93 protein-coding genes and 4 pseudogenes (1 of these 97 cut by a window edge) are annotated in these 115343 nt (G+C 72.6%); 40 read left to right on the top strand and 57 right to left on the bottom strand.

Going from position 1 to position 115343, the window contains the following annotated elements:
- Nucleotides 1-706, top strand: partial view of a TerD family protein gene (locus STTU_RS26600; protein ID WP_043256438.1) — the 3' portion only. It extends 533 nt beyond the left edge of the window; only the last 706 of its 1239 coding nucleotides appear in the window; the start codon falls outside the window, past its left edge; the stop codon is at nt 704-706.
- Nucleotides 707-822: 116 nt separating this feature from the next.
- Here the strand turns inward: STTU_RS26600 and STTU_RS26595 are convergent, their stop codons facing one another.
- A complete protein-coding gene (locus STTU_RS26595) occupies nt 823-1032 on the bottom strand; it encodes a CsbD family protein (protein WP_009064082.1) in 210 nt (69 codons plus the stop codon).
- 124 nt (nt 1033-1156) lie between these two features.
- On the opposite strand from STTU_RS26595, the gene STTU_RS26590 reads away from it, so the two are divergent.
- Nucleotides 1157-1951 carry an SDR family NAD(P)-dependent oxidoreductase gene (locus STTU_RS26590; RefSeq protein WP_007828604.1) on the top strand — a complete coding sequence of 265 codons (795 nt, stop codon included), beginning with the start codon at nt 1157-1159 and terminating at the stop codon, nt 1949-1951.
- 51 nt (nt 1952-2002) lie between these two features.
- Here STTU_RS26590 and STTU_RS35700 read toward each other — a convergent pair.
- A pseudogene (locus STTU_RS35700) lies at nt 2003-2401 on the bottom strand (DUF6278 family protein); the annotation flags it as partial.
- A gap of 291 nt (nt 2402-2692) precedes the next feature.
- Nucleotides 2693-3742, bottom strand: a pseudogene (locus STTU_RS26585) (LacI family DNA-binding transcriptional regulator); the annotation flags it as partial.
- A gap of 150 nt (nt 3743-3892) precedes the next feature.
- On the opposite strand from STTU_RS26585, the gene STTU_RS26580 reads away from it, so the two are divergent.
- From STTU_RS26580 to STTU_RS26565, 4 genes are read left to right on the top strand one after another with little or no spacing between them, the layout of a single operon-like run.
- Nucleotides 3893-5224, top strand: a complete 1332-nt coding sequence (locus STTU_RS26580) for an ABC transporter substrate-binding protein (protein ID WP_052862426.1) — start codon at nt 3893-3895, stop codon at nt 5222-5224.
- A 15-nt stretch (nt 5225-5239) separates the two neighbouring features.
- On the top strand, nt 5240-6142 hold the full coding sequence (locus tag STTU_RS26575; protein WP_007828601.1) for a carbohydrate ABC transporter permease: 903 nt from the start codon (nt 5240-5242) through the stop codon (nt 6140-6142).
- On the top strand, nt 6139-7044 hold the full coding sequence (locus STTU_RS26570; RefSeq protein WP_078519050.1) for a carbohydrate ABC transporter permease: 906 nt from the start codon (nt 6139-6141) through the stop codon (nt 7042-7044). The genes STTU_RS26575 and STTU_RS26570 overlap by 4 nt, the downstream gene beginning before the upstream one ends.
- Before the next feature lie 8 nt (nt 7045-7052).
- Nucleotides 7053-9452: a beta-glucosidase gene (locus STTU_RS26565; protein ID WP_007828598.1), complete on the top strand. Its 2400-nt coding sequence runs from the start codon at nt 7053-7055 to the stop codon at nt 9450-9452.
- Between the two features lie 12 nt (nt 9453-9464).
- Here the strand turns inward: STTU_RS26565 and STTU_RS26560 are convergent, their stop codons facing one another.
- The 3 genes from STTU_RS26560 to STTU_RS26550 form a co-directional block, all read right to left on the bottom strand.
- Nucleotides 9465-11372, bottom strand: coding sequence for an ABC transporter ATP-binding protein (locus STTU_RS26560; RefSeq protein ID WP_086021160.1), 1908 nt, complete (start codon nt 11370-11372; stop codon nt 9465-9467).
- Nucleotides 11369-13129, bottom strand: coding sequence for an ABC transporter transmembrane domain-containing protein (locus STTU_RS26555; protein WP_007828593.1), 1761 nt, complete (start codon nt 13127-13129; stop codon nt 11369-11371). Before STTU_RS26555 ends, STTU_RS26560 begins: the two co-directional genes overlap by 4 nt.
- 102 nt (nt 13130-13231) lie before the next feature.
- Nucleotides 13232-14698, bottom strand: coding sequence for a hypothetical protein (locus tag STTU_RS26550; protein WP_007828591.1), 1467 nt, complete (start codon nt 14696-14698; stop codon nt 13232-13234).
- Nucleotides 14699-15086: 388 nt separating this feature from the next.
- On the opposite strand from STTU_RS26550, the gene STTU_RS26545 reads away from it, so the two are divergent.
- Entirely contained in the window at nt 15087-16925 is a 1839-nt protein-coding gene (locus tag STTU_RS26545) for an endonuclease/exonuclease/phosphatase family protein (RefSeq protein ID WP_007828589.1), read from the top strand.
- Between the two features lie 90 nt (nt 16926-17015).
- Here the strand turns inward: STTU_RS26545 and STTU_RS26540 are convergent, their stop codons facing one another.
- Together STTU_RS26540 and dapD are read right to left on the bottom strand one after the other, a co-directional pair.
- Entirely contained in the window at nt 17016-17354 is a 339-nt protein-coding gene (locus tag STTU_RS26540; protein ID WP_007828587.1) for a hypothetical protein, read from the bottom strand.
- A 126-nt stretch (nt 17355-17480) separates the two neighbouring features.
- Nucleotides 17481-18470, bottom strand: a complete 990-nt coding sequence (gene dapD / locus STTU_RS26535; protein ID WP_007828585.1) for a 2,3,4,5-tetrahydropyridine-2,6-dicarboxylate N-succinyltransferase — start codon at nt 18468-18470, stop codon at nt 17481-17483.
- A 111-nt stretch (nt 18471-18581) separates the two neighbouring features.
- Here dapD and STTU_RS26530 point away from each other — a divergent pair, with 111 nt between their 5' ends.
- On the top strand, nt 18582-19472 hold the full coding sequence (locus tag STTU_RS26530; protein ID WP_007828583.1) for a winged helix-turn-helix transcriptional regulator: 891 nt from the start codon (nt 18582-18584) through the stop codon (nt 19470-19472).
- Between the two features lie 94 nt (nt 19473-19566).
- On the opposite strand, the gene STTU_RS26525 is transcribed toward STTU_RS26530, so the two are convergent.
- The 11 genes from STTU_RS26525 to STTU_RS26475 all read right to left on the bottom strand — a co-directional run bounded on the left by STTU_RS26525 (nt 19567) and on the right by STTU_RS26475 (nt 27691).
- Entirely contained in the window at nt 19567-19899 is a 333-nt protein-coding gene (locus tag STTU_RS26525) for a hypothetical protein (RefSeq protein ID WP_043256434.1), read from the bottom strand.
- A 108-nt stretch (nt 19900-20007) separates the two neighbouring features.
- Nucleotides 20008-20553, bottom strand: a complete 546-nt coding sequence (locus STTU_RS26520) for a TetR/AcrR family transcriptional regulator (RefSeq protein ID WP_007828579.1) — start codon at nt 20551-20553, stop codon at nt 20008-20010.
- Complete coding sequence (locus STTU_RS26515; protein ID WP_009064120.1) at nt 20553-20873, bottom strand: DMT family transporter; 321 nt, start codon at nt 20871-20873, stop codon at nt 20553-20555. Before STTU_RS26515 ends, STTU_RS26520 begins: the two co-directional genes overlap by 1 nt.
- A 119-nt stretch (nt 20874-20992) precedes the next feature.
- A complete protein-coding gene (locus tag STTU_RS26510; RefSeq protein ID WP_008748606.1) occupies nt 20993-21331 on the bottom strand; it encodes a metal-sulfur cluster assembly factor in 339 nt (112 codons plus the stop codon).
- Nucleotides 21328-21816, bottom strand: coding sequence for a Fe-S cluster assembly sulfur transfer protein SufU (sufU, locus tag STTU_RS26505; protein WP_007828575.1), 489 nt, complete (start codon nt 21814-21816; stop codon nt 21328-21330). Before sufU ends, STTU_RS26510 begins: the two co-directional genes overlap by 4 nt.
- A 13-nt stretch (nt 21817-21829) precedes the next feature.
- A complete protein-coding gene (locus STTU_RS26500) occupies nt 21830-23101 on the bottom strand; it encodes a cysteine desulfurase (protein ID WP_010261436.1) in 1272 nt (423 codons plus the stop codon).
- Nucleotides 23098-23862 carry a Fe-S cluster assembly ATPase SufC gene (gene sufC, locus STTU_RS26495; RefSeq protein WP_007828572.1) on the bottom strand — a complete coding sequence of 255 codons (765 nt, stop codon included), beginning with the start codon at nt 23860-23862 and terminating at the stop codon, nt 23098-23100. Before sufC ends, STTU_RS26500 begins: the two co-directional genes overlap by 4 nt.
- A gap of 7 nt (nt 23863-23869) precedes the next feature.
- Nucleotides 23870-24190: a non-heme iron oxygenase ferredoxin subunit gene (locus tag STTU_RS26490; protein WP_009064126.1), complete on the bottom strand. Its 321-nt coding sequence runs from the start codon at nt 24188-24190 to the stop codon at nt 23870-23872.
- Nucleotides 24187-25362, bottom strand: coding sequence for a Fe-S cluster assembly protein SufD (gene sufD / locus STTU_RS26485; protein ID WP_009064128.1), 1176 nt, complete (start codon nt 25360-25362; stop codon nt 24187-24189). The genes STTU_RS26490 and sufD overlap by 4 nt, the downstream gene beginning before the upstream one ends.
- Nucleotides 25363-25496: 134 nt before the next feature.
- Nucleotides 25497-26918 carry a Fe-S cluster assembly protein SufB gene (gene sufB, locus STTU_RS26480; RefSeq protein ID WP_009064130.1) on the bottom strand — a complete coding sequence of 474 codons (1422 nt, stop codon included), beginning with the start codon at nt 26916-26918 and terminating at the stop codon, nt 25497-25499.
- Entirely contained in the window at nt 26915-27691 is a 777-nt protein-coding gene (locus STTU_RS26475) for a helix-turn-helix transcriptional regulator (RefSeq protein WP_007828564.1), read from the bottom strand. Before STTU_RS26475 ends, sufB begins: the two co-directional genes overlap by 4 nt.
- Before the next feature lie 277 nt (nt 27692-27968).
- On the opposite strand from STTU_RS26475, the gene STTU_RS26470 reads away from it, so the two are divergent.
- Both STTU_RS26470 and STTU_RS26465 read left to right on the top strand, forming a co-directional pair.
- Nucleotides 27969-28937 carry an ABC transporter ATP-binding protein gene (locus tag STTU_RS26470; protein ID WP_007828562.1) on the top strand — a complete coding sequence of 323 codons (969 nt, stop codon included), beginning with the start codon at nt 27969-27971 and terminating at the stop codon, nt 28935-28937.
- Entirely contained in the window at nt 28934-29701 is a 768-nt protein-coding gene (locus STTU_RS26465; protein WP_043256431.1) for an ABC transporter permease, read from the top strand. Before STTU_RS26470 ends, STTU_RS26465 begins: the two co-directional genes overlap by 4 nt.
- An 11-nt stretch (nt 29702-29712) precedes the next feature.
- On the opposite strand, the gene STTU_RS26460 is transcribed toward STTU_RS26465, so the two are convergent.
- The gene (locus STTU_RS26460; RefSeq protein WP_007828557.1) at nt 29713-30894 is read right to left on the bottom strand and encodes an anhydro-N-acetylmuramic acid kinase; all 1182 of its coding nucleotides are present in this window, start codon (nt 30892-30894) and stop codon (nt 29713-29715) included.
- 99 nt (nt 30895-30993) lie between these two features.
- Nucleotides 30994-31911, bottom strand: coding sequence for a MurR/RpiR family transcriptional regulator (locus STTU_RS26455; protein WP_007828555.1), 918 nt, complete (start codon nt 31909-31911; stop codon nt 30994-30996).
- Between the two features lie 263 nt (nt 31912-32174).
- On the opposite strand from STTU_RS26455, the gene STTU_RS26450 reads away from it, so the two are divergent.
- From STTU_RS26450 to STTU_RS26430, 5 genes are all read left to right on the top strand, one after another.
- Nucleotides 32175-33467, top strand: a complete 1293-nt coding sequence (locus STTU_RS26450) for a sugar ABC transporter substrate-binding protein (protein WP_010261413.1) — start codon at nt 32175-32177, stop codon at nt 33465-33467.
- 1 nt (nt 33468) lies between these two features.
- Nucleotides 33469-34458, top strand: a complete 990-nt coding sequence (locus tag STTU_RS26445; RefSeq protein ID WP_007828551.1) for a carbohydrate ABC transporter permease — start codon at nt 33469-33471, stop codon at nt 34456-34458.
- Entirely contained in the window at nt 34455-35330 is an 876-nt protein-coding gene (locus STTU_RS26440) for a carbohydrate ABC transporter permease (RefSeq protein WP_052862425.1), read from the top strand. The genes STTU_RS26445 and STTU_RS26440 overlap by 4 nt, the downstream gene beginning before the upstream one ends.
- Nucleotides 35327-36874, top strand: a complete 1548-nt coding sequence (locus STTU_RS26435) for a glycoside hydrolase family 3 N-terminal domain-containing protein (RefSeq protein ID WP_043256426.1) — start codon at nt 35327-35329, stop codon at nt 36872-36874. The genes STTU_RS26440 and STTU_RS26435 overlap by 4 nt, the downstream gene beginning before the upstream one ends.
- A gap of 61 nt (nt 36875-36935) precedes the next feature.
- The gene (locus STTU_RS26430; RefSeq protein ID WP_007828541.1) at nt 36936-37970 is read left to right on the top strand and encodes a COX15/CtaA family protein; all 1035 of its coding nucleotides are present in this window, start codon (nt 36936-36938) and stop codon (nt 37968-37970) included.
- A gap of 14 nt (nt 37971-37984) precedes the next feature.
- Here the strand turns inward: STTU_RS26430 and STTU_RS26425 are convergent, their stop codons facing one another.
- The 3 genes from STTU_RS26425 to STTU_RS26415 form a co-directional block, all read right to left on the bottom strand.
- Nucleotides 37985-39097 carry an amidohydrolase gene (locus STTU_RS26425; protein WP_043257780.1) on the bottom strand — a complete coding sequence of 371 codons (1113 nt, stop codon included), beginning with the start codon at nt 39095-39097 and terminating at the stop codon, nt 37985-37987.
- 218 nt (nt 39098-39315) lie between these two features.
- Complete coding sequence (locus tag STTU_RS26420) at nt 39316-39687, bottom strand: hypothetical protein (RefSeq protein WP_043256424.1); 372 nt, start codon at nt 39685-39687, stop codon at nt 39316-39318.
- 98 nt (nt 39688-39785) lie between these two features.
- On the bottom strand, nt 39786-40727 hold the full coding sequence (locus STTU_RS26415) for a heme o synthase (RefSeq protein WP_007828535.1): 942 nt from the start codon (nt 40725-40727) through the stop codon (nt 39786-39788).
- A gap of 509 nt (nt 40728-41236) precedes the next feature.
- On the opposite strand from STTU_RS26415, the gene tkt reads away from it, so the two are divergent.
- From tkt to pgl, 5 genes are read left to right on the top strand one after another with little or no spacing between them, the layout of a single operon-like run.
- Nucleotides 41237-43339: a transketolase gene (gene tkt / locus STTU_RS26410; RefSeq protein ID WP_007828531.1), complete on the top strand. Its 2103-nt coding sequence runs from the start codon at nt 41237-41239 to the stop codon at nt 43337-43339.
- 37 nt (nt 43340-43376) lie between these two features.
- Nucleotides 43377-44495, top strand: a complete 1119-nt coding sequence (gene tal / locus STTU_RS26405) for a transaldolase (RefSeq protein WP_007828530.1) — start codon at nt 43377-43379, stop codon at nt 44493-44495.
- Nucleotides 44496-44500: 5 nt separating this feature from the next.
- Nucleotides 44501-46033, top strand: a complete 1533-nt coding sequence (gene zwf / locus STTU_RS26400) for a glucose-6-phosphate dehydrogenase (protein ID WP_007828528.1) — start codon at nt 44501-44503, stop codon at nt 46031-46033.
- Nucleotides 46030-47142: a glucose-6-phosphate dehydrogenase assembly protein OpcA gene (gene opcA, locus STTU_RS26395; protein WP_043256422.1), complete on the top strand. Its 1113-nt coding sequence runs from the start codon at nt 46030-46032 to the stop codon at nt 47140-47142. The genes zwf and opcA overlap by 4 nt, the downstream gene beginning before the upstream one ends.
- Nucleotides 47139-47921, top strand: a complete 783-nt coding sequence (gene pgl / locus STTU_RS26390) for a 6-phosphogluconolactonase (protein ID WP_043256420.1) — start codon at nt 47139-47141, stop codon at nt 47919-47921. The genes opcA and pgl overlap by 4 nt, the downstream gene beginning before the upstream one ends.
- 225 nt (nt 47922-48146) lie before the next feature.
- Here pgl and STTU_RS35695 read toward each other — a convergent pair.
- The 8 genes and pseudogenes from STTU_RS35695 to gap form a co-directional block, all read right to left on the bottom strand.
- Nucleotides 48147-48320, bottom strand: a pseudogene (locus STTU_RS35695) (DUF2087 domain-containing protein); the annotation flags it as partial.
- Nucleotides 48321-48651: 331 nt separating this feature from the next.
- A complete protein-coding gene (gene pgi, locus STTU_RS26385; RefSeq protein ID WP_043256418.1) occupies nt 48652-50304 on the bottom strand; it encodes a glucose-6-phosphate isomerase in 1653 nt (550 codons plus the stop codon).
- Nucleotides 50305-50364: 60 nt separating this feature from the next.
- A complete protein-coding gene (locus STTU_RS26380) occupies nt 50365-51702 on the bottom strand; it encodes an MFS transporter (RefSeq protein ID WP_234019321.1) in 1338 nt (445 codons plus the stop codon).
- A gap of 213 nt (nt 51703-51915) precedes the next feature.
- Complete coding sequence (locus STTU_RS26375) at nt 51916-52251, bottom strand: RNA polymerase-binding protein RbpA (RefSeq protein ID WP_078519115.1); 336 nt, start codon at nt 52249-52251, stop codon at nt 51916-51918.
- Nucleotides 52252-52482: 231 nt separating this feature from the next.
- The gene (gene secG, locus STTU_RS26370; protein WP_008748576.1) at nt 52483-52719 is read right to left on the bottom strand and encodes a preprotein translocase subunit SecG; all 237 of its coding nucleotides are present in this window, start codon (nt 52717-52719) and stop codon (nt 52483-52485) included.
- Nucleotides 52720-52908: 189 nt separating this feature from the next.
- Nucleotides 52909-53685, bottom strand: a complete 777-nt coding sequence (tpiA, locus tag STTU_RS26365) for a triose-phosphate isomerase (protein ID WP_009064177.1) — start codon at nt 53683-53685, stop codon at nt 52909-52911.
- Nucleotides 53686-53691: 6 nt separating this feature from the next.
- On the bottom strand, nt 53692-54903 hold the full coding sequence (locus tag STTU_RS26360) for a phosphoglycerate kinase (RefSeq protein WP_043256414.1): 1212 nt from the start codon (nt 54901-54903) through the stop codon (nt 53692-53694).
- 567 nt (nt 54904-55470) lie between these two features.
- Nucleotides 55471-56478 (bottom strand): type I glyceraldehyde-3-phosphate dehydrogenase, encoded by a 1008-nt coding sequence (gene gap / locus STTU_RS26355; protein WP_007828519.1) that lies wholly within the window; start codon nt 56476-56478, stop codon nt 55471-55473.
- A 610-nt stretch (nt 56479-57088) separates the two neighbouring features.
- On the opposite strand from gap, the gene STTU_RS26350 reads away from it, so the two are divergent.
- Entirely contained in the window at nt 57089-57478 is a 390-nt protein-coding gene (locus STTU_RS26350) for a VOC family protein (RefSeq protein WP_007828517.1), read from the top strand.
- A gap of 879 nt (nt 57479-58357) precedes the next feature.
- On the opposite strand, the gene whiA is transcribed toward STTU_RS26350, so the two are convergent.
- The 4 genes from whiA to uvrC are packed head-to-tail and all read right to left on the bottom strand — an operon-like array spanning nt 58358 to nt 64068.
- Entirely contained in the window at nt 58358-59347 is a 990-nt protein-coding gene (gene whiA, locus STTU_RS26345; RefSeq protein ID WP_009064182.1) for a DNA-binding protein WhiA, read from the bottom strand.
- Nucleotides 59338-60378, bottom strand: a complete 1041-nt coding sequence (locus STTU_RS26340; protein ID WP_029396368.1) for a gluconeogenesis factor YvcK family protein — start codon at nt 60376-60378, stop codon at nt 59338-59340. Before STTU_RS26340 ends, whiA begins: the two co-directional genes overlap by 10 nt.
- Nucleotides 60375-61313 (bottom strand): RNase adapter RapZ, encoded by a 939-nt coding sequence (rapZ, locus tag STTU_RS26335; RefSeq protein ID WP_009064186.1) that lies wholly within the window; start codon nt 61311-61313, stop codon nt 60375-60377. The genes STTU_RS26340 and rapZ overlap by 4 nt, the downstream gene beginning before the upstream one ends.
- Complete coding sequence (uvrC, locus tag STTU_RS26330; RefSeq protein ID WP_078519049.1) at nt 61258-64068, bottom strand: excinuclease ABC subunit UvrC; 2811 nt, start codon at nt 64066-64068, stop codon at nt 61258-61260. The genes rapZ and uvrC overlap by 56 nt, the downstream gene beginning before the upstream one ends.
- A gap of 161 nt (nt 64069-64229) precedes the next feature.
- On the opposite strand from uvrC, the gene STTU_RS26325 reads away from it, so the two are divergent.
- Nucleotides 64230-65156, top strand: coding sequence for a carbohydrate kinase family protein (locus STTU_RS26325; protein ID WP_007828512.1), 927 nt, complete (start codon nt 64230-64232; stop codon nt 65154-65156).
- 95 nt (nt 65157-65251) lie between these two features.
- Here the strand turns inward: STTU_RS26325 and uvrA are convergent, their stop codons facing one another.
- A complete protein-coding gene (gene uvrA, locus STTU_RS26320) occupies nt 65252-68266 on the bottom strand; it encodes an excinuclease ABC subunit UvrA (protein ID WP_007828511.1) in 3015 nt (1004 codons plus the stop codon).
- Between the two features lie 486 nt (nt 68267-68752).
- Here uvrA and STTU_RS26315 point away from each other — a divergent pair, with 486 nt between their 5' ends.
- The gene (locus STTU_RS26315) at nt 68753-69409 is read left to right on the top strand and encodes an MBL fold metallo-hydrolase (RefSeq protein WP_007828510.1); all 657 of its coding nucleotides are present in this window, start codon (nt 68753-68755) and stop codon (nt 69407-69409) included.
- A gap of 76 nt (nt 69410-69485) precedes the next feature.
- Here the strand turns inward: STTU_RS26315 and aroQ are convergent, their stop codons facing one another.
- The 4 genes from aroQ to uvrB all read right to left on the bottom strand — a co-directional run bounded on the left by aroQ (nt 69486) and on the right by uvrB (nt 74637).
- Nucleotides 69486-69941, bottom strand: coding sequence for a type II 3-dehydroquinate dehydratase (gene aroQ, locus STTU_RS26310; RefSeq protein ID WP_007828509.1), 456 nt, complete (start codon nt 69939-69941; stop codon nt 69486-69488).
- 126 nt (nt 69942-70067) lie between these two features.
- Complete coding sequence (locus tag STTU_RS26305; protein WP_043256410.1) at nt 70068-71141, bottom strand: TerC family protein; 1074 nt, start codon at nt 71139-71141, stop codon at nt 70068-70070.
- Nucleotides 71142-71505: 364 nt separating this feature from the next.
- Nucleotides 71506-72090 carry a TerD family protein gene (locus STTU_RS26300; RefSeq protein ID WP_007828505.1) on the bottom strand — a complete coding sequence of 195 codons (585 nt, stop codon included), beginning with the start codon at nt 72088-72090 and terminating at the stop codon, nt 71506-71508.
- A 393-nt stretch (nt 72091-72483) separates the two neighbouring features.
- Nucleotides 72484-74637: an excinuclease ABC subunit UvrB gene (uvrB, locus tag STTU_RS26295; RefSeq protein ID WP_043256407.1), complete on the bottom strand. Its 2154-nt coding sequence runs from the start codon at nt 74635-74637 to the stop codon at nt 72484-72486.
- A 451-nt stretch (nt 74638-75088) separates the two neighbouring features.
- Between uvrB and STTU_RS26290 the strand changes: the two genes are divergently transcribed.
- Together STTU_RS26290 and STTU_RS26285 are read left to right on the top strand one after the other, a co-directional pair.
- Nucleotides 75089-75949 (top strand): glycerophosphodiester phosphodiesterase, encoded by an 861-nt coding sequence (locus STTU_RS26290; RefSeq protein WP_007828501.1) that lies wholly within the window; start codon nt 75089-75091, stop codon nt 75947-75949.
- Nucleotides 75950-76032: 83 nt separating this feature from the next.
- Nucleotides 76033-76638 carry a methylated-DNA--[protein]-cysteine S-methyltransferase gene (locus tag STTU_RS26285; protein WP_043256404.1) on the top strand — a complete coding sequence of 202 codons (606 nt, stop codon included), beginning with the start codon at nt 76033-76035 and terminating at the stop codon, nt 76636-76638.
- A gap of 231 nt (nt 76639-76869) precedes the next feature.
- Here STTU_RS26285 and STTU_RS26280 read toward each other — a convergent pair whose 3' ends face one another.
- The 3 genes from STTU_RS26280 to STTU_RS26270 all read right to left on the bottom strand — a co-directional run bounded on the left by STTU_RS26280 (nt 76870) and on the right by STTU_RS26270 (nt 78776).
- A complete protein-coding gene (locus STTU_RS26280; protein WP_007828496.1) occupies nt 76870-77511 on the bottom strand; it encodes a hypothetical protein in 642 nt (213 codons plus the stop codon).
- 161 nt (nt 77512-77672) lie between these two features.
- The gene (locus STTU_RS26275; RefSeq protein WP_007828494.1) at nt 77673-77915 is read right to left on the bottom strand and encodes a DUF397 domain-containing protein; all 243 of its coding nucleotides are present in this window, start codon (nt 77913-77915) and stop codon (nt 77673-77675) included.
- Nucleotides 77916-78776, bottom strand: coding sequence for a helix-turn-helix domain-containing protein (locus tag STTU_RS26270; protein ID WP_043256403.1), 861 nt, complete (start codon nt 78774-78776; stop codon nt 77916-77918).
- Nucleotides 78777-78901: 125 nt separating this feature from the next.
- Between STTU_RS26270 and STTU_RS26265 the strand changes: the two genes are divergently transcribed.
- On the top strand, nt 78902-79414 hold the full coding sequence (locus STTU_RS26265) for an ATP-binding protein (protein WP_043256402.1): 513 nt from the start codon (nt 78902-78904) through the stop codon (nt 79412-79414).
- Nucleotides 79415-79864 carry a hypothetical protein gene (locus STTU_RS26260; protein ID WP_007828488.1) on the top strand — a complete coding sequence of 150 codons (450 nt, stop codon included), beginning with the start codon at nt 79415-79417 and terminating at the stop codon, nt 79862-79864. It begins immediately after the preceding gene.
- A gap of 189 nt (nt 79865-80053) precedes the next feature.
- Here the strand turns inward: STTU_RS26260 and STTU_RS35080 are convergent, their stop codons facing one another.
- Nucleotides 80054-80227 (bottom strand): hypothetical protein, encoded by a 174-nt coding sequence (locus STTU_RS35080; protein WP_086020865.1) that lies wholly within the window; start codon nt 80225-80227, stop codon nt 80054-80056.
- A gap of 1089 nt (nt 80228-81316) precedes the next feature.
- On the bottom strand, nt 81317-83146 hold the full coding sequence (locus STTU_RS26255) for an FUSC family protein (RefSeq protein ID WP_007828484.1): 1830 nt from the start codon (nt 83144-83146) through the stop codon (nt 81317-81319).
- 257 nt (nt 83147-83403) lie between these two features.
- Between STTU_RS26255 and STTU_RS26250 the strand changes: the two genes are divergently transcribed.
- Nucleotides 83404-84060, top strand: coding sequence for a DUF4291 domain-containing protein (locus tag STTU_RS26250; protein WP_007828482.1), 657 nt, complete (start codon nt 83404-83406; stop codon nt 84058-84060).
- 83 nt (nt 84061-84143) lie between these two features.
- Nucleotides 84144-84863, top strand: coding sequence for a GNAT family N-acetyltransferase (locus STTU_RS26245; RefSeq protein WP_007828480.1), 720 nt, complete (start codon nt 84144-84146; stop codon nt 84861-84863).
- Nucleotides 84864-84948: 85 nt separating this feature from the next.
- On the opposite strand, the gene pip is transcribed toward STTU_RS26245, so the two are convergent.
- Complete coding sequence (gene pip, locus STTU_RS26240) at nt 84949-85920, bottom strand: prolyl aminopeptidase (RefSeq protein WP_007828478.1); 972 nt, start codon at nt 85918-85920, stop codon at nt 84949-84951.
- A 323-nt stretch (nt 85921-86243) separates the two neighbouring features.
- On the opposite strand from pip, the gene STTU_RS26235 reads away from it, so the two are divergent.
- A complete protein-coding gene (locus STTU_RS26235) occupies nt 86244-88466 on the top strand; it encodes an NADP-dependent isocitrate dehydrogenase (protein WP_007828476.1) in 2223 nt (740 codons plus the stop codon).
- 236 nt (nt 88467-88702) lie between these two features.
- On the top strand, nt 88703-89449 hold the full coding sequence (locus STTU_RS26230; protein WP_007828474.1) for a uracil-DNA glycosylase: 747 nt from the start codon (nt 88703-88705) through the stop codon (nt 89447-89449).
- Between the two features lie 403 nt (nt 89450-89852).
- Here STTU_RS26230 and STTU_RS36115 read toward each other — a convergent pair.
- Nucleotides 89853-90422 (bottom strand): annotated as a pseudogene (locus tag STTU_RS36115) (GNAT family N-acetyltransferase); the annotation flags it as partial.
- Between the two features lie 250 nt (nt 90423-90672).
- On the opposite strand from STTU_RS36115, the gene STTU_RS26220 reads away from it, so the two are divergent.
- Nucleotides 90673-91116 carry an RNA-binding S4 domain-containing protein gene (locus STTU_RS26220; RefSeq protein ID WP_007828470.1) on the top strand — a complete coding sequence of 148 codons (444 nt, stop codon included), beginning with the start codon at nt 90673-90675 and terminating at the stop codon, nt 91114-91116.
- A gap of 213 nt (nt 91117-91329) precedes the next feature.
- On the opposite strand, the gene STTU_RS26215 is transcribed toward STTU_RS26220, so the two are convergent.
- The gene (locus tag STTU_RS26215) at nt 91330-92139 is read right to left on the bottom strand and encodes a GntR family transcriptional regulator (RefSeq protein WP_009064222.1); all 810 of its coding nucleotides are present in this window, start codon (nt 92137-92139) and stop codon (nt 91330-91332) included.
- Nucleotides 92140-92904: 765 nt separating this feature from the next.
- Here STTU_RS26215 and STTU_RS26210 point away from each other — a divergent pair.
- The 5 genes from STTU_RS26210 (at nt 92905) to STTU_RS26190 (ending at nt 99651) form a co-directional block, all read left to right on the top strand.
- Entirely contained in the window at nt 92905-94188 is a 1284-nt protein-coding gene (locus STTU_RS26210; protein WP_043256401.1) for an extracellular solute-binding protein, read from the top strand.
- A 425-nt stretch (nt 94189-94613) separates the two neighbouring features.
- Nucleotides 94614-95489: a carbohydrate ABC transporter permease gene (locus tag STTU_RS26205; RefSeq protein WP_043257774.1), complete on the top strand. Its 876-nt coding sequence runs from the start codon at nt 94614-94616 to the stop codon at nt 95487-95489.
- Nucleotides 95486-96409 (top strand): carbohydrate ABC transporter permease, encoded by a 924-nt coding sequence (locus tag STTU_RS26200; protein ID WP_043256400.1) that lies wholly within the window; start codon nt 95486-95488, stop codon nt 96407-96409. The genes STTU_RS26205 and STTU_RS26200 overlap by 4 nt, the downstream gene beginning before the upstream one ends.
- Before the next feature lie 237 nt (nt 96410-96646).
- Nucleotides 96647-98191, top strand: coding sequence for a beta-N-acetylhexosaminidase (locus STTU_RS26195; RefSeq protein WP_007828465.1), 1545 nt, complete (start codon nt 96647-96649; stop codon nt 98189-98191).
- Complete coding sequence (locus STTU_RS26190; protein WP_007828464.1) at nt 98191-99651, top strand: cellulose binding domain-containing protein; 1461 nt, start codon at nt 98191-98193, stop codon at nt 99649-99651. The genes STTU_RS26195 and STTU_RS26190 overlap by 1 nt, the downstream gene beginning before the upstream one ends.
- A gap of 53 nt (nt 99652-99704) precedes the next feature.
- On the opposite strand, the gene STTU_RS26185 is transcribed toward STTU_RS26190, so the two are convergent.
- The gene (locus STTU_RS26185) at nt 99705-100406 is read right to left on the bottom strand and encodes a class I SAM-dependent methyltransferase (RefSeq protein ID WP_007828463.1); all 702 of its coding nucleotides are present in this window, start codon (nt 100404-100406) and stop codon (nt 99705-99707) included.
- 149 nt (nt 100407-100555) lie between these two features.
- On the opposite strand from STTU_RS26185, the gene STTU_RS26180 reads away from it, so the two are divergent.
- Entirely contained in the window at nt 100556-100873 is a 318-nt protein-coding gene (locus STTU_RS26180; protein ID WP_007828462.1) for a DUF6343 family protein, read from the top strand.
- Nucleotides 100874-101015: 142 nt separating this feature from the next.
- Here the strand turns inward: STTU_RS26180 and STTU_RS26175 are convergent, their stop codons facing one another.
- The 5 genes from STTU_RS26175 to rpsA all read right to left on the bottom strand — a co-directional run bounded on the left by STTU_RS26175 (nt 101016) and on the right by rpsA (nt 106707).
- A complete protein-coding gene (locus STTU_RS26175) occupies nt 101016-101399 on the bottom strand; it encodes a tetratricopeptide repeat protein (RefSeq protein WP_007828460.1) in 384 nt (127 codons plus the stop codon).
- Nucleotides 101400-101473: 74 nt separating this feature from the next.
- Nucleotides 101474-102112 (bottom strand): dephospho-CoA kinase, encoded by a 639-nt coding sequence (gene coaE / locus STTU_RS26170; RefSeq protein ID WP_043256399.1) that lies wholly within the window; start codon nt 102110-102112, stop codon nt 101474-101476.
- Between the two features lie 63 nt (nt 102113-102175).
- Nucleotides 102176-103114, bottom strand: coding sequence for a PAC2 family protein (locus tag STTU_RS26165; protein WP_007828456.1), 939 nt, complete (start codon nt 103112-103114; stop codon nt 102176-102178).
- Nucleotides 103115-103305: 191 nt separating this feature from the next.
- The gene (locus STTU_RS26160) at nt 103306-104910 is read right to left on the bottom strand and encodes a flavin monoamine oxidase family protein (protein WP_007828454.1); all 1605 of its coding nucleotides are present in this window, start codon (nt 104908-104910) and stop codon (nt 103306-103308) included.
- Between the two features lie 282 nt (nt 104911-105192).
- Nucleotides 105193-106707: a 30S ribosomal protein S1 gene (gene rpsA / locus STTU_RS26155; protein WP_009064250.1), complete on the bottom strand. Its 1515-nt coding sequence runs from the start codon at nt 106705-106707 to the stop codon at nt 105193-105195.
- A gap of 317 nt (nt 106708-107024) precedes the next feature.
- Here rpsA and STTU_RS26150 point away from each other — a divergent pair, with 317 nt between their 5' ends.
- The gene (locus tag STTU_RS26150; RefSeq protein ID WP_009064252.1) at nt 107025-107894 is read left to right on the top strand and encodes a class I SAM-dependent methyltransferase; all 870 of its coding nucleotides are present in this window, start codon (nt 107025-107027) and stop codon (nt 107892-107894) included.
- Nucleotides 107895-107930: 36 nt separating this feature from the next.
- Nucleotides 107931-110417 carry an ATP-dependent helicase HrpB gene (hrpB, locus tag STTU_RS26145; protein ID WP_007828448.1) on the top strand — a complete coding sequence of 829 codons (2487 nt, stop codon included), beginning with the start codon at nt 107931-107933 and terminating at the stop codon, nt 110415-110417.
- Nucleotides 110418-110469: 52 nt separating this feature from the next.
- Here the strand turns inward: hrpB and STTU_RS26140 are convergent, their stop codons facing one another.
- Together STTU_RS26140 and polA are read right to left on the bottom strand one after the other, a co-directional pair.
- Nucleotides 110470-112254, bottom strand: a complete 1785-nt coding sequence (locus STTU_RS26140; RefSeq protein WP_043256397.1) for a lytic murein transglycosylase — start codon at nt 112252-112254, stop codon at nt 110470-110472.
- Between the two features lie 321 nt (nt 112255-112575).
- A complete protein-coding gene (gene polA / locus STTU_RS26135; protein ID WP_007828432.1) occupies nt 112576-115320 on the bottom strand; it encodes a DNA polymerase I in 2745 nt (914 codons plus the stop codon).
- Between the last annotated feature and the right edge of the window lie 23 nt (nt 115321-115343).

Raw genomic sequence — 115343 nt, 5'->3', positions numbered from 1 at the left:
GCCGAGCGCGCCCGCCGCGTCGCGCGCCCCCTCGGCGCCGAGCGCACCCTCCGCCCCCGTGGCGGCCCCGGCGCCCTCGGCCCCCGCCGCCCCGCCCGCTCCCCCGGCCCCGCCCGCCCCCGGTGCCGGGAAGATCAACCTGGACAAGGGCCGGGTGAGCCTCCAGAAGAACCAGACCGTCTCGCTCGTCAAGGGCGGCGCCCCGCTGCTCGCCAAGGTCAAGATGGGCCTCGGCTGGGAGCCCGCCTACCGGGGCAAGGACATCGACCTGGACGCCTCGGTCATCGCCTACGGCCCCCAGCGCGACCTGGTCGACGCCTGCTACTTCGGCAAGCTGTCGATCCTCGGCGGCGCCGTCAAGCACTCCGGGGACAACCTGACGGGCGAGGGCGCGGGCGACGACGAGGTGATCGTCGTGGACCTCGGCCGCATCCCGCAGGAGGTCACGGGCCTGGTCTTCACGGTGAACTCGTTCACCGGGCAGAAGTTCACGGAGGTCGCCAAGGCGTACTGCCGGCTCGTCGACGCGGCGACGAACGAGGAACTCGTCCGCTTCGACCTCACCAACGCCGAGGCGCGCACGGGCGTCATGATGGCGAAGCTCGTCCGCCAGTTCTCCGGCGAGTGGGACATGACGGCGATCGGCGAGTTCGCGAAGGCCCGTACGGTCCGCGAGATGGTGAAGCCGGCCGCGAAGGCGCTGTGAGCGGCGCGCTCGCTTCCGTACGGGTGCTCCGTACGGAAGCGAGCGCACACGGTCGGCTCAAGCCCTGCCGAGCGCCGGCCCGGCAGGCGGCCGGGTGAGCCCGTGGGGCGCGGGGTTCAGCCCTTGTCGTCCCCGCTCCGCCCGTCGCCCTTCAGCGAGTCCCTGACGCCCTGGGCCCGGCCCTTGACCTGGTCCATCGTGTCCTTGGCCCCGCCCTTGGCCTGGTCGGTCTTCCCCTCCGTCTCCTTGCGCCGGTCGCCGGTGAGCTTGCCGACGGCCTCCTTGGCCTTGCCCTTCAGCTTGTCCATGGCGCTTTCGTCGCTCATCGCTCTTCGTTCCTTCCGCAGAGACGGCTGTCGCCGACATGAACGTTCAGATTAATCCCGTACGCGCCTTTTGTCCGTTCGAGCCGTCGCGGAGCACGCGAACGGCGCTCGATACGGTCGGGCGATGAGCGAACAACCGGGCACCAGCACCCTCCCCTTCCCCGCCTCCGGCCGCCGCGTCCTCGTGACCGGCGCGGGCAGCGGTCTCGGCGCGGTCCTCGCGCGCGTCTTCGCGCGGCAGGGCGACACGGTCGCGCTGCACTGCCGCACGCACGCGAGCGAGGCGCGGGCGACGGCCGCCGGGCTGCCGGGCGAGGGGCACGTCGTGGTGCCCGGCGACCTCGCGACGCCCGAGGGCGCGGCGGAGGTCGTGGCCGAGGCGGCGGAGCGGCTCGGCGGGCTCGACGTGCTCGTCAACAACGCCGCCGTCAACACCCCGCACCCGCCCCTGGAGACCCCCTACGAGGAGTGGGTCGCCGCCTGGCAGGCGCACGTCTCCGTCAACCTGCTCGGCACCGCGCACGTGAGCCACCAAGCGGCCCGGCACATGGTCGCGGGCGGGCGCGGCGGCCGGATCGTGAACATCGGCTCGCGCGGCGCCTTCCGGGGCGAGCCCGCGCACCCCGCGTACGGGGCGACGAAGGCGGCCGTGCACGCGCTCGGCCAGTCGCTCGCGCTCTCGCTCGCCCCGCACGGCATCGCGGTCGCCTCGGTCGCCCCGGGCTTCTTCGCGACGGAACGCGTCGCGCACCGGCTGAGCGGCGCGGAGGGCGAGGCGATCCGCGCCCAGAGCCCCTTCGGCCGGGTCGCTGAGCCCGAGGAGATCGCCGAGGCGGTCCTCTGGCTCGCCTCTCCCGCCGCCACGTGGGCCTCCGGCACGGTCATGGACCTGAACGGAGCCTCGTACCTGCGCACGTGAACCCGCGTCCGGCAGCCGCCGGCGCCCGCCGCCCAGGCGGGCGCGCGGGGCTCACGCCGAGGCGGTGGACCCCGGCTCGGCACCCGTGAACACCTGGTAGAAGTAGCGGAGGCTGTCCTCCGGCCCGTTCTCCAGCCGCTTGAACGCCTTGCCTATCGGGTTGCACACGCCGCCTCCCGGCAGCGCGACGACCAGCGGCCAGCCGAAGACCGCGCGCTCCTCCTCCGTCACCGCCCGCCAGGCACCGCCACCGTGCCGGACCAGGACCTCACCGGTGTAGCAGCCGAAGCCGAAGAGCGTCGCGGCGACGGATTCGGTCGTGACCCCTTCCGCGCGCAGCCGCTCCAGTACGGCGTCCACACGGTCGAGGCTGCCCGGCGTTCCGTCCAGCTCCACACCGTCGATCTCCGCCGCCGCCCGCACGATGTCGGCGGCGAAGAGCGGGGCGTTGACGGGCTCGGGCGCGTACGTGAGGCGGAATTCCATGGTGCTCCCTCTCAGCTGCCGGCGGATCAGGGGGAAGCGTAGGCGTGAGCACCGACACCGCCGGAGAACGCCGCGACCCCGCCCGCCTGGGGACGCGTAGACGGGACAGAGCGACGGTCGCGAGGCGTCGCCCTCGCTACGAGGCCGGAGCCTCGCGGAAGCGCGGCCCCGCGCCGAGCCCCGGCCCCGAGCGCCACCCGCCCCGGCCCTCCCGAGCCGGGGCGCCGTCCCGCCCCGCAGCAGCGCCCCCTCTACACCCCCGGCGCCCCCGTACTCCCCCCGCACCACCAACCGCGTCCCCAGTTCGATCCGCGTCTCGCCCTCCTCCTCGCGCCGCAGGCGCAGGAGCATGCGGGCCGCCTCCTCCGCCATCTGTTCGAGGGGCTGGTCGACCGTCGTGAGCGCGGGGCTCGACCACTGGGCGAGGGGGATGTTGTCGTAGCCGACGACGGAGAGGTCGTGCGGGACGCGCAGGCCGAGGACGCGGGCCGCTTCGAGGACGCCGAGGGCCTGGAGGTCGGAGCCGGCGAAGATCGCGGTGGGGCGGTCGGGGCGGTCGAGCAGGTCGAGTGCGTGCTGGTGGCCCGAGGAGACGTGGAAGTCGCCGAAGCGGACGAGTTCCGGGTCGGGCGAGATGCGGGCCATGTTGTGCGCCGAGCGGAAGCCGTCGAGGCGGGCGAGGGCGCAGAGCATGTCCTCGGGCCCGGTGATGACGGCGGTCCTGCGGTGGCCGAGTTCGATGAGGTGGCGCGTCGCGGCGAGCCCCCCGGCCCAGTTGGCCGAGCCGACCGAGGGGACGTCGGGCTCGGGGTCCCCGGCCGGGTCGACGATGACGAAGGGGATCGCCCGCGACCACAGCCTCTTCTTGAGGTCGGCGGGCAGCGTCGAGAAGACGAGGACGACGCCGAGCGGGCGGCGGCGCAGCACCCCCTCGACCCAGTCGGCGCCCGGCGAGTGGCGCGTGCCCGTCTCGGTGAGCACGACGCTCATGCCGTGCGCGTTGGCGACGTTCTGCACCCCCCGGATCAGCTCCATCGACCACGTGCTGTCGAGTTCGTGGAAGACGATCTCCAGGAGCGGCGCCTCGGGCGGGGTCGGCGCGGGGCGACGGTAGCCGTGCTCCTCCAGGAGTTCCTCGACCTTGCGCCGGGTCGGCGCCGCCACATCGGGACGGCCGTTGAGGACTTTCGAAACTGTCGAAAGCGAGACGCCCGCTTGCGCTCCCACCTGGGCCAGCGTGATCCGGCCCGCCCCGCGCTCCTCGGCGCGCGCGGTCTCTGTGCCCTCGGGGCTCTCAGCTCGCATGGGACGAAGGATAGAACACGCCGCATCCCGCCCGCGCATAACGGTTTGGTCGCGCTCGTACCCCTCCATTGACCGCTCACCCCCGCCCTTCTACCGTCCTGCCGCAGAGAACTTTCGGCAAAGATGCCGACACTTTCGAAAGGGCTGTCGATGAAGGCGATGCAGCAGGCGCACGCGGCGAAGCCGGTCAAGCCGATGAGATTCCCCCGCGCGGTCGCCGGGATCGCGGTGCTCGCGCTCGGCATGGGCCTGACCGCCTGTGGCGGGGACAGCGGCGCCTCGGGCGGGAAGCAGGAGTTCCACGTGCTCGTCTACGGCGACGCGGGCAACAAGGTCGAGAAGAGGATCGTCGCCGAGTTCAACAGGACGTCGAAGGTCAAGGCGGTGCTCGACACCATCCCCGGGGCCGACTACCAGCAGAAACTCCAGACGATCATCAACACCAAGCAGGCACCCGACGTCTTCTTCAACTGGGGCGGCGGCAGCATCCAGCCCTTCGTGAAGGCGGGCCTGCTCCGCCCGCTCGACGACATGATGGCGAAGGACAAGGGCCTCGAGGACAACTTCCTGCCCTCGGTCCTCGACACCGCGACGGTGGACGGGAAGCACTACGGCATCCCGATGCGCGGCACGCAGCCGGTACTGCTCTTCCACAACAAGAAGGTCCTCGACGACGCGGGCGTGAAGCCGCCGCGGAACTGGGACGACCTGCTCGGCGCCGTGAAGGCGCTCAAGGCGAAGAAGGTCACGCCGTTCGCGCTCGGCGGCGGCGACCAGTGGCCGACGCTCATGTGGTTCGAGTACCTCTACGACCGCGTCGCGGGCCCCGGGCTCTTCGAGAAGGCCCTCTCGGGGGACAAGAGCGCGTGGGACAGCCCCGAGAGCCGGAAGGCCCTGTCGCTGCTGCGCGAGCTGGTCGACGCGGGCGCCTTCGGGAGCAACTACGACTCGGTGAAGCAGACCGACGGCGGTACGGCGCAGCTCCTCGCGAGCGGCAGGGCCGCCTTCGAGCTGATGGGCTCCTGGGAGTACTCGACCGTGAAGGACGCGAACCCGGGCGCGCTCAAGGACATCGGCTGGAGCGACTTCCCGGGCGTCCCGGGCGGCAAGGGCGACCCGGCGGCCATCGTCGGGAACACGAACAACTTCTACTCGGTCACGAAGAAGGCCGGACACCCGGACGCCATCGCCGCGTTCCTGAAGCTCATGTACTCCGACAGCTTCGTGAAGCAGCAGCTCGCGATCGGCAACCTGCCGACGACGACGAACACCGAGAAGTTCCTCGGCACGACCGACGACCCCGCCTACGCGAAGTACCAGCTCGACCTCGTCGGCAAGGCCCCCTCCTTCCAGCTCTCCTGGGACCAGGCGTACGCGCCGCAGAACAGCACCCCGATCCACCGCGCCGTCCAGCAGTTCACCAACGGGCAGCTCGACGCGGACGGCTTCGTCAAGGCCATGCAGGCCCTCACCACCTCCTGAACGGCGGCAGGAACCGTGACCTCCTCGACCGTGCCCCGGCCCCGCAGGCCGGCCGCCCGACCCGGCGTCGCCTGGACCCTCCCCGCCGTCGTCTTCTTCACGCTCTTCGCGCTCGTCCCGCTCCTGCTCGTGGCCGTCCTGGCCTTCACCGACTGGAGCGGGCTCGACACCCCGCACTTCAACGGGCTCGGCAACTGGCGCACGCTCTTCGCCGACCCCGTGCTCCTGCACAGCGTCTGGCTCTCCGTCCTGCTCACGCTGCTCGGCGTCGTCGTGCAGACCCCGCTGAGCATCGCGCTCGGCGTGTGGGCGGCGGGCAGGCAGCGCAACCGGGCCGTGCTGTCCGCGCTCTTCTTCGTGCCGCTGCTGCTCTCGGCGACGGCCGTCTCGGTGCTGTGGCGCGCGCTGCTCGACCCGAACTTCGGCATCCCGTCCGAGCTGGGGTGGCTCTTCGGCGACGGGAACCTCTTCGGCAAGCAGTCCACGGCGATCGGCGTGCTCGTCTTCGTCGCCGCCTGGCAGTTCACGCCGTTGCACACGCTCATCTACCAGGGCGCGGCCCGCGCGATCCCCGAAGTCCTCTACCAGGCGGCGGCGATCGACGGCGCCGGCCGCTGGCGGCAGTTCTTCCACGTGACGCTGCCGCAACTGCGCAACTCGGTCATCACCTCGGTGATCCTCATGATCGTCGGCGGTCTCACGACCTTCGACACCGTGCTCATCCTGACGCAGGGCGGCCCCGGCACGGACACGACGATCACCGCCTACTACATGTACGACAAGGCGTTCAAGAGCTTCGACTACGGGACGGGCTCGGCGGTCGCCCTGCTCCTCGTCCTCGTCGCGACCCTCATCTCGCTCGTCGTGGTCCGCCTCTCGGGCTACGACAAAATGACCGGCACGCAGGAGGGGATATGAGCCTGACCACCTCCCGGCAGGCCCCCGCGCCGCGGACCCCGCGCCCCGCGCGCACCCCCCGGGCCCGCACCCGCACCCGCCGCCCCGGCGAGCGCCCCAACGTCCTCGCCGGTCTCGGCTCGCTGCTCTGGCTCGTCCTCGTCGGCCTGCCGCTGTACGTCCTGCTCGCGGCGACGCTCCAGTCGCGCCCCGACTACCAGCGGAGCGGCCCGCTCGGCCTCCCCCGCCACCTCACCCTCGACAACTACCTCGACGTCTTCGACAACGGCTTCGGCCGCTACTTCCTCAACACCGCCGTCGTCACCGTCTGCGTCGTCGCCCTCGTGCTGCTGCTCGTGCCGCCGCTCGCCTTCGCCGTCGTGCGCGGCGCGCGCCCCGGGACGCTGCGCGTCTTCCGCCTCTTCCTCCTCGGACTCGCGGTGCCCGCGCAGGCCGTCGTCATCCCGATGTTCTACGTCATCTCGAAAGCCGGTCTGTACGACCACCTCATCGGGGTGATCCTGCCGACCGCCGCGTTCTGCCTGCCGATCTGCGCGCTCGTCCTCACCGGCACGATGCGCGAGATCCCGGGCGAGCTGTACGAGGCGATGACGCTCGACGGCGCGAGCACGTGGCTCGTCTTCCGGCGGCTCGTCCTGCCGCTCTCGCGCAGCGGGCTCTCCACCGTCGTCGTGTTCTCGGCGCTCCAGGCGTGGAACGGCTTCCTCTTCCCGCTCGTCCTCACCCAGTCCGAGGACACGAAGGTCGTCACGCTCGGCCTCTACAACTTCCAGACCCAGTACGGCGTGAACATTCCCGGGCTGCTCGCCGCCGTCGTCCTCTCCACCCTGCCCGTCCTGCTCGTGTACCTGTTCGCCCGCCGGGCCCTCATCCAGGGGCTGATGGGCATGGGAGGAAAGTGACCACCCGCGTGACCCCCGAGACCGCCGCCCCCGCGCCCCCGGCCGGGACGGGTCCCCGTACCGCCCCGCGCCCCCGGCTCTCTCCCGAGCGCGCCGCCCGGGTCGAGTCCCTGCTCGCCGCGATGACCCGCGAGGAGAAGACCGCGCAGCTCTACGGGCTGTGGGCCGGTGCCTCGCCCGAGGGCGGGGAGGTCGCCCCGCACCAGCACGACATGCAGGCCCCGCCCGCGCTCGACGACCTCCTCCCGCACGGACTCGGCCAGCTCACCCGCCCCTTCGGCACCGCCCCGGTCGATCCCGGGCTCGGCGCGCTCTCGCTCCTGCGTACCCAGGCGCGCGTCATCGCGGGCAACCGCTTCGGTATCCCGGCACTCGCGCACGAGGAGTGCCTCGCGGGCTTCGCCGCCTGGCGTGCCACGACCTTCCCCGTGCCGCTCGCGTGGGGGGCCTCGTTCGATCCGGACCTCGTCGAGCGGGTCGGCGCCGCGATCGGCGCCTCGCTGCGCGCGGTCGGGGTGCACCAGGGGCTCGCGCCCGTGCTCGACGTCGTGCGGGACCTGCGGTGGGGGCGGGTCGAGGAGACGATCGGCGAGGACCCGTACCTCGTGGGGCGGGTCGGCGCCGCGTACGTGCGGGGACTGGAGTCGGCCGGGATCGTCGCGACGCTCAAGCACTTCGCGGGCTACTCGGCCTCGCGCGCGGGGCGCAACCTCGCCCCCGTGTCGATGGGCCCGCGCGAGCGCGCCGACATCGTGCTGCCGCCCTTCGAGGCGGCGCTGCGCGAGGGCGGCGCCCGCTCCGTCATGCACGCGTACACCGACACGGACGGCGTGCCGAGCGCCGCCGACCAGGCGCTCCTCACCGGTGTGCTGCGCGAGACGTGGGGCTTCGAGGGCACGGTCGTCGCCGACTACTTCGGTGTCGCCTTCCTCCAGTCGCTCCACCACGTCGCGGCCGACCGGGCCGAGGCCGCCGCGCTCGCGCTCCGGGCGGGCGTCGACGTCGAACTCCCCACCGTGGACGCCTACGGGGCCCCGCTCCTCGCCGCGCTCGACGCCGGGCTCGTGGACGAGGCGACGGTCGACCGGGCGGTGCGCAGGGTGCTCCGGCAGAAGGCCGAACTCGGGCTGCTCGACGCGGACTTCGACCCCGTACCGCCCGCGCTGAGCGGGCGTGGCGAGCTGAGTCCCGAGGCCGTACGGGGCACGGTGGACCTCGATCCGCCGGAGCACGGGGAGCTGTCCGCGCGGCTCGCCGCCGAGTCCCTCGTCCTGCTGCGCAACGCGGCCCCGGACGGGAGCCCCGTCCTGCCGCTCGCCGCGCCGCGCCGCATCGCCGTCATCGGGCCGCAGGCCGGGGCGCCGCTCGCGGTGCTCGGCTGCTACGCCTTCCCCGTGCACGTCGGCGGCGCGCACCCGGACCTCGCCCCGGGCATCGAACTGCCCACGCTGTACGAGGCGGTGGCGACGGAGTTCGCGGACAGCGACGTCGTCGCCGTGGCCGGGTGCGGGATCGACACGGGCGGGGCGGAGGGTTTCGGCGCGGCGCTCGACGCGGCGCGCGGGGCCGAGGTCGTGATCGCCGCGCTCGGGGACCGCGCCGGGCTCTTCGGGCGCGGCACGAGCGGCGAGGGCTGCGACGCCCCTTCGCTCGCGCTCCCGGGCGTGCAGCAGGAGTTGCTGGACGCGCTGCTCGACACGGGCACCCCGGTGGTCGGCGTGCTGCTCGCGGGCCGCCCCTACGCGCTCGGACGCGCGGCGGACGAGGCGGGGGCCCTCGTGCAGGCGTTCTTCCCCGGGCAGGAGGGCACGCGGGCGATCGCGGCGCTGCTCAGCGGGCGCGCGGCGCCCTCGGGGCGGCTCCCCGTGAGCGTGCCGCGCACCCCGGACGGCCAGCCCGGCACCTACCTGCGCGCCCCGCTCGCGGGCCCGAGCGACGTCTCGGCGCTCGACCCGAGTCCCGTCTACCCCTTCGGCCACGGCCTCGCGTACACGTCCTTCGCCTGGACGGACCTGACCCCCGCGACCCCCGACGAGGTGCCCACGGACGGCACGGTCCGCCTCGCCCTCACGGTCACGAACACGGGCGGACGAGCGGGCACGGAGGTCGTGCAGGTCTACCTCCACGACCCGGTCGCCTCCGTCGTGCAGCCCGAACAGCGCCTGATCGGCGCGGTGCGCGTCCCGCTCGCCCCGGGCGCCTCGGCGCGCGTGCACGTCGAGATCCCCGCCGACACGGCCTCCTTCACCGGCCTCGCGGGCCGCCGCGTCGTCGAGCCGGGCGCCCTGGAGTTCCGCCTCTCCGCGTCGAGCGCGGACCACCGCCTGCGGTACGGGGTCCGGCTGACGGGGCCCGTGCGGGAGGTGGGGTACGAGCGGGCGTGGGGGGCGCGCCTCACGGTGGGCTGAGGGCACGCGGGCTCAGGCCCCGTGCCAGGCCCGCCACAGTCCCGCGTAGGTGCCCCCCGCCCCCACCAGCTCCTCGTGCGTGCCCAGTTCGGTGAGCGCGCCGTCCTCCATGACCGCGACGCGGTCGGCGTCGCGGGTGGTGTGGAGGCGGTGCGCGACCGTGATGACCGTACGGCCCGCGAGGACGGCCGCGAGCGCGCGTTCGGTGCGGCGGGCGGTACGGGGGTCGATGAGCGACGTGGCCTCGTCGAGGACGAGGACACCCGGGTCGAGCAACAGGGTGCGGGCGAGGCTCAGTTGCTGGACCGCCGCACCGTCCGGGGACAGCCCGCCGGGGCCGAGCACCGTGTCGAGCCCGGCGGGCAGTTCCCGCGCCCAGTCCGCGCCCACCGTGGCGAGCGCGCGCTCCAGGTCCGCGTCGCCCGCGTCGGGCGCGGCGAGGGCGAGGTTCTCGCGGAGCGTGCCGAGGAAGACGTGGTGCTCCTGCGTGACGAGGACGACGCGGCCCGGGGGCAGCGTGTGCACGGGCACCCCGTCGAGCGTCACCGCTCCCCCGCTCGGGGTCTCCGCGCCGCTCACGAGGCGCCCGAGCGTCGTCTTGCCCGCGCCCGAGGGGCCGACCACGACGAGGCGTTCGCCGGGCCGCACGGTCAGATCGACGTCGCGCACGGCGTCGCGGTCGCCGTCGTACGAGTGCCGCACCCCGGCCAGGCGCAGGGTGCCGTCACCGGTGGGCGCGCGCGGCGCGGGGACCGGCGCGTCGCCGGTCACCAGGCCCACGCCCTCGACGCGCGCGAAGGAGGCGGTGCCGCGTTGCAGGAACTCCAGCCACTGCAACAGGATGTCGACGGGCTCGGAGAGCTTGCGCAGGTAGAGCGCGCAGGCGAGGACCGCGCCGAGGCTCGCGAGGCCGTGCGCGTGCAGCAGCCCGCCGAGCAGGAGGGCCGCGGCGACCGGCAGGAAGGCGCCGAAGTCGACGGCGGGGAAGAGCACGCTGCGCAGCGCGAGGGTGCCCTCGCGGGCGCGGTGCGCGGCGGCGACCCGGTCGAGGACGCGGGCCAGGCGGCGCGCGGCGAGGCCGTACACCTCCGTCGTACGGGCCCCGGCCGCCGAGGCCGTGACCTCCTCGGCGAGCGCGGCGTTCGCCTCGCCCTCGGCGAGGTACGCGGCGGGCGCGCGGCGCATGTACCAGCGCGCCGCCGCCCACGTGACGGCGAGGCCGAGGACGCCGCAGGCGCCGAGGAGCGGGCTCACGAGCACGGCGGCGCCGAGGATCAGCGGCACCTGGAGCGCGGCGACGAAGACCTCGGGCCCCGCGTCGCGCAGCGTCGTGCCGACCGTGCCGATGTCCGTCGTGCCCCGCACGACGAGGTCGCCCGTGCCCGCGCGCTCGGCGACGGCGGGCGGCAGCGCGAGCAGGCGCGCCGCGAAGCGCTCCCGTACGCGGGCCTGCGCGCGCTCGCCGAAGCGGTGGGCGTGCAGGCGGGCCCAGCGGGTGAGGAGGATCTGCGCGAGGGAAGCGGCGAGTATCCCGGCGGCGAGCCGGTCCACGGTCGGCACGCCGCTCCCGTCCCGCACCCGCTCGACGATCTCGCCGAGCAGCCAGGGCGCGACGAGCCCGGCCCCGACGGCGCACACGTTGAGCAGCACGGCGGCGAGGAAGCCGCGCCGGTCGGCGCGGACGAGCGCGAGCGCGGCGCGCAGGACGTCACGACCGGAGGCGACGGGCAGCGCGGGGGCACCGCCGGGGGCCTTCGCGGGCGCCTTCCCGGCGGTCTTCGCGGAAGCCGTGCCCGTGGTCGTCGCGGAAGCCGTGCCGGCCGTCCGCACGGAAGCCGTTCCGGCCGTCTTCGCCGACGCCTTCCCCGCCGTCCCGCGGGCGGGCTTCGCGGGGGTCCGCTCGGGGCGGGGCCTCGTCATCCGGCCGCCACCTCCTCCGTCTCCGTGTCCTCGCGCGCCACCACGGCCCGGTACGCGGGGCACCGCGCCATGAGGTCCCGGTGCGTGCCGCTCTCCGCGAGCCTGTTGTCCACGAGCCAGTGCACGACGTCGGCGCGCCCGAGGAGCGAGGGGGAGGTCGTCGCGAGAACGGTCGTGCGGCCCGCGCGGTGGGTGTGCAGGCGCCCGGCGAGCAGGGCCTCGGTGTGCGCGTCGAGCGCGGAGGCCGGTTCGGTCGCGAGCAAAACCTCGGGCGCGGCGAGGAGCGCGCGGGCGAGCAGGACGCGCTGGCGCTGCCCGCCGGAGAGCCCCGTGCCCCTGGCCCGAACGGGCGCGTCGAGACCGCCGGGCAGGAGACGCACGATGTCCTCGGCGGCGGCGGTGCGGACGGCGGCGCGCAGCGCCTCGGGCGCCGGTTCGCCGCCGCCCGCGAGGACTTCCCGGAGCGGGCCCGCGAAGAGCGCCGCGTCGTGGTCGGCGGGCAGGACGTGGGCGCGCACCTCGGCGGGCGCGTACGCGCCGAGCGGGACGCCGTCCCACGTGACGGCCGAGGGCGCGAGTCCGGCGCAGCGCTCGACGAGCGCGGCCGTCTCGGCGGGGCGCGCGCTCACGAGCGCCGTGAAACGGCCGGGCGCGAGCGTGACCCCGGTCTCCGGGTCGTGGAGCGGGGCCGGCGCCGAGGGTGCGGGGAGCCCGTGCGCGGGGTCGGCGTGGGCCGGGGCCAGGCGCAGGAGCGTGAGGACGCGGCGACCGGCGACGACGCCGTGCGTGAGGGAGTGCGCGCCCTCGATGAAGAAGGCGACGGGGACGACGAGGACGGCGACGTAGCCGTAGACGGCGGCGAGTTCCCCCGTCGTGATCTCGCCGCGCACGGCGAGGCGGGCGGCGAGCCATGTGACGACGGCGAGGAAGACGGCGGGCAGCCCGGCGGTCAGCGCCTCGACCCAGCTCGTGACCGCGCCGACCCGCAACCCCCGGTCGAGCAGTTCGCGCGAACCGGTCCGGTAGCGGGCCTCGAAGCCCGCGCCGCCACCGAAGGCGCGCAGCACGCGCAGCCCCTCGGCGAGGTCGACGAGGCGCGCGGCGAGCGTGCCCTGCCGTTCGCGGTACGCGGTCTCCGCGCCGCGCAGGCGCGCGAGCGGCGGCCCCACGAGGAGCGCGAGGAGCGGCACCCCGAGCAGCACGACGACGGCGAGCAGCGGCGAGATCCGCAGCAGGAGCACCGCGACGACGCCGTACGCGAGGACCGAGCCGACGCCGGGCCCCGTGATGGTGAGGACATCGGCGATCCGGGCCGCGTCGGTGAAACCGGCGGTCAGGACCTCGCCCGAGGAGGCGCGCCCGGAGAGCGTCGCGCCGAGGCGCCCGAGGTGCTCGACGAGGACGCGCACGGTGCGGAAGGCGGCGTCCATGCGGACCCGCGTCATCGTGCGGTGCCGCATGATGCTGAGCCACGCGGTGACCGCGCCGATCCCGAGCAGCGCGCCCGTCCACGCCAGCAGGGCGCGCGTGTCCCCGGCCGCGAGCCCGTCGTCGACGGCCCGCGCGAGGAGGTACGGGGGCAGCGTGAGCGCGACGCTCCAGGCGCTCCCGTAGAACGCCCCCGTGAGCACCCGCCCCCGCTGCCGCCGCACGAGCCACCAGATGTACCGCAGCGGCCCCCGCGTATCGGCCCGTTCCGGGGGCGCCCCGGGATCGACGATCCCCCGGAACCCCCGCGTCCCACCCCGTCCGCTCATGGCGCGATCCTAGGGACGCCGCCCGCATCCCCGAGGCACCGGGTCAGCGGCGGGCGGTCGTCCGGGCGTCGTACGGGAACGCGTGCCGCTCCCCGGCGGCGGTCACTCCCCCGGGCCCGTGCCCGCCGCCGACCTCGCCTTGAAGGCCGCCTTGCGGGCCTCCTTCGCCGTGCGCTTGTCGGGGTGGAGGCGGCCCATCGCCTCCAGGACCTCCGCCGTCGCGGGGTGCTTGACGCGCCACGCGGCTTCGAAGAAGCCGCTGTGCTGGGCGGCGAGACCGGCCACGAGGGCCTGGAGTTCCGCCGACTCGCCCTCGACGGCGAGCTGCGCGGCGACCGTGTCGACGGTGAGCCAGAAGACGAGGTCCGCCGGGGGCGGCGGGACGTCGGGCAGTCCGCGTTCGGAGAGCCACACACGGGCGAGGCCGCCGAGTTCGGGGTCGTCGAGCACGGCCCGTACGGCCGGTTCGGCACCCGCGCCGAGGAGTTCCAGTGCCTCCTGCGCGCGCAGCCTGCGCACCGGGCCCTCCGCGTCCTCGCCCTTCGCCGCCGCGAGCAGGTCCCCCGCCGCCGCGACGGGCTCGCGGCGCGCGAGCCAGCCCTCCAGCTCGGCGCGCACCGAGGGCGCCGGGTACTCGGCGATCCCGGCGAGCAGCACGTCCGCGCCCGCCTCGGCGAGGTCGCCGACGACCGGGGCTTCGAGCCCGGCCTTGACGAGGCGCTCGCGGATGCCGTACAGGCCGAGCGGCGTGTAGTGCACGAGCCCGTACCGCGAGACGTCCTCGTCCTCGATCTCGACGGGCTCCCCCGCGTCGGCCTCCACGAGCAGCGCCTCGTCGAGCGGCGTGTAGACCAGCAGCCCGGAGGGTTCGAGGAGCCGGAACTTCGCGTCGAGACGGACCATCGTCTCGGAGACCTGCTCCAGGATCGCGTCGCTCGGCTCGGGCATGTCGTCGGGCACGACCATCGCGGCGGCGAGCGCGGGGAGCGGCACGGGGGTGTCCGTGGAGCCGCCCTCGGAGACGGTGAGGAGGTAGAGGCTCAGGAGCGCCTGGTCGACGAACCCGGCCTCCTCCTCGGGGTCCCAGCCGAGCGCGTCGAAGTCGACGGTGCCGCCGCCCTCCAGGGCGCCGGTCAGCTCGTCCAGGTCCTCGATGTCGGGAATGCTCGCGTCGGCGAGGAGCGTGTCGAGCGCGCCGAGCCACAGGCCGAGCGCGTCCTGCGGACTGCCCGAGGTGAGCTGCGCGAGGTCCTCGCCCGGCGCGGCGCTCCCGTACTCCTCGCCGTCCTCCTCCGGGTCGCTCACCTCCACGAGACCGGTGTCGACGGCGACCCGCCACGCCTCGCTCGCCTCGGCCTCCGCGTCGGGCCCGGAGAGGCCCAGCTCCTTGACCGCTTCGGGCAGTTGCTCGTCGACGAGTTCGCCGCCCGCGCCGACCCGGGTGTCCGGGTTCGCCCAGCGGGCCAGGCGTACCGCGCGGGCGAGGACCGGGGCGGCCAGCGCGGCCCGTGCGAGCCGCGGCTCGGACTCCAGGCGGGCCGGGGGCAGCGCGGGGGGAAGTGCGGGCATCGGCGGATTCTCCTCGGACGTACGGAACAGCGCCCCTCAGCCTAGACGGCCCGGCGCCCCGGGGTGGCAGCCCCGCACAGCCGGCCCCCCGGCCCCGTACGCACACCCGCCCCACGCTCGCACGCACACCCGCCGCGACCTCCCGCGCACACCCGCCGCGCCCTCTCCCGCGCCCCTCCCCCACACCGCCTCCCCGCCCCGTGAGCGCGCCCGTGCGCACCCCCGCGCGCGCCCCTCACCCTTCACCTCCGCTTCGCTCCCGCGCCACCGGAGCGACCTTGACAACTCCCCTGCCCAGGACGGACATTGACGCGCGTAGAACTCGCGGTACGCATCCACCTTCACGGCCTTCCCCCGAGGGCCGCCCTCAGACCTGGAGTCGCGCCCCATGCCCGTTCCCTCCCGCCGTCACACGGCGCTCACCGTGGCCTCCGCCACCGTGACCGCGCTGGCGGCCGGCATGCTGCTCACCGCCCCCGCGTCCGCCGCCCCCGCCGACGGCCCGAGCATCCACACCATCCAGGGCACGACCCGCGTCTCGCCGTACACCGGGCAGCACGTCACCGGCGTGAGCGGCGTCGTGACGGGCGTGCGCGCCTACGGTTCGCGCGGCTTCTGGTTCCAGGAGACGAAGCCGGACCACAACCCGGCGACGAGCGAGGGCGTCTTCGTCTTCACCTCCTCGGTGCCGAAGGTCGCGGTGGGCGACGCGGTACGGGTCGACGGCGATGTCGTCGAGTACGTGCCGGGCGGCGCGGCTTCGGGCAACCAGGCCGTCACCGAGATCGAGAAGCCGTCCGTCACCGTCGTCTCCTCGGGCAACGAGGTCCCCGCCCCCGTCGTGATCTCGGCCGACACCGTCCCGGACGCGTTCACGCCCAGGGGCAGGGCGAGCGACAACGGGTACGTCAACGGCCTCAGGCTGCGCCCCACGAAGTTCGCGACCGACTACTACGAGTCCCTGGAGGGCATGAACGTCCGCATCGGCTCCTCGCGCGTCGTCGGCGCGACGGACCCGTACAGCGAGCTGTGGGTCACGGTGAAGCCGCACGAGAACACGACGGAGCGCGGCGGGACGCTGTACCACGCCTACGACGCGCAGAACGGCGGGCGCCTCCAGGTCCAGCAGCTCGCGCCCGTCGCGCAGCAGCCCTTCCCCGTCGCGAACGTGGGCGACACCCTCGCGGGCACGACCGAGGGCCCGATGGACTTCAACCAGTACGGCGGCTACACGATCGCGGCCACGACGATCGGGAAGGTGCGGGACGGCGGCCTCGTACGGGAGTCGGCGAAGCCCGGCGCGGACGACGAGCTGTCCGTCGCCACGTACAACGTCGAGAACCTCGACCCCACCGACCCGCAGGAGAAGTTCGACGCGCTCGCCGACGGCGTCGTCACGCACCTCGCCTCGCCCGACATCGTCTCGATCGAGGAGGTGCAGGACGACAACGGCGCGAAGGACGACGGGACGGTCTCGGCGGAGCAGACGCTGAAGAAGTTCACCGACGCGATCGTCGCGGCGGGCGGCCCGCGCTACGCGTGGCGCGGCATCGACCCGGAGAACGACAAGGACGGCGGCGAGCCGGGCGGCAACATCCGGCAGGTCTTCCTCTACAACCCGGACCGCGTCTCCTTCACCGACCGCGCGGGCGGCGACGCGACGACGGCGACGGCCGTCGTCGAGCGCGACGGGGCCCCGGCGCTCGCGGCCTCACCGGGCCGCGTGGACCCGGCGAACCCGGCGTGGCAGGACAGCCGCAAGCCGCTCGCGGGCGAGTTCGTCTTCCGCGGCGAGACGGTCTTCGTCGTCGCCAACCACTTCAACTCCAAAGGCGGCGACCAGCCCCTGACGGCCGCGCAGCAGCCGCCCGTGCGCGGCTCGGAGACGCAGCGCCACGCGCAGGCCGCCTCGGTCAACGCCTTCGTCCGCCAGCTCACGGCGCTCGACAAGAAGGCCCGCGTCGTCGTCCTCGGCGACCTCAACGACTTCGAGTTCTCCGACACGACGAAGACGCTGACGAAGGGGAACGTCCTGCGCTCCGGCATCGCGCAACTGCCCTCCGACGAGCGCTACACCTACGTCTACCAGGGCAACAGCCAGGTCCTGGACCAGATCCTGGTGAGCAAGGGCGTCAAGTCCTTCACCTACGACAGCGTCCACATCAACGCCGAGTTCGCCCAGCAGAACAGCGACCACGACCCGCAGCTCCTGCGCTTCCGGCCCTGACGGGCGGAGGGGGTACGGGGGCGGGGCGCGCCCGTACCCCCTCGGGTGAGCGCCGCGGGTACGGGGGCGGGGCGCCCGTACCCCCTCGGGTCAGCGCCGCGCCCGCGCGGCCAGGAGCCCCGCCACCGCGAGCGCGGCGACCGCGGCGCCCGCCCGCCGGTTGAACACCGCCCCGTTCGTCCGCAGCGAGCCGAACGACCCCACCGAGAGCAGCGAGAGCCCCGAGCAGGCCGAGAGCGCGGACCCGAACGACAGCCCGCTGAGCGCGGAGCCCACGGAGCCGACCGAGAGCACGGAGCCCACCGACCCGATCGACAGGACCGAGCCGACCGAGCCGATCGACAGCACGGAGCCCTCCGAGGCGAGGGAGAGCAGCGAGTCCTTCGAGGCCATCGAGTAGTGCGCCTTTCCCGGCGCTTTTCCTGTCATGCCGTCATGCTGCCCCGTCCGGCCCGCGCGCACCCGGCGAACCGCTCGCCCCGCGAGCGCCGCGCGGGCGGGAACGCGACACCACCGCCCCGGGCGGTCCCGTGGGCGGCGGCGGAGCGGCCGGCGTCAGTTGTGCGCGTGCAGGATGTCGTTCAGGCCGCCCCACACCGCGTTGTTCGGGCGGGCCTCGACCGCGCCCGTGACCGAGTTGCGGCGGAAGAGGATGTGCGAGGAGCCGGAGAGTTCGCGGGCCTTGACGATCTCGCCGTCCGGGAGGGTCACGCGGGTACCGGCGGTCAGGTAGAGGCCCGCCTCGACGACGCAGTGGTCGCCGAGCGCGATGCCGATGCCCGCCTCGGCGCCGATGAGGCAGTGCTCGCCGACCGTGATGCGGACGCTGCCGCCGCCCGAGAGGGTGCCCATCGTGGACGCGCCGCCGCCGACGTCGGAGCCGTCGCCGATGACGACGCCCGCCGAGACGCGGCCCTCGACCATCGAGGTGCCGAGCGTGCCCGCGTTGAAGTTGACGAAGCCCTCGTGCATGACGGTCGTGCCCGCCGCGAGGTGCGCGCCGAGGCGGACCCGGTCCGCGTCGCCGATGCGGACCCCGGCGGGCGCCACGTAGTCGGTCATGCGCGGGAACTTGTCCACCGAGGTCACCGCGAGGTGCTTGCCCGCGGCGCGGGCCCGCAGCCGTACCGCCTCCAGCTCGGGCACGGCGACCGGGCCGAGCGAGGTCCACGCGACGTTCGGGAGCAGGCCGAACATGCCGTCGAGGTTCTGGCCGTGCGGCTGGACGAGGCGGTGCGAGAGCAGGTGGAGCCGCAGGTAGACGTCGTGCGTGTCGAGCGGCTTGTCGTCGAGCGAGGAGATGACCGTGCGGACCGCGACGGTCGTCGTGCCGCGCACCGGGTCCGTGCCGAGCGCGCCGGCCACGTCCGGGCCGAGGAGGGCGGCGGCGCGCTCGGCGTCGAGGCGCTCGGTCCCCGCCGGGCCGGGGTCCGCGCCCCGTTCGGGCGCCGGGAACCAGGTGTCGAGTACGGAACCGTCGCTCGCGAGGGTCGCGAGCCCGGCGGCGACGGCGCCGGTGGCGCGAGGAGCAGTCGTGTCGGTCATGAGGGCAACTTAACGGTCGGGCCACCCGCGAGGCCAACCGGTCTCACGGCGCGCGTCCCCCACGGCCCCCGTGGTACGTTCCCCAAAGGAACTCAGCAGGTGGGGAGGTGGGTGCCCGTGCCGGTCCGGGGCGGTCCCGAGGACGAGAACTGCGCGATGGCGCAGGCGCTCGGCGTCGTCGGCGACGCGTGGACGCTGCTGCTCGTACGGGACGTGGCGCGCGGCGCGCACCGCTTCGAGGACCTGCGCGCGGGCCTCGGCCTCTCGCGCAAGGTGCTCGCCGAGCGGCTGCGGCTGCTGACCGGGGCGGGGGTCCTGGAGAAGGTCCCGTACCAGGAGCACCCGCCGCGCCACGAGTACCGGCTCACGGCGCGCGGGCGCGCGCTGCTGCCCGTACTGCTCGCGCTCCAGGACTGGGGCGACACATGGGTGCTCGGCGAGGGGGAGACGATGGCGACGGCTGACGGGGAATCGCGCGAGGCGGAGCGCGTGCACGGGCTGCGCGGGGCGGTGCTGCCCCGGCTGCTGCTGCCCGACGCGACGGGCACGGTGCTCGATCCGGTCGCGGACGACGCGGAGTTCACGGTCCTCTACTTCTTCCCCGCCGCCTTCGCGGACCCCGCCGCGTACCCGCCGGGCTGGGCGGAGATCCCGGGCGCGCGCGGCTGCACGCTCGAATCGTGCACGTACCGCGACGAGTGGCCGGCCTTCGTGGAGCGGGGCACGGCGGTACGGGGCGTCTCGACGCAACGCCCCGACGAGCAGCGGGCCTTCGCGGCCGGGGAACGCCTCCCGTTCCCGCTCCTGTCGGACGCGGCGGGCGAGCTCGCGGCGGCCCTGCGCCTGCCCACCTTCAGCACCGCGGGCACCCGCCGCCTCAAGCGCCTGACGCTGCTCGTGGACAGCGAGCGGGTCGTCCGCGAGGTCTGGTACCCGGTCCCGGACGTGGTGGCGAGCGTGGAGGCGGCGCTCGCGGCGGTACGGGAGCGGACGGACGGCTGAGCGGGCGGGGCGGTGAACGGGCGGGGCGGTAAGCGGGCGGGCTGGCGAGCGGGCGGGCTGGTGAACGGCTGAGCGCGGGGTGGCCGCCGACGGCTCAGGCCCGGTCCGGCGCCCCGGACGGCCGCCGCCGTGTGCGCCACCACCAGGCCGCGCCCGCGAGCGCGAGCACGCCGGGGCCGCAGTGCACGGCGAGGACCCCGGCGAGGTGCGGGCCGCCCCAGTCCTTCGCGTAGCTCTCCGGGTCCCCCCACCCGATCATGACGAGTTCGGCGACCGCGCGCCCCACGAAGTAGAGGACGAGCAGCGCCGCGAGCACCGGAAGCAGCCACCGCCGCGCCCACGCGCGCGGCCGGCGCGCGACGGCGAGGACCACGAGCAGCACCACGACCAGCAGCAGGATCAGCGGGCCGAGCAGTTTCACGGGCACGGGCCTTCCTCGCACACACAAGCGATCATCCCGGTACCGTACGGCGCCCCCCGCTCCCCCGCAGCCGATCGCGCCGACCCGGCACCGGGGACGCGCCGGCGCCGGGCCTCACTCCCGCAGGACGCGCCCCAGCATCTCCCGCGCGTACTCCTCGTCGTACGGGCTGTCGGTCAGCAGCACCTGGAGGCACAGCCCGTCCATGAGCGCGACGACGGCGCGGGCCGTCGCCGGGTCCGTGCGCGCGGCGAGCGGTTCCTCCAGGGCCCGGCTCCACTCGGCGGCGACCGGGCGCAGCACCGGCTTGCGCACGGCGGCGAGGTACAGCTCGTACTCCAGCTCGGCGTGCGCCCGGTCCGCCGCGAGCCACGCGCCCATCGCGCCCGCGAGCGCGGCGGCGAGCCCGGCGGGCGGGGCCCGGAGGACGCCCAGGTCCCGTACGAGCCGCGCGAAGTTCTCGTTGACCTGGCGCAGCGCGGCCACGAGCAGGTCGTCGAGCGTCGCGAAGTGGTACGTGGTGGAGCCGAGCGGGACATCGGCCTCGGCGGCGGCGGAGCGGTGCGAGAGCCCGGCGATGCCCGAGCGGCCGACGACGCGGATCGCCGCGTCGATGATCCGCTGCCTGCGGTCGGGGTCGTAGCGCCGCGCGGCTGCCATCAGTGGGCTCCTCCCAGGTTGAGCAGGACGACCCCGCCGATGACGAGGGCTATCCCGGCGAGCCGTACGGGGGTGACGGACTCGCCGAGGAACATCATGCCGATGAGGGCGATCAGCGCGGTGCCCGCTCCGGCCCAGATGGCGTAGGCGGTGCCGACCTCAAGGGTCTTGAGGGTCTGCGCGAGCAGGGCGAAGCAGACGACGTAGCCGCCTGCGGTGAGCAGCGAGGGCCACAGCCGGGTGAAGCCCTCGCTGTACTTCATGGCGGTGGTGGCGGTGACCTCGGAGAGGATCGCCCCGGTCAGCAGCAGATATCCCATGTGTACGAGGGTACGCATCGTTGCGTACGGGTGTACACATGTCCTCGGGCGCCCATGCGAAAGGGCCCCCGCACCCGGCGGAGGCCCTTCTGCCCGGACGTCACGCGGTCCGGGGTGGCTCAGACGTTGAAGCCCAGCGCGCGCAGCTGCTCACGGCCGTCGTCCGTGATCTTGTCCGGGCCCCACGGCGGCATCCACACCCAGTTGATGCGCAGCTCGCTCACGATGCCCTCGGTCGCGGACCTGGCCTGGTCCTCGATGACGTCGGTGAGCGGGCACGCCGCCGAGGTCAGCGTCATGTCCACGGTGGCGACGTTGGACTCGTCGATGTGGAGCCCGTAGATGAGGCCCAGGTTGACCACGTCGATCCCGAGTTCGGGGTCGACGACGTCCATGAGGGCCTCGCGGACCTCCTCCTCGGAGGCGGGGCTCAGCGTCGCCGTCTCGTTCTCGCTCATGCCGTCTTCCTCTCAACGGGCTCAGCGGACGCGGGCGCCTCGATGTCGCCCAGCGCCTGCGCGGTCGCGTCCTTCCAGGCCATCCAGCTCAGGAGCGCGCACTTGACGCGCGCGGGGTACTTGGAGACCCCGGCGAAGGCCACCGCGTCCTCCAGCACCTCCTCCATCGCGTCGTCGGGCTCGATCCTCCCCTTGGACTGCATGAGTTCCAGGAAGGTGCCCTGGATGTGCCGCGCCTCCTCCACGTCCTTGCCGACCAGAAGGTCGTTGAGGACCGAGGCGCTGGCCTGGCTGATCGAACAGCCCTGGCCCTCGTAGCTCACGTCGGCGATCCGGGAGCCCTCGTACCGGACGCGCAGCGTGATCTCGTCGCCGCACGTCGGGTTGACGTGGTGCACCTCGGCGTCGCCCGGACGCAGGCCCCGCCCGTGCGGGTGCTTGTAGTGGTCCAGGATGACGTCCTGGTACATGGAATCCAGCTTCACCGGCTCTCGTCCCTCATCCGAAGAAGTTGCGGACGTGCTCCAGGCCGTCCACCAGGGCGTCGACCTCGGCGGGCGTGGAGTACAGATAGAAAGACGCGCGCGTGGTCGCGGGAATTCCGTACCTGAGGCACACCGGCCGGGCGCAGTGGTGTCCGACCCGGACCGCGATCCCCTGCTCGTCGAGCACCTGGCCCACGTCGTGCGGGTGGATGTCGCCGAGCGTGAAGGAGATCGCGGAGCCGCGCTCCTCGGCCGTGGTGGGGCCGATGATGCGCAGGTCGGGGACCTCCATGAGGCGGCGCACCGCGTACTCGGTGATCGCCTTCTCGTGCGCGGCGATCTTCTCCATGCCGATCGAGGTGAGGTAGTCCACCGCCGCGCCGAGCCCGACGGCCTGCGCGATCGGCGGGGTGCCCGCCTCGAACTTGTGCGGGGCGGGCGCGTACGTCGAGGAGTGCATCGAGACCGTCTCGATCATCTCGCCGCCGCCGAGGAAGGGCGGCAGGTCCTCCAGGAGTTCCTGCCGGCCCCACAGCACGCCGATGCCCGTCGGGCCGCACATCTTGTGCCCGGTGAAGGCGACGAAGTCCGCCTGCAGCGCCTGCACGTCGAGCGGCATGTGCGGCGCGGCCTGCGAGGCGTCGATGAGCACGAGCGCGCCGACCTCGTGGGCGCGGCGCACGATCTGCTCGACCGGGTTGTGCGTGCCGAGGATGTTGGAGACGAGCACGAAGGAGACGATCTTCGTCTTCTCCGTGATGACCTCCTCGATGTTCGACAGGTCGAGGGTGCCGTCGGCGGGGTCGAGACCGAACCACTTCAGCTTCGCGCCCGTGCGCTGCGAGAGCAGCTGCCAGGGCACGATGTTGGAGTGGTGCTCCATCTCCGTGATGACGATCTCGGTCTCGCGGTCGACGCGGTAGGGCTCCTCGGCCCAGCCGAGCATGTTCGCGACGAGGTTGAGCGACTCCGAGGCGTTCTTGGTGAAGATCACCTCGTCGCGGCTCGGCGCGTTGACGAACTCCGCGACCTTGTCCCGCGCGCCCTCGTAGAGCGCCGTGGCCTCCTCGGCGAGCACGTGCACGCCGCGGTGGACATTGGCGTTGTAGCGCTCGTAGTACTCACTGAGGGTGTCGATGACCTGGCGCGGCGTCTGCGAGGTGGCCGCGTTGTCGAGGTACACGAGGGCCTTGCCGTCGTGCACCCGGCGGTCGAGGATCGGGAAGTCCTTGCGGATCGCCTCGGTGTCGAGCAGACCGGTCAGCCCCTTGTGGGGGTCAGTCACGCGGATACGCCACCCTTCACGTAGGACTCGTAGCCCTCGTTCTCCAGCTTGTCGGCCAGCTCGGGGCCGCCGGACTCGGCGACGCGGCCGTTGACGAAGACGTGGACGAAGTCGGGCTTGATGTAGCGCAGGATGCGCGTGTAGTGCGTGATCAGCAGGGTGCCGACCTCGCCGGACTCGCGGACGCGGTTGACGCCCTCGGAGACGATGCGCAGCGCGTCGACGTCGAGCCCGGAGTCGGTCTCGTCGAGGATCGCGATCCTCGGCTTGAGCAGTTCGAGCTGGAGGATCTCGTGGCGCTTCTTCTCGCCGCCGGAGAAGCCCTCGTTGACGTTGCGCTCAGCGAAGGCGGGGTCCATGTGGAGACGCTCCATGGCCTCCTTGACCTCCTTCACCCAGGTGCGCAGCTTGGGGGCCTCGCCGCGCACGGCGGTCGCCGAGGTGCGCAGGAAGTTGGAGACGGAGACGCCGGGGACCTCGACCGGGTACTGCATGGCGAGGAAGACGCCGGCGCGGGCGCGCTCGTCGACGGTCATGTCGAGGACGTCCTCGCCGTCGAGCGTCACGGTGCCGCCCGTGATCGTGTACTTGGGGTGCCCGGCGAGCGAGTAGGCGAGCGTGGACTTGCCGGAGCCGTTGGGGCCCATGATGGCGTGCGTCTCGCCCTGCCTCACGGTCAGGTCGACGCCCTTGAGGATCTCCTTCGTGGCGTTGTCCGCCTCGACGGTGACGTGCAGGTCGCGGATTTCAAGCGTAGCCATGGGTGCTTCAGGACTCCTGGGAGAGGGAGACGAGCACGTCGTCCCCATCGATCTGTACGGGGTAAACGGGGACGGGTCGCGTGGCGGGCAGCCCGGAGGGCTTCCCGGTGCGCAGGTCGAAGGCCGAGCCGTGCAGCCAGCACTCGATCTGGCAGTCCTCGACCTCGCCCTCGGAGAGCGAGACGTTCGCGTGCGAGCAGATGTCGTTGATCGCGAACACCTCGCCCCCGGTGCGGACGACGGCGACGGGGGTGCCGTCGAGCTCGACGCGCTTCGGGGTGTCCTCGTCGAGTTCGGCGAGGCCGCAGGCGCGCTGGAAGGCGGTCATCCGACCGCTCCTTCCAGCTCCTCGCCGATCTTCGCGAGGAGGCGCTCCTCGACGTCGGGCAGCCCGATCTGCTGGACGAGTTCGGCGAAGAAGCCGCGCACGACGAGACGGCGGGCGTCCTCCTCGGCGATACCGCGCGCCATGAGGTAGAAGAGCTGCTCGTCGTCGAAGCGCCCGGTGGTCGAGGCGTGTCCGGCGCCGACGATCTCGCCGGTCTCGATCTCCAGGTTCGGCACCGAGTCGACGCGGGCCCCGTCGGTGAGGACGAGGTTGCGGTTCATCTCGTAGGTGTCGGTGCCCTCGGCGGCGGCCTCGATGAGGACGTCGCCGATCCACACGGCGTGGGCGCCCTCGCCCTGGAGCGCGCCCTTGTAGCTCACGTTCGAGGTGCAGTGCGGGGCGTTGTGGTCGACGAAGAGGCGGTGCTCGTGGTGCTGGCCCTTGTCGGTGAAGTACAGGCCGAGCAGTTCGGCCTCGCCGCCGGGGGCGGTGTAGCTCACGCGGGGGTGCAGGCGCACGAGGTCGCCGCCGAAGGTGACGACGACGGACTTGAAGGAGGCGTCGCGGCCGATCAGCGCGTTGTGCTGGCCGACGTGGACGGTCTCGGTGCCCCAGTCCTGCACGGAGACGACGGTGAGCTTCGCGCCGTCGCCGAGGAGGTAGTCGACGTTGGCGGCGAGGACCGCGTCCCCGGTGTGGTCGAGCACGACGACGGCCTCGGCGAAGGCGCCCAGCTCGACGACCTGGTGCCCGTAGGCGACGCCGCCGTGGCCGCGTACCGCGATGCGGATCGGCTCGGCGGGGCGGGCCTCCTTGGGCACCGTGATGACGTTGGCCTTCTCGAAGGCGCTGAACGCCTGCGCGGCGACGCGGTCCACGGGGGTGCCGCCCTTGCCGACGCGCGGGTCCTCGCGGTCCACGGTCTCCTGGGTGACCCCGGCGGGCAGGCTCACCTCGATCTCCACGCGGCCGTCCGCCTTCGCGGTGCCGTCGTGGAGGCCGCGCAGCCGCGCGAGCGGCGTGAAGCGCCACTCCTCCTCGCGGCCGTGCGGCACCGGGAAGTCCGCCACGTCGAAGGACGGCGGGGCGCTCATCCGGGTGGCGACGGTCGACTCGGCGGCCACCGCGATCTGGCCGGCGGTGGTGGACCCCACCGGAATGCTCTCAGCCATGGCTGTCGTTGTGCTCTCTTCCTGCGATCAGGGGACGGGGGTACGGAGAAGGGGTCCGGGGGCGGCACGGGGCCGGGCGGACGGGACGTGGCCCGGGGGCCCGTACCCGTACCGCCCCCGGGCGGGGGCCGGCGTCAGCCGACCGCGCCCTCCATCTGGAGCTCGATCAGCCGGTTGAGTTCGAGCGCGTACTCCATGGGCAGCTCCTTGGCGATCGGCTCGACGAAGCCGCGCACGATCATCGCCATGGCCTCGAACTCGGTGAGTCCGCGGCTCATGAGGTAGAAGAGCTGGTCGTCGGAGACCTTGGAGACGGTCGCCTCGTGGCCCATGGACACGTCGTCCTCGCGGACGTCCACGTAGGGGTAGGTGTCGGAGCGCGAGATGGTGTCGACGAGCAGCGCGTCGCACAGCACGTTCGACTTCGAGCCAGAGGCGCCCTCGCCGACCTCGATGAGGCCGCGGTAGGAGGTGCGGCCACCGCCGCGCGCCACCGACTTGGAGACGATGTTCGAGGAGGTGTTCGGGGCCATGTGGACCATCTTGGCGCCCGCGTCCTGGTGCTGGCCCTCGCCCGCGAAGGCGATGGACAGCGTCTCGCCCTTGGCGTGCTCGCCCATGAGGTAGACGGCCGGGTACTTCATCGTGACCTTGGAGCCGATGTTGCCGTCGACCCACTCCATGGTCGCGCCCTCGTAGGCCACGGCACGCTTGGTGACGAGGTTGTAGACGTTGTTCGACCAGTTCTGGATCGTCGTGTAGCGGCAGCGGGCGCCCTTCTTCACGATGATCTCGACGACCGCGGAGTGCAGCGAGTCCGACTTGTAGATCGGCGCGGTGCAGCCCTCGACGTAGTGGACGTAGGCGTCCTCGTCGACGATGATCAGCGTCCGCTCGAACTGGCCCATGTTCTCGGTGTTGATCCGGAAGTACGCCTGGAGCGGGATCTCGACGTGCACGCCCTTCGGCACGTAGATGAAGGAGCCGCCCGACCACACGGCCGAGTTGAGCGAGGCGAACTTGTTGTCACCGACGGGGATGACGGTCCCGAAGTACTCCTTGAAGAGGTCCGGGTGCTCCTTGAGCGCGGTGTCGGTGTCGAGGAAGATGACGCCCTGCTCCTCCAGGTCCTCGCGGATCTGGTGGTAGACGACCTCGGACTCGTACTGCGCGGCGACGCCCGCGACGAGGCGCTGCTTCTCCGCCTCGGGGATGCCGAGCTTGTCGTACGTGTTCTTGATGTCCTCGGGCAGGTCCTCCCAGGACTCCGCCTGCTTCTCCGTGGACCGCACGAAGTACTTGATGTTCTCGAAGTCGATGCCGGAGAGGTCGGAGCCCCAGTTCGGCATGGGCTTCTTCTCGAAGAGCTTCAGGCCCTTGAGACGGAGCTTGGTCATCCACTCCGGCTCGTTCTTCTTGGCGGAGATGTCCCGGACGACGTCCTCGTTCAGGCCACGCCGGGCACTCGCGCCCGCGACGTCGGAGTCGGCCCAGCCGTACTCGTACTTACCCAGGCCCTCCAGTTCGGGGTGGGCAGTCTCCGTGGGGAGAGTCATGCGGGGTTCCTCCCGGCCGTGCTTGCTGATGTGTGGGTGGTCGTGGTGGTGTCCTCGGGCCGCGCGGGGAGCGGGGGCTCCCCGGGTCCGGGCGGTGGCGCCTTGCCGCGCGGGATGAAGGTCGTGCAGACCCCGTCCCCGTGGGCGATGGTGGCGAGCCGCTGCACGTGCGTGCCGAGGAGCTGCGAGAAGTACTCGGTCTCCGCCTCGCACAGCTGCGGGAACTGCCCCGCCACGTGCGCCACCGGGCAGTGGTGCTGGCAGAGCTGCTCGCCCTGCCCCTGGCCGGGCGCCTCGCGCGCCGTGGCAGCGTACCCGTCGGCGCTCAGCGCCCTGGCGAGGACCTGAGCCCGCTCGGCGGGCTCGGCGGCCTCGATCTCGTCCCGGTACCCCTCGCACTGGGCCTCGATACGGGAGCGGGCGAAGGCGGCGACGGCGCTCTCGCCGCCCTGCGCGGCGATGAAGCGCAGGGCCTCGGCGGCGAGCTGGTCGTAGGACTGGTCCAGGGCGTCGCGCCCGCAGTCGGTGAGCGCGAAGACCTTGGCGGGGCGGCCCCGGCCGCGGGCCCCGTAGACGCGGCGGGCGCGGGCCTCGACGACGGTGTCGGCGAGGAGGGCGTCGAGATGCCGGCGGACGGCGGCCTGGGTGAGCCCGAGGCGTTCGGCCAGCTCGGCGACGGTCGAGGGGCCGTGGTGCAGGATCGAGCGCACGACGCGGTTGCGCGTGGAGCGCTCGCCGGTCGCGGCGTCGGAGACCTCACCCTCGTATTTCACAACGCCATTGTTGCGTAATTCCTCGGGCCCGGACAAGCGAGCTGGTCAGGGGCCCGTGGTGGCCTCGATCACTTAGGGTGACCTAATCAGGCGCGCGTACGAGCCCGGGGCGAGCGGAAAAGCGCAGCTCAGCAAGGGTATGCCGGCACGCGCCGCCCCCTTGCCACCCCTGGCGTCCCCTCGGGCACGAATTGATCACGACGCAACCGCTTTGCCCGTTTCGCTCGGGCGTGCCCCCGCGCGCCGCTCCCGCCCGGCGGCTTTCTAGACTTCGCCCATGCGCAGTGACAAGCCGGGCATCCCCCGCCCCTCGTCAGGACCCGACCCGGCGGCCCCCGTACTCCGGATCGAGGCACTGGTGAAGCGGTACGGGACGAAGACCGCCGTGGACGGGCTCGACCTCGTCGCGGGCCCCGGCATCACAGCCGTGCTCGGGCCGAACGGGGCGGGCAAGACGACGACGATCGAGACGTGCGAGGGCTACCGGCGCCCCGACGGGGGACGGGTCCGCGTCCTCGGGCTCGACCCGGTGGCGGACGCCGCCCGCCTGCGTCCCCGGATCGGCGTGATGCTCCAGTCGGGCGGTGTCTACTCGGGCGCGCGCGCCGAGGAGATGCTGCGGCACATGGCGAAGCTGCACGCGCGGCCGCTCGACGTGCCCGCGCTCGTCGAGCGCCTCGGTCTCGCCTCGTGCGGCCGGACGAGCTACCGGCGGCTCTCCGGCGGGCAGCAGCAGCGCCTCGCGCTCGCGATGGCCGTGGTGGGCCGGCCCGAGCTGGTCTTCCTCGACGAGCCGACCGCCGGGCTCGACCCGCAGGCCCGTCACGCGACGTGGGACCTCGTGCGCGAGCTGCGCGCGGACGGCGTCTCGGTGATCCTCACGACGCACCACATGGAGGAGGCCGAGCAGCTCGCCGACGAGGTCGCGATCGTCGACGGCGGCAAGGTCGTCGCGCAGGGCAGCCCCGAGGAGCTGTGCCGGGGCGGCGCCGAGAACACGCTGCGCTTCGACGGACGGCCGGGGCTCGATGTGTCCTCGCTGGTCAAGGCGCTGCCGCCGGGCAGTGACGCCGTGGAGCTGGCCCCGGGCACGTACCGCGTCGGCGGCACCGTCGACCCGCAGCTCCTCGCGACCGTCACCTCGTGGTGCGCGCAGAACGGCGTCATGCCGGAGGGCATCGCCGTGGAGCGGCACACGCTGGAGGACGTCTTCCTCGAACTGACCGGTAAGGAGCTGCGCGCATGAGCGCCGGTACGTACGCACCGCGGCCGGGCGCCGCCCCCGTCGGGCGGATGATCGCGGCGCAGGCGGGCCTGGAGACGAGAATGCTCCTGCGCAACGGCGAGCAACTGCTGCTCACCGTGATCATCCCCGCGCTGCTGCTCGTCCTCTTCTCCGCCGTCGACGTCGTGGACACGGGCGACGGCGAGCGCGTCGACTTCCTCGCGCCCGGTGTCCTCGCGCTCGCGGTCATGTCCACGGCCTTCACGGGTCAGGCGATCGCGACGGGCTTCGAGCGCAGGTACGGGGTGCTCAAGCGGCTCGCCGCCTCGCCGCTGCCGCGCTGGGCCCTCATGACGGCGAAGACGCTGTCGGTCCTGGTCACCGAGGTCCTCCAGGTCGCCCTCCTGACCGTCATCGCCCTCGCGCTCGGCTGGTCCCCGCACGGCAACCCGGTCTGGGTGGTGCTGCTCCTGCTCCTCGGCACGGCGGCCTTCTCCGGCCTCGGCCTGCTGATGGCGGGCACCTTGAAGGCGGAGGCGACGCTCGCGGCGGCGAACCTGGTCTTCCTCCTCCTGCTCGTCGCGGGCGGTGTGATCGTCCCGCTCGACAAGTTCCCCGGCGCGGTCCGCTCCGTCCTCGAACTCCTCCCCATCACGGCCCTCTCGGACGGCCTGCGCGAGGTCCTCCAGCACGGCGCGGGAATGCCCGCGAAGGACCTGGTCGTGCTGGCGGTGTGGACGGTGCTGGGGCTCGGCGCGGCGGGGCGCTTCTTCCGCTGGGAGTGAGGCCGGAACGCTCAGGCGGCGGGGGGCGCGAGCACCACGAGCCGCTTCGGCGCCACGCCCGGCTCCGGCAAGCGCAGCGGGCCCGTGCCGGGTGAGAGGCGGCCGAGGACGCGCGGTTGCGTCGAACCGGTCGCGCCGGGGGCCACGCCCGGGATCTGGTGCCAGCTCAGGAAGGCGAGGAGCGTCATGAGGTACGCCTCCTTGTCCCCCGCGGGCAGGCCGTACGTGTCGCTCGTGGTCAGCGTCGCGGGCGCGAGGTGCGCGCGGAGCCGGTCCAGGAGGGCCGGGTTGCGCACGCCGCCGCCGGAGGCGACGACCTCGGTGGGCGCGTAGGGGCGCACCGCGTCGGCGACCGTCACCGCGGTGAGTTCCGTGAGCGTCGCCATCAGGTCGTCGGGGGCGACCTCGGGCAGCCCGGCGAGGCGTTCCGCCACGTACTCCGTCGTGAAGAGCTCGCGCCCGGTCGACTTCGGCGCGGGCAGCCGGTAGTACGGCTCCTCGCGCAGCCGCCCGAGCAGATCCGTACGGACCGCGCCGGCGCGCGCCATGCGGCCGTCGATGTCGCTCGCGAGCCGACCCCCGCTCAGCCGCACGGCCGCCGCGTCGAGCAGGCAGTTCGCCGGGCCCGTGTCGAAGGCGGTCACCGGTTCGCCGGGGGCCCCGACCACGGTGACGTTGGCGATGCCGCCGAGGTTGAGCGCGACGCGCTTCGTGCCCGGCCCGGCCGCGAGCCACAGCGCGTCGAGCGTGCTCGCGAGCGGGGCGCCCTGGCCTCCGGCCGCGATGTCCCGCGCGCGGATGTCGGAGACGACGGGCAGCCCGGTCTCCTCGGCGATCCACGCGGGCTGCCCGAGCTGGAGCGTCCCGAGCGCCCGGCCCTGCGGGCTCACCGAGTGGAAGACGGTCTGGCCGTGCGAGCCGACGAGGTCGCCCCCGTACCGCCGCACGATCTCCCGGACGACGCGCGCGCTCTCGCGCCCCACCAGCGTGTCGACTTCACACACATCCCCCAGCGAGACCCGGGCCGGAGGCAGCACACCCAGCAGCCGCGCCCGCGTCTCCTCCGGCCACGGATGCTCCTCGGCGGCGAGAGGCACGAGCGTCACGGTCCCCTCCCCGTCGAGCGACAGGTCGGCGACAGCGACGTCGAGCCCGTCCATGGAGGTCCCCGACATAAGCCCCACGACGATCATGTTTCCTCCGGCAGATGTTTTCGCGGCTCCTCCGGCGCCGGAGGAGCGGGAGCGGGGGTCTGGGGCGGAGCCTCCGAAGGGAGCCCACCGCCGCGGGGTTCACCGCCCCCGCAAATGCCTCACCGCTCCGTACGTCCGTGCCAGCGCCGCCGTCGACTCCGCGTACGACTTCTGCGCCACCCCCACGAAGAGGCAGTCCACCACCGCGAGTTGCGCTATCCGCGAGGCGGTCGCCCCCGACCGGAACGGCATCTCGCGCACCGCGGTGGTGAGCACCAGGTCCGCGCACTCCGCCATGGGCGACCGCGCGAAGTTCGTCAGCGCGATCGTCGTCGCCCCCCGCTCCCCCGCCGCCTGCAAGGGCTCCAGCGTGTCGACGGTGGACCCGGTGTGCGAGATCCCGATCGCCACGTCCCCCTCGCCGAGCAGCGCGCTCGCGGTGAGCGCCGCATGGCCGTCCGTCCAGACGAAGGCCATGTGCCCGATGCGGTGCAGCTTCTGGTGGAGGTCGCCGCCGACGAAGCCGCTCGCCCCGAGCCCGAAGATGTCGATGCGCCGCGCCGCCGCCACCGCGTCCACGGCCCGCGCGAGGACGTCGAGGTCGAGCTGCGCCCTGGTGTCCTCCAGGGTCCCCGACTCGTTGTAGATGATCTTGTCGACGACCTGGGCGAGCGAGTCCTCCTCGCTGATGTCGCCCTTCGTCGCCCACTGCGAGTCCTTGTTGCGCACGTCCTCGCGCGCGGCGGCCGAGGCGAGCGCGATCCGGAGCTGGGGGTAGTTGCGCAGCCCGATGGCGCGGCAGAAGCGCATGACGGTCGTGACGGAGGTGCGCGCCTGGCCCGCGAGGTTCGTCGAGGACATGCGCGCGGCGGCGGCGGGATCGTCCAGGACCGCGGCGGCGACGCGCTGTTCGGCGGGCTGGAGCGTCGGCACGGCCGCCCGGATACGTACCAGTACGTCCGCTGCCCGCCCCGCCTGCTCGGCGGACTCCGGGGCGTGCGGAGGCCGTTCGCTCATGGATTCCTCCTGGTGGCTGAGGGGTCAGCGTAACCGCCTCCATGTCAAAAACTAACGCTCGCATCACATCCACTGTTACTTATTGACGCGCTCGTTACCTCTCTCCATACTTGGCGCATCACCGCAGCTCATATGCGGTCGTTCGAGAGGGCAGCCCCCGGGCACGCCCGGTTTCGGGGGGCTTCCCCGTGCCCGAGGCAGCCCGTCCTCACCGGCTTCCGCCAGAGCCCGCCCTCTCGCCGCGTCAAGGGAGACACACCTCGATGAGACTCATACGCACGGCAGGCGTCGCCGCCCTCGCCGCCTCCGCCCTGGTGCTGACCGCCTGCGGGAACGACGGAAGCTCCGGCGGCTCCTCCTCGGACTCCAAGGGCGGCAAGACGCTGACCTGGTGGGTCATGAAGGGCACCAACCCGGACGCCTCGACCTTCTACGCCGCCGCGAAGAAGGAGTTCAAGAAGCGCACGGGCGCGAGCCTCAAGATCCAGGAGATCCAGTGGGCCGACGCCCACGACCGCCTGGTCCGCGCCTTCGCCTCCGGCGACGGCCCCGACGTGTCCGAGATCGGCACGACGTGGACCCCCGAGTTCGCCGCCGCGGGCGGTCTCACCGACGTCACGGCGAAGCTCGACAAGTCCGGCCTCGGCAAGGACCTCGTCCCCGCCCTGAAGGCATCGGCCACGTACAACGGCAAGCAGTACGGCGTCGGCTGGTACGCGGGCGTGCGCTCGATCATCTACCGCAAGGACGTCTTCGAGAAGCACAAGCTGTCGGTCCCGAAGAACTGGGACGAGCTGGAGCAGACCGTCAAGACGCTGAAGAAGGAGGAGCCGAAGCTCATGCCGCTGCCCGTCGCGGGCGACGCGGCGTACGCCACGATCCCCTTCGTGTGGGGCGCGGGCGGCGAGCTGGCCACCGAGCAGGGCGGCAAGTGGACCGGCACCATCGACTCGAAGGAGTCGAAGGCGGGCCTGGACTTCTACACGGGCCTCGCGCTCAAGGACAAGTCCTCCAGCGTCGGCGCCACCACCTGGCGCGAGACCGACGTCCTCGACTCCTTCGTCAAGGGCAAGTCGGCCATGGTGATCCAGGGCAACTGGACCCCGAAGACGGCGATCGCGGGCGACCCCTCGCTCAAGGAGAAGATCGGCGCCTTCCCGATCCCGGGCAAGGACGGCGGCATCAACCCGGCCGTCCTCGGCGGCTCCAACCTCGCCATCCTCAAGACGAGCAAGAACCAGGACCTCGCCTGGCAGTTCGTCAACATGATGACGACGAGCCAACTCGCCAAGGACTGGGCCGACCAGGCCGGCTACTTCCCGAGCACCAACTCGGCGCTCAAGCCCTTCGCCGAGAGCACCGACCCGCTCGTCAAGCCCTTCGCCGAGACGATGCTCAAGGCGGGCAAGACCCCGCCGAGCGCCCCGGGCTGGGGCACCGTCGAGGGCAACAAGACCATCCCGCAGATGGTCCAGTCCATCCTGACGGGCACCTCGGTCGACAAGGCCGCGAAGACCGCGTCCGACTCCGTCACCAAGACGCTTCAGGAGAAGTGACGTGGGGAACGTCGCCCTCCCGGACGCGCGTCCGGCAGACCCCGCCCCCGCGGCGGAGCTGCCGGGCGCGCGCCCGCCCGCGCCGCGCAGGCCGCAGCTCGTGAAGCGGCTGCGCCCCTGGCTGCTGCTCGCGGCCCCGCTGCTCGTCATCGCGGTCCTGCTGCTCTACCCGATCATCCGGGTCGTGTACCTGTCCTTCCAGACGTACGGGCTCAAGGAGATCATCTCCGGCAGGCCCCGCTTCGTCGGCCTCGACAACTACCGCGAGGTCCTCGGCGGTTCGTACCTGTGGAAGACGGTCCTGCCCAACACCGTCCTCTTCGCCGTCTTCGCGGTGCTCGGCACGATCGTCATCGGCACGCTCGTCGCGCTGCTGCTCCAGAACCTCGGACCCAAGCTGCGCGGCGTCGTCATCGGCTCCTCGCTCGTCGCCTGGGCGATGCCCGCCGTGACCGGCACCTACGTGTGGGTGTGGATCTTCGACCCGGACTCCGGGATCGTCCGCCGCGTGCTCCAGGACGTGGGGATCATCGGCCCCGAGGGCTTCAACTGGTTCACCGAACGGCTCTCGTTCTACGCGATCGCCGAACTGAACGTGATCCACCACAGCTTCCCGTTCATCGCGATCACGCTCTTCGCCGCGCTCACCACCGTGCCGCCCGAGCTGCACGAGGCGGGGCGGCTCGACGGGGCGAACGCCTGGCAGCGCTTCTGGAACATCACCTTCCCCGTGCTGCGCCCGGCCTTCGCCGTCGTGACGATCCTCTCCACGATCTGGGACTTCAAGGTCTTCACGCAGATCTACCTCATGCCGGGCGGCGCCGGGACCAACCCCGACGTGCTCAACCTGGGCGTGTGGTCGTACTCGAAGGCCATCGTCCAGAACGAGTACGGGCTCGGCGCCTCGATCGCCGTCCTGCTCACCGTAGTCCTGCTGGTGATCACCGCGGTCTACCTGCGGATGCTGTTCAAGGAGGATGAGCTGCGATGAGCGCGTCTGTCACCGCCCCGCGCACCGCCGTGGCCCAGGGCACCCCGAAGGGCCCGCGCCGCGGCTGGGCGAGGACAGGGAAGTACGCGGCGGTCGTCGCGCTCCTCGTCTTCACCCTCTTCCCCGTCTGGTTCATGCTCTCGACGGCCCTCAACGGCCGCGCCAGCTCCGGCACCGACGCGCTCTTCCCGACCCACCTCACCTTCGAGCACTTCACGAAGGCCCTGGGCGACGGCGGCTTCGGCACCTTCATGCTGAACTCCGCGATCGTCACCCTCATCACGGTCGTCGCCTCCGGCATCCTCGCCCTGCTCGGCGCGGTCGCCATGGCCCGCTTCCGCTTCCGGATGCGCACGACGCTCATGGTGCTGATCCTCGTCGTGCAGATGCTCCCCGCCGAGGCCCTGGTCATCCCCCTGTTCCTTCAGATGAAGGACCTGAGGATGCTCAACTCGCTCCTCGGCCTCGCGATCGTCTACACCGCGTTCTCGCTGCCCTTCGCGATCTGGAACCTGCGCGGCTTCGTCGCGGCGGTCCCGGTCGAGGTCGAGGAGGCCGCGTACGTGGACGGCGCCTCGTGGTGGCGCATGTTCCGCTCCGTGCTGCTGCCGCTCGTGACGCCGGGGCTCATCGCGACGAGCGCCTTCGCCTTCGTCATGGCGTGGGAGGAGTTCACCTTCGCGCTCACCTTCATGTCGGACGAGAACATGATGACCGTGGGCGTGGGCCTGCAGCAGTTCCTCGGCAAGAACACCAACGACTGGGGCGGCCTCATGGCCGCGTCCACGCTCGTGACGATCCCGGTCATGGTCGTCTTCGTGCTCGCCCAGCGCCGGCTGACCTCCGGCCTCGTCTCCGGAGCCGTGAAGTGACACAGGCCGACCGGGCGGTGCGCCGCCTCGCGCACACCGTCCTCATGCCGGGCTTCGGCGGCACGGGGACGAGCGGGCCACCCGCGTGGCTGCTCACCGCGATCGGCGAGGGCCTCGGCTCCGTCTGCTGGTTCGGGCACAACGTCACGGACCGCGCGGGGACGGCCGCCCTCGCGGCGCGCCTCCACGCGGCCGGTGACGTGCTCGTCGCGCTCGACGAGGAGGGCGGCACCGTCACGCGCCTGCACGTCGCCGAGGGCTCCCCGCACGCGGGGGCCGCGAGCCTCGGCCACGCCGACGACCCCGCGCTGACCGCCGCCGTCGCGCGGTCGATCGCACAGGAGGTACGGGCGTACGGCGCCGACCTCGTCCTCGGCCCCGTCGCGGACGTCAACGCCGACCCGGCCAACCCGGTCATCGGCGTCCGCTCCTACGGCGCGGACCCGCACCTCGTCGGGCGGCACGCCGCCGCCTTCGTCGAGGCCGCGCAGGCCGAGGGCGTCGCCGCCTGCGCCAAGCACTTCCCGGGCCACGGGGACACGAAGACCGACACGCACGCGGGACTCGCGGTCGTCGACGTGAGCCCCGAGACGCTGCGCGCCCGCGAACTCGTCCCCTTCGCCGCCGCCGTCGCGGCGGGCGCCAAGGCGATCATGACCGCGCACATCGTCTTCCCCGCGCTCGACGACGCGCCCGCGACCCTGAGCCCGGCGGTCCTGCGCCTGCTGCGCGAGGAACTCGGCTTCACCGGCGTCGTCGTCTCGGACGCGATCGACATGCGCGCCATCAGCCGCACCATCGGCTTCGCCGAGGGCGTCGTGCGCACCCTCGCGGCGGGCGTCGACCTCGTCTGCCTCGGGAACCCGGGGATGCCGCTCGGCGGCGACGCCGCCGACTCCGACGACGGCGAGCGCGACTTCCGCACGGCGCTCGACGCGATCCTCAGCGCCGTCGCGGACGGCCGCCTGCCCCGCGCCCGCCTGGAGGAGGCCGCCGCGCGCGTACGGGACCTCGCGGCGTGGAGCGCCCGGCACCGTACCGCCCCGGTCGACGAGGCCGTCCTCGCCGCCGGTCACACGGCGAGCGCCGACGCCGCCCGCCGGGCCCTGAGCACGCGCGGCGACGTCGCGGGCGCCCTGCGCGGCCCCGTGCGCCTCGTCGACGCGCGCCGCCGCCGCAACATCGCGAGCGGCAGGCTCGGCGACCACGTCGCGGACACCCTCCTCGCGCGCCTGCCCGGCTCGACGCTCACGGCGGTCTTCACGCGCGGCGCCGCGACCGAGGGGCGCGTCACCGAGGAGACGGCGGACGGGCCCGTTCTCCCGGAGGCCGCCGACGTGGTCCTCGTCGGCACACCGCACGCCGACCCCGAGCAGGCGAGGGCGCTCGACGCGCTCCTCGACGCCCACCCGGACGCGCTCGTCGTGTGCCTCGGCTGGCCCGCCGGTCCCGGCGACCTGCCCCGCGCCCGGCGGATCGTCTTCACGTACGGCGACGCGCGCCCCAACGCCGAGGCCCTCGCGGACCTGCTCACGGGCGCGTGAGTACGTACCGGCCCGCCCGACATGCGACCCAAGTGAATCCGTGCACAAGCGACCGCCTAGCATGAACGCCGTGCCGAAAATGACTGCCGCGCACCTCTCCGAGGCCGCACGCAATCCGCTCGCCTTCATCGCCGCCCGCTACACGCCGCGCCGGCGGACCGTGGAGCGGGCCGCGCTGCTCGCCCTGATGATGACCGTCGTCATCGTCGTGACCGGCGGCGCGGTGCGGCTCACCGGGTCCGGGCTCGGCTGCCCGACCTGGCCGCAGTGCACGGACACCTCGCTCACGACGACCCGCGAGATGGGGTTCCACGGGGTCATCGAGTTCGGCAACCGGATGCTGACGTACGTGCTGTGCGCCGCCGTCGGCTGGGCGATCATCGCCGCGCGCGCGGCGAAACCGCGCCGCCGCTCGCTCACCCGGCTCGGCTGGACGCAGTTCTGGCTCGTCATGGGCAACGCGGTGCTGGGCGGCATCGTCGTGCTCGTCGGCCTCAACCCGTACACGGTCGCGGCGCACTTCCTGCTCTCCTCGGCGCTCATCGCGGTCGCCGCGCTCATGTGGCAGCGCAGCCGCGAGGGCGACGCGGCACCGCGCCCGCTCGCCGGGCCCAAGGTCGTCCGCCTCGCGTGGGTCCTCGTCGTCGTGACGGCGCTCCTCATCGCGGTCGGCACCCTCGTCACCGGAACCGGTCCGCACGCGGGCGACTCCTCGGACGTGCCGCGCATGTCGCTGGAGTGGCTCGGCGGCTGGACGGGCACCGCGCGCGTCCACGCCGCCCTCGCCTGGGCGACGTGCCTCCTGACGGCCGCGCTGTGGGGCGTCCTCAAGGCGGTGGACGCGCCCGCCGGACCGCGCAACAAGGCCGGCATCCTCTTCCTGGTCCTCATGGCCCAGGGCGCCATCGGCTACGTGCAGTACTTCACCGACCTGCCGGAAATCCTCGTCGGCACCCACATGCTCGGCTCGACCCTCGTGTGGATCGGCGTCCTCCGCGTCCTCCTCGCCCTGCGCGAGCGCCCCGTCACGGAGCCGGGCGGCGAGCCGCTGCGTGGCATGGACGCGACGGGCAACTCGCAGCTCACGGCGGCGTAGCCCCCGCGCGGGGCTCACTCCTCCAGTCCGTACACCCGCCGCGCGTTCCCGGCCCCGAGCAGCCCCGCGACCCGCTCCCCGTCCCGCGCGCTCCACGCGCCCTCGACGACCCACGCCCCGAGCACCCGCCGCAGCGCCTCGCGGAACTGCCGGGCCGCGACGACGTGCAGTTCGGGCAGGCCGCGCGCGCCGCTCGAATAGAGGAGCTTCCCGAAGGGGGCCAGCTCCAGGAACTCCGCGAGCAGCCCGGCGGCCCGCGCCCCCGTGCCGCTGAGCGCGGGGCCCAGGTCCACGTGGACGTGCGCGTGCAGGCCCGCGAGACGGGCGGCGGGGCGGTGGTAGGGGTAGCCGGGGAGCAGCACGAGCGGGGTGCCGAGGCCCGCCGTCGCGGCGGCGAAGGCGGCGAGCGCGCCCGGTTCGGGCGGGGACTCGCCGGTGTGGAGCTGGAGCGGCCGGCCCGAGGAGAGCGCGAGCCACAGCAGGTGCGCCCCGAGCAGCGGGGAGGGGCCCGCCGGGTCGACGGGGCCCGCGCTGCCCGGCGGGCGCTGCCTGGCGGCGAGCCAGGCACCCGCGGCGGCCCGTACCTCGACGGGCGACGGCGGCTCGGGGAGCAGCGGGACGCGGCGCAGGGGCGGGGTCACGGAGGCGAAGGCGACGGCGGTCGCGGCGGCGCCGTGCACGGACTCGGCGAGGTGGCGCAGGAAGGACTCGACGCTGCCCGAGGTGTCGGCGGTCTGTTCGGCGAGCTGTTCGAGCCGCACGATCTCGCGGGCGCGCGCGTCGGCGGTCGCGGCGAGTTCGCCCGGCGGCGTGAGGCCGAGCGGCGGACCGGTGTCGACGAGGTACGTGCCCGTGCCGCTGCCGCGCAGCAGGCGCCGCTCCGTCTCCAGGGCGCCCAGCTCCCTGCGCCTCGCGAGGTAGTGCGCGGGCGGGCTGTGCGGGGCGAGGCCGAGCAGCGGGGGGCACCAGCGGCGCAGCGCGAAGCCGGTCTGGGTGTCGAAGAAGGTCGTCCCGGCGGCGGGCGCCCGGCCCCCGGGCCCGAGCAGCGCCTCGAACGTGCCGAGGCCCAGCTCCTCACGGCGGACCCCCTGGCAGTACTGATCCACGAGCGGCGGCGTCTCGATCACGGGGACCCCCGGGGCCATCCGGCGCCCGGACTGTCCGAGCGGCCTTCAGGGGGTCTAACGGGAAGAAAAGCCAGCGGTGTCGCCCAATTCCAGCCCCTCCGGCGTTGGAGGAGCGGGGCCGGGGCGAAGCCCCATGAGCAGCCCCTCCGGCGTTTGAGGAGCGGGGCCCGGGGCGGAGCCCCGAAACCCCCGGGAAGGGCACCTTCACGCGGAAGGGCTCACCCGCCGACCTGAATCCCCGCCATCCGCTTCCACTCGTACGGCCCCGTCCGCACCTTCGCCGCGAAGTCCCCGTCGAACTCGTCGTGCAGCGTGATCCCGGCCCGCTCCACCGCGTTCCGCGCGAGCGCCGCGTCGTGGGCGAAGAGGTCCCCCCACCGTCCGTCCTCCCCCACGAGCACGATCCGCGTCCCGCGCTGCCCGACGTAGGCGAGCTGCCCCTGCGCACCCCCGTGCCGCCGCGCGAAGGAGCCGATCTGCTTGGCGAGCCGCGCCGCCCTGCGCTCCAGGCGCGCGGCCTGCCGCTTGTCGGCACCGGTGGTCGCGGCGTCGCCCGCCGCGGACTCGCTCTGCTCAGTGTTCTCAGCCATACCTCGCATGCTACCCACGAGTAGGCCCCGGTACGACAAGAGGCCCCGCCGTCCGGAGGGGGACGACGGGGCCACCTGATCGCGCGCCCGGGACGGGCTCAGCGCAGGAACGGGTCGATCGCGACGGCGACGAAGAGGATCGACACGTACGTGATCGACCAGTGGAACAGGCGCATCTCCTTGAGCTTCGCGCCCGTGATCTCGCCCTTGGCGCGGTGGAGGAGCCCGTGCGCCTCCCACAGCCAGTAGCCGCCGGACAGGAGCGCGACGACCGTGTAGAACCAGCCGGTGTAGCCGAGCACGGTGAGCAGGAGCGAGACCGCGACCATGACCCAGCTGTAGAGCACGATCTGCCGGGCGACGACCTTGTTCCCCGCGATGACCGGGAGCATCGGCACGTTGACGCGGGCGTAGTCGTCCTTGACCCGCATCGACAGCGGCCAGTAATGCGGCGGCGTCCAGAAGAAGATGACGAGGAAGAGGATGACGGCGGCCCAGGAGACCGAGTTCGTGACGGCGGACCAGCCGATGAGGACCGGCATGCAGCCCGCGACCCCGCCCCACACGATGTTCTGCGCGGTGCGGCGCTTGAGGATCATCGTGTAGCCGACGACGTACAGGAGGATCGCGCCGAGCGAGAGCGCGGCCGAGAGCCAGTTGACGAGGAGGCCGAACCACAGCGTGGAGACCACCGCCAGGCCGAGGCCGAAGACGAGTCCCTCGCGAGGCGAGATGAGCCCGGTGACCAGTGGCCGCTGCGACGTACGGTCCATCAGGGCGTCGATGTCGCGGTCGTACCACATGTTGAGCGCGTTGGCGCCGCCCGCGGAGAGGTAGCCGCCGAAGCACGTCACGAAGACGAGCCACAGGTCGGGCACGCCCTGTTCCGCGAGGAACATGACCGGCACGGTCGTGATGAGCAGCAGCTCGATGATCCGCGGTTTGGTCAGCGCCACGAAGCCCTTGAGCCGGGCCCCGGTCGGCCGCCGGCCCGTGCTCGTCCCGAGCGCTCCCGCTGGACGGGATTCAACGGCCGTCACGCACACCCCTGACAGAGACTTTTCTCAAGCGAGCCCACAAGAGTGTCCGGATTGGCGCCGGAAAGGGGGGCTCACGCGTACCACGCCACTCTAGACGGCCCCCCTCTTCGCCCCTTCGCGGGGGTCGCTCGTGTTGGGCATCCCGCGCGCGTGTGCGAGCGCGCCCCGCGGGGACGGGCACGGGTCCCGCGACGCCGTCCGCACGCGCACGGAGCGGCCCCTTCGGTGACGCTCGGTCGCCCCGCGCGGGGCCCGGCGCGGATGAGCGCGCGGGCGCACGGGCGGGCGCTGGAATGAGCGTGTCCCGGCACAGATGTCGCGGTGTGCCATGGAGGCTTTCCGGGCAGGCGGGACAAGGGTTGTGGGGCTTCGGGAGGCGGAACCGGCCCGTCTTCGGCACCCTGGGAATCAGGCGCGGAGACGCGGACGTTTCCAGGGGTAGGCTCGACGCCGTCCGGTGTACGCAAAGTCACCGGCATTCGACATGTGGAGAGGAGCCCTGACTCAGGGTGAGCACCAAGCCGACCACCACAGATTTCGAGTGGACCGAACTGGATCAGCGGGCCGTAGACACCGCGCGTGTACTGGCCGCGGACGCCGTGCAGAAGGTCGGCAACGGCCATCCCGGTACGGCGATGAGCCTGGCCCCGGCCGCGTACACCCTCTTCCAGAAGGTGATGCGGCACGACCCCGCCGACCCGGACTGGACCGGGCGCGACCGTTTCGTGCTGTCCGCGGGACACTCCTCGCTCACGCTCTACACGCAGCTCTACCTGGCCGGTTTCGGCCTGGAGCTCGCGGACCTGGAAGCCTTCCGCACCTGGGGCTCGAAGACCCCCGGGCACCCGGAGTACGGGCACACCAAGGGCGTCGAGACGACGACCGGGCCGCTCGGCCAGGGCGTGGCCAACGCCGTGGGCATGGCGATGGCCGCCCGGTACGAGCGCGGGCTCTTCGACCCCGACGCGCCGCGCGGCACCTCGCCGTTCGACCACCACATCTACGCGATCGCCGGGGACGGCTGCCTCCAGGAGGGCATCTCCGCCGAGGCGTCCTCGCTCGCGGGCCACCAGAAGCTCGGCAACCTCATCCTGCTGTGGGACGACAACCACATCTCGATCGAGGGCGACACCGAGACGGCCGTCTCCGAGGAGACCACCAAGCGCTACGAGGCGTACGGCTGGCACGTGCAGCGCGTCGAGCCGAAGGCCGACGGCGACCTGGACCCGGCCGCCCTCTACGCCGCGATCGAGGCCGCGAAGGCCGAGACGGAGCGCCCCTCCTTCATCGCGATGCGCTCGATCATCGCCTGGCCGGCCCCGCACGCGCAGAACACCGAGGCCGCGCACGGCTCGGCGCTCGGCGAGGAGGAGGTCGCCGCGACCAAGCGCGTCCTCGGCTTCGACCCCGAGAAGCACTTCGACGTCGCGGACGAGGTCCTCGCGCACACCCGCGGGGCCCTGGAGCGCGGCAAGGCGCAGCGCGCCGAGTGGGAGAAGGGCTTCGCCGACTGGCGCGCCGCCCACCCCGAGCACGCCGCGCGCTTCGACCGCGTCGCCGCGACCGAGCTGCCCGAGGGCTGGGAGGAGCACCTCCCCGTCTTCGAGACCGGCACCTCGCTCGCCACGCGCGCCGCCTCCGGCAAGATCCTCCAGGCGCTCGGCCCGGTGATCCCCGAGCTGTGGGGCGGCTCCGCCGACCTCGCGGGCTCGAACAACACGACGATCGACAAGACGTCGTCGTTCCTCCCCGAGGGCAACCCGCTCCCCGAGGCCGACCCGTACGGCCGTACGGTGCACTTCGGTATCCGCGAGCACGCGATGGCCGCCGAGCTGAACGGCATCACGCTGCACGGCAACACGCGCGCCTTCGGGGGGACGTTCCTGACGTTCTCCGACTACATGCGCAACGCGGTCCGCCTCTCCGCGCTCATGACGCTGCCGGTCACGTACGTCTTCACGCACGACTCGATCGGCCTCGGCGAGGACGGCCCGACGCACCAGCCGGTCGAGCACGTCGCCTCGCTGCGCGCCATCCCCGGCCTCCACGTGGTCCGCCCGGCCGACGCGAACGAGACCGCGATCGCGTGGCGCGAGGTCCTGCGCCGCTACACGAAGGTCTACGGCGAGGGCCACCCGCACGCGCTGATCCTCACCCGGCAGGGCGTGCCCACGTACGCGCCGAACGAGGACGCGGCCAAGGGCGGCTACGTCCTGCTCGACGCCGAGGACGCCGAGGGGAGGACCGTCACCCCCGACGTCGTCCTCATCGGGACCGGCTCCGAGGTGCAGCTCGCCGTCGAGGCGCGTGAGCTGCTCCGCGCCCAGGGTGTCGCCGCGCGTGTCGTGTCGATGCCCTCGGTCGAGTGGTTCGAGGAGCAGGACGCCGGGTACCGGGAGTCCGTGCTCCCCGCCGCCGTCAAGGCGCGCGTCGCGGTCGAGGCCGGTATCGGCCTGACCTGGCACCGCTTCGTGGGCGACGCGGGCCGCATCGTCTCGCTGGAGCACTTCGGTGCCTCGGCGGACGGCAAGCTGCTGTTCCGCGAGTACGGCTTCACCGGCGAGGCGGTCGCCGCCGCCGCGCGGGAATCCCTCGACGCCGCCCGGCGCTGACGCGAACAGACACTCTCTACGAGGAGATGCAATTTCCATGACAGACGCACTCAAGCGCCTCTCCGACGCAGGCGTCGCGATCTGGCTGGACGACCTGTCGCGCAAGCGCATCACGTCCGGCAACCTGAGCGAGCTGATCGACGACCAGCACGTCGTGGGTGTCACGACCAACCCGTCGATCTTCCAGAAGGCGATCTCGCAGGGCGACGGCTACGACACCCAGCTCGCCGACCTCGCCTCGCGCCGCGTCACGGTGGAGGAGGCGATCCGCATGATCACCACCGCCGACGTCCGTGACGCCGCCGACGTGCTGCGCCCCGTCTTCGACAGGAGCGGCGGCACCGACGGCCGGGTCTCCATCGAGGTGGACCCGCGGCTCGCGCACAACACGCGGGCCACGACCGCCGAGGCCAAGCAGCTCGCGTGGCTGGTGGACCGCCCCAACACGTTCATCAAGATCCCGGCGACGGAAGCCGGCCTCCCGGCGATCACCGAGGTCATCGGCCGGGGCATCAGCGTCAACGTGACGCTGATCTTCTCGCTGGAGCGCTACCGCCTCGTGATGGACGCCTACCTCGCGGGCCTGGAGAAGGCGAAGGCCGCGGGGCTGGACCTCTCCAAGATCCACTCGGTGGCCTCCTTCTTCGTCTCGCGCGTCGACACCGAGATCGACAAGCGTCTCGACGCCATCGGCACCGACGAGGCCAAGGCCGCCAAGGGCAAGGCCGCCGTCGCCAACGCGCGCCTCGCCTACCAGGCGTACGAGGAGGTCTTCTCCTCCGAGCGCTGGGCCGCCCTCGACAAGGCGCACGCGAACAAGCAGCGCCCGCTGTGGGCCTCGACCGGCGTCAAGGACCCGGCGCTGCCCGACACGCTGTACGTCGACGCGCTCGTCGCGCCGAACACGGTGAACACCATGCCCGAGGCGACCCTGGAGGCCGTGGGCGACCACGGCGAGATCACCGGGAACACGATCGCCGGGACGTACGAGGACGCGCAGGCCGTCATCGACGGGCTCGCGAAGTTCGGCATCTCGTACGACGAGGTGGTGGACCTCCTGGAGAGGGAAGGCGTCGACAAGTTCGAGGTCTCCTGGAACGACCTGCTCAAGTCGACCGAGGCGGAGCTCAAGCGCCTCGCCCCCTCGGAGGGCTGATCACCTTGACCGCACAGCACGGAGCCAACCCGCTCCGTGACGCCGCGGACCGACGGCTCCCGCGTATCGCGGGGCCGTCGGGCCTGGTCATCTTCGGCGTCACGGGGGACCTCTCGCGCAAGAAGCTGATGCCGGCCGTCTACGACCTGGCCAACCGCGGCCTGCTGCCGCCGGGCTTCTCCCTCATCGGCTTCGCGCGCCGCGACTGGGAGGACGAGGACTTCGCCCAGGTCGTGCACGACGCGGTGAAGGAACACGCCCGCACGCCGTTCCGCGAGGAGGTCTGGCAGCAGCTCTTCCAGGGCATGCGCTTCGTCCAGGGCGCCTTCGACGACGACCAGGCGTTCGAGACCCTCAAGGCCACGATCGACGAACTCGACAAGGCACAGGGCACGGGCGGCAACTTCGCCTTCTACCTCTCGGTGCCGCCGAAGTTCTTCCCCGACGTCGTTCAGCAGCTCAAGAAGCACGGCCTCGCCGACGCCCCCGAGGGCGCCTGGCGGCGCGCGGTCATCGAGAAGCCCTTCGGGCACGACCTCGCCTCGGCCAAGGAGCTGAACGCGATCGTCCACGAGGTCTTCGACCCCGACCAGGTCTTCCGCATCGACCACTACCTCGGCAAGGAGACCGTCCAGAACATCCTGGCGCTCCGCTTCGCCAACCAGATGTTCGAGCCGATCTGGAACCGCTCGTACGTCGACCACGTGCAGATCACGATGGCCGAGGACATCGGCATCGGTGGCCGCGCCGGCTACTACGACGGCATCGGCGCCGCCCGCGACGTCATCCAGAACCACCTGCTCCAGCTCATGGCGCTCACCGCCATGGAGGAGCCCGCCTCCTTCGACGCCGACGCGCTCGTCGCGGAGAAGACGAAGGTGCTGCGCGCCGTGCGCCTCCCGGCCGACCTCGGCCGCGACACCGTGCGCGGGCAGTACGCGGCGGGCTGGCAGGGCGGCGAGCGGGCCGTGGGCTACCTCGAAGAGGACGGCATCGACCCCAAGTCGAAGACCGACACCTACGCGGCGATCAAGGTCGGCGTCGACAACCGCCGCTGGGCAGGGGTGCCGTTCTACCTGCGCACCGGCAAGCGCCTCGGCCGCCGCGTCACCGAGATCGCGGTCGTCTTCCAGCGCGCCCCGCACTCCCCCTTCGACCAGACGGCCACGGAGGAGCTGGGGCAGAACGCCCTGGTCATCCGCGTGCAGCCGGACGAGGGCGTGACGGTGCGCTTCGGCTCGAAGGTCCCCGGCACCTCGATGGAGGTACGGGACGTGTCGATGGACTTCGCGTACGGCGAGTCCTTCACCGAGTCGAGCCCCGAGGCGTACGAGCGGCTCATCCTCGACGTCCTCCTCGGCGACGCGAACCTCTTCCCGCGCACGGAGGAGGTCGAGTTGTCCTGGAAGATCCTCGACCCCATCGAGGAGCACTGGAACCGCCACGGCAAGCCCGCCCAGTACCCCTCGGGCACCTGGGGCCCCACCGAGGCGGACGACATGCTCCGACGCGACGGACGGAGCTGGAGGCGGCCATGAAGATCGATCTCACGGACACCACATCCAGCAAGATCAACAAGGCGCTCGTCCAGGGCCGCCGCTCGCTCGGCGCGCCCACCGTCGGCATGGTGCTGACCCTCGTCATCGTCACCGACGAGGAGAACGCCTACGACGCGCTGCGCGCCGCGCACGACGCCTCGCGGGAGCACCCCTCGCGCATCCTCGTCGTCATCAAGCGCGTCTCGCGCGGCCCCCGCGACCGCGCCACGACCCGCCTCGACGCCGAGGTCCAGCTCGGTGGCGACACCGGCAACGGCACGGGTGAGACGGTCATGCTGCGGCTGTACGGCGAGGTGGGCGACCACGCCCAGTCCGTCGTGCTCCCGCTGCTGCTCCCGGACGCGCCCGTCGTCGTGTGGTGGCCGGTGGCCGCGCCGGAGAACCCGGCGAAGGACCCGCTGGGCGCCCTCGCGCAGCGCAGGGTCACCGACGCGTACGCGGCCGAGCAGCCCATCCACGAGCTGAAGGCCCGCGCCGAGACGTACACGCCGGGTGACACCGACCTGTCGTGGACGCGCATCACGCCGTGGCGCTCGATGCTCGCGGCGGCGCTCGACCAGGTGGCCTGCGAGGTCACCTCGGTCGAGGTCGAGGGCGAGGAGTACAACCCGAGCGTCGAACTCCTCGCGATGTGGCTCGGCCACCGCCTCGCCGTCCCCGTCAAGCGCACCGCCTCGGAGGGCCCCGGGCTCACCTCGGTGCACATGGAGACGGACTGCGGCCCGGTCGTGCTCGACCGCAACGACGGCTCGCTCGCGACGCTGTCCGTCGAGGGCCAGCCGGACCGCGCGGTGGCGCTCAAGCGCCGCGAGACGGCGGAGCTGATCGCCGAGGAGCTGCGCAGGCTCGACCCGGACGACACCTACGCCGCGGCGCTCAAGTTCGGCGTCGACCGGCTCGACGAGCCGGCCGGGGCGCAGACCGCGCCGACGCCCGAGGAGGCGGCGGCGGAGGCGGCCGAGACGGCGGAGACGGGGACGGGGACACCGCAGGGCGGCACGCCCGCGGGCACGGGGGCGGCGAAGAAGACGGCGGCGCGCAGGTCCGCCAAGTCCACCGCTTCCGCGAAGAAGGCGACCACGTCATGAGCACCACGCCCGAACTCGTCGTGCACCAGGACAAGGCCGAGATGGCCGGGGCGGCGGCCGCACGGCTGATCACCCTGATCGTCGAGGCCCAGGCCGAGCACGGCAGCGCCTCGATCGCCCTCACAGGAGGCCGCAACGGCAACGGGCTGCTCGCGGCCCTCGCCGAGGAGCCGGGGCGGGACGCGATCGACTGGGGGCGCCTGGAGATCTGGTGGAGCGACGAGCGCTACCTGCCCGACGGCGACCCCGAGCGCAACGCGACGCAGGCGCGCGAGGCACTGCTCGCGCGGGTGCCGCTCGACCCGGGCCAGGTCCACGAGATGCCGGCCTCGGACGGCCCGTACGAGCCGGACGCGGCGGCGCAGGTCTACGCGGCCGAACTCGCCGACGCGGCCTCGCGGGCCGGTCAGCACGGGGCCGTCCCCGCGTTCGACGTGCTCCTGCTCGGCGTCGGCCCGGACACGCACGTGGCCTCGCTCTTCCCGGAGCTGCCGGGCGTGCGCGAGCAGGACCGCTCGGTCATCGCGGTCCACGGGGCCCCGAAGCCCCCGCCGACCCGCCTCTCGCTGACCCTGCCCGCGATCCGCGCGGCCCGCGAGGTCTGGCTCCTGGCGGCGGGCGAGGACAAGGCCGAGGCGGTCCGGATCGCCCTCTCGGGCGCGGGCGAGCTCCAGGCCCCCGCCGCGGGCGCCTACGGCACCCGCCGCACCCTGTGGCTCCTCGACACGGACGCGGCCTCGAAGCTGCCGCCGGAGATGTACCGCACGGACGTCGCCTGAGCGACACGGACGGCTGACGTCGCCCGAGCGACACCGACGGCTGAAGGCCCGCCCCGGACTACCCGGGTGCGGGCCTTCGTCCGTCGCGGACCCAGGGCGCCTGTGCCTCAGGCCGCCGAGGACGCGTACGCGGCCCGCGTCCCCGCCTCGCCCAGCCGGTACCCGCCTGCCGTCCCGCTCGCGCGTCAGCACCCGGTACTCGACGCAGTAGCGGCGCAGCGCCGACGGGTCCCCGCTGTAGCGCGCGAGCGTCTCGCTGACCTCGTCCTCCGTGCAGGCGCGGTCCGGCCGGAACTCGGCCTCCGCGAGACGCGTCAGCGGCTCGGCGCGCGTGCGCTGTCTCGCCGGTACGGAGCCGAGGCGGCCCGCGCGGAAGTGCCCGGCCAGGTGCGGGGGCACCCACGCGGGCAGCCGCCCGGACGCCTCGGCGCCCGGTGTGCGGAAGGCCGAGGGCCGCGCGCGCAGCGTGCCGTCGCCGTCGCGGCGGACGAGACCCGCGTGCGGCAGCGGCACGAGCTGGGCGCGCGGCGCGTTCTCGACGCGCTCACCGAGGACGAGGCGGGCGAAGAGCCGCAGCCGCGCCGGGTCGGCGAGCGCTCCCAGGGCCGGACGGGTCTCCACGGGGGTCACCTCTCGTACGGGGACGGGGCGGCCCGGTCTCGCCGGACCGCCCCGCCACCGCACACGGTTTTCCCGGGGCGCGCCGTCATCGCCCGCCCCCGCACGGCCCTCAGCGCCCGCGCAGCTCCCGGTACTTCGCGACGAGCGTCTTCGTCGAGGCGTCGAGCCCCGGGACCTCGGCGCCCTCGGTGAGCGCGGGCTCGACCCGCTTGGCGAGGACCTTGCCCAGCTCGACGCCCCACTGGTCGAAGGAGTCGATGTCCCACACCGCGCCCTGCACGAAGACCTTGTGCTCGTAGAGCGCGATGAGCTGCCCGAGCACGGAGGGGCTCAGCGCGGGCGCGAGCACGGTCGTGGTCGGGTGGTTGCCCCGGAAGGTCTTGTGCGGGACGAGGTCGTCGGCGACACCCTCGGCCCGTACCTCCTCGGGGGTCTTGCCGAAGGCGAGCGCCTGCGTCTGCGCGAAGAAGTTCGCCATGAGCAGGTCGTGCTGGTCCGCGAGCTGCGGCTCCAGCTCGTCCACGGGCCGCGCGAAGCCGATGAAGTCGGCCGGGATGAGCTTCGTGCCCTGGTGGATGAGCTGGTAGTAGGCGTGCTGCCCGTTCGTGCCGGGGGTGCCCCAGACGACCGGGCCGGTCTGCCACTCCACCGGACGGCCCTCGCGGTCCACGGACTTGCCGTTGGACTCCATGTCGAGCTGCTGGAGGTAGGCGGTGAACTTGGAGAGGTAGTGGGAGTACGGGAGCACGGCGTGCGACTGCGCGTCGTGGAAGTTCCCGTACCAGATGCCGAGCAGGCCGAGGAGGAAGGGCGCGTTCTCCTCGATCGGGGCGGTGCGGAAGTGCTCGTCGATCTGGTGGAAGCCGTCGAGCATCTCCCGGAAGCGGTCCGGACCGATCGCGATCATGAGCGAGAGCCCGATCGCCGAGTCGTACGAGTACCGGCCGCCGACCCAGTCCCAGAACTCGAACATGTTGGCCGTGTCGATGCCGAAGTCCGCGACCTTCTCGGCGTTGGTCGAGAGCGCGACGAAGTGCTTGGCGACGGCCTCCTGCCCGGCGCCGAGCGCGTCGAGGAGCCAGGAGCGCGCGGAGGTCGCGTTGGTGATCGTCTCGATCGTCGTGAAGGTCTTCGAGGCGATGATGAAGAGCGTCTCGGCCGCGTCGAGGTCGTGCACGGCCTCGTGCAGGTCGGCGCCGTCGACGTTGGAGACGAAGCGCACGGTCAGCGAGCGGTCCGTGTACGGGCGCAGCACCTCGTGGGCCATCGCGGGCCCGAGGTCGGAGCCGCCGATGCCGATGTTGACGACGTTCTTGATGCGCTTGCCGGTGTGCCCGGTCCAGGCCCCGGAGCGGACCTGCTCCGCGAAGGCGGCCATCTTGTCGAGCACGGCGTGCACGGCGGGCACGACGTTCTCGCCGTCGACCTCGATGACGGCGTCGCGCGGCGCGCGCAGCGCGGTGTGGAGCACCGCGCGGTCCTCGGTCGTGTTGATCCTCTCGCCCCGGAACATGGCGTCCCGCAGCTTCTCGACGCCTGTCGCCCGCGCGAGCTGACGGAGCAGGTCGAGTGTCTCGTCCGTCACGAGGTGCTTGGAGTAGTCCAGATAGAGGTCACCGGCCGTCAGGCGGTACCGCGAGGCCCGCTCGGGATCGGCGTCGAACAGCTCCCGCAACCGCACCTCGCCGAGGGCTTCCCGGTGCTTGCCGAGAGCGTTCCACTCGGGCGTCTGGTTGAGCCTGGTCCGGCTTTCCGCGTTCATCAGGGACTTCTGCCTTCTTTCGTCCATACGTACCGCCCCGCCGGCCCCCAACCTAAACGATCAGGGGTCGCCAGAGGCGTCTTGGCCACTGCGCGATACGGGTACCCCGGCACCGCCGGTGTCCTTCTTCGTCAGCAACCGCGAGCCGTCCCCTGATTCCCCGGCCGGTCCGCCCGCCACCGCCCGCACGGCCGGGAGCAGGGCGAGGACGGAGAGCGCGAAGAACGCGGCGGCGAGGAAGGGCGGCGCGCCCGGCCCCCACCAGCGCACGACGGCCCCGCCGAGGAGCGCGCCGAACGGTGCCCCGGCGACGGCGCACGTACGGAAGGCGGCGGAGACCCGGCCGAGCAGCTCCCGTCGCACGGCGCGCTGCATGAGCGTGCGCGAGCTGACGTTCCACACCATGCCGAGGCAGCCGAAGACGGCGAAGGCGGCCCCGGCGACGAGCCCGCCGGGGGCGAGGCCGAGCACGAGGAGGCACAGGATCTGCCCGGCACCCGCGAGGAGCACGGCGCGGGCCTGGCCGAGGCGGCGCGCGAGCGGCGTGGCGAGGAGCCCGCCGCCGATCCCGCCGACCCCGTACGCCGTGAGCAGCAGGGCGTACCCGCCGTCGCCGAGGCGGAGGTGGCGACCGCTCACCAGGACGAGGGTCGCGACGAGCGAGGCGACGCCGACGTTGCAGAGTGTCGTGGCGGCGCAGAGCCCGCGCAGCACCCGGTCCCCGCCGAGCGTGCGCAGGCCGTCGCCGATCTCGGCGCGCAGCGTCGAGGCGGCCGGGCGGGGTGGTCGCGCGGGCAGGACGCGGCGCAGCGGGGCGACGAGCGCGGCGGCGAGGAGATAGCTCGCCGCGTCGGTGGCGAAGGGCAGCGCGGCGCCTCCGGCGAGGAGCAGGGGCGCGGCCGGGAGCCCGACGACGGTCTTGACGAGCTGCTGCCCGGTCATCAACCGGCTGTTGGCGCTGCCCAGTCGCTCCGGTGGGACGAGGACGGGCAGGAGGGCGGTGGCGGCGTTGTCGAAGAGGGTCTCCATGCTCGTGAGCGCGAAGGCGAGGACGAGGAGCAGCCCGATCGAGGCGTGGCCCGTCGCGACGGCGAGCGCGAAGGCCGCGACGAGCGCGCCCCGTACGAGATCCACGGCGACCATCGCGCGGCGCTGGTCGACCCGGTCGGCGAGCGCCCCGCCGAGCAGCCCGAGGAGCAGCCAGGGCAGGTATCCGCAGGCGGAGACGGCCGCGATGAGCAGCGGCTCCCGCGTGAGCGTCGTGGCGAGCAGGGGCAGCGCGGCGACCCGTACGGCGTCCCCGAACGACGACACGGCCGCCGCGCCCCACAAGCGCCCGAACCCGCCCCGCCAGGCGGGCGCGCTCCCGCGCGCCTCGCCCACCACGGTCTCCCCCACCACACGACCCCCGCCCGCTTCCGGGCCGCGCGCCACGACGCGCACGGCCTCCCGTCTGTCGCAGACCGTAACGGGCCCCACTGACAATCGCCCTGACCTGCGGGAACAGCGCGGATCCGGGTACGCGAACGGCCGGGCACCCTCAGGTGCCCGGCCGTCGTCGTCCGTACCGCCCCGGGTCGCCGCGCGGGGCCCGGCCGCCGGTGTCCCGCCTCAGATCTCGCCCCGCAGCTTCGCCAGCGCCTCGGCGAGGATCGCCTCGCCGTCCGCGTCGCTGCGCCGCTCGCGCACGTAGGCGAGGTGGGTCTTGTAGGGCTCGTTGCGCGGCGGGTCCGGTGGATGTTCCTGGTCCTGCCCCGCCGGGAAACCGCAGCGGGGGCAGTCCCACGTGTCGGGGACCTGCGCGTCGCTCGCGAAACTCGGCTGTGTCTCGTGCCCGTTGGCGCACCAGAAGGAGATGCGCAGGCGCGGGGCCGTCTCGCCGCGCTCGGCCTCGCCCATCGGGCCCGCCCCGACCCGGCTGCCCCGGATCGCGTTGCCACTTGCCACGGTCGTAACTCCCTGCGTGATGGTGCCGCGGGGCGCCGCGCCCGTCACCGGGCCACGCGCTCCGCCGCGGGCGCCTCGTGCACGTACGAGGTTTGTGTACGTACAAGGCCCAACGCGCACCCCCGGAAGGGAGTTACACCCACCCGGGGCGCGAGTCACCATGATAGGCCGCGTCCTTCGACGGCGTACCGGACACGTAGCGCTCGCTCCCCGGTGGGTGTACTTCGTCCCTCAGTTGTCGAACTTCATCAGCAGCCCGAGCACGACAATGCAGGCGAACCAGCACACCCCGAGCACGATGGTGATCCGGTCGAGGTTGCGCTCGGCGACCGAGGAACCGCCGACCGAGGACTGCATGCCGCCGCCGAACATGTCGGAGAGGCCACCGCCCTTGCCCTTGTGCATCAGCACGAGCAGCATCAGCAGCAGGCTGAAGACGATCAGGGCGATCTGAAACCCCAAAACCACGGCTTGACCCTACTTTCAGCGAACTTCTCGGGAGAGGTCCCCGCCGGGGCGGGGCCGTCTCCTGGCGGAGGACGGGGGCCGGTGCGCCGCGTGGACGCGGTCCGGCCCCCGTCAGGGTACTGGCGATCCGCCCCGGCGCCTACTCACCGCAGCTCACGGCCGCGATCGAGCGGGCACCGGGGCGGGCCCTCACTGCTCGCCGAAACGGACGATCTTGACGAACTCGTCGGTGTCGAGCGAGGCACCGCCGATGAGGGCGCCGTCGATGTCGGGGCGGGCCATGATCTCGGCGACGTTGGCCGCCTTGACCGAGCCGCCGTACTGGATGCGCACGGCGTCGGCCAGCTCCTGGTCGTACAGCTCGGCGAGCTTGCCGCGGATCGCCCCGCAGACCTCCTGCGCGTCGTCGGGGCCGCAGACCTTGCCGGTGCCGATGGCCCACACGGGCTCGTAGGCGACGACGATCGTGGCGGCCTGCTCGGCGGGCAGGTCCTTGAGGGCGGCCTCGACCTGGCCGAGGGTGTGCGCGACGTGCTCGCCCGCCTCGCGGACCGACTCCTCCTCGCCCACGCAGAGGATGGGGGTCAGGCCGTGCTTGTAGGCGGCCTTGATCTTGGCGTTGACCAGCTCGTCGGTCTCGCGGTGGTACTGGCGCCGCTCGGAGTGCCCGATGGCGACGTACGTGCACTTGAGCTTGGCGAGCATGGCACCGGAGATCTCCCCGGTGTAGGCACCCGAGTCGTGCGCGGAGACGTCCTGGGCGCCGTACTTGATCTTCAGCTTGTCGCCGTCGACCAGGGTCTGCACGGAGCGCAGGTCGGTGAAGGGTGCGAGGACCGCGACCTCGACGGTCTCGTAGTCCTTGTCGGAGAGGGCGAAAGCGAGCTTCTGGACGTGCGCGATGGCCTCGAGGTGGTTGAGGTTCATCTTCCAGTTGCCCGCCATCAGCGGAGTGCGGGTGGTCACGGGTGTTCAGTCCTCCAGTGCGGCGAGGCCGGGCAGGCTTGCGCCCTCAAGATATTCGAGGCTCGCGCCACCGCCGGTCGAGATGTGGCTGAAAGCGCTTTCGTCGAAGCCGAGGATACGGACGGCGGCGGCCGAGTCGCCGCCCCCGACCACGGTGAAGCCCTCGCTGTCGACGAGCGCCTGGGCGACGGCGCGGGTGCCGTCGGCGAAGTCGGGGTGTTCGAAGACGCCCATCGGGCCGTTCCAGAAGACGGTCTTCGCGTCGGCGAGCTTGGCGGCGTAGCGCGCCTGGCTCTCGGGGCCGATGTCGAGGCCGATGCCGTCCGCCGGGATGGCGTCGGCGGCGACGGTCTCGTGCTCGGTGGGCGCCTTGGCCTTCAGGTCGGGGAAGCTGCGCGCGACGACGACGTCGCTCGGGAGCACGAACTCGACGCCCTTCTCGGCGGCGCGCTTCAGGTACTCCTGGACGACCGGGATCTGGTCCTCCTGGAGGAGCGAGGCACCGACCTCGTAGCCCTTGGCGGCGAGGAAGGTGAAGACCATGCCGCCGCCGACGAGGATGCGGTCGGCACGCTCCAGGAGGTGGTCGATGACGCCGAGCTTGTCGGAGACCTTGGCGCCGCCGAGGACGACGGCGTAGGGCCGCTGGACGTCCTCGGTGAGCTTCTTCAGGACGCCGACCTCGGTGGCGATGAGGTAACCGGCGTAGTGCGGCAGGAGCTTCGGCAGGTCGTAGACCGAGGCGTGCTTGCGGTGCACGGCGCCGAAGCCGTCGCCGACGTAGACGTCCGCGAGGTGCGAGAGCCGCTCGGCGAAGTCCCCGCGCTCGGCGTCGTCCTTGCTGGTCTCGCCGGGGTTGAAGCGCAGGTTCTCGATGACGGCGAGCTGACCGGGCTCCAGGCCGTCGACGGCCTCGTGCGCGGCGGGGCCCACGGTGTCCTGCGCGAAGGCGACGGGACGGCCGAGCAGTTCGCCGATCCGCTCGGCGGCGGGCAGCAGCGAGAAGGCGGGGTCCGGCTCGCCCTTGGGGCGGCCGAGGTGCGAGGCGACGACGACCTTGGCACCGGCCTCGACGAGCGCGGTGAGGGTCGGCAGGACGGCGCGGATACGGCCGTCATCGGTGATGACACCGTCCGCGAGGGGCACGTTGAGGTCGGCGCGGACGAAGACCCGCTTGCCGGACACTCCCTGCGAGATGAGTTCGTCGATCGTCTTCATGGGACTTGCAGACTCCTTGGCTGACTGACGGTGGCGAAGGGCGCGGCGCCGGCGGGCGGGGCGGCGGGGCAGCCGCGAGAGGCAGCGTAGGTCGCCGCCGTCCGCGCCGTGCCGTCCGGTCCCCCGGACGAGCGACGCGCGAACGCCTCTCCGGCTGCCGGGACACGGAGCCGCCGCGAGCTCCGCGCGGGCTCTGCGGAGGCGGGGTACCGGTCCCGTACGGGGCCGATGCGCCGCTCACTGTGTGGGGCCGATGCGCCGCTCCCGTACGGGTGCGGGGTGCCGCTCCGGTACCGGTGGGCCGGTTTCTGCCCGGGGTGAGCCGGGTGCGGGCCCGGGGTGGCCGCGGCGCGTACGCGGTGGCTCGGCGCGTGGCGGTGGCTCGGCGCGTGCGCGGTAGCGCGGTGGCTCGGCGCGTACGGGACAGCTCCGGCCCGTGCGCGGGACGCGGGGCCCGATGCCGGGGTCCCCGCACGGGGACAGGGTCCGGGCCGCGCGAGTCGCGCCGCCCGGACCCTGTCCGCATCGAGGTGCCTCAGCGGCCCGCGATCAGTACTGCTCGTCGGCTCAGAGCTTCTCGCCGACGTAGACCGTGAGGTCCACGAGACGGTTGGAGTAGCCCCACTCGTTGTCGTACCAGCCGATGATCTTCACCTGGTTGCCCTCGGCCATGGTCAGCTCCGAGTCGAAGGTGCAGGAGGCCGGGGTGCCGACGATGTCCGAGGAGACGATCGGGTCGGCGGTGTAGACCAGACGGCCGGCGAGCGGGCCCTCCTGGGCGGCCTTCTCGAACGCGGCGTTGACCTCGTCCTTGGTGACCTCGCGGTCGAGGGTCACGACGAGGTCGGTGACCGAGCCGACCGGGACGGGCACGCGCATCGCGATGCCGTCGAGCTTGCCCTTGAGCTGCGGGAGGACCAGCGCGGTGGCCTTCGCGGCACCCGTCGTGGTCGGGATGATGTTCTCGGCGGCGGCACGGGCGCGACGCAGGTCCTTGTGCGGGAAGTCAAGGATGCGCTGGTCGTTCGTGTACGCGTGGACCGTCGTCATCAGGCCCTTCTTGATGCCGAAGTTCTCGTCGAGAACCTTCGCCATCGGCGCCACACAGTTGGTGGTGCAGGAGGCGTTCGAGATGACGTTGTGCTGCGCCGGGTCGTACTTGGCCTCGTTGACGCCCATCACGATCGTGATGTCCTCGTCCTTGGCCGGGGCCGAGATCAGGACCTTCTTCGCGCCGCCCGCGATGTGCTTCTCGGCGTCGGCCTTCTTCGTGAAGATGCCGGTCGACTCGATGACGATGTCGACGCCCAGCTCGCCCCACGGGATGTCCTGCGGGTTGCGCTCGGAGAGCACCTTGATGGTGCGCGAACCCACGGTGATGGTGTCGGCGGTGTGCGAGACCTCCTCGCCCAGGGTGCCGAGCATCGTGTCGTACTTGAGCAGGTGGGCGGTGGTCGCGGTGTCACCGAGGTCGTTGACAGCCACGACCTCGATGTCCGCACCCTGCGCGAGCAGCGCGCGGAAGTAGTTGCGCCCGATGCGGCCGAAGCCGTTGATGCCTACGCGGATCGTCACGAACCGATCTCCTCGTTGGTACGCCGGTTTTCGACGCCGGCGAGTTGTATGGGATGTCCCCGACCGCCACTGACCCTACCTCGCATGGGCCTGCCGGGTGACATTGAGCATGGCTCGGGGAGCGGGACGCTTTCTACTCGCCGGTAACGCTCCGCCGCTACCACTTTTCCCCATTCCCCGCCACCCGGGGAACAAGCCGCCGACATCCCGCCCGGAGAAGCGGAACCCCTCATTCCCTTCCCGCTCCCACCCGTTCCGACCTGCACCGATGCCACACCTCCCACTCTCAGGAACGGGACGGTGACCGAATTCCGAACATCTTGCGCTCACTCGTTCCGCTTCCCGCTCGTTCGTGCGCACAAAGGAGCGGGACCGATACGGAAATGAGCACGGAACACCTTCCGGAATACCTCTCGCACCCGCGCCACGAATTCTCTCCGGCAGCAACCGCGGGATCATCCGGACGGATTACCGGCACGAGTCCGCTTTAATCGGGAGCGACCGCATTGCCGCGCGGGAGGCCCGCGACTACGGTCGACGTCGACATCGCGTGCCGGTCACCGGCAGGGTGAGGCATGGAGGTGTCGGGAGATGCCCCTGGAGGCATTCCTTGTCAGTCGCCCTCAACCACACCATCGTCCACGCCCGGGACAACCGGGAGTCCGCCGAGTTCTTCGCCGGCCTGCTCGGCCTGGAGATCACCGCCGAGTGGGGCCCGTTCGTCGCCGTCGCCCTGAGCAACGGCGTCACCCTGGACTTCGCGACGATCCCGGCGGACCGGATCACCCCGCAGCACTACGCCTTCCTCGTCTCCGAGGAGGAGTTCACAGCGGCGTACGAACAGATCAAGCGCCGCGGCATCGAGCACTACGCCGACCCCCACCAGCGCCACCCCGGCACGATCAACCACAACGACGGCGGCCACGGCGTCTACTTCACGGACCCCGCGGGCCACGCCATGGAACTGATCACGGTGCCGTACGGCGGCTGGGACGCCTGAGCGGAGGCGGCTCCGCCGGGGGGCACAGCGGGTGCCCGTGCGGCGGGCTGGCGGGGGGTGGGAGCGGCGGTCGCATGGAGATGGATGCGGAGGCTCGCTGGATTCGCTACGGGGTACGGGCCCGAGGTGACCGGGCTGGCCGGTGGACGTCGCCCGGCCAGGGCCCCCACCGGCCTTCGCCGGGTCCGGGGGCCCTCTCCCGGCGCTGAGGGTATCGCCGGCTACGGCTGCGATCGGCCTGACCTACTGCCCTGCGATCCCTGGTCCTGCGTCCCGCTCTGCTCCCCGACGCACCCCGGGGCGCTCCGGCCATCTGAGGGCGCGTCACCCGGGCCCGAGGCGCCTCGCCCAGGGACAGAAGTGCCGGCATGTCCGACCGCGACCGGCCTGACCTACGACCCTTCCGTCCCCGGCCCCACGCCCCCGCACCGCTCGCCGAGGCACGCCACGTACCCCTACGGAGACCACCGGGCACCAGCGGCGCTCGCCGCAGGGACGGGTACGGACGCTCCTCGGCTTCATGGAGGGGCGCTCCCCGGCTTCATGGGGGGGGAAACGCCCCCGAGGGGCGTGTCGTCTGGTCCGGGGGCGCCTCGACCGGGGCCGGGAATATCGCCCCTCACCGCCGCGCGGTCCCGGGTCGCCGCCTGCCCCCGCGCCGCTCGCCATCGGAGGAGGCGGGGGCGCGGAGCCTGCGGGCGCGTCGTAGCGCGGGCCACGCCGGGAACTGTGGGGCGGGCGGCGCGGCCGTGCGGCGACGGATTCGGGCGGGCGTGGCGGCTTCGCGCGAGGCGAGGACAGGACGGGGCGTCAAGGCGCGTGCGCCGCGCGGCTCGTGAGTGGCCGTCGTCCTCCGCCGTGACGGTCAATCGTTTCGGCTCAGCCCGCGATGCTGTCGGCCAGTTCCTCCGTCAGGGACGACTCCGTGCCCGGGATGCCGAGGTCGGTCGCGCGCTTGTCGGCCATCGCGAGGAGGCGGCGGATACGGCCCGCGACGGCGTCCTTCGTGAGCGGCGGGTCCGCGAGCGCGCCGAGCTCTTCGAGGCTCGCCTGCTTGTGCTCCATGCGGAGCCGCCCCGCCGCCGCGAGGTGCTCGGGCACCTCTTCACCGAGGATCTCCAGCGCCCGCCCGACCCGCGCCCCCGCGGCGACCGCCGCGCGGGCGGAACGGCGCAGGTTCGCGTCGTCGAAGTTGGCGAGCCGGTTCGCCGTCGCCCGCACCTCGCGGCGCAGCCTCCGCTCCTCCCAGGCGAGCACCGACTCGTGCGCCCCGAGCCGGGTGAGCAGCGCGCCGATCGCGTCCCCGTCCCGTACGACGACCTTGTCCGAGCCCCGTACCTCGCGCGCCTTCGCCGCGATCTGGAGCCGGCGCGCGGAGCCGACGAGCGCGAGCGCGGCCTCGGGACCGGGGCAGGTGACCTCCAGCGAGGAGGAACGGCCCGGCTCCGTGAGCGAACCGCGCGCGAGGAACGCCCCCCGCCAGGCGGCCTCCGCGTCGCACGTGGCACCCGAGACGACCTGCGGCGGCAGACCCCGGATGGGGCGCCCCCTGCCGTCCACGAGCCCGGTCTGCCGCGCGAGCTGGTCGCCGCCGCTGACCACCCGGACGACGTAGCGGGAGCTGCGCCGCAGTCCGGACGGCGCCATCACCACGAGGTCCGAGGCGTGGCCGAAGATCTCCAGGATGTCCTTGCGCAGCCGCCGGGCCGCGATGCCCGTGTCGAGCTCCGCCTCGATCACGATGCGCCCGCTCACCAGGTGCAGGCCGCCGGCGAAGCGCAGGACCGCCGAGACCTCCGCCTTCCGGCAGCAGGTCCGGGTCACGGGCAGCCGCGAGATTTCATCCTTGACCGCCGCCGTCATCGCCATGGGCCGATCCTTCCATGCATCCGAAAAATACGGTCGTACGCGGCTGCCAGCAGCTCCGGGTCATGCCGCGGAACGCCGTCGGGCCGTGCGACCGGGGCCAGCTCCACCGTTGCGTCGAACCGCTCTGCGGCCTCGACGAGCGAGGCGCGGTCAGGAACGGCTGCCTCGTCGGCCAGCACCACGTCGAAGGCGAGTTTAGGTGCGTGTCGGGCCAAAACCTCCAAATGACGCTGCGGTGAGAAGCCCTCGGTTTCTCCCGGTTGCGGAACGAGGTTGAGCGAGAGCACCCGTCTGGCCCTGGTCTTGGTGAGCGCGTCGAGGAGTTCGGGGACGAGCAGGTGCGGGATCACGGAGGAGAACCAGGACCCGGGACCGACCACGACCCAGTCCGCGTCGAGCACCGCGTCGACCGCCTCCGGCACGGCGGGCGGGTCGGCGGGGACGACGTGCACGGACTGCACCTCGCCGGGCGTCAGCGCCACCGTCGCCTGGCCGCGCACGAGCTGGACCTCCTCGGCCCGCGCGGGATCGTGCCCCCGTACCAGCGCCTGGAGTTCGAGCGGGACGGCGGACATCGGGAGTACCCGGCCGTGGGCACCGAGCAGAGTGCCGACGAGGTCGAGGGCCGCGACATGGTCGCCGAGCTGTTCCCACAGCGCGACGATGAGGAGGTTGCCGACCGCGTGGCCGTGCAGCTCGCCCCGGCTCGCGAAGCGGTGCTGGATCACCCGGGACCAGGTCTGGCCCCAGTCGTCGTCCCCGCACAGCGCGGCGAGCGCCTTGCGCAGGTCGCCGGGCGGCAGCACGCCGAGTTCGTCGCGCAGCCGGCCGCTGGAACCGCCGTCGTCCGCGACGGTGACGACGGCGGTCAGCTCGCCCGTGATGCGGCGCAGCGCGGCGAGGGAGGCGGAGAGTCCCATGCCGCCGCCGAGCGCGACCACTTTCGGCTGGGTGCCGCGACGCCGGGGCCGGGGCGCGGGACCGGCCTCCTGTCGGCGCAGGCGGCGGACGCGACGGGGGCGTGGGTTCATTCGCGGCCCATGTCCCGGTGGACGACGACGGTCTCCACCCCTTCGGAGACGAGCCGGGAGGCGAGCTTCTCGGCCATCGCGACGGACCGGTGCTTGCCGCCCGTGCAACCGACGGCGATCGTCACGTACCGCTTGCCCTCGCGGCGGTAGCCCGCGGCGACGAGCTGGAGCAACTCGGTGTAGCGGTCGAGGAATTCCTTGGCGCCGGGCTGGCTGAGGACGAAGTTGGACACCTCCTCGCTGAGTCCGGTGAACGGGCGCAGCTCGGGGACCCAGTGCGGGTTGGGCAGGAAGCGCATGTCGACGACGAGGTCGGCGTCGACCGGGAGCCCGTACTTGAAGCCGAAGGACATGACCGTGGCGCGCAGTTCCGGCTCTTCCTCACCGGCGAACTGGGCGTCCATCTTCGCGCGTAGCTCGTGGACGTTGAGGCTGGACGTGTCGATCACGAGGTCGGCGTCGCCCCGGAGTTCGCGCAGCAGGTCGCGCTCGGCGGCGATGCCGTCGACGATGCGGCCGTCGCCCTGGAGCGGGTGAGGGCGGCGCACCGACTCGAATCGGCGCACGAGGGCGTCGTCGGAGGATTCCAGGAAGACGATGCGCCGCGTGACGTGCTTGCTCTCCAGGTCGGCGAGCGATTCGCGGAGGTTGTCGAAGAAACGCCGGCCGCGGACGTCCACGACCACGGCGATCCGGGCCACGTTCCCCTGGGAGCGGGCGCCGAGCTCGACCATCGTGGGGATGAGCGCGGGTGGCAGGTTGTCGACGACGAACCAGCCGAGGTCCTCCAGGCACTTCGCGGCGGTGCTGCGGCCCGCCCCGGACATGCCGGAGATGATCACCAGCTCGGGGATCGGGGTCTCCTCCGACTCCCCCGGTTCACTGCTCGTGGCCGTGCTCACCTGTCGCGCTCCGTCCCGTTCTTCCTGCTGCATCTGTTCTGCCACCGTCCGTCGTACGGCTGTCGTCGTCCGCGTCGTCCCGCCGCTCGCCGGAGGCGGGGCCCGTGGTGCCTTCGCCCGTGCCGTCCGGGTGTCCGCCCTGGTCAGGGGCGGGGTGCGGGTGTTCCTCGCCCGCTGCGGGCCTGCCGCCGGGGGCGGGGGCGTGCTCCGGCGCGGGCTCGTCCCGGTCCGTGGGGGCGCCGGGGCTCGCGGTGACGTCCTCGTCCCCGGGTCCTCGCGGCGAGGTTCCGTACTCCATCGTGCTCGCCGAAGCCTGCCACGTCGAATGCCCCGGCGTCTCCCGCGACGCGAGGCCGCCCCCAGGAGCGGTCCCACGCGCCCCCTCGGCACCTGACTCACGGTGCGTGACGTCCTCCTCACCGGGCGCGGAGGGGTCCTGCGCACCGCTGCCCGCACCGGCGCCCGTGGGCGCCGCGCGGCGGGTCGCGGGCATGTCCTCGGGGGTGGTCGGGTCCGCTGCCCCGAGGCCGTCCTCCGGCGTGCGGCCACCGGGCGAGTCCTGCGGTTCCCGTGCGACTTCCGGGTCTGCCGTGTCGTTCGTCGCCTCGCGCGCCCGTCCGTCGTCGCCCGCCGCGTCGGCGCTCCCGTCCGCCCCGGCCGCGTGCGTCCCGTTCGCGTCCGCCCCGTCCGGGCGCGGCGCTTGATCCGTACGCCCCGTGTCGTCGCGCTCCCGTGGTTCCACCGGTTCGCGGTCGGCGCTCGCGGTCGCGTCCCCGGTGTCCGGCTCGGGCTGTTCGCTCGTCGTGTCCTCGGAGCCGTCGTCGAGGATTTCGCCCGTCGTCATGTTGACCGCGGGCGCGCCCGGCTCGCTGCGGGCGAAGGTGGCGAGGATCGTCTCGGCGGTCTTGCGGCCTATGCCGGGGACTTCGCAGATCTGCTCGATCGTCGCGGCGCGAAGCTTCTTCACCGAGCCGAAGTGCTTGAGCAGGGCCTGCTTGCGGGTCTGGCCGAGGCCAGGGACCTCGTCGAGCGGGCCGGCCCGGAAGCGCTTGGCACGCTTGCTGCGCTGGTAGGTGATGGCGAAGCGGTGCGCCTCGTCGCGGACGCGCTGGAGCAGGTAGAGGCCCTCGCTGCTGCGCGGCAGGACGACGGGGTCCTCCTCGCCGGGGACCCAGACCTCCTCCAGGCGCTTGGCGAGCCCGCAGACCGCGACGTCGTCGATGCCGAGTTCGTCGAGGGCACGCCGCGCCGCGGCGACCTGGGGCTGTCCGCCGTCGACGACGAGGAGCTGCGGCGGGTAGGCGAAGCGCTTGGGGCGCCCGTCCTCGTCGAGCCCCCCGGGTTCCACCGGGCCGTCCAGCTCTTCCTCCGTCCACTCCCCCGTCCTCTCCCGCTCGGCGAGGTACCTGCGGAAGCGGCGGGTGATGACCTCGTGCATGGAACGCACGTCGTCCTGGCCCTGGAAGCCCTTGATCTGGAAGCGCCGGTACTCGCTCTTGCGGGCGAGCCCGTCCTCGAAGACGACCATCGAGGCGACCACGTCGTCGCCCTGGAGGTGTGAGATGTCGTAGCACTCGATCCGCAGGGGCACTCCGTCGAGATCGAGTGCGGCGGCGATCTCCTCCAGGGCGCGGGAGCGGGTCGTGAGGTCGGAGGCGCGCTTGGTCTTGTGCAGGGCGAGGGACTGCTGCGCGTTGCGCTCGACGGTCTCCATGAGGGCGCGCTTGTCGCCGCGCTGGGGGACGCGGAGGGAGACCTGTGCGCCGCGCCGCTCGCTGAGCCACTCCTGGACGGGCTGCACGGGCTCGGGCAGCGCGGGGACCAGGACCTCCTTCGGCACCGCGTCGCCGCGCTCCTCGCCGTAGAGCTGCTGGAGCGCGTGCTCGACGAGGTCGGCCGTGGTGACGGCCTCGACCTTGTCGGTGACCCAGCCGCGCTGTCCGCGCACGCGTCCGCCGCGCACGTGGAAGATCTGCACGGCCGCCTCCAGCTCGTCCTGGGCGAGGGCGATGAGGTCGGCGTCGGTGGCGTCGGCGAGGACGACGGCGCTCTTCTCCATGGCGCGGGTGAGGGCGCCGATGTCGTCGCGGAGCCGCGCGGCGCGCTCGTACTCCATGTCCTCGGCGGCCTCGGTCATGCGCTCTTCGAGGCGGCGCAGATAATGGCCGGTGTGGCCGGCCATGAAGTGGCAGAAGTCCTCGGCGAGGTCGCGGTGGTCCTCGGGCGAGATCCGGCCGACGCAGGGGGCCGAGCACTTGTCGATGTAGCCGAGGAGGCAGGGGCGGCCGGTGCGGGCGGCGTTCTTGAAGACCCCGGCGGAGCAGGTGCGTACGGGGAAGACGCGCAGAAGCAGGTCGACGGTGTCGCGGATGGCCCAGGCGTGCCCGTAGGGGCCGAAGTACCGCACGCCCTTGCGCTTGGCGCCGCGCATGACCTGCGCGCGCGGGAACTCCTCGTTCATCGTGACGGCGAGATAGGGGTAGCTCTTGTCGTCGCGGTACTTGACGTTGAACCGGGGGTCGTACTCCTTGATCCAGGAGTACTCCAGCTGGAGCGCCTCGACCTCCGTGGAGACGACCGTCCACTCCACCGAGGCCGCGGTCGTGACCATCGTGCGTGTGCGCGGGTGGAGATGGGCGAGGTCCTGGAAGTAGTTCGCCAGGCGTTGGCGCAGGCTTTTGGCCTTCCCGACGTAGATCACCCTGCGGTGCTCGTCGCGGAATCGGTAGACGCCCGGCGAGTCCGGGATCTGTCCCGGGGCGGGTCGGTAGCTGGACGGATCGGCCATGTCACACACCCTACTTGCGCCCTGCGACAGTCCGGGCGGCTCCGGGTCCGCCTGTGGAGAACCCGGGTTGATCATCGGACGAGTCACGGGGTGCTGTGGAAAACTCTGTGCGGCCCGTTCGCATCCCCCTCCCGGCTTCGCGCCGGGCGAAAGGACTGCCCGTGTTCCTCGTCGCTGGAGAGGCCCTGATCGATCTCGTGCCGCGCCCCTCGGGTCCCTCGGAGGAGGGGCCGCTGGCCCCGCTGGTGCCGTGTCCGGGCGGCGGCCCGTACAACACGGCGGTGGCGCTGGGCCGGCTCGGCGACGAGGTGGCCTTCTGCTCCCGCCTGTCGACGGACGGTTTCGGCACGGCGCTGCTCGAAGGGCTGCGCACGGCCGGGGTCGGCACCGCTCCCGTGCAGCGCGGCCCCGAACCCACGACCCTCGCCGTGGCGACGCTCACCGCGAGTGGCTCGGCGGGCTACTCCTTCTACGCGGAGGGCACGGCGGACCGGCTTTTCACCGTTCCCGAGACGCTTCCCGAGGGGGTCCGGGCGATCTGCTTCGGGACGTGCTCGCTCGTCCTGGAGCCCGGCGCGAGCGCGTACGAGGAGTTGTTGCGGCAGCAGTCGCGGGCGGGGGTCTTCACGCTGCTCGACCCCAACATCCGGGCCGGGCTCATCGCCGACCCCGACGCCTACCGCGCCCGTTTCCTCGACTGGCTCCCGTACGTCGATCTGCTGAAGCTCTCCGAGGAGGACGCCGCGTGGCTCGGGGACGACGTGGCGGGGTGGGCGGCGGGGGGTCCGGCCGCCGTCGTGATCACGCGGGGCGGGGAGGGCTTGCACGTCACCACCCGTAAGGGTGAGCGGTTTTCCGTGCCAGGGGTGCCCGTCGACGTGGTGGACACGATCGGCGCGGGCGACACGGTGAACGCGGCGCTGCTGCACCGACTCGCCGTGCTCGGCATGCTGCGCGGTGACGCGGTCGCGGGGCTCGGCGAGGAAGGCTGGCGGGACGTCCTCGGCTTCGCGGCCCGCGCCGCCGCGCTCACCTGCTCCCGCGCGGGCGCCCAGCCCCCGTACGCCCGCGAGCTCGGTCTGGACTGAGGCCGGGCCCGCCCCGGCGCGCGCGTGAGGGCGGGGTGGGGACGGCACGTACCGCGTGCGCCGTTCCCACCCCGCCCCCCCCCGCGGGAAGGACCTCAGTCCTTCGCCGTCGCCCGCTTCGCCGTCGCGGACTTGGACGTCTTGGCCGCCTTCGTCGCGCGCGGGGCCGCCGCCTTGCGCGCGGCGCCCTGGCCCGTGACGATCTGGCCGGCCGTCTTGCTCGCGGCCCGCTTGCGGGGGGCCGCCTTGCGCGCGGGCACGGCGGTCGCCGTGGTGCCGAGCACTTCCTTGAGGAAGCGGCCCGTGTGGCTCTCGGGCTCCTGGGCGATCGCCTCGGGGGTGCCCTCGGCGACGACCGTGCCGCCGCCGTTGCCGCCTTCGGGGCCCATGTCGACGACCCAGTCCGCGGTCTTGATCACATCGAGGTTGTGCTCGATGACGATCACGGTGTTGCCCTTCTCGACCAGCCCGGACAGCACCTTGATCAGCTTGCTGATGTCCTCGAAGTGCAGCCCGGTGGTCGGCTCGTCGAGGACGTACACCGTGGAGCCGGTGGAGCGCTTCTGGAGTTCGCTCGCGAGCTTGACGCGCTGCGCCTCGCCGCCGGAGAGGGTCGGCGCGGACTGGCCGAGCCGGACGTAGCCGAGGCCGACGTCGTTGAGCGTGCGCAGGTGGCGCGAGATGGCGGGGACGGCCTCGAAGAAGTCGCTCGCCTCCTCGATCGGCATGTCCAGGACCTCGGCGATGGACTTGCCCTTGTAGTGGACCTCCAGGGTCTCCCGGTTGTACCGGGCGCCGTGGCAGACCTCGCACGGCACGTAGACGTCCGGGAGGAAGTTCATCTCGATCTTGATCGTGCCGTCGCCGGAGCAGTTCTCGCACCGGCCGCCCTTGACGTTGAACGAGAAGCGGCCCGGCAGATAGCCACGCACCTTCGCCTCGGTCGTCTCGGCGAAGAGCTTGCGGACGTGGTCGAAGACACCCGTGTACGTGGCCGGGTTGGAGCGCGGGGTGCGGCCGATGGGCGACTGGTCGACGTGCACGACCTTGTCGACCTGGTCGTCGCCGGAGACACGGGTGTGCCGCCCGGGGACCGAGCGGGCGCCGTTCAGCTCCCTGGCCAGGTGCGTGTAGAGGATGTCGTTGACGAGCGTGGACTTGCCGGAGCCGGAGACCCCGGTGACGGCCGTGAGCACGCCGAGCGGGAAGGAGACGTCGATGTCGCGGAGGTTGTTCTCCTTCGCGCCGAAGACGGTCAGCTTCCGCTTCGGGTCGGCGGGCCGCCGGACCTCGGGGACGGCGATGGCGCGCCGCCCGGAGAGGTACTGCCCGGTCAGCGACTCCTTGTTGCTGAGCAGCCCCGGCAGTTCGCCGCTGTGCACGACCTTGCCGCCGTGCTCACCGGCGCCGGGGCCGATGTCGACGACCCAGTCGGCGACCTTGATGGTGTCCTCGTCGTGCTCGACGACGATGAGCGTGTTGCCCATGTCGCGCAGGCGCACGAGGGTCTCGATGAGCCGGTGGTTGTCGCGCTGGTGGAGCCCGATGGAGGGCTCGTCGAGCACGTAGAGGACGCCGACGAGGCCGGAGCCGATCTGCGTCGCGAGCCGGATGCGCTGGGCCTCGCCGCCGGAGAGCGTGCCCGCCGCGCGGTTGAGCGAGAGGTAGTCGAGGCCGACGTCGACGAGGAAGCGCAGCCGCTCGTTGACCTCCTTGAGCACCCGCTCGGCGATCTTCTTGTCCCGTCCGTCGAGCCGCAGTTCGGCGAGGAAGTCCGCGCAGTCGGTGATCGACATCGCGGAGACCTCGGCGATGGACTTCCCCATGACGGTGACCGCGAGCACGATCGGCTTGAGCCGCGTGCCGTGGCAGCTCGGGCAGGGCACCTCGCGCATGTAGCCCTCGAAGCGCTCCCTGCTCGTGTCGCTCTCCGCCTCGGAGTGGCGCCGCTTGACGAAGGGCACGGCGCCCTCGAAGGCGGTGGTGTAGGTGCGCTGGCGCCCGTACCGGTTGCGGTAGCTGACCTCGATGCGGGTGCGGTGGCCGTGCAGCAGCGCCTTCTTGGCGCGCTGCGGCAGTCCGGCCCAGGGGATGTCGGTGCGGAAGCCGAGGGCGTCGGCGAGGGCGCCGACGAGGCGGTTGAAGTACTCCTTGGTGTGCCCGTGCGACCAGGGGTGGATGGCGCCCTCGTCGAGGGACTTGTCCTCGTCGGGGACGATCAGTTCGGGGTCGACCTCCATGCGCGTACCGATGCCGGTGCACTCGGGGCAGGCGCCGAAGGGCGAGTTGAAGGAGAAGGAGCGGGGCTCCAGCTCCTCGAAGGAGAGGTCGTCGTACGGGCAGTACAGGTGCTCCGAGTACATCCGCTCGCGCTCGGGGTCGTCGGCGTCGAGGTCGACGAAGTCGAGCACGATCATGCCGCCGGAGAGACCGAGGGCGGTCTCGACCGAGTCGGTGAGGCGGCGCTTGGCGCTCTCCTTGACGGTGAGGCGGTCCACGACCACCTCGATCGTGTGCTTCTCCTGCTTCTTGAGCTGGGGCGGCTCGCTGAGCTGGATGGTCTCGCCGTCCACGCGGGCGCGGCTGTAGCCCTTGGTCTGGAGATCGGCGAAGAGGTCGACGAACTCGCCCTTGCGCTCGCGCACGAGCGGCGAGAGGACCTGGAAGCGGCTGCCCTCGGGCAGGCCGAGGACCTTGTCGACGATCTGCTGCGGCGACTGGCGGGCGATCGGGCGCCCGCACCGGGGGCAGTGCGGCTTGCCGATGCGCGCGAAGAGCAGGCGCAGGTAGTCGTAGACCTCGGTGATGGTGCCGACCGTGGAGCGCGGGTTGCGCGAGGTGGACTTCTGGTCGATCGAGACGGCCGGCGAGAGCCCCTCGATGAAGTCGACGTCCGGCTTGTCCATCTGGCCGAGGAACTGCCGGGCGTACGAGGAGAGCGACTCCACGTAACGCCGCTGCCCCTCGGCGAAGATCGTGTCGAACGCGAGGGATGACTTGCCCGAGCCGGAGAGTCCCGTGAAGACGATCAGGGAGTCCCGGGGGAGGTCGAGCGAGACGTTCCGCAGATTGTGCTCGCGTGCTCCACGGACGATGAGACGGTCGGCCACGCCGGTCCGCACCTTTCTGATCGGTGAAGCCGGGCGCACCCCGCTTCGGAAAATGTCTGGGCCATCGGGCACGGACGGGTCTGTGCTCGCGGTGCGGGACCTTCCGGTCCGGCCCGCGCGCGCCGTCTCGGCGATGGGCTGTCACGGGGGCGGGGGCGCCTGCGCGACCGCGCCGCCACCGTCCCTGTCGAGAACACCGGGGGAACCGTGCTGATTCCGCGGGGTTTGTCACCCCTTCCCGGTCATCCCTCCAGCATGCCTCGTGACCGCACCTCCGAGCGTATAGCACGCACTTTCGATTCTGGGCCGCCGCCGGACTTCTTCACCCGTACGAGTCGCGGCAGCGGATGCGGCTTGACGCGCGGGGCCCGGCAGGGGCCACGCCTCGGGCCGTGCGGGCTGTGCCCACCGTCACAACGGCGCGCGGGACACCGCCGTCACGGGCGGTCCCGGGGGCTGTCAGTGGGGCGCTCTAGGGTGTGCCGCATGACGTACAGCGGAAAAGTGCGGGTGGGCGGGCCCGCCGAGGCGCACGAACTGGGCGAGCTGATCATCTCCAAGGTCGCCGTCGGCCCCATGGAGAACAACGCCTACCTGCTGCGCTGCCGGGAGACGGGCGAGCAGTTGCTCATCGACGCGGCGGCGGAGCCGGGGACCCTGCTCCGGCTCATCGGCCCGGACGGGCTGCGCACGGTCGTCACGACGCACCAGCACCCCGACCACTGGCAGGCGCTCGCGGAGGTCGTCGCGGCGACCGGGGCGCTGACCTGCGCCGGGCGCGAGGACGCGGCGGGCATCCCCGTCCCCACGGACGCCCCGCTCGACGACGGGGACGTGGTGCGGGTCGGCCGCGTGGAGCTGGGGGTACGGCACCTGCGGGGGCACACCCCCGGCTCGGTCGCGCTCGTCTACGACGACCCGGACGGCGCCCCGCACGTGTTCACGGGGGATTCGCTCTTCCCCGGCGGCGTCGGCAACACGCGGGGCGACGCGGCGGCCTTCCAGCAGCTCATCGGCGACGTGGAGGAGCGCCTCTTCACGCCGCTGCCGGACGAGACGTGGATCTACCCGGGCCACGGCGACGACACCTCGCTCGGCGCCGAACGCCCGCACCTCGGCGAGTGGCGGGCACGGGGCTGGTGAGACCCGGCGCGCTCCCGCCCGTACGGGACGGGGCGCGCCGTACGAGAGGGCGCCCCGGGCCCGTACCGGCCGGTCCTCAGCCCAGCAGCGCCGCGACCCGCTCCACGGCGAAGCCGTAGCCCTGGAGGCCGCAGCCGGCGATGACCGCGTCGGCGCGCAGCGAGACGTAGGAGTGGTGCCGGAACTGCTCGCGCTTGTGGATGTTCGAGAGGTGGACCTCGACGACGGGGAGCCCCTCGCACGCCTGGAGCGCGTCGAGGAGGGCGACGGAGGTGTGCGAGTACGCGGCGGGGTTGATGACGATGCCGCAGTGGTGCTCGCGCGCCTCGTGCACCCAGTCGACGAGCTGCCCCTCGTGGTTGCTCTGCCGGGCGTCCGCACGGCCGCCCAGTCTCTCGGCGGTACGGGCGCACAGCGCCTCGACGTCGGCGAGCGTGTCGGTGCCGTAGACCTCGGGCTGCCGCTTGCCGAGGAGGTTCAGGTTGGGCCCGTTGAGCACCATGAGCGGGGCGGTCGTGAAGGTGTGCGGCATGGGGTCCTCCGGTCCGGGGCTGAAGCTCGACCGAGATCTATCACGACGGCCCCGGGCATGAAGAAGCGTGGTCCCCGCCCGTCCCCATGGCGGGCGAGGACCACGCGTGAGGCGTGCCGCGTACGGTCAGCGCCTCGGTCCGGCCCCGTCGTCCCCGTCCCTGGACGGCTGGGCCGCGTCTGTGTGCTCGTGCCGCTCGGTCCCCGCGCCCACCGCCGCGTGCTCCGAGCCCGTCCCGGCGGCCTTCTCGGCCTCGCGCTGCCTGCGCGTGGCGAGCAGGCTCGTGACCGTCGTGATCGCGAGGACGGCGACGATGACGCCGAGCGAGACGGTCGTCGGGATCTCCGGGACGTGCACGCCGCTCTCGTGGAGGGCGTGGAGCACGAGCTTGACCCCGATGAAGCCGAGGATGACCGAGAGCCCGTAGCTGAGGTGGACGAGCTTCTTGAGCAGTCCGCCGATGAGGAAGTAGAGCTGGCGCAGCCCCATCAGCGCGAAGGCGTTCGCCGTGAAGACGATGTACGGGTCCTGGGTGAGCCCGAAGATCGCCGGGATGGAGTCGAGGGCGAAGAGGACGTCCGTCGTGCCGATGGCGAGGATCACGACGAGCATGGGCGTCATGATCCGCTTGCCGTGCTGCCGCACGAAGAGCTTGGTGCCGTGGTACCTGTCGGCGACGCCGAAACGGACCTCCAGGGACTTGAGGAGCTTGTTCTCCTCGAACTCCTCCTCCGTCTCGTCGTCCTCCCGCGCCTCCTTGATGAGCTTCCAGGCGGTGTAGAGCAGGAAGGCGCCGAAGATGTAGAAGATCCACGAGAAGTTCTCGATCATCGCGGCGCCCGCGAGGATGAAGAGGGTCCTCAGCACGAGCGCGATGAGCACGCCGACGAGGAGCACGCGCTGCTGGAACTTCGCGGGGACCGCGAACTTCGCCATGATCAGCACGAAGACGAAGAGATTGTCGACGCTGAGCGATTTCTCGGTGATGAATCCGGCGAAGAACTCGCTGCCCTGCTTGCCCCCCGCGAAGACCAGCAGCCCGACACCGAAGAGACAGGCGAGGGCGATCCAGACGACCGTCCAGATCCCGGCCTCCTTGAGGGAGACCTCGTGGGGTTTGCGTCCGATGAGGAAGTCGACCGCGATCATGGCCAGCAGGGCCAAGATCGTGATCAGCCAAACGGTGAGAGAGATGTTCACTGCGCCTCCGGCAGTACGTCACGGCATTCGATCAGCTCGTCGCTGCCGGAGGTCTCTTCCACCACAGCCGCTCGGGCACGTGGCCGACGCCCCGGGACCTGCACGGTCCGTATTGACGGGTACGCCGCTTGAGGAGTACTCCCCTCCGCTGTTCACAAGGTACGGGGATACCCAAGAGATGTAAAGGCGGAGGTAAAAGAAATCCAAAAGGTGCAGGTGGGAGGAGGTGCCGGACGGGCCGGGCCCGGCCTCTCGCCGTGCCCTTCCCCGCTCGCGCGGCAGGCGTTCCGCGAGCCGGGAGCACCCTCGGCGGGTGCTCCCGGATTCACGCTCCCGGATTCACGCGTTCGCGGCGCCGGGACGCTCAGAGCAGCGGCAGGATCGCCGGGACGAGGTCCTGGAAGGTGCGGCCCTGAGCGGGCGTGCCCAGGGCGGTCATCCGCCAGCCGCCGTCGGCGCGGTGCACCTTCGCCATGATCTGCGCGGTGTACGGGCCGCCGCCCGCCAGGGTGTGCCGGGCCAGCTCCTGCCCGGTCGTCTCGTCGACGAGCCGGCAGAAGGCGTTCTGGACCTCCTGGAAGGTCTGGCCGGTGAAGGAGTTCACCGTGAAGACGATCTGGTCGATCTCCGCGGGCACCCGCTGGAGGTCGACGAGGATCGATTCGTCGTCGTCCCCCTGCCCCGCTCCCCCGACCAGGTTGTCCCCGGTGTGCCGGATCGAGCCGTCGTTGCTCGTGAGGTGCTGGAAGAAGACGACGTCGACCGACTTCTTCCCGCTGAAGAGCACGGCGGAGGCGTCCAGGTCGATCTCCCGGGGGCGCACCAGCCCCAGCAGTCCCCTCTTGCGGGGCGCGGCCTGCCAGCCGAGCCCCATCCGGACCGCCGTCAGCGCTCCCCCGTCGCCCTTCTCCAGACTGATGCCCTGTCCCTTGGCCAAGTTGACCGTCACGTGTCCCCACCTTCCGTGCCTGTGTCACAGGGGCGCTCCCCCGTAGAGCGCCCGCCCCGACCCTCGCACGGCGGCGGGGGGCGGCGCAGCCCCCGTACGCCGGATTGTGGCCGTCCCGGGACACGGGGGCGGACCGCGTGACCCGGGTGGGCGACCCCGCCAGGGGCCCGTCACGGATCATCCGGACGAGTGAAACGGCCGGGCGGCGAGGAACGCGGTCGGGCGCCGAGGGACGTCGTCCGGGACCGGCCGGAGTGAACTCCGGGACCGGCCGCAGGCACGGCGCCCACCCGAGACCGATGCCGTCATGGCGCCCGCCCGAAACGGAAGCCGGGGGCGCCCGACCGGCGCGGGCGCCCCCCTGCACAGCTCGGCAGCGGCAGCCCGTCTCCCTCAGGCCACCCCGGCCTCCTTCATCTGCCGCAGTTCCTTCTTCATCTCGGAGACCTCGTCGCGCAGCCGCGCGGCCACCTCGAACTGCAGGTCGGCGGCGGCGGCGCGCATGCGGTCGGTCATCTCCTCGATCTGCTGGGCGAGCGCGGCACCCGGCTGGTCGGTAGGCGCGGTCGCGGCCTTGCCCTTCTTGGCCTTGCCCTTCGCCGCCTTGCCCGACTCCGCCGTCGCCTTGCCGCCGAGCGCGGGCACGGGGGTCTTGGCGCCCTTGCCCTCCTTGGCCTGCCGGTACCCCGTACCGAGCAGCGAGTCGGTGTCGACCTCCTCGCGCGCGATCGAGGCGACGATGTCGTTGATCTTCTTGCGCAGCGGCTGCGGGTCGATACCGCGCTCCGTGTTGTACGCGATCTGCTTGGCGCGACGGCGGTTGGTCTCGTCGATGGCCCGTTCCATCGCGGGCGTGATCTTGTCCGCGTACATGTGGACCTGCCCCGAGACGTTACGGGCGGCGCGCCCGATGGTCTGGATGAGCGAGGTCCCCGAGCGCAGGAAGCCCTCCTTGTCGGCGTCGAGGATCGCGACGAGGGAGACCTCGGGGAGGTCGAGGCCCTCGCGGAGCAGGTTGATCCCGACGAGGACGTCGTACTCCCCGGCCCGCAGCTCGCGCAGCAGCTCGATGCGCCGCAGCGTGTCGACGTCGCTGTGCAGGTAGCGGACGTTGATCCCGAGTTCGAGGAAGTAGTCGGTGAGGTCCTCGGCCATCTTCTTGGTGAGCGTCGTGACGAGGACGCGCTCGTCCTTCTCCGTGCGCTCGCGGATCTCGTGGACGAGGTCGTCGATCTGGCCCTCGGTCGGCTTGACGACGATCTCCGGGTCGACGAGCCCGGTCGGGCGGATGATCTGCTCCACGAAGCCGTCGGAGCGGGACAGCTCGTAGTTCCCCGGGGTCGCGGAGAGGTACACCGCCTGGCCGATGCGCTTCTGGAACTCCTCCCACTTCAGCGGCCGGTTGTCCAGCGCCGAGGGGAGGCGGAAGCCGTGGTCGACGAGTGTGCGCTTGCGCGAGGCGTCGCCCTCGTACATCGCGCCGATCTGCGGGACGGTGACGTGGGACTCGTCGATGACGAGGAGGAAGTCCTCGGGGAAGTAGTCGAGCAGGGTGTTCGGCGGGGAGCCGGGCTCGCGGTCGTCGAAGTGCATCGAGTAGTTCTCGACGCCGGAGCAGGTGCCGATCTGGCGGAGCATCTCGATGTCGTACGTCGTCCGCATCCGCAGCCGCTGCGCCTCCAGGAGCTTGCCCTGCTTCTCCAGCTCGGCGAGCCGCACCTCCAGCTCCTTCTCGATGCCTTTGATCGCCCGTTCCATGCGCTCGGGACCCGCGATGTAGTGCGAGGCGGGGAAGACGTACACCTGCTGATCGTCGCTGATGACCTCACCGGTGAGCGGGTGGAGCAGGGAGAGCGCCTCGATCTCGTCGCCGAACATCTCGATGCGGACGGCGAGCTCCTCGTACACGGGGAAGATCTCGATCGTGTCGCCGCGCACGCGGAAGGTCCCGCGGGTGAAGGCGACGTCGTTGCGCGTGTACTGGATGTCGACGAAGCGGCGCAGCAGCTCGTCGCGGTCCAGCTCGTCGCCGACCTTGAGGGGGACCATGCGGTCCACGTACTCCTGCGGCGTACCGAGACCGTAGATGCAGGAGACGGAGGCGACCACGACGACGTCCCTGCGGGTGAGCAGCGAGTTCGTCGCGGAGTGGCGCAGCCGCTCGACCTCCTCGTTGATCGAGGAGTCCTTCTCGATGTAGGTGTCCGACTGCGGGACGTACGCCTCCGGCTGGTAGTAGTCGTAGTACGAGACGAAGTACTCGACCGCGTTGTTCGGGAGCAGCTCGCGGAACTCGTTGGCGAGCTGGGCCGCGAGGGTCTTGTTGGGCGCCATGACGAGGGTCGGCCGCTGGAGCCGCTCGATCATCCACGCGGTGGTCGCCGACTTGCCGGTGCCGGTCGCGCCGAGCAGGACGACGTCCTTCTCCCCGCCCTTGACGCGCTTCTCCAGCTCGGCGATGGCGGTGGGCTGGTCACCGCTGGGCGAGTACGGGCTGACGACCTCGAAAGGCGCCACCGTGCGTTCGATCTGAGTTACGGGCCGCATGTCCTCCACGGTACGACCGACCACTGACAAGCGTCCCGGCGAACGAGGCGCACCACGCGGGAGAACGGGCCGCACCGCGTACGGAAGGGACTCGGACCGCGTGCGGGCAGGGAGCGCGCGCCCCCGGCGTGAGCGGCGCGCCGTTCGAATCCGGCCGCGCACCGGTCACCCGGGGTCCCCGCGCACCGGGAGGCCGGCGTGCGGTGCGGTACGGGCGGTGACCACGCGCCCGGTGTGCCGCATGCGCCCTCGACTGCGCCCATACCTCCCTGACCTGGGCTTTCCCCGGCGGCGCGCGGGAGCCGTCCCGGGGTGCGTCCGACCGGTCGCGCTCCGTTCGGGGTGTGGCCATCGCGCATCTGTCTGCGCGCGCTCCGCAGCGGTCACGCTCCTACTGTCAGTGATCCCGCGAACTCCAGGAGCCTTCTTGTCCGCACGAGCCGCAACAGCAGTGACCGTCGCGATCCTCGGCAGCGGAGCCCTCGTCGGCCTCCCCGCCGCGTCCGCCTCGGCAGCCGACAGCGCGCACAGCCCCGCCGGAATCACGGTCGTGGGACATCGCGGTGCGCCCGCCTACGCGCCCGAGAACACCCTGCCCTCCGTCGAGAAGGCGGCCGAGCTGGGGTTCCGCTGGGTGGAGAACGACGTCCAGCGCACCAAGGACGGAGAGCTGATCGTCCTGCACGACACGACCCTCACCCGTACGACCGACGTCGAGCAGGTCTTCCCCGATCGCGCGCCGTGGAACGTGCGCGACTTCACCGCGGCGGAGATCGCGCGGCTCGACGCGGGGACCTGGTACGACCCCTCCTTCGCCGGTACGCGCATCCCGACCTTGAAGGAGTACCTGAACGAGATCACCCAGACCCACCAGAACCTGATCCTGGAGCTGAAGAGCCCCGATCTCTACCCGGGCATCGAGGCCGAGACGCTGGCCGAGCTGCGCAACAGCGGCTGGCTCGACCGCGGGCACGTGCGGCACCGTCTGGTGGTGCAGAGCTTCGACGCGAAGAGCATCAAGGAGGTGCACAAGCAGCGGCCCGACGTGAAGACCGGCTTCCTCGGCACGCCGACGCAGGCCCAGCTGCCCGAGTACGCCCGTTTCGCCGACCAGATCAATCCCTCGCACACGACGATCGGTGCCGACTGGGTCGCGGCGGCGCACGCGCTGAAGGGCCCGCACGACAAGCCGCTGGAGGTCTTCACCTGGACCGTCGACACCCCGAACGACACGGTGGTGGCGGCCGACAAGGGCGTGGACGGGATCATCAGCAACGCCCCTGACGTCGTGCGCGACGCGCTGGGCGGCTGACGAGCGACAGCGGCCGACAGGGGAAACACCTGGTCAGACGCGGTGCAGAGGGCGTTGTCAGTGGGCGGTCGTACGGTGTGCGCATGAACAGTGACACGTCCGCGGAGCCCGGCGCCCTGGGGCCCGCTCCGGAGCGCTCCGACGCGCCGGAGGGGCCCCGGGGCTGGACCTCGGGGGTGGTGGAGAGCCCGATCGGGCCACTCTTCCTGGCGGCGACGGCCGCCGGCCTGGTCCGGGTCGCCTTCCACGCGGACGCGCGGACGGCGGCCCGGGAGCGGGCGGCGCTCGCCGCGCGTCTCGGCGGCCCGGAGGACCCGGCGACGGGGGCGCACGCGGTCGAGGCGGCGGGCGAGGCGCTGGACAGGTACTTCGCGGGTGACGGCGAACTCGCCGGGCCGCCCCTGGACTGGTCGCTCGTCACCGGTTTTCAGCGCGAGGTGCTGCGGGTCCTGGCGGCGGAGGTGCCGCTCGGGGCGGTCGTCGGGTACGGGGAGCTGGCGCGCAGGGTGGGGCAGCCCGGCGCGGCACAGGCGGTGGGGCTCGCGATGGGGGCGAATCCGCTCCCGCTCTTCGTGGCCTGTCACCGGGTGGTGGAGCGGGACGGCGGAATCGGGGGCTTCGGGGGCGGCGTGGAGACGAAGCGGCAGTTGCTGGCGCTGGAGGGGGTGCTGCCGGAGCCGTTGTTCTGAGGGGCGGGGTGTCGCGGGTGGGAGCTTGCGGTCCGGTCGCGGGTGGGAGCCCGCGGTCCGGTCCTGAGCGGCCGGGGGCGGCCGTGGGGAACCGTGGTCCGGCGCTGGGCGCGGGGTTCGCTGGCGGGAGTCCGTGATCCTGGCAGCCCTGGGACGTGGCGCAATTCGCGGGCGGGTAGCCGTGGTCCGGGTAGTCCTGGGACGTGGCGCGGGCGGGGAGCCGTCGTCCGGTCAGTCCTGGGGGACGCGGCGGGCCGGGTGGCGGGGGTCGTCCGTGCGGACGACGAGGTCGGCCACGTCGAGGGGGGTCTGCTCGGCCTCGTAGCGGGCGAAGGCGGGCAGGGTCCAGTGCTCCTCCTCGGGGGTACGGCGGCGCAGTGCCGCCTCGGTGAGGGAGAGATGGACGCCGAGGTCGAAGGGGAACCAGTGGCCGAAGAGGAAGGGGCCGTGGAGGAGGAGGAAGCCGCCGGGCGGCAGGGTGACGTACGGCGTGCGGGTCGCGCGGTCGGTGACGGGGTCCCACAGGTCGGGCAGGACCCGGCCGCTGCCCCCGGGGTCGAGCGGGGCGAAGACCTCCCGCCACAGCGCCGGGGTGTCGAACCAGCCGGTGAGGTAGCTGTCGGGGTCGTGGTGGCCGTGCTCGAAGCGGAGCGAGGCGGGGCGCAGGAAGCCGCTCGTGGCGAGTGGCAGTGCGGGCCGGCCTGCCGCGCGCAGCGCTTCGGCGAGCCGGTCGGCGAGGGCCTCGGGACGGGCCGCGGGAGCGCCGTCGAGCGCCACCCGGACATGGTCGCCACCGTCCGCGGGAGCGGTCGTGAGCAGTCGCTCGGTGAGGTCCTCGGTCAGGCGTTCCCAGGTGATCGCTTCGAATCGCACGGGTCTATGGTGACGCAGGCGGCCGGGGCACACGGGTGGGGGTCACGCGGCGGCGGAGGCGCGTACGAAAGACGGGGGCGCGCTGTGGCACGCCCCCGGAGAAGATCCGGGAACCTGGTCCCGGGTGCGGAGGAGATCGGCGGAGAGGGAAACGAAGGAGGTCAGGAGAGGAGGAAGTCGGCCTGTCCGGCCTTCGCTCCCTGGATGAAGGCGGTGATTTCCGCCGGGGTGTAGATGAGTGCGGGCCCTTCTGGATCGGAGGACTGACGGAACGCGATCCTGCCGTCGGCGAGTTTCATCGCCTCGACGCAGTTCCCCCCGTTGCCGCCGCTCCACGGCTTGCGCCACCCCGCGTTGCCGAGCTGGGCGGCGGGCATGCCGTTGTATATCCGGACGCGGTCCATTCACAGCTCCTTGCGGACATCCCTCAGGATCTCCTTTGTGCGTTGTGCAGTGGCGGCATGTGCCGCCATGTGGTCCATGACCTCCAGATACGTGGCGACTTCCGGCCGGCTGTCGAGATAGACGGCGCCGGTCAGGTACTCCACGAAGACCATGTCCGGAAGTTCGGGCATGGGGAAGCGGAAGAGTACGAAGGGGCCGAAGGTGCCGGGGTGGGGCCCGGCGCTGAACTCGGCGATCTGGAGGGTCACATTGGGCAGAGCGGTGACGTCCAGCAGATGATCGACCTGCCGGCGCATGACCGTCGCGTCCCCCGCCGGACGGCGTACCGCGGTTTCGTCCAGGACGTACCACAGCCGTGGCGCGTCCTCGCGGACCAGGAGCTTCTGGCGTCGCAGTCGCAGATCGACATGACGCTCTATCTCCTCCGGCTCGCTGCGCCCGAGCGAGCCGGCCCGCATGACGGCCCGTGCGTATTCCTCGGTCTGGAGGAGGCCGGGCACGAAGTGCGGTTCGTAGTTGCGGATGAGGCTCGCGGCCCCCTCCAGACTGACGTGCATGCTGAACCAGTTGGGGAGCACGCCGTGGTAACGCTGCCACCAGCCCGGCTTGTTGGCGTCCTCGGCGAGCGTGACGAAGGTTTCGACCTCCTCCGCCGACGCCCCGTACGACTGGAGGAGGAGCTGGAGGTACGGAATCCTCAGCGCGACCTCTGCCGTCTCCATGCGCCGGACCGTGGCCGGTGCGACGCGCAAGACCTTGGCCGCCTGTTCGCGACTGAAGCCCGCGTGCTCGCGCAGGTCCTGGAGCCGCCGCCCCAACACCACCTGGCCCACGGTCGGCGCGGACCTCGGTTCGCTCACGTCGACCTCCCCTTGGCGAACAGTTCCCGAGCAGTGTGCCATGCGCCGCAACCCCAGCACACTGCACTCTGCATTTTTCAGAGTGACCCTTGCCAAGTGTTCGCGCCGGGGAGATAGTGGCACACGTGATTCCGTCCGCTCCGTTAATCACCCCCCAGACCGGTGAGCGCTGTGCGAGTTTCGAACTCGCCGCTCACCCGGGCTCCGCCGCCCAAGCCCGGCGGCTCACCCGCGCGCAGCTCGACGGCTGGTCGGCACCCGAGGAGACGTGCGAGGCGGCGATCCTGATCGTCTCCGAACTCGTCACCAACGCCCTTGTGCACACGGGCAGTCGGCACATCCTCTGCGAGCTGCGCGAGATCGAGCCGCACGAGCGGGCCCCGCGACCAAGCCCCGATCCGCTCAGGCGCGCGGGCGGGGCGAGCGGTTCGGCGGACGGGGCGCGACTGCGGATAGCGGTGCGCGACGAGGGGCAGTGCGGCAGACAGCCCGCGAGTCCCCGGCAGGACCCGCAGGACGAGCACGGGCGCGGCCTTTTCCTGGTCTCCGCCATGAGCCTGTCCTGGGGGACGCAAGAGGCGGAACAGGGTTCCGGCCTGGTTGTGTGGGCCGAGTTGTCGTGGGAAGAGGCACGCTGAATGCACACGTGGACGGCAGGCTCGCTGAGCCTCGACACGCTCGCCTCGCTCAGCCGGCGCAGGTTCGCCCGGGGAGCGGCGCGAACGCCACTGGTGCGTTTGACGGTGCCGAGCGGAATGACCACGTCGATGGGCGTGGACGCGGTGGGCGTGCCGGAGGCGCTGGCCCGCCGGGTGATGGGGCGACTGCCCCGTATGGGCTGTGTGTTCGCGGACGGCGGGCGCTGGTGGTGGATCGTGCCCTCGGGATCGGACGTGGCCCTGGAGTGGCCCGCGCCCGCCCACTACGCGGCCGGGGCGCTCGTCCCGGATGCGCGGAGGGAGCCCCGGCTCGTCCACCAGCCGTCCGGCAAGGCCCCGTACACGCCGCCGATCCCGCTCTACGTGACCCTGTGCCGCCTCACCGACACTCTTCCGCCGTGGTCACGCTCGGCACCGACCGAGGACTGACCGGAGCCGCCTTTCCGGTCGAGCCCGGTCGGCGCGGCGTGCCGTGCGCCGCCGAAGTCCCGTAGAGTTCCTTCCTTTTGAGCACCGGGCGGGTCACGCCCGGTCCGAGCGCAGCCCTCTCACCCTCCTGCCCGGCGGACGCGCTGCGGCGTGGACGGATTCATCGCGGCGCTGCGGGCACGGACGGACTCATCGCGGCGCCGAGCGGGCGCGGACGATGACGAGGAAGGCGTCCTGGTCGAGATCCATGACGACCTCGGCGGCAGTGCCCTCGCAGCGTCGCTGACGGGCGAATTCCTCGGCGGGCCAGGAGCCCCGCGGTCCGCCCGCGGGGAAGCGTTCCAACACCACTCGTTCGGTCATCACGGCCGCAACTCCGTCCTGTCGTACCCGGGTCGCACTCCCCCGCCGCCGGTGCTGCCGCAACACGCGTTCACTCGAACCCCACTCTTCACTCACTCGCATGGAGTAACGAGTGCACCCGCCGTCACGTCACGCCGCGCCGGGCAGTGCGTCGAGAATGACGCAGCGAGGCCCTCGGGCGTGGGCGCCGTGACCGTACCGTCACCTGTTCGCCCCGGCTCGTGACGGCATTCGTCGCCCTTGGGGGCACAGGGGGCGCGGCCGAGGGGCGCACCCAGGCCGGCGGCGGTGAGCGGGATGCGGCAGGTCAGGAGGGGGGCACCGCGAGGTGGTCGCGGTGGGCGAGCGCGGTGGGAGCGCGTGGGGGCGGGGTGGGTGAGCGCGCGGTGGAGGCAGGGGAGGTAACGGGCATATGCCGGGGAGGTGTGGGCGGGCTGTTCGCGGTGTGCGGCGAGGGGTGCGGGGGCGGGGGCGGGGCGGTCGGGGGGCTTCGGCGGGGTGGGCGGGGGCTTTTCGGCGGGGCGGGCGGCGGACAGTTGGGGGCGGCGTTGGGTGTGCGAGGGGCTGAGGAACGCCCTGTCGCGAGAGGGGGTACGCGGGGCCCGCGTGAGGACAGACCGCTGCCTTCGGGGAAGCGGACACCCGAGTTAGGGCAGATGCCCCGCCTTCCTGCGGAAGCCGGGGCTGGGTGAGGGCAGGCCCCGCCCTCGCACGGGGGCCGGCCTCGATTGGGGACACCCCCGCCCGTCCGCAGGAGCCGGGTCTGCATGAGGACAGATCCCCGCCTTCCTCGCACGAAAGCCGGACCCGCATGAGGACACACCCCCGCCCTCCTCTCACGGAAGCCGGGCCCGCACGAGGACACACCCCCGCCCTCCCAGGGGGCGGCCCCAGTTCAATTCTTCCAGGCCCCCACCCCACCACCCCGCCATCTCACCGCATCTGTGGATAACTCCGCGTAATCCGCAAAAGCTCTCACTCTTCCGCATGAGCAGATTTTTCACCCACAGCACGCTGTCGGTGCGGTGACGTACGGTGCATGCATCAGCGCTCACAGCGACAGAGTTGCGGCGGGGCGGGCCGGCGTAATCAGTGCGTCACGGGGGCCCGGTCGTGGTCGAGATTGCCGAGTTCGCCCAGCAGGGCGCGGAGGCGGGCGCTGTCGCGTGGGGGCAGGGTGCCGGCGTCGTCGGCGTGGACGGCGGCGGCCGTGGTCGTGTCCACGAGGCGTTCGAGTACGGCGGTGAGTTCGGCGGCCCCGGCGCTTCGGCGGGCGAGCGGGGGCAGTTCGGCGGCCGAGACCTCGACGGCGGCGCGGGCCTGCGCGAGGGAGCGGTAGGCGGCGCGGCGCAGGGCCCAGCGGCCCGGCAGGTCGGGCGAGCCGCTGAGCACGTGGCCGAGGTAGTCGGTCGCTGCCTGCGAAGCGACGGCGAGCCGGCCGCGGGCGACGTTGCCCGCCCGGCCGGGGAGGGGGAGGTGTCCGGCGAGCAGCACGATGCCGCAGGCGAGCAACGTGTCGGTGAGGCGGTTCCAGGTGGCCTGGGTGTCACCGCCGAGACCGACGAGAGCGAGAACGAGGAGGGTGACGACACCGGTCTGGAGGGCGAAGTGACGCATGGCGAGCGGGACGAGGGTCGCGCAGACCGCCGCGAGAGCGACGAGCCCGCTCTCGGGCGGCAGCGGTACGGGAGCGGCAGCGGCGGCGAGCGCGACGAAGAGCCCGGCTCCGACGAGCGTGCCGACGACACGGCACAGGATGCGCGAGGCGAGCGGACCCAGGTCGGGCTTGACGAGGAAGACGGCGGTGGCGGGGAGCCAGTACCAGTGCTCGGGATGGAGGGTCTGGGCGACGGCGGTCGCGGCGCCCATGCTGAGCGCGACGCGGATTCCGTACTCGCGCCCCGCCGGGCCCGAGACGCGGCGCGTCGCGGCGCGGAGACGGGCTCGTGCGCCCCGCGGGGTGCGGGTGGTGGGGGCGGGGGTGGAGTCGAAGACGGCGAGAGCGGAGAGGAGGGACGCGTCGAGCGCGCGGAGTCCCGGGGCGTCGCGTTCGGGAGCGGGGACCGATGCGGGCACGGTGTCGTGGCGTGCGGCGTCGGCGAGGGCGAGCGGGCCTCGTACGGTGCGCGCCGGTAGCGGGCGTCCGGCCCAGAAGAGCGCGGTCGCGGCCTCCGCGAGAGGGAGGGCCGCGTCGAGGCGGGCGTGGAGGCGGCGTTCGGCCGAGCTGCTCGTGAAGCGGTGGAGCCGGGGGCCGAGCAAAGCGTCCTGGGCCTGGTCGAGTGCGGCGGTGAGAGCGGAGCGGCGGGCGGGAGCGGCGGAGGTGCCGGTGGCGTCGAGGAGGGCGGCGATCGCGGTGTAGACGGAGGCGACGGCGGCACGTTCGGTGCCGAGGCGGTACGGGTGGCGGGCTCCGTCGTCCGGGGAAGGGAGCAGGAGGCGCAGGGTGAGGAGCCAGGCAGCTCCGGTGAGGAAGGCGAGGGCACGCTGCCAGCCCGGCTCGGGCAGCGGCATCCCGGCGCCGATGGCGGTCGTGACGAGTATCTGGGTGCCGACGCCCGAGGCGACCGGCCCGACAGCGCTCACGGCGCCGGCGAAGAGGCCGAGCACGGTGAGGACGAGTGGGAGGAGGAAAGGCTGGGCGGGGTGCGGGAGGAGTGCCGTGGCGCCGCTGCCGAGCAGCAGTCCGCAGGTGCCGGCGAGGGCGGGGGCGCCGAGGCGGAGTCCCGCGGTGCGGCGGCTGCCGGGGCGGTCGTTGATGGCGGCGAGGAGGCCGCCGAGCGCGGTCATGACTCCGAGCCCCGGCTCTGCCGCCACGACGGCCAGGACGAGCGGCAGCGTGCCCAGCAGTCCGCGCACCATGGCGCCGCGCGGTACCGGCACGCGCGGGACGTGCAGGGCGTGGGCGAGCCAGGCGGGCAAAGGGCGGTGGCGGAATCGGAGGGGGTCGTGGTGGCGGAATCCGCGTGCGGACAAGCTCGCTCCCGTCGGCAGGTCTTGGGTAGGTAGCGCGGTACGAACGCGCTGGTGCCTGCGGGCGGCAGTGGCCGTGGCTGTGCTCGTACAAGGGTACGGGAGGGGTGAGGTGCGGAGGAAACGGGCGGGTTACGGGGGTGTGGCGGGCCCGCGCGGCGGGAAATCCCTTGGCGCGCTGGTCAGCGGGCCGTCAGGCTCACGGTATGGAGAGTTACGGACGCCCCGGGGAGAGCAGCGTGCGGCCTGTTCCCCGCCACGAGATACGGGCGCTGCACACGGCGGACACGCTCACCGTCTACCAGGCGTACCGGCCCTCGCTCGGTGTGCCCGCGGCGCGGGACGGGCGGTTTCCGGAGGCATGGGGGCGGGGGCGGATGACGTGGGTCAAGCCGTCGTTCCTGTGGATGATGTACCGCTGCGGATGGGGGACGAAGGAGGGGCAGGAGACGGTGCTCGCCGTGGAGATCGCGCGGGAGGGTTTTCTCTGGGCCTTGCGGAACGCGACGCTCTCGCACTTCGAGCGCGGTGTGCACGGCGACCGGGCGGAGTGGCAGCGCTCGTTGCGGCGGGCTCCGGCGCGGGTGCAGTGGGACCCCGAGCGGGACCTCCACGCGAGACCGTTGGAGCACCGCTCGCTGCAACTGGGGCTGTCGGGCGAGGCGAGCCGCAGGTACGCGGACGAGTGGATCGTCGGGATACGGGACGTGACGCCGCTCGCGCGGGAGGCCCACGGGCTCGTACGGGACGGGGAACTCGACGGGGCGCGGGCGCTGCTGCCCGTCGAGCGGCCCTACGAGGTGCCCGTCGACGCGCTGGCGGGTCTGCTGCCCGTGCCGCACGTGCCGGAGGGGGCCGCGTGAGAGGTCTGGAGGGTCGGGCCGAGCGGAACTTCGTGGCGCACGCTTGTCATCTGCATCGTGATCACCCGGGGCGGGCGGTGAGTGTGCCGCCGGGCGGGGAGGTGCACGTCGCGGACAGTGGGCTCGACGACGACACGTTCAATGTCGTGGCGGGTGCGCGGTTCCCGCGGCGGGCCTCGTCGGCGCGGGTGCTCGCGACGCTTGCCGCGCTGCGGACGACGGGGCGGCGGTTCACATGGTGGGTGGGTCCGGACTCGCGGCCGGAGGACTTGTCGGCGCTGCTCGCCGCGGCCGGGGCGCCCGTCGCCGCGCGCGAGCCTGCGATGGTGCGGAGCCTGCGGCGCGCGTTGCCCGCGCCTACGGCTCTGGACGGGCTCGTGGTGCGGCGGGTGCGGAGCGCTGAGGATGTCGCGGCGTTCGCCGCGGTCGTCGCGGCGAACTGGGAGCCACCCGCTGCGAGCGTCACGCGTTTCTACGCGGATTCGGCGGAGGCGTTGCTGCGCCCCGGCTGTCCGGCGCTGCTCTTCGTCGGGGAGGTGGCGGGCGAGGTCGTGGCGAGCGCGGAGGTGTTCCTGTCGGACGGGGTCGCGGGCCTGTACAACGTGTCGACGCGGGCCGGGTTCCGGCGGCGGGGGTACGGGGCCGCGGTGACGCTCGCCGCCTTGCGGGCGGCGCGGGCGGCGGGTTTCGGTACGGCGGTGCTCCAGGCGAGCGAGGAGGGTGAGCCGTTGTACCGGGGGCTCGGTTTCCGGACGTTCGGTGTCTTCGCCGAGCACGCGGTGCTGCCGGTGACGCTCGGCTGAGGCGGGCCGGAGGCGCCGAGCGGGAGCCCCGGGCCCGTACCCCGGCGTCCATCGAGGACGGTTCGCTGTCTCGCGCTCCCGCGCCTCAGGCCCCGGCTTCGTCCGCGTAGCGGTCGGTCGCGGCGACGAGGTGGCCGGCCATCTCGGCGTTCGCGCCGTGGACGCCGTCGTTGACGACGTGCAGGCTCGCGTCGGGCCAGGCGGCGGCGAGGCGGTGGACGGCGCCGGTGAGGTTGCCGGGGTCGAGGAGGCCCTGGACGAGGGTGCCGGGGATGCCGTGCAGGCGGTGGGCGTCACGCAGGACCACTTCGTCGCCGCCGAGGAAGTGGTCCTGGCTCCAGTAGTGCGTGACGGTGCGGACGAAGCCGAGGCGGAAGCGGGGGTCCTCGTAGCGCGGTTCGGAGCGGGGCGGGGCGGGGATGATCGCGGTCTCCCAGTCGGTCCAGTCGCGCGCGGCGAGAGCGCGCACGGCCGGGTCGGGCGAGGCGAGCAGGTCGCGGTAGGCGGTCGCGAGGTCGCCGTCGCGCGCCGCTTCCGGGACGCCCGCGCGGAAGCGGTCGAAGGCTTCGGGGAAGTAGCGGCCGAGGCCCCGGGTCAGTACCTCGACCTCGGCGCGACTGCCGGTCGCGACGCCGGTGAGGACGAGGGCGCTGACGCGTGCGGGGTGCAGTTGCGCGTACCGCAGGCCGAGGAAGGAGCCGAAGGAGACACCCCAGACGAGCCACCGGTCGATGCCGAGGTGGGCGCGCAGCGCCTCCAGGTCGGCGATGAGGTGCGGGGTGGTGTTGGTGGCGAGGTCGTGTGCCGGGTCGGAGGCGTGCGGGCGGCTGCGGCCCGCGCCGCGCTGGTCGAGCAGCACGATCCGGTAGCGGGCCGGGTCGAAGTACCGTCGGAAGCGGGGCGAGCAGCCCGAGCCGGGACCGCCGTGCAGGACGAGGGCGGGCAGGCCCTCCGGGTTGCCGCAGGTCTCCCAGTACAGCTCGTGTCCGTCGTCGGTGGGGAGGTGGCCGTGGGCGTGCGGGGCGGAGTCCGCGTGCAGCGGTACGGGGGTGGGCATCCCGGCAGCGTACGAGAGGGGCGCGGGCCGGGGCGAGAGGGTTTGGGCGACCCGGGACCGTAAGGGATCGGGCGGCACGCCGCGTACCGGAACCGCGTGCGCCACGTACCGGAGGCACGCCGTCCGCGGAGCCGGGCGGTGACGCGGGTGGGGGTGCCGCCGTCCGCAGGACGAAGGGCCCTTTCGGGAGAGCCGCCCTCTCGGGATATCTTGATATCGAGCAATATTGAAAAGACGCGAAGCAAGACAGGCAAGACCCGCAAGACGAGCAACACCCGCAGTACCAGCAAGACGCAGACAGTGGAGACGGAGCGGAGCACCCGGTGACTGACTCGACCATCATCTACACGCACACCGACGAGGCGCCCGCGCTGGCGACGTACTCGTTCCTGCCGGTCATCGAGGCGTACGCCTCCACCGCCGGGGTCGGCGTGGAGAGCCGCGACATCTCGCTGTCCGGCCGCATCATCGCGAGCTTCCCGGAGTGGCTGGAGGAGGGCCAGCGCATCGAGGACGCCCTCGCCGAGCTGGGCCGCCTCGCGCAGACGCCCGAGGCGAACATCATCAAGCTGCCGAACATCTCGGCGTCGATCCCGCAGCTCAAGGCCGCGATCGCCGAGCTCCAGGCGCAGGGCTACGCGCTGCCCGACTACCCGGACGACCCGAAGTCGGACAAGGACGAGGACGTCCGCGCCCGCTACGACAAGATCAAGGGCTCGGCCGTCAACCCGGTCCTGCGCGAGGGCAACTCCGACCGCCGCGCCCCCGCGTCGGTGAAGAACTACGCGAAGGCGCACCCGCACCGCATGGGCGCCTGGACCTCGGAGTCCAGGACGAACGTCGCGACGATGACGAACGACGACTTCCGCTCGACCGAGAAGTCCGCCGTCCTCCCGGCCGACGACAGCCTGCGCATCGAGCTGAGCGGCGACGACGGCTCGACGACGGTGCTGCGCGAGTCCGTACCCGTACTCGCCGGCGAGGTCGTGGACGCGTCCGTGCTGCGCGTGGCCGCGCTGCGCGAGTTCCTGACCGCGCAGGTCGCGCGGGCCAAGGCCGAGGGCGTGCTCTTCTCCGTGCACCTCAAGGCCACGATGATGAAGGTCTCCGACCCGATCATCTTCGGTCACGTCGTGCGCGCGTTCTTCCCGAAGACGTTCGCCGCGTACGGCGACCAGCTCGCCGCTGCCGGACTGACCCCGAACGACGGGCTCGGCGGCATCCTCAAGGGCATCGACGCGCTCGCCGACGGCCAGAAGATCAAGGAGTCCTTCGAGGCCGAGCTGGCCGAGGGCCCCGCGCTCGCGATGGTCGACTCGGACAAGGGCATCACGAACCTGCACGTCCCCTCGGACGTCATCGTCGACGCCTCGATGCCCGCCATGATCCGTACCTCCGGTCACATGTGGGACAAGGACGGCAAGGAAGCGGACACGCTCGCGGTCATTCCGGACAGCAGCTACTCCGGCATCTACCAGGTCGTCATCGACGACTGCCGCGCGCACGGCGCCTACGACCCCTCCACGATGGGCTCGGTGCCGAACGTCGGCCTCATGGCGCAGAAGGCCGAGGAGTACGGCAGCCACGACAAGACCTTCGAGATCCCGGTCACGGGCACCGTCCGCGTGCTCAACAAGGCCGGCGAGGCCGTGCTGGAGCAGGCGGTCGGCGCGGGCGACATCTTCCGCATGTGCCAGACGAAGGACGCGCCGATCCGCGACTGGGTCAAGCTCGCCGTGACGCGTGCCCGTGCCACCGGGACCCCGGCCGTCTTCTGGCTCGACGAGACCCGCGCCCACGACGCGCAGCTCATCGCGAAGGTCAAGCAGTACCTCCCGGAGCACGACACCGAGGGCCTGACCATCGAGATCAAGTCGCCCGAGGACGCCATCGCGTACTCGCTGGAGCGCATCCGCCGCGGCGAGGACACCATCTCGGTGACCGGCAACGTGCTGCGCGACTACCTCACCGACCTCTTCCCGATCCTGGAGCTGGGCACCAGCGCCAAGATGCTGTCGGTGGTCCCGCTCATGAACGGCGGCGGCCTCTTCGAGACCGGTGCGGGCGGCTCGGCCCCGAAGCACGTGCAGCAGCTCGTCAAGGAGAACTACCTGCGCTGGGACTCGCTCGGTGAGTTCCTCGCGCTCGCGGTGAGCTTCGAGCACCTCGCGCAGAAGACCGGCAACGCGCGCGCCCAGATCCTCGCGGACACCCTGGACCGCGCCACCGGCACCTTCCTCAACGAGGACAAGTCCCCGAGCCGCAAGCTCGGCGGCATCGACAACCGCGGCAGCCACTTCTACCTGGCCCTGTACTGGGCGCAGGAGCTGGCCGCGCAGACCGAGGACGCGGCGCTCGCCGCGGCCTTCGGCCCGCTGGCCGAGAAGCTCGCGGCCGACGAGGAGAAGATCGTCGGCGAGCTGATCTCCGTCCAGGGCTCCCCCGCGGAGATCGGCGGCTACTACCGCCCCGACGCCGCGAAGGCGGCGGGGATCATGCGCCCGTCGGCGACCTTCAACGAGGTGCTGGCCTCGCTGAAGGGCTGATGCCTGTGTGACGGGCTGAGGCCCGTGCGCCATGTGGGCGGTCTGATGTCCGTGCGCCATGTGGCGGGCTGACGTCTGTCGATCACGGCCCCGTATGCCTTGTGCGTACGGGGCCGTGTCGCGTTCCGGGGGGGCCGGGGGCGGCCAGGCGTGGGGAGGGGCGGGGCGGGTCGCAGCCGTTCACGAGGCCGGGTGGGTTCCGGGGTGTACCCCACGGCGGGACCTACGGTGGGGGCATGGTTCTCGGTGACGACGGGGTGCATGACGGTGCGGACAGGAAGCTGCACGCGCTCGACGCGGAGGTCACGCGGTGCCGCGCCTGCCCGCGTCTGGTGGCCTGGCGGGAGGAAGTGGGCCGGGTCAAGCGGGCGGCGTTCGCGGACGAGGAGTACTGGGCGCGCCCTGTGCCCGGTTTCGGGCCCGAGGACGCACGGCTGCTCGTACTCGGGCTCGCCCCGGCGGCGCACGGCGGGAACCGTACGGGGCGGATGTTCACGGGCGACCGCGCGGGCGACGTACTCTTCCGCGCCCTGTACGACATCGGGCTCGCCAGCGCGCCGCTACCGCGCGCGGCCGACGACGGCCTGCGCCTCCACGGGACCCGGCTGACCTCCCCGGTGCACTGCGCGCCCCCGGCGAACAAACCGACCCCGCAGGAGCGCGACACGTGCCGTCACTGGCTCGTGGAGGAGCTGACGTTGCTGCGGCCGACGGTGCGCGCGGTCGTGGTCCTCGGGGCCTTCGGCTGGCAGGCGGCGCTCCCGGCCTTCGCGGCGGCGGGCTGGGAGGTGCCCCGTCCGCGCCCCGCCTTCGGCCACGGCGCCCGGGTCCGGTTGCCGGCGCGGGACGGGGGCGCGCCACTCGACGTCTTCGGCTGCTACCACGTGAGCCAGCGCAACACATTCACCGGACGGCTGACGCCGGAGATGCTGCGAGGGGTGTTGCGGGAGGCCGGCCGGGAGGCGGAGGTGAGGGAGGGCTGAGGGGTGAGCGGGGGGCCGGGGCCTGAGGGGCCGGGGCCTGAGGGGGCGGAGCCTGCGAGGGCGGGGCTGAGAGGGCGGGTGCCGCAACAGGCGGACGTCTCAACAGGCGGATGCCTCAGGGGGTTTCGGATATTTCGGCGTCCGGGGCCAGCGTGATGCCGCTCGCCGCCAGGAAGGCCGGGAGGCCGATCGTGGTTCCGCCGGTGCCGTCGTCCCATGTGGCGAGGACCGCCGAGCCCCCCTCGTTCCAGGACTCCTCGGTCCACTCGTCGGGATCGGGTCCTGGGTGGCGCTCGACGGTGCCGCTGCCGCGTCGGTAGTGGAGCAGCAGGTACTGGCCCTCGGGGGTCCAGGCGTCCCATTGCGCGGGCGAGGCGGCGCGGGTGCGTACGACGCGGGCGAGGGTGCGGTGCGCGGGGTCGGGAGGGGTCCGCAGGTCGTACGCGCAGAAGACCTTGTCGTACCGGCGGGTGCCGACCGCGACGAAGGCGGGGAGGCGGCCGTACTCGCTGAATCCGAGGGAGCGGTAGAGGCGCAGGGCGCGGGTGTTGTCCCCCCGCGCGTCGAGTGTCAGGACCTCGATGCCGGCGGCGCGGGCCTCGCTGACGAGAGCTTCGGTGAGCGCGCGGCCGAGGCCGCGGCCGGATGCGGCCGGGTGGACGGCCAGTTTCTCCAGGTCGGCGTGGGGGCGGTGGGTGGGGCGGGAGTAGCGGCGCCACCAGCCGAGCCCTCGCAGCGCGGGTCCGTCGTACGCGGCCCACAGCGCCGCGTCGCCTTGCGCGGCCTCCCCGCACACGGTGTCGAGCAGCGCGGCGACCTCGTCGTAAGGGGGCGGTTCGGTCCAGCCGAGGGCGGCACCGTCCCGTACCAGTGCGGCGAGCAGGGCGTGGGCGGCGGCGAGGAAACCGGGCTGGGCGCGGGCTTCGGGGGCGGGGAGGAGGCGGGAGGGCTGGGTGGGCGGGGGGCTGGGCATGGGTGGGAGGGTAGCTTTCGCGCGCGGGGGCTGAGGACAGTCCCCCGCCCTCCCAGGGGGGCGCCCCTGCAACAATTCTTCCAGGCTTCGGACCCCTCTCGGCGCCACCCACCGAAACCTGTGGATAACTTCGCCGAAGTCAGAATTCCTCTCACTCGAACGTGTAGTGACCGTCCGGAGTAGTCCGCTCCTGGCGTACTGCTCCGCCGAGCCGGGCCGGTCGTCGGTGGTGCCGTCTAGGCTCGGGGGCATGGTGAGCGAGGTGGGGACGGAGTCCGGGAGTGTGCGGGTCGATGTGTGGCTGTGGGCGGTGCGGATGGTGAAGACACGGTCGGCGGCGACCGCATCCTGCCGGGCCGGGCACGTACGGATCAACAACGCCCCGGCCAAGGCGGCGGCGGCCGTCCGGGTCGGTGACGAGGTGCGCTTGCGCCACGAGGGACGCGACCGGGTGCTCGTCGTACGGGGCCTGCTCCGCAAGCGCGTCGGCGCACCCGTCGCGGTCACGTGCTACGAGGACAACAGCCCACCCCCGCCGCCTCGCGCGGCCGTCGCCCCCGCCGGTATCAGGGACCGGGGAACGGGCCGCCCCACCAAGCGCGACCGGCGCGAGATGGAACGGTTGCGCGGCGCGGGACTCGGGATGCCGCAGCCGCCGTCGTACGAGTGGGAGGCGGGACGGGAGCGGGGCTGAGAAGTCGGCGGGGCGGAGTCCGGTGGGCGTACCGGGCAGCGGCACACCGGGCACACCCCAGCCCCGCAACATCCGCGCCACAGCGCTGCGAGGGCCCCGGCACGCGCCCGCCCGGGCACGCCGGGCATCCCGACCACCCCGGGTACCCCGAGCACTCCGGTACCTCAGCTCCCCGGCCCTCGGCAGCCGTTGAGGCCCTGCGACCCTCCCCCCTCAGCCTCCCTGCACGTCCCCCACCGTGGAGGAGCCGATGATGTCCGCGGGGGCCAGGTCGCCCGGGGGGATGCCGGGGTGGTGGGCCGTGGGGTGAGTGGTGTCGCGGGCCGGGCCGAGGGCGAGGCGGGAGACGATGCGGTAGCGGTCGCCCCGGTAGATGGAGTGGACGTACTCGACCGGGCGGCCCGTCGTGTCGGTCGTGAGGCGTTCGATGAGGAGGGCCGGGGAGAGGAGGGGGACGTCGAGGACGTCTGCCTCGGCCTCGTTGACGACGGTCGGCTCGATCGACTGCGTGGCTTCGTGCACCTCCACCTGATGGCTCTCGCGGAGGTGTTCGTACAGGTCACCCGCCTCCAGCTCGCTCGCCGACAGGCCGGGGACGAGGTCCTGCGGGATGTGGAGGTGCTCGATGGCCATCGGGTGGCCGTCGACGAGGCGCAGCCGGGCGATGTAGACGAGACGGGCGGCGGGTGAGAGGCGCAGCCTGCGGCCGATCCGCGCCCCGGCCTGGATCACCGAGTGTTCCAGGACGCGGCTCGACCACGTGCCCTGCGCGAGAGGCACCGAGAGCGCGCCGTCGTCCGAGACGAGTTCCTGGGTGATCTTCGCGGGGGCGACGAACATGCCGCGGCCGTGCTCGCGGCGCAGCAGTCCCGTGGCGACGAGTTCGTCCACTGCGGCGCGCAAGGTCGGGCGCGAGACGCCGAGTTGGGCGCTGAGCGCACGCTCCGACGGGATCGCCTCGCCGGGCGCCCGCGCCTCCACGAGGGAGAGCAGGTACTCGCGCACCCGCTCCCGTTTCGGCACCGCACCCCCTCCGGGACCGGCCCGGCCCCCGGAGCCTCCCGCCGTACCGGCCCTGGGCCCGGACCCGGCCGCCGCATCGCCGACGACCCGAGCCCCGGCAGCAGCAGTCGCCCGAGCACCGCCACCGATCCCCGCACGCCCACCGGCCCCAGCACGCCCCCCGGCCCCGGCTCCAGCCCCGCCCTCAGGGCCCGCCGCAACCTCGGCCACAGCCTCCCCGCTCACTCCCGATGATCCCCCCACCTCGTGCTTCGCCATCGTCACCCGTCTCCCCTCTCGCCTCTCACCAGCACCACCGACCAGCAGCACCAGCCACTGCCCTGTCGGCCGGCCCACCAGTGACCGAGCGCGGGCCACCGACAGACCGGCCACCAGGCGACCGGCCGACCCGCCGAAGCGTCAGCCACCGGCACCGGCACCCGGCACCCGGCACCCGGCACCCGGCACCCGGCACCCGGCCCACAGAACCGACCGACCGACAAACCACCAGCCACCAGCCACCAGCCACCCCATCATGACGGCCGGCCCACTGACTTGACCAGTGAACCCTACTGGTCAGGGAACTGGCACAACACCCCCTCCCCTCCACGCCCGCCCCATCCCTCGCCACACCCCCGCACACCCCCCGCCACACCACCCACTCCAGCCTCCAATCCCCTTATTCCCCAAGCCACACAAGGCTCTTGACGCCACCGCCCCCTTGTGTCACCTTCTTGCTCACCAACTGACCAGTGGTCAACTGGTCAACTCCTTGATGAGGTGCCCATGAAGCTGCGGCTTACCACTCCCCCGCTCGTCCTCGCACTGAGCCTCGCGGGATTCGCGGGTCTGACCTCCTGTTCCGACGACGGCGACAGCGGCAGCGGTGGTGGCTCCGGGACGGCCAAGAGCCCCGAGAAGGTCACCGTGTGGGTCATGAGGGACAGCGTCTCCGAGGACTTCCTCGGCCGGTTCACCAAGGACTTCGAGCAGCGGCACAAGAAGATCCAGCTCGATGTCCAGATACAGGAGTGGGACGGCATCGGCGAGAAGGTCACCGCGGCCCTCGCCAGCAAGGACGCGCCCGACGTCATCGAGGTCGGCAACACGCAGGTCGCCCAGTACGCGGCGAGCGGCGGCGTCAAGGACCTCAGCGACCGGGTCACCGACCTCAAGGGCGCGGACTGGCTTCCCGGCCTCGCGGAGCCCGGGAAGATCGACGGGAAGCAGTACGGCATCCCCTGGTACGCCGCCAACCGCGTCGTCCTCTACAACAAGGACCTCTTCGCCAAGGCCGGCATCACGAAGCCTCCCACCACGCGGGACGAGTGGCTCAGCGATACGCGCAAGCTCAACAAGGGCAAGACGCAGGGCATTTACCTCCCCGGGCAGAACTGGTACACCCTCGCCGGGTTCATCTGGGACGAGGGCGGCGACCTCGCGGTCAAGGACGGCGACTCCTGGAAGGGCGCGCTCGACTCCCCCGAGGCGCTCCGGGGGATGGCCTTCTACAAGACCCTCCAGTCGCTCGGCAAGGGACCGAAGGACTCCGACGAGGCGAAGCCCCCGCAGGCCGACGTCTTCGCCAAGGGCGATGTCGCGCAGGTCGTCTCCGTCCCCGGCGGCGCGAAGCTCGTCGAGGAGTCGACACCCGCGCTCAAGGGCAAGATCGGCTTCTTCCCCGTCCCGGGCAAGGACGCGAGCAAGCCCGGCTCCGTCTTCACCGGAGGCTCCGATCTCGTGATCCCCGAGGCGTCCGCGCACCAGGACGCCGCCTACCAGGTGGTCAAGGCCCTCGCGGGGACGAAGTGGCAGACGGACATGGCCAAGACGATGAGTTACGTGCCCAACCGCACCTCGCTCTCGAAGGTCGTCGCCGACGACGAGGGCACCGCGGCGATGGCCGCGGGCGCGGCCCAGGGCCACGCGACGCCCAACTCCCCCGAGTGGGCCGCCGTCGAGGCGACCAATCCCATCAAGGGCTACATGACCGCCGTCCTCACCGGGACCGACCCGGCGAAGGCCGCGAAGGACGCCTCCGCCTCGATCACCAAGACCCTCAAGAAGTGAGCGACACCCACGGCACGCTCCGGGGTGCGCGCGGACGCACCCCGGAGCCCCCTGAGCCCGCCACGCCTCCCGCGTCCGCACAGACGGAACCCGCAGACCAGACCGGACACCCCGACCGGACCGAGCCCACGGACCAGGTGGAACACCCCGACCGGACCGAGCCCACCGACCAGACCGAGCAGACCGAGCAGACCGGCCAGACCGGCCAGACCGGACCCACCGCACCCACCGCACCCACCGCACCCACCGCACCCACCGCACCCACCGGCCCGAACGCACGAAGCACACAACGCACACACCGCAGCGACCACACCCCACGAACCCAGCAGAGCCCCCGCACCCGACCGAGCACAAACCACCCCCCGGGCCCCCGCCCCGCACGGAGTACTCGCCCCGCACGGAGTGCCCGCGCCCGCCTCGCCGCCCTGTGGCCGTACCTCCTCGTCGCCCCGACCGTGCTCGGCGCCGCGCTCCTCCTCGGCTATCCCCTCGTCCGCAACCTCGTCATCTCCTTCCAGCACTTCGGGATGGGCGAGCTGATCCGCGGCGGCGCGAGCGGGGCCGGGTTCGGCAACTACCAGGAAGTACTGAGCGATCCCGAGTTCTGGCGGGTCGTGCGGCGCACGCTGCTGTGGACGCTCGTCAACGTCGTGCTGATCCTCGGCATCGGTACGCTCGTCGCGCTGCTGCTCCGCTCGCTCGGGCGGGTCTCGCGCACACTCGTGCTCAGCGGCCTCGTGCTCGCCTGGGCGAGCCCCGTCATCGCGACGACGACGGTGTTCCAGTGGCTCTTCTCCTCGCGCCTCGGCGTCGTCAACTGGGCGCTCACGAGGCTCGGTCTCGACTCCTTCCACGACTACGCGTGGTTCGCGCACGGACCCGCGACCTTCACCGTCCTCGTGCTGCTCATCACGTGGCAGTCGGTGCCGTTCGTCGCGATCACGCTGCACGCCGCGCTGCTCACCGTCCCCGCCGAACTCACCGAGTCCGCGCGCATGGACGGTGCCGGGGCCTGGCGCGTCTTCCGCTCGGTCACGCTGCCGCTGCTCCGCCCGGTCTTCGGGCTCGTGCTGTGCCTGGAGGTGATCTGGGTCTTCCGCTGCTTCGCGCAGATCTGGGCGCTGAGCAAGGGCGGCCCCGGCTCCGCGACCACGACACTGCCCGTCTACGCCTACCAGGTCGCGCAGGCCCTGCACCGCTACGACCTCGGCGCCGCGATCTCCACTCTCACCGTGCTGCTCCTCGTCGGCGTCCTCATCGCCTACCTGCGCAGCATGTTCCGCCAGGAGGCCGAGTCATGACCGCCCCCGCGGCCCCGCCGCTGCTCCCCGTCACGAAGAACCCCCCGACCGCGGTACCGGGGAAGAGGGCGCGCGGGAACGCGGCGCGCAAACGCCGCCTGGCGCGCTCCGTGCCGCGCGGCATCGCCGCCGCCGTCGTCTTCGTCCTGAGCGTCTTCCCCGTGTACTGGATGGTGCTCACGGCGCTCAAGCCGAACGCGCAGATCCAGTCCGAGTCGCCCGTCTTCTTCCCCACGAGCCTCACCTTCGACCACTTCTCGGACGCCGTGCACGCCGACGGCTTCTGGGGGTTCTGGCGCAACAGCCTGCTCGTCACAGCCGGTTCGGTACTGCTCGCGCTCGTCGTCGCGCTCGCCGCCGCGTACGCCGTGGCCCGGCTGCGCTGGCGCGGGCGGCGCGCGTTCATCCTGCTCGTCTTCGTCGCGCAGGTCGCTCCCTGGGAGGCCCTGCTCATCCCTATGTACATCATCGCGCGGGACGCCGGGATGCTCGACCGCCTCTCGATGCTCACGCTCGTCTCCTTCATGCTGACCCTGCCCTTCACCGTCGTGACGCTGCGATCCTTCCTCAGCGGCATCCCGCCCGAGCTGGAAGAGGCTGCGCAGGTCGACGGCTGCACGCGCGCCGCCGCCTTCCGCCGCGTCACGCTCCCGCTCCTCGCCCCCGGCCTGCTCGCGACCTCCCTCTTCGGCTGCATCACGGCGTGGAACGAGTTCGCCTTCGCCAACATGCTGATCATCAAGAACCAGGACGATCGCACCCTGCCCGTCTGGCTCTCCTCCTTCTCCAACGTCTTCGGCACCGACTGGGGCGCCACGATGGCCGCTTCGACGCTCTTCGCGCTCCCCGTCCTCGTCCTCTTCCTCGTCCTCCAGCGCCGCGTCGGCGCCGGCCTCACGAGCGGAGCGGTCAAGGGCTGAGGCCCCGCTCCCGCACAAGCGCAACGCCCCTCCGTACGAGCGCAACGCCACTCCGTACGAGCACGACACCCCTGCGTGTGCGCGCAACGCCCCTGCGTACGGGCCCGCCGCCCGCCTACCGGTCGCCCCCTCCGTACGCGCCCGAGCCGCCACCGCCGTACGGACGGAAACGGCACCCCACACGCCCCATCGCCATGCCCGCACGCCCCCACACCCCACCCCCCGAAAGGCCCCCGTATGCCCGCCCCCCGCGAGCCCCTCGCCCTCGTGCCCCGGCCGCTGAAACTCGCCCGCCGCTTCGGCAGCTTCGCCCTCGGCCCCGGCACGGCCGTCCGTATCGCCCCCGGCGCCGAGGGCGCGGCCTCGCTGCTGCGCGAACTGCTCACGCCTGCCACCGGTTTCCCCCTCCCCGCGGCGCCCGACGGGGAGATCATCCTCGCGCTCGATCCCGCGCTCGGCGGCACCGGCGAGGAGGGGTACGGGCTCACCGTCGCCCCCGACGCGGTGCTCCTGCGCGCGGCCCGCCCTGCCGGGCTCCTGCACGGCGTGCAGACGCTGCGGCAGCTCCTGCCCGCCGAGGCGCTGCTGCCCGGCGCGGTACGGGCGGAGCGCTGGGAGCTGCCCTGCGTGGAGATCACCGACCGGCCGCTGCTGCCCCGGCGCGGCTTCATGATCGACGTGGCGCGGCACTTCCAGCCCGTCTCGTGGCTGCGCCGCCTCGTCGATCTCCTCGCCCTGCACAAGCTCAACGTCCTGCAACTGCACCTCACCGACGACCAGGGCTGGCGCATGCCCGTCCCGGCGCTGCCCCGCCTCACGGAGATCGGCGGCGTGCGCGCCGAGACGCTCGGCGACGGGGTGCCGCACGGCGGCGCGTACTCGACGGCGGAACTGCGCGGCCTCGTCACGTACGCCGAGGCGCGCGGCGTCGAGATCGTCCCGGAGATCGAGGTCCCCGGGCACACGCGCGCCGCGATCGCCGCGTACCCGCACCTGGGCAACGACCCCGCGCGGACCCTTCCGGTGTGGACCCGCTGGGGCGTGTGCGACACGGTGCTCGGCATGGGTGAGGAGTCGCTCGACTTCGTCCGTACGGTGCTGGACGAGGTCATGGACGTCTTCCCCTCGCGTCACGTGCACGTCGGCGGCGACGAGTGCCCGAGCATCGAGTGGCACCACTCCCCCAGCGCCCTCGACCGGGTGCGTACCGAGCGGCTGCCGGGGCCGGACGCGCTGCGCGGCTGGTTCCTCGGGCAGGTCGGGCGGCATCTCGCCGCGCACGGCCGCGTCCCGTTCGGCTGGAGCGAGAACGGCACGGACCTGCCGCCGGGCTTCACCGTGCTGCCCTGGCGCGACACGGACCACGGCCTCGCCGCGGCCCGCCGCGGCCACCGGGTCATCACGTCCGCGTACCGCACGAGCTACCTCGACTACCCGCAGCATCCGGGCCCCGGCGAACCCCCGGGCCAGCCGGGGCTGCTCACGCTGCGCCAGGTGTACGAGGCCGATCCCGTCCCGCCGGGCTGGGAGCCCGAGGCGGCCCGGCAGGTCGTCGGGCGGCAGGCGGCGCTGTGGAGCGAGTACGCGCCGACCCCGGCCCACCTGGAGTACCTCGCCTTCCCGAGGCTCACCGCGCTCGCCGAGCGCGCCTGGTCGCCGCGGCGCGACTGGGACGACTTCGGCGCGCGCCTCACCCGCCACCGGCTCCGCCTCGACGCCCTCGGCGTCCGGGGCGCGGACCGGTTCAGTGACACCCCACCCACCGGAGAGGAAACCGGCTGATGTCCCCCCTGCCCCGCAGCACATCGCACGCCGTCCCCCGTCCCGTCTCCCGTCCCGCCCGCCGTCGCAGACTGCTCCTCGCGGCGGCACTCGGCGCGGGGCTCGTCGGCTCCGCGCTCACCGCCCTGCCCGCGCAGGCAGCCGGGGAGCCGGTCACCGTCCAGTACCGGCAGAGCTCGACCGGCGCCGACCAGGCCGAACCGTGGTTCAAGGTCGTCAACTCCGGCAACAGCTCGGTCAGTCTCAGCCAGGTCAAGCTGCGCTACTACTTCCGTTCCGACAACGCCGCCGCCTACCGCTTCGCGTGCTCCTGGGCCGTGAAGGGCTGCGCGAACGTCACGGGCACCTTCGGCACCCTCGCCCACCCCACCGCGACCGCCGACCGCTACCTGGAGATCGGCTTCACCTCCGGCGCGGGCACCCTCGCCCCCGGCGCGGACACGGGCGACCTCCAGCTCCGCTTCTACCGGGCGGACTGGGGCCCGCTCAACCAGAACGACGACTACTCCTTCAGCGCCGCGAAGACCTCGTACGGCGCCTGGGACAAGGTCACGGCGAGCCTGAACGGCACGCAGGTCTGGGGCACGGCGCCGGCGGGCAACGGCCCGACCGACCCGACCGATCCCACGGACCCCACCGACCCGCCCGGTGACGGCGCCACGCTCTTCGACGACTTCTCCTACGCCTCGTCGACCGACCCGGGGCTCGACGCGCACGGCTGGAGTGTGCGCTCCAACTCCGGCGGGCCCGGGGTCCCCGGGGCCACGTGGGACCCGCGCAAGGTGACCTTCCCGAAGGACGGCACCAACACCGTCATGAACCTGGAGACCTCCACGGCGGGCACGGGCGAATCCACCGTGCACACCGAAGTCCTCACCAAGGCCACGAAGTTCAAGAACGGCACCTACGCGGCGCGGGTGAAGTTCTCCGACGCGCCGAAGAGCGGCCCGGACGGCGACCACCTCGTGCAGACCTTCTTCACCATCAACGCCCTCAAGGCCCCGATGGACGACGACTACGGCGAGTACGACTTCGAGTACCTGCCCAACGGCGGCTGGGGCGAGAGCGGCAACATCCTCTACACGACGTCCTGGGAGACCTACCGGCCCGACCCCTGGGAGGCCGTCAACCAGCACACCGAGTCCCGCCAGTCCTACGCGGGCTGGCACGACCTCGTCCTCACGATCGACAACCAGCGGATCACGTACTACATCGACGGCGCCGAGTTCGGCACCCACGACGCCAAGTACCTGCCCGAGACGCCCATGTCGATCAACTTCAACCAGTGGCTCATCGACCTCGCGGGCCAGACCTCGACGACACCGCGCGCCTACGACGAGCAGATCGACTACGTCCTGCACGTCAAGGACCAGGTCCTCTCCCCGCAGCAGGTGAACACGAAGATCGCCGCCTACCGCACGGCGGGCAAGACCTTCGAGGACACCGTCCCCACCTCCTGAGCGCCGCCCCGGGCGGAGCACGACGAACCGGCACCCCCGCCCCGCCCGGGGCCTCAGGCCGCCACGACCCGCCACCACACACCGTCCTCGCTCAGCCGCTCCGCCGGGCGCAGCCCCTCCTCCGCGAGCACCGCCGCGAAGCCCTCGTCGTCCAGGGGGCGCGAGAGGAAGGTCTGCGTCCAGGTCGCGTCGGGGAAGACGTACTCGGCGCGCACCTGGCGGACACCCTCGGCGTACGGCACCGAGGAGACGATGCGCGTCGTGAAGCCCAGGTCGTGCCGCTCGCGCGGCAGCCCGTCGTGGGCGTCGGCGGGCTCGCGCTGGAGCAGCAGGCTGCCGCCGGGGGCGAGGTGGCGGCGGCAGGCGCGCAGGAGCCCGCGCCGCACCTCCGGGTCCCCGGCGTGGATCAGGCAGGAGGCGAGCAGGACCGCGGGGAAGGTCTCCGCGAGGTCCAGTTCCTCGATCGGGGAGCGGACCGTGCGCGCCCCGCGCACCTCGGCGAGCATCTCCGCCGACTCGTCCACCGCCGTCACGTCGAAGCCGCGCGCCACCAGGGGATGCGTGACGCGGCCCGCGCCGCAGCCCAGCTCCAGGAGGCGCGCGCCTGGTGGGGCGGCCGAGGCGATGGCCTCCGGCTCGTCCCGCACCGGCAGCCGCCTGTACAGCTCGACGGCGCAGCCGTCCGGGGTCAGCGCGCCCGGACCGCTCGCTCCGTACCCGGGCCGGTACCCCGTCGTCGTCCCCTCGCCCGCCATGCGCCCGTTCCCTCCCTCGGCGCCGCCTCTCCCGGGCGGCGCTCCTGTCCGGGCAACGGCTCGACGGCGGGCCCGGTTCCCCCGTTTCCCTTCCTCACCCGAACGAGGTACACCGGAAGGAGAGCCCCTACGAGGGAGCGGTGAAAGTCATGCCTGCTGGAACGCACCACGTGCACCACCACCGGACATCCGCAGCCGCCGGTGGCCATCTGACCAGGGCGAACACCGAGCGTCCCGGACGCAGCGGCACCGAGCCGCTCACCGCGCGCAGCCCGCTGGGGCTGCGGCTCGCGCTCAGCGTGTGGGGCGAGGTCGTGACGATCGCGGCGACCGTCGTCTTCGTCCTCACTGATCACCCGGGGTGGGCGGCCGTGAGCGCGGCGTTGTGGCTGCTCGTGACGGTCGACCTCGTCGTCGTGTCCGTACGGCTGCGCAAGAACCGGCAGCCGCCGTCCCCGTGGCGCTGAGGGCGCCGGGACCGGCCCGGCCGACCGCGTGAAGCCGACCGCCAGGACCGCCACGCCGGGCCGACCGCGACGAGAGAGAGGGCGCAGCCCACCGGCCGCACCCGGCCGGTACACCCGTCCCCGCCCCCTGCGGGAATTTCCCTCAGTCCTGCCCCGCCCCGCCCGAGTCCCCGAACTTCGCCGCCCGCAGGTAGTCCGGCCGGGGGTCCAGCGCCGCCGCGAGGCGGAAGTGGCGCTGGGCCGCCTCGGGGCGGTTGGCGCGCTCGAAGGTGCGGGCGAGGGCGAAGTGCGCGAAGGCGTTGTCCGGCTCGCGTTCCAGGACCAGGGTGAACTCCAGCTCGGCGCCGCGCAGTTGCGCTCCGGCGAAGAAGGCGCGGGCGCGCAGCAGACGCGCGGCGGTGTTCTCGGGGTGCGCGGCGATCACGTTGTCGAGCAGCTTGATCGCCCCGCGCGGGTCCTTCGCGGCGAGCAGTTGCTCGGCGGCGCGGTAGTCGATGACGTGGTTCTCGGGGCTGTTCGCGGGCACAGCGGGGCCTCCTCTCCCGGCACGGGCGCAACACGCGGGCGCCCGCGCGTATTCCTCCCCCGTACGGCGCGCGCTCAGTCCCCCGCCGTCGGCCGCTCCGGCGCCTCGCCCCGGGCGCGCCGCTCCAGGGACTGCCACACCTCGCGCACGCGCGCGGCCAGCTCCTCGCGCGTGCCGTCGTTGGGGATCACGACATCGGCGGCGGCGAGGCGCTGCTCGCGCGTGGCCTGCGCGGCCATGCGGGCGCGGGCGTCCGCCTCGCTCATGCCGCGGTCGCCGGTCAGGCGGCTCAGTTGCGTGGCAGGGCTCACGTCGACGACGAGGACGAGGTCGTAGAGGGTCTGCATGCCGTTCTCGACGAGGAGGGGCACGTCGTTGACGACGACCGAGCCGGGCGGGGCCGCGGCCTGGAGGGCCGCGGAGCGCTCCCGTACGAGGGGGTGGACGATGCCGTTGAGCGTGCGTCGGTGCTCCTCGTCGGCGAAGACGAGCGCGCCGAGGCGGGGGCGGTCGAGGCTGCCGTCCGCGGCGAGGACCTCGGGGCCGAAGGCGGCGACGATCGCCGCGAGCCCCTCGGTGCCCGGCTCGACCACCTCGCGGGAGATGCGGTCGGAGTCGATCAGCACGGCGCCGTACGAGACGAGCAGCCGGGACACCTCACTCTTGCCGGCGCCGATCCCGCCGGTGAGCCCTACCGAAAGTACCGAAACCATGAGCGCAGCCTAGATCCTGCCGGGAGAGCGCCCGAGCGCGGCCCGGCGCGCGGCCCCGGCTCCTCAGGCGTCCCCCTCCCGTTCGGCGAGGAACTGCTCGAACTCGCGGCCGATCTCGTCGGCGCTCGGAATCTCGACGGGCTCGGCGAGCATGTTGCCGCGCGCGAGGGCCCCGGCCGCGGCGTCGTACTGGTGCTCCAGGCCCTGGACGAGCGAGACGAGTTCCTCGTCGCCCTCGCGGACCTGCCGCTCGATCTCGGTCTGCGTGCGGTGGGCGTCGTTGCGCAGCGCGTGGACGAGCCCGGGGAGCACGAGCCCGGTCGCGGCCGTGAACGCTTCGAGCGCGGTGAGCGCGGCGTCCGGGTACGCGGAGCGGGCGAGGTAGTGCGGGACGTGCGCGGCGATGCCGAGGATGTCGTGGCCCGCCTGGCCGAGGCGGTACTGCACGACGGCGCCCGCGGAACCGGGGACCTGGGCCTGCTCGAAGGGACTCGGGTGACCCGGGACGAGGTCGCTGCGGTTGCCGTGCGGGGTGAGGCCGACGGGGCGCGTGTGCGGGACGCCCATCGGGATGCCGTAGATGTCGGCGACGAGGCGGACGCCGAGGCGCTCGACGATCTGGCCGACCGCGGCGGCGAACCTCTCCCACTCGACGTCCGGTTCGGGGCCGCTGAGCAGCAGGAAGGGGGCGCCCGTCGCGTCCTGGACGAGGTGGACCTCGATGACCGGATCCTCGTAGTCCGTCCAGCGGTCGCGGCGGAAGGTGAGCAGCGGCCTGCGGGCGCGGTAGTCGACGAGGCGGTCGTGGTCGAAGCGGGCGACGACCTGGTGCGGGAGGGTGTCGAGCATCCGCTCCACGATCTGGTCGCCGGTCTCCCCGGCGTCGATGTAGCCGTCGAAGTGGCACAGCATGACGAGCCCGGCGGACTCCTGGGCCAGCGCGGTGTCGACCACCGCCAGGCCCTTCGGCACCCATGAGTACAAATCCTGCGGATCAAGCACGGTATGGCCCTCCGGTCCTCTCTTACTCCGTGGACGAGAACGCCGGGGGCGGCACGGATCATTCCCGCACCGCCCCCTTGATCACACTTGATCACACCCGGTCGGAGAAGCGGGGCGAGGGGGTCCGCTCCCGGGCCGGGCACGAGACCACCCGGTCCCGGTCGAGGAGGCCGCTTCCCTGGGTCCCTCGCTCAGGCGTTGAGCACGCGCCGGTGCAGGCTCCCGACGACCTTGCGTGCCGAGGAGAACGCGCCGTGCTGCCAGGCGTCGAGGTAGCTGAGCCAGTCGCCCGCGAAGTACACGTGCCCCGCGGGCTCGTTGAGCGGTGCGAAGGCCGGGGCGTCGGGGCCGCCGGCCAGGGAGTGCCAGGACGCTTCGAGGTAGGGCGTCTGGCGCCAGTGGTGCGAGAAGGAGGAGGAGAGGTGCTCGCGGTAGGACTCGCCGTGGATCTTGACGCCCTGTGCGACGGCGCGCGCCTCGCGCTCCTCGGGGGTGAGCGCCGCGTAGGAGTCGGCGTGGGCACCGGTGTTGTAGTAGCCGATGAGGAGGCCCCGGTCGTCGTGGTATCCGTGCGAGGGGTACCAGATGTGGTCGAGGTCCATGTCGGTCTCGGTGATGCCGCCGTAGATGCGGTGCTCGGTCTCCCACCAGCGGGTGCGGTACTCCAGGCCGATCTTCCCCGCCGAGGAGGGCTTGCACGCCTCCAGGGCGCTCTGCACGGCCGGGCCGAGGTTGTGCGAGGTCTTGGCGAGGATGTTGGGCGGCAGCGCCGCGACGCAGTAGTCGGCGTCGACGCGGTGGCGGCGCCCGCCCTGCGTGTACGTGACGGTGACGCCGTGCGCGGTGTTCCTCAGGTCGGTGACGGCGGCTCCGGTGCGGATGCGCCGCTCGCCTATCGCGCGGGTGAGCGCGGCGGGTATCCGGTCCATGCCGCCCACGGGCTGGAACATCAGCATGGCCTGGTCGTAGCCGAACTCGAAGGAGAAGTAGCGGCCGACGTGGGAGGCGAAGACCTCGGAGACGGCCGCCGGGGAGCCGAGTTCCTCGCCGGGGGTGCCGGCCGCGCCGGGGTCGGTGAGGTAGCCGCGGCGTTCGCTGCCCGTGTACGCGCGGTCGGCGCCGAGGTCGCCGAAGGACGTGAGGAAGCTCTGGAGGCGTTCGCGGTCGTCGGCGGTGAGTTCCTTGTCGAGGGCGCCTCTGTCGGTGGCCTTGGCGAGGAGTTCGGAGACGTAGCCGTAGACGTCGGCCTTGGCGGTGCGGTAGCGGGTCGGGGTCTTCATCCCGGCCTGCTCGTTGTAGAGGTAGGCGCTCGCGTTGGTGTTGGTGAAGACCTCGATGGGGACGCCGAGTTCGCGACAGTAGTCGAGAGTGATCATCCACTGCGCGATGCGCCCCGGACCGGCGTTCATGTACTGGCCCTTGGAGAAACGGGCGGTCTGCCGGTGGCCGTTGAGGTCGAGGGTGGTGTCCCCGCCGCGCACGGTGAAGTTGCGGCCCCCGGTGCGCTCGCGGGCCTCCAGGACCGTGCAGTCGTAGCCGGCCTTGCCGAGTTCGTAGGCGGAGGCGAGCCCGGCGATGCCGCCGCCGATGACGACGACCTTCGCCGCCGCCTTGCCGCGCAGCGTGAAGTCTCCGGTGCGCGGCGCGGTGAAGTCCGGTTCGTGGCGGGCCGCCGCGGCGGCGTCGGGGGCGAGCCCGAGGGCGCCCATGGTGGCGAACATGACGCCCGCGCCGCCGGTGACACCGACGTTGCGCAGGAAGGAACGGCGGGTGCTGCCGGGCTGCATCTCTTCCACGTACGGCTTCCTCTCCCTCGGGACACGCGCCGGTGGCGGCCGGGCGTGATCTTGGATGGCGAGGAGCTTCGCAGCGGGGGGTTACGGCCCGCGTCCCGCGAGGGTGTCGCACGCGTTTCCGGGTGTTACGAGACCGGAGCGGCGTACGGGACGGGCGCTACGGGCCCGGAAACGCCGGAGTCCCGGCCCCCACCGGAAGGGGGACCGGGACTCCGTACTGCTTACCGCCTACCGCTTCCCGGTACGCACGGGGCGCCGGGGAGCGGGGTCAGCGGAGCGGGTTCAGCTCTGGCCGCCGGCCAGCTTCTCGCGCAGGGCCGCGAGCGCCTCGTCCGAGGCGAGGGCGCCCGAGTTGTCACCGGTGTCCGAGGAGTACGAACCACCGGCGCTGCTGCTGCCACCGCTGGCGCCCGGGGCGGCCGGAGCCGCCTCGGTGCCCTCGGCAGCGGCCTGCTCGTCGGCCTCGCGGGACTTGATGACCTGGGCCTGGTGCTGCTCGAAGCGGGTCTGGGCCTCGGCGTACTGGCCCTCCCACTCCTCGCGCTGCTTCTCGTACCCCTCGAGCCAGTCGTTGGTCTCGGGGTCGAAGCCCTCGGGGTAGATGTAGTTGCCCTGGTCGTCGTAGGACGCGGCCATGCCGTACAGGGTCGGGTCGAACTCGACCGAGGCCGGGTCGGCGCCGAAGGCCTCGTTGGCCTGCTTCAGCGAGAGGCTGATGCGGCGGCGCTCCAGGTCGATGTCGATGACCTTGACGAAGATCTCGTCGTTGACCTGGACGACCTGCTCCGGGATCTCCACGTGGCGCTCGGCCAGCTCGGAGATGTGGACCAGGCCCTCGATGCCCTCGTCGACGCGGACGAACGCGCCGAAGGGAACGAGCTTGGTGACCTTGCCGGGGACGACCTGACCGATCTGGTGCGTCCGGGCGAACTGCTGCCACGGGTCTTCCTGCGTCGCCTTGAGCGACAGGGAGACACGCTCGCGGTCCATGTCCACGTCGAGAACCTCGACGGTGACTTCCTGGCCGACCTCGACAACCTCGGAGGGGTGGTCGATGTGCTTCCAGGACAGCTCGGAGACGTGCACGAGGCCGTCCACGCCACCCAGGTCCACGAAGGCACCGAAGTTGACGATGGAGGAGACGACGCCGGAGCGGACCTGACCCTTCTGGAGGGTCGTGAGGAAGGTCTGGCGCACCTCGGACTGGGTCTGCTCCAGCCAGGCACGGCGGGACAGGACCACGTTGTTGCGGTTCTTGTCCAGCTCGATGATCTTCGCCTCGAGCTCCTTGCCCACGTAGGGCTGGAGGTCGCGGACGCGGCGCATCTCGACCAGGGAGGCCGGGAGGAAGCCTCGGAGGCCGATGTCGAGGATGAGACCACCCTTGACGACCTCGATGACGGTACCGGTGACGATGCCGTCCTCTTCCTTGATCTTCTCGATCGTGCCCCAGGCGCGCTCGTACTGCGCACGCTTCTTGGACAGGATGAGCCGACCCTCCTTGTCCTCCTTCTGGAGAACAAGGGCCTCGATCTCGTCGCCGACCTTGACGACCTCGTTGGGGTCGACGTCGTGCTTGATCGAAAGCTCGCGGGAGGGGATGACGCCTTCGGTCTTGTAACCGATGTCGAGCAGGACCTCGTCCCGGTCGACCTTCACGATGACGCCGTCGACGATGTCGCCGTCGTTGAAGTACTTGATCGTCTCGTCGATCGCGGCGAGGAAGGCTTCCTCGTTACCGATGTCGTTGACCGCTACCTGCGGGGTGGTGGCGGTGGTCTCGGTGCTGCTCGTCATGTGGGTAAGGGCTCCGGTACGGACATTGAAGTCGTAGGCACTGCTAGCGCTGGAGCCCATTTCGCACCGTGGAGCCCGAGCGGTACGCGACCGCCGCCCCCAGGGGCCGACCGCCTCGAACCGCGAGACAAACAACAGATGCGAGCACCGCCTGCTAGGTCTGAGGAGCGCAGGCTCGCAGCGCAACTTGTAGCATACGGGGGCAGCCGGACAGGGTCAATGCGCGAAGGCGCCCACGCGAGGGCGATCCCCGCATTCCCGGCACACGGCGCCCCCTTGGGGACGCGGCGGCGACGGCTGGAGCGAACAGTACGACGATGGAGCACATCATCCAAGCCCCCCAGACCCCCTTCGACCCGGCAGGCGAGACCGCCGAGGACGAGACCGTCACCGCCACGCGGCGTGCCGCGAGCGTCACCGAGAGCAGCCGCGCCAACCGCGGCTGGTGGAACGGCAACGCGGACGAGTACCAGGCCGAGCACGGCACCTTCCTCGGCGACGACCGTTTCGTCTGGGGCCCCGAGGGGCTCGACGAGGTGGAGGCGCAGCTCCTCGGCCCTGCGGAGGAGCTGGCGGGCAAGGACGTCCTGGAGATCGGCGCGGGCGCGGCGCAGTGCTCGCGGTGGCTCGCCGCGCAGGGCGCGCGCCCCGTCGCGCTGGACCTGGCGCACCGCCAGCTCCAGCACGCGCTGCGCATCGCCGAGGAGCACTCCGCGCGCTTCCCGCTCGTCGAGGCGGACGCGAGCGCGCTGCCCTTCGCCGGCTCCTCCTTCGACCTGGTCTGTTCCGCGTACGGGGCGCTCCCGTTCGTCGCCGACCCGGTGCGGGTGCTGCGCGAGGTGCGGCGCGTGCTGCGGCCCGGCGGGCGCTTCGTGTTCTCGGTGACCCACCCGATGCGCTGGGCCTTCCCCGACGAGCCCGGCCCCGAGGGGCTGAGCGTCTCGGGCTCGTACTTCGACCGCACTCCCTATGTGGAGGAGGACGAGGAGGGCGAGGCGGTGTACGTCGAGCACCACCGCACGGTCGGGGACCGCGTCCGCGACGTCGTGCGCGCGGGGCTGCGGCTCGTGGACCTCGTCGAGCCGGAGTGGCCGGAGTGGAACACGCAGGAGTGGGGCGGCTGGTCGCCGCTGCGCGGGCATCTCATCCCGGGCACGGCGATCTTCGTGTGCGAGAAGGACGCCTGACCACCGCCTGAGCGCCCGCTGCGCGAGACTGGGCCCGTGATCCGTACCGCCGCGCTCGACGCCCTGCCCGTCCGCACCGCGCTGCCCGCGCTCGCCACCGCGTTGTACGGGGACGGCGCGGGCGGTACGGCGGTGCTCACCGCGCCCCCGGGCAGTGGCAAGACGACGCTCGTGCCGCTCGCCCTCGCGGGGCTGCTCGGCGACGGGGCTCCCGAGCGGCGGGTGCTCGTCGCGGAGCCGCGCAGGATCGCGGTCCGGGCCGCCGCGCGGCGCATGGCGTGGCTGCTCGGCGAGGAGGTGGGCGAGCACGTCGGCTTCCGCGTGCGCGGCGAGCGGCGCACGGGGCCCCGTACCCGCGTCGAGGTCGTCACGACGGGCGTCCTGCTCCAGCGGCTCCAGCGCGACCAGGAACTCGCGGGCGTGGACGTCGTGATCCTCGACGAGTGCCACGAGCGGCACCTCGACGCGGACACGGCCACGGCTTTCCTCCTCGACGTACGGGCGGCGCTGCGCCCCGGGTTGCGGCTGCTCGCCGCTTCGGCGACGACGGACGCGGAGGGCTGGGCGCGGCTGCTCGGCGGGGCGCCCGTCGTGGGCGCCGAGGGGGTCTCGTTCCCCGTGGAGACCGTGTGGGCGCCGCCGCGGCGGCCCTTCCGGCCGCCGCTCGGGCTGCGCGTGGACCCGGCTCAGCTCCAGCACGTCGCCGCCGTCGTGCGGCAGGCGCTCGCCGAGCGGAGCGGCGACGTGCTGTGCTTCCTGCCGGGCGTCGGCGAGCTCGCGAAGGTCGCGGGGCTGCTCGCCGGGGAGCCGGATCTCGAGGTGCTCCAGGTGCACGGGCGTGCTCCGGCCGAGACGCAGGACGCGGTGCTCGCCGGGCCCAGCACGCGGCGCAGGGTCGTGCTCGCGACCTCCGTCGCCGAGTCCTCGCTGACCGTGCCGGGGGTGCGCGTCGTCGTGGACTCGGGGCTCGCGCGCGAGCCACGCGTCGACCACGCGCGCGGGCTCGCGGCGCTCACGACCGTACGGGCCTCGCTGGCCGCCGCCGCGCAGCGCGCGGGCCGTGCCGGGCGGGAGGCCCCGGGGACCGCCTACCGCTGCTGGGACCGGGCCGAGGAGCACCGCATGACGGCCTTCCCCTCGCCGGAGATCGCCGTCGCCGACCTGACGTCCTTCGCGCTCCAGGCGGCGTGCTGGGGCGACCCCGACGCGTCCTCGCTCGCGCTGCTCGACCCGCCTCCGGCCGGGGCGCTCGCCGCGGCGCGCTCGGTGCTCGCGGCGCTCGGGGCGACGGGCGCGGACGGGAGGGCGACGGCGCGCGGGGAGCGGCTCGCGCGGCTGGGCCTGCACCCGCGGCTGGGGCGCGCGCTGCTCGACGGCGCCGCCGAGGTCGGGGGGCGGCTCGCGGCGGAGTACGTGGCGTTGCTGAGCGAGGAGCCGCCGCGCGCGTACGGGGACGAGCTGGCGCTCGTGCTGCGGCGGGCCCGGCAGGGCGGTGACGGGTACGGGGGCCGGTGGCGGCAGGAAGTGCGGCGGCTGCGCGGGGCGTTGCGGCAGGCGGGGGCCGACGCGGGGGACGCCCTGGTGGCGGAGGACGCGGCGGCCGGGGTCGTGACGGCGCTCGCGCACCCGGAGCGGGTCGCGCGGGCGCGCGGCGGCGGCTTCCTCATGGTGTCGGGGACGGGCGCCGAGCCGGAGCGGGAGTCCCGGCTGCGCGAGGCGTCCTGGCTCGCCGTCGCGGTCGCCGACCGTCCGGCGGGCGCGGCCTCGGCGCGGGTACGGCTCGCGGCGGCGATCGACGAGCGGACGGCCCGGGAGACCGCCGCGCCCTTGTTCGCGGAGGGGCAGGAGGTGCGCTGGGCGGATGGGGACGTGCGGGCCCGTGAGGTGAGCCGTCTCGGCGCGGTCGTGCTGCGGGAGCGGAATCTCGCACGCCCCGAACCCGTCCTGGTACGGGCCGCGTTGCTCGAAGGGCTCGCGGAGACGGGGCTGGGGCTCCTGGAGTGGACGCCGGGGGCGCGGGGGCTGCGGGCGCGGATGGCGTTCCTGCGCGGGGTGCTGGGCGAGCCGTGGGCGGACGTGTCGGACGCGGCGCTCCTCGCGCGGGCGGAGGAGTGGCTGGAGCCGGAGCTGTCGCGGGCGCGGCGGCGCGCGGATCTGGCGCGGGTGAAGGTGGCGGAGGCGCTGCGGAGGTTGCTGCCCTGGGCCTCGGGGCAGGCGGGGCGGCTCGCGGAACTCGCGCCGGAGTCGGTGGAACTGCCGGACGGGCGGCGGGTGCGGCTGGCCTATCCGGAGGGCGGGAGCGGTGAGCCGCCGGTGCTCGCCGCGCGGGTGCAGCAGTTGTTCGGGGTGCGGGAGACGCCGCGCGTGGCGGGGGTGCCGGTGCGGGTGCACCTGCTGTCCCCGGCGGGGCGGCCCGCCGCGGTGACCTCGGATCTGGAGTCCTTCTGGGCGGACGGTTACCGGGCCGTGCGGGCGGACCTGCGCGGGCGGTACCCGAAGCACGCGTGGCCGGAGCGTCCCTGAGGCGGTGCCGCGCGGGTCGCCTACCCGCGCGGAACCGCCTGCCGGAGGTCTCCTACGCGGCCGGGCTCTCGCTCCCCGTGCCGGGCTCCGGGCTCGCGGAGCCCCCTTCGCCGGGTTCCTCCGCCTTCGGGTCCGTCACGGTCAGTCCGACGTCCGCCGTGGCCTTGCCCGCGGTGAACCGCAGGACGTAGGTGCCCGGCTGGTCCCCCGCGTGGAGGTTGGGCAGGTGGAGGACGCCGTCCTTGTCGCTCACGAGGGTGAGGGCGCGGGTCTTCTCGTCGTCGGCGTCGAGTGCGTACGGGCCGGTGTCCTCGGCGAGTTCCTTGCCGTCCTTGTCGAGGACCGTGACGGTCGTGCGGACGCCCGCGACGGTCTTCCCGTCGAGGCTCGCCCGGAGGTCGGGGCTCTTCTCGAAGGCGTCACCGGCCTTCGCCTCGTACGTGGCCTTGTCGTCCACCGGCTTGAGGGTGTCGGCGGCGGGTTCGGTGACCGTGGCCGCGAAGTCGACGGGGCCGGGCTTGCCGGAGGCGAGGCTCGCGCGGACGGTGAACTTGCCGGCGCTCTTGCCCGCGGTGAGGGTGGGGGCCGTCGCCGTGCCCTGCGCGTTGGTCGTGACGACGACGCTCTTCGCGCCGGAGAAGCGCGCGTCGGTGTCGCCGACGACGCCGAAGGTGACCTTGAGCCCGGCCACCGGCTTGCCCTCGTGGTCGAGCGCGCGCACGGCGGGCCGTACGTCGAAGTCGAGCCCGGTGAGCGTCGCGAGCGTCGCGGGCCCGGTCTTCGTGAGGGCGGTGACGCGCTCGGCGGGGGGCTTCGGCGTGGTGGGCGGGGTGGTCGGGGGCGTCGTGGGGGGTGTGCTCGGCGTGCCGGGGCTCGTGGGCGGCTTCGTCGCGGGGGGCGTCGAGCCGTGCGGGGGCGTGGGCGAGGTGGAGTGGCCGGGCGGGCTCGGGCGTACGGAGGGCGGGGTCGACGGCGGCGTCGAAGGGCTGCTCGGCGCGGTCGGGGTGTGGGGGCGGCTGGGCAGCGGCCCGGTGCCGTCGGGGACTTCGTGGGCTCCGTCGCGGTAGAAGTCGTACCAGGTCAGGACCGTCGCGAGGTACTCCGAGGAGTGGTTGTAGCTGAGGATCGCGGCGCGCATGCCGTCGCTCGTGGCGAGGTCGCGGCCGTCTCCGCACAGGTAGTAGCCGGCGGCGAGGGCGGCGTCGTAGACGTTGTTCGGGTCCTCGATGCCGTCGCCGTTGCCGTCGCGCCCCGATCCGGCCCAGGTGGAGGGGATGAACTGCATGGGGCCGACCGCGCGGTCGTGCGTCGTGTCGCCGTCGTAGCGGCCCTGGTCGGTGTCCTGGATGAGCGCGAAGCCCTGGCCGTTGAGCTGGGGGCCGAGAATCCTGCCGATCGTGGTGCCGTCCGCGTCGACCTTCCCGCCGCGCGCGTGGCCGGACTCGACGTGGCCGATCGCGGCGAGCAGTTGCCAGGGAAGCTTGCACTCGCCGCGCGTGCGGGCGAGTTCGGTCTCGGCCTTCTTGTAGGCGGCGAGCACGGTGGCGGGGATGCCGGCCTGCGCGTCGGCGGGGTCGGCCGTGTCGCCCGGCTGCCGCGCGCCCGGCAGGTCGTGCGAGGACTGGGGGTCGCCGGGGCGGATCGGGGGCAGGTCGGTGTAGTAGTGGTCGTCGCTCGGCGGGAGCTGGTCGCCCGCCTCGGCCGAGTGGCTCGTGCCGCCGGGCAGGTCCTTGACCGCGCCGGGCGCCTGTGAGCCGGCGAGCGCCGCCATCACCGCCGCCGTGACCGCCGTCGCCGCGGCCCCCTTGCGCAGCCGTATCCCGAATTGCGCCGCCATCCCGGTCCGCCCCTCCCGTCCGCCGCCCGCCACGCTCTCAGGCGTGTTGACCCAGGTGACACTACGACAACTTCCCGCACCCGGGCAGACGAGGGTGACCGGCTTTCACCACTTGGCCATAACTCGCCCTCGCCATTTCGCCCCCTGTTCAGCCCGCGCCGACAGGGAGTGAACGCGCGGACACGGGCGGCGCGAGCGGGGCCGCGAGGTGCGGCGGCGGGGCGGCGGGGTGCGACGGCGGGCGTTTCGCGGGCGCGGGGTACGGGGCATACCGGGCGACCCGAGCCGCCCCGTACCTCCGTACCCCCGCGCCCCTCCCCCTCAGTGCGCCGCCGCCTCCCAGTCCCGGCCGACGCCGACCGAGACCGTGAGCGGGGCGCGCAGTTGGGCCGCCGCGGCCATCTCGCGGCGCAGGATCTCCTCGACCGGCTCGCGTTCGCCCGGGGCGAGTTCGAGGACGATTTCGTCGTGGACCTGGAGCAGCATCCGCGAGGTCAGCTCCGCCTCGCGCAGCGCGCGGTCCACGCCGAGCATCGCGATCTTCACGATGTCGGCGGCCGTGCCCTGGATCGGCGCGTTGAGCGCCATGCGCTCGGCGGCCTCGCGGCGCTGCCTGTTGTCGCTGTTGAGGTCGGGCAGGTAGCGGCGGCGGCCGAGCATCGTCGCCGTGTAGCCGGTGGCGCGCGCCTCCTCGACGACGCGGTGCAGGTAGTCGCGTACGCCGCCGAAGCGCTCGAAGTACGTGTCCATGAGGGCGCGTGCCTCGCCGGCCTCGATGCCGAGCTGCTGCGAGAGGCCGAAGGCGGAGAGGCCGTAGGCGAGCCCGTACGACATGGCCTTGATCTTGCGCCGCATCTCGGCGTCGACGGCGGCCGGTTCGACGTTGAAGACGTACCCGGCGACCGTGCGGTGCAGGTCCTCGCCCGAGGTGAAGGCGGCGATGAGCCCCTCGTCCTCCGAGAGGTGCGCCATGACGCGCAGTTCGATCTGGCTGTAGTCGGCGGTCATGAGGGCCTCGTAGCCCTCGCCGACGACGAAGCCGCGGCGGATCGCGCGGCCCTCGTCGGTGCGCACGGGGATGTTCTGGAGGTTCGGGTCCGTCGAGGAGAGCCGGCCCGTGGCGGCGACGGTCTGGTTGAACGTCGTGTGGATACGGCCGTCGGGGGCGATGGACTTGATGAGCCCCTCGACCGTGCTCCGCAGCTTCGCCTGCTCGCGGTGGCGGAGCATGAGGACCGGCAGCTCGTGCTCCGTCTGGCCCGCGAGCCAGGCGAGGGAGTCGGCGTCCGTCGTGTAACCGGTCTTCGTCTTGCGGGTCTTCGGCAGGTTCAGCTCGCCGAAGAGGACTTCCTGGAGCTGCTTGGGCGAGCCGAGGTTGAACTCGTGCCCGACCGCGGCGTGCGCCTCGCGCACCGCCTGCTCGACGGCGCCCGCGAACTGCCGCTCCATCTCCTCCAGGTGCGCGCGGTCGGCGGCGATCCCGGCGCGCTCCATGCGGGCGAGGAGCGCCGAGGTGGGCAGCTCGATGTCGGTGAGCAGTCCTTCCGCGCCGACCTCGGGCAGGCGCGCGCCGAGGGCCGTGCCGAGGTCGAGGATCGTGCGGGCCTCGACCATGAGGGTGCGCGCCTGGGTCTCGTCGTCGGCGCCGAAGGCGAGCTGCCCGTCCGACTCCTGCGCGGGGACCAGCTCGCGGCCCAGGTATTCGAGGGACAGCGCGTCGAGCGCGAAGGTGCGGCGGCCCGGCTTGACGAGGTACGCGCTGAGCGCCGTGTCCATCGCGACGCCCGCGACCGTCATGCCGTGCTCGCCGAAGACGCGCATGAGGCCCTTCGCGTCGTGCATGACCTTGGGGCGCTCCGGGTCGCCGAGCCAGTCGGCGAAGGCCCGCTCGTCGTCCTCGTCGAGCGAGGAGGGCTCGAACCAGGCGGCGGCCCCGCCTGCGGCGGCGAGCGCCACCTCGGCGACCTCGCCCGCGCCGAGCTTCCACGTGTCGACCGTGGCCACGCCGAGCACCGCGTTGCCGTGCTCCTCCAGCCAGGGCGCGAGCTTCCCGTTCGCCGGGACGAGCGTCGCGTCCAGCGCGACGTCCTCCGTGACCGGCTCCTGCTCCTGCTCGGCGCCGGGGTCGACGGCGAGCAGCCGCTCGCGCAGCGAGGGGTTGCGGATCTCCAGGGTGTCGAGGAGGACGGCGAGCTGCTTGCGGTCGTACGCGGCGCGCTCCAGGTCCTCGGGGGCCTTGTCGAGGGGGACGTCCCTGACCATCTCGGTGAGCCGCCGGTTGAGCTTCACGGCCTCCAGGTGGTCCCGGAAGTTCTGCCCGGCCTTGCCCTTGACCTCCTCGGCGCGCTCGACGAGCTCCGCGAAGGAGCCGAACTGCGTGATCCACTTCGCCGCCGTCTTCTCGCCGACGCCGGGGATGCCGGGCAGGTTGTCGGAGGGGTCGCCGCGCAGCGCGGCGAAGTCCGGGTACTGGGCGGGGGTGAGCCCGTACCGCTCCTCGACCTTCTCGGGGGTGTAGCGGGTCAGCTCGGAGACGCCCTTCGTCGGGTAGAGCACGGTCGTGTGCTCCGAGACGAGCTGGAAGGAGTCCCGGTCGCCCGTGACGATGAGGACGTCGAAACCGGCCGCCTCCGCCTGCGTGGCCAGCGTCGCGATGATGTCGTCCGCCTCGAAGCCCTCGACGGCGAAGCGGTCCGCGTGCATCGTGTCGAGCAGTTCGCCGATCAGCTCGACCTGCCCGCGGAACTCGTCGGGGGTCTTCGCCCTGTTCGCCTTGTACTCGGTGAACTCCTCGGCCCGCCACGTCTTGCGCGAGACGTCGAAGGCGACCGCGAAATGCGTGGGCTGCTCGTCGCGCAGCGTGTTCGCGAGCATCGAGGCGAATCCGTAGATCGCGTTCGTCGGCTGCCCGGTGGACGTCGTGAAATTCTCCGCGGGCAGCGCGAAGAACGCCCGGTACGCCAGGGAGTGCCCGTCCATGAGCATGAGCCTGGGACGGCCGCCACCCCCCTTGGCGGGGCTCTGCTCGGCGGTCGCGGACTTCTTCTTCGCTGCTGTCTGTGCCACGCCCCCGATCCTGCCACGGAGCA

Origin of the sequence: Streptomyces sp. Tu6071, from assembly GCF_000213055.1 — a bacterium.
In the GTDB taxonomy this organism is placed as follows: domain Bacteria; phylum Actinomycetota; class Actinomycetes; order Streptomycetales; family Streptomycetaceae; genus Streptomyces; species Streptomyces evansiae.
This window is presented reverse-complemented; position numbering and strand designations above follow the sequence as displayed.

Excerpts from the sequence above, each read along its gene's own strand:
- STTU_RS26520 (WP_007828579.1), bottom strand. The coding sequence starts at position 20,553 with ATGGCAGCCGCGCGGCGCTACGACCCCGACCGCAGGCAGCGGATCATC.
- STTU_RS26340 (WP_029396368.1), bottom strand. The coding sequence starts at position 60,378 with ATGAACCCACGCCCCCGTCGCGTCCGCCGCCTGCGCCGACAGGAGGCC.
- uvrB (WP_043256407.1), bottom strand. The coding sequence starts at position 74,637 with ATGCGGCCCGTAACTCAGATCGAACGCACGGTGGCGCCTTTCGAGGTC.
- rapZ (WP_009064186.1), bottom strand. The coding sequence starts at position 61,313 with ATGCAGCAGGAAGAACGGGACGGAGCGCGACAGGTGAGCACGGCCACG.
- STTU_RS26450 (WP_010261413.1), top strand. The coding sequence starts at position 32,175 with ATGAGACTCATACGCACGGCAGGCGTCGCCGCCCTCGCCGCCTCCGCC.
- STTU_RS26360 (WP_043256414.1), bottom strand. The coding sequence starts at position 54,903 with ATGAAGACGATCGACGAACTCATCTCGCAGGGAGTGTCCGGCAAGCGG.
- STTU_RS26260 (WP_007828488.1), top strand. The coding sequence starts at position 79,415 with ATGCACACGTGGACGGCAGGCTCGCTGAGCCTCGACACGCTCGCCTCG.
- opcA (WP_043256422.1), top strand. The coding sequence starts at position 46,030 with ATGAAGATCGATCTCACGGACACCACATCCAGCAAGATCAACAAGGCG.
- STTU_RS26510 (WP_008748606.1), bottom strand. The coding sequence starts at position 21,331 with ATGAGCGAGAACGAGACGGCGACGCTGAGCCCCGCCTCCGAGGAGGAG.
- STTU_RS26595 (WP_009064082.1), bottom strand. The coding sequence starts at position 1,032 with ATGAGCGACGAAAGCGCCATGGACAAGCTGAAGGGCAAGGCCAAGGAG.
- STTU_RS26420 (WP_043256424.1), bottom strand. The coding sequence starts at position 39,687 with ATGGCTGAGAACACTGAGCAGAGCGAGTCCGCGGCGGGCGACGCCGCG.
- uvrC (WP_078519049.1), bottom strand. The coding sequence starts at position 64,068 with ATGGCCGATCCGTCCAGCTACCGACCCGCCCCGGGACAGATCCCGGAC.
- STTU_RS26190 (WP_007828464.1), top strand. The coding sequence starts at position 98,191 with ATGTCCCCCCTGCCCCGCAGCACATCGCACGCCGTCCCCCGTCCCGTC.
- STTU_RS26590 (WP_007828604.1), top strand. The coding sequence starts at position 1,157 with ATGAGCGAACAACCGGGCACCAGCACCCTCCCCTTCCCCGCCTCCGGC.
- STTU_RS26185 (WP_007828463.1), bottom strand. The coding sequence starts at position 100,406 with ATGGCGGGCGAGGGGACGACGACGGGGTACCGGCCCGGGTACGGAGCG.
- coaE (WP_043256399.1), bottom strand. The coding sequence starts at position 102,112 with ATGGTTTCGGTACTTTCGGTAGGGCTCACCGGCGGGATCGGCGCCGGC.
- STTU_RS26460 (WP_007828557.1), bottom strand. The coding sequence starts at position 30,894 with ATGATCGTCGTGGGGCTTATGTCGGGGACCTCCATGGACGGGCTCGAC.
- STTU_RS26545 (WP_007828589.1), top strand. The coding sequence starts at position 15,087 with ATGCCCGTTCCCTCCCGCCGTCACACGGCGCTCACCGTGGCCTCCGCC.
- STTU_RS26140 (WP_043256397.1), bottom strand. The coding sequence starts at position 112,254 with ATGGCGGCGCAATTCGGGATACGGCTGCGCAAGGGGGCCGCGGCGACG.
- STTU_RS26550 (WP_007828591.1), bottom strand. The coding sequence starts at position 14,698 with ATGCCCGCACTTCCCCCCGCGCTGCCCCCGGCCCGCCTGGAGTCCGAG.
- STTU_RS26150 (WP_009064252.1), top strand. The coding sequence starts at position 107,025 with ATGGAGCACATCATCCAAGCCCCCCAGACCCCCTTCGACCCGGCAGGC.
- whiA (WP_009064182.1), bottom strand. The coding sequence starts at position 59,347 with ATGGCGATGACGGCGGCGGTCAAGGATGAAATCTCGCGGCTGCCCGTG.
- STTU_RS26275 (WP_007828494.1), bottom strand. The coding sequence starts at position 77,915 with ATGGACCGCGTCCGGATATACAACGGCATGCCCGCCGCCCAGCTCGGC.
- STTU_RS26580 (WP_052862426.1), top strand. The coding sequence starts at position 3,893 with ATGAAGGCGATGCAGCAGGCGCACGCGGCGAAGCCGGTCAAGCCGATG.
- pip (WP_007828478.1), bottom strand. The coding sequence starts at position 85,920 with ATGCCCACCCCCGTACCGCTGCACGCGGACTCCGCCCCGCACGCCCAC.
- STTU_RS26470 (WP_007828562.1), top strand. The coding sequence starts at position 27,969 with ATGCGCAGTGACAAGCCGGGCATCCCCCGCCCCTCGTCAGGACCCGAC.
- STTU_RS26200 (WP_043256400.1), top strand. The coding sequence starts at position 95,486 with ATGACCGCCCCCGCGGCCCCGCCGCTGCTCCCCGTCACGAAGAACCCC.
- sufC (WP_007828572.1), bottom strand. The coding sequence starts at position 23,862 with ATGGCTACGCTTGAAATCCGCGACCTGCACGTCACCGTCGAGGCGGAC.
- STTU_RS26180 (WP_007828462.1), top strand. The coding sequence starts at position 100,556 with ATGCCTGCTGGAACGCACCACGTGCACCACCACCGGACATCCGCAGCC.
- sufD (WP_009064128.1), bottom strand. The coding sequence starts at position 25,362 with ATGGCTGAGAGCATTCCGGTGGGGTCCACCACCGCCGGCCAGATCGCG.
- STTU_RS26490 (WP_009064126.1), bottom strand. The coding sequence starts at position 24,190 with ATGACCGCCTTCCAGCGCGCCTGCGGCCTCGCCGAACTCGACGAGGAC.
- STTU_RS26515 (WP_009064120.1), bottom strand. The coding sequence starts at position 20,873 with ATGGGATATCTGCTGCTGACCGGGGCGATCCTCTCCGAGGTCACCGCC.
- STTU_RS26560 (WP_086021160.1), bottom strand. The coding sequence starts at position 11,372 with ATGACGAGGCCCCGCCCCGAGCGGACCCCCGCGAAGCCCGCCCGCGGG.
- aroQ (WP_007828509.1), bottom strand. The coding sequence starts at position 69,941 with ATGCCGCACACCTTCACGACCGCCCCGCTCATGGTGCTCAACGGGCCC.
- dapD (WP_007828585.1), bottom strand. The coding sequence starts at position 18,470 with ATGACCGACACGACTGCTCCTCGCGCCACCGGCGCCGTCGCCGCCGGG.
- rpsA (WP_009064250.1), bottom strand. The coding sequence starts at position 106,707 with ATGACGAGCAGCACCGAGACCACCGCCACCACCCCGCAGGTAGCGGTC.
- STTU_RS26285 (WP_043256404.1), top strand. The coding sequence starts at position 76,033 with ATGAACAGTGACACGTCCGCGGAGCCCGGCGCCCTGGGGCCCGCTCCG.
- STTU_RS26250 (WP_007828482.1), top strand. The coding sequence starts at position 83,404 with ATGGAGAGTTACGGACGCCCCGGGGAGAGCAGCGTGCGGCCTGTTCCC.
- STTU_RS26455 (WP_007828555.1), bottom strand. The coding sequence starts at position 31,911 with ATGAGCGAACGGCCTCCGCACGCCCCGGAGTCCGCCGAGCAGGCGGGG.
- STTU_RS26220 (WP_007828470.1), top strand. The coding sequence starts at position 90,673 with ATGGTGAGCGAGGTGGGGACGGAGTCCGGGAGTGTGCGGGTCGATGTG.
- STTU_RS35080 (WP_086020865.1), bottom strand. The coding sequence starts at position 80,227 with ATGACCGAACGAGTGGTGTTGGAACGCTTCCCCGCGGGCGGACCGCGG.
- STTU_RS26195 (WP_007828465.1), top strand. The coding sequence starts at position 96,647 with ATGCCCGCCCCCCGCGAGCCCCTCGCCCTCGTGCCCCGGCCGCTGAAA.
- STTU_RS26540 (WP_007828587.1), bottom strand. The coding sequence starts at position 17,354 with ATGACAGGAAAAGCGCCGGGAAAGGCGCACTACTCGATGGCCTCGAAG.
- tal (WP_007828530.1), top strand. The coding sequence starts at position 43,377 with ATGACAGACGCACTCAAGCGCCTCTCCGACGCAGGCGTCGCGATCTGG.
- STTU_RS26315 (WP_007828510.1), top strand. The coding sequence starts at position 68,753 with ATGACGTACAGCGGAAAAGTGCGGGTGGGCGGGCCCGCCGAGGCGCAC.
- pgl (WP_043256420.1), top strand. The coding sequence starts at position 47,139 with ATGAGCACCACGCCCGAACTCGTCGTGCACCAGGACAAGGCCGAGATG.
- pgi (WP_043256418.1), bottom strand. The coding sequence starts at position 50,304 with ATGAACGCGGAAAGCCGGACCAGGCTCAACCAGACGCCCGAGTGGAAC.
- STTU_RS26430 (WP_007828541.1), top strand. The coding sequence starts at position 36,936 with ATGAACGCCGTGCCGAAAATGACTGCCGCGCACCTCTCCGAGGCCGCA.
- STTU_RS26230 (WP_007828474.1), top strand. The coding sequence starts at position 88,703 with ATGGTTCTCGGTGACGACGGGGTGCATGACGGTGCGGACAGGAAGCTG.
- STTU_RS26555 (WP_007828593.1), bottom strand. The coding sequence starts at position 13,129 with ATGAGCGGACGGGGTGGGACGCGGGGGTTCCGGGGGATCGTCGATCCC.
- STTU_RS26465 (WP_043256431.1), top strand. The coding sequence starts at position 28,934 with ATGAGCGCCGGTACGTACGCACCGCGGCCGGGCGCCGCCCCCGTCGGG.
- STTU_RS26440 (WP_052862425.1), top strand. The coding sequence starts at position 34,455 with ATGAGCGCGTCTGTCACCGCCCCGCGCACCGCCGTGGCCCAGGGCACC.
- STTU_RS26210 (WP_043256401.1), top strand. The coding sequence starts at position 92,905 with ATGAAGCTGCGGCTTACCACTCCCCCGCTCGTCCTCGCACTGAGCCTC.
- STTU_RS26570 (WP_078519050.1), top strand. The coding sequence starts at position 6,139 with ATGAGCCTGACCACCTCCCGGCAGGCCCCCGCGCCGCGGACCCCGCGC.
- sufB (WP_009064130.1), bottom strand. The coding sequence starts at position 26,918 with ATGACTCTCCCCACGGAGACTGCCCACCCCGAACTGGAGGGCCTGGGT.